Source organism: Bradyrhizobium liaoningense (assembly GCF_018130785.1).
GTDB classification, from domain to species: domain Bacteria; phylum Pseudomonadota; class Alphaproteobacteria; order Rhizobiales; family Xanthobacteraceae; genus Bradyrhizobium; species Bradyrhizobium liaoningense_A.
On the sequence record NZ_JAFCJT010000008.1, the window covers coordinates 1 to 112,445 of the forward strand.

A 112,445-nucleotide genomic window follows, 5' to 3' on the forward strand; every position below is an offset into this window, starting at 1 on the left:
AAAGTCCTCACCATCCTCAACGCCATGCTCAGGGACCAAAAACAATGGCAACCCGCTTGACGAAGAACACAGTCGCTGAGGTGCGAGTGGCGCGATGCAAAAGCATCGCGCCGGGAGCCTCGAAGGATGAAACGGCCGAGGTACCAGCCGGGCCGTTCATCCTTCGAGGCTCGCTTCGCGAGCACCTCAGGATGACGGGGACGGAGCTGATTGCACCCCGAGGCTCACCCTGTCGGGGTGCCCTGCTTCCACTGGCCGCCGGCGATCTTCGCCGCGGCAATCACCGCCTGCGTGCGGCTCTCGACGCCGAGCTTTTGCAGGATCGCCGAGACATGCGCCTTGATGGTGGCCTCGGAGACGCCGAGCTCATAGGCGATCTGCTTGTTGAGCAGTCCCTCGGACAACATCATCAGCACTCGCACCTGCTGCGGCGTCAGCGTCACCAGGCGGTCGCGCAGGCGCGTCATGTCGGGATCGGCGGCGGCCGATAGATCGGTGTCGGCGGGAACCCAGACGTCACCCTCCATCACCTTGAGAATGGCGTCGCGCAAGGTCTCGACGCCGAATCGCTTGGGGATGAAACCGGAGGCGCCGAAATCGAGCGAGCGGCGGATCGTGGCGCTGTCGTCGGAGGCCGAGACGATCACCACCGGGATGGCAGGGTATTGCGCACGCAGATAGATCAGGCCGGAAAAGCCGGAGATCCCGGGCATCGAGAGGTCGAGCAGGACCAGATCGACGTCTGATGTCTGTTCCAGGAACTTGGTGAGATCCTCGAACGATCCGGCCTCGTCGATCCTGGCCGAGGTCAGGACGCCCGCCACCGCTTGCCGCAACGCGTCGCGGAACAGGGGATGGTCATCGGCGATGACGAGATGGGTCGAAGGAGCGCTCATCGTTCTCTTGCTGGCATTCGCACCGGGCCAGTAGGCCGGCCCGGGGCCTTGGTCAATTCTTTCCCGACCGGCCGTGGCATGCAAGTGGGCATTATCCCTTTGCGGGAACGGGGTTAACCCGCGGTCGAGCGCGATCGTGCCGGATTGAAAGGTCCGCGGTGTCAGGTGCGCGTCAGTGCGCAAGGCCGAAAGTCGTATTGGGGCCGGTTTCACGCCGATGTTACCTTGCGGGCAAGACCTGGGTTGATCCGGCATGACCGGACATCCGGGGCGCGAGGAAACGCATTTCGGGGAGCGACTCAACATGTCGACAATGGCTGTGTCTCAGGCAGGCGCAGGAGGGATGACGAAGGACGAACGTTTCGTCATTCTCGCCTCCTCGCTCGGTACCGTCTTCGAGTGGTACGACTTCTACCTCTACGGTTCGCTTGCCGGCATCATCGGCGCACAGTTCTTCTCGGCCTATCCGCCGGCAACGCGCGACATCTTCGCGCTGCTGGCCTTCGCGGCGGGCTTCCTCGTCCGTCCGTTCGGCGCCATCGTGTTCGGCCGGGTCGGCGACATCGTCGGCCGCAAATACACCTTCCTCGTCACCATCCTGATCATGGGTCTGTCGACCTTCATCGTCGGCCTGCTGCCGAACGCTGCGACCATCGGCATCGCGGCCCCGATCATCCTGATCGCGCTGCGCCTTGCCCAGGGCCTGGCGCTCGGCGGTGAATATGGCGGTGCGGCGACCTACGTCGCGGAGCACGCGCCGAACGGCAAGCGCGGCTATTACACCTCCTTCATCCAGACCACGGCGACGCTCGGCCTATTCCTGTCGCTGCTGGTGATCCTGTTCACCCGCACCGCGACCGGCGAAGCCGATTTCGCGGCCTGGGGCTGGCGCATTCCGTTCCTGGTCTCGGTGCTGCTGCTCGGCATCTCGGTCTGGATCCGGCTCCGCCTCAATGAATCGCCGATCTTCCAGAAGATGAAGGACGAAGGGAAGAGCTCGAAGGCGCCGCTCACGGAAGCCTTCGGCAACTGGCAGAACGGCAAGCTCGTTCTGCTCGCGCTGCTCGGCGGCGTGATGGGCCAGGGCGTGGTCTGGTACACCGGCCAGTTCTACGCGCTGTTCTTCCTGCAATCGATCCTGAAGGTCGACGGCTATACCGCCAACCTCCTGATCGCATGGTCGCTGCTGCTCGGCACCGGCTTCTTCATCGTGTTCGGCGTGCTCTCCGACAAGATCGGCCGCAAGCCGATCATCCTCGGCGGCTGTCTGATCGCGGCGCTGACCTTCTTCCCGATCTTCAAGATGATCACCACCAACGCCAACCCGGCGCTGGAAAAGGCGATCGAGTCGGTCAAGGTCGACGTGGTGGCGGATCCCGCGGGTTGCGGCGACCTGTTCAACCCGGTCGGCACCCGCGTCTTCAGCGCGCCCTGCGACACCGCACGCGCCTACCTGTCGGGGGCGTCGGTCAAGTACTCGACCGTGCCCGGCCCGGCCGGCTCGGGCGTGAAGGTGGTGGTCAACGGCAAGGACGTCGCCTACGCCAACGCCAAGGACGGCAATCCCGCGCTGCTCGCCGCCGTGCAGGCAGCCGGCTATCCGAAGCCGGGCGATGCGGGCATTGTGAAGATGTCGCATCCGTTCGACATCTTCCGTCCGCAGGTCGCCGCGACCGTCGGGCTGCTGTTCATCCTGGTGATCTTCGTCACCATGGTGTACGGCCCGATCGCCGCGATGCTGGTCGAGCTGTTCCCGACCCGCATCCGCTACACCTCGATGTCGTTGCCCTACCACATCGGTAACGGCTGGTTCGGCGGCCTGCTGCCCGCGACCGCGTTCGCGATCGTGGCCTCGACCGGCGATATCTATGCGGGCCTCTGGTATCCGGTCATCTTCGCATCAATCACTGTCGTGATCGGCTTCTTCTTCCTGCCCGAGACCAAGGACGTCGACATCAAGGCGACCTGATCGACAGCACCGATCGACAACACGAACCGGCCGCGGTCTCCGCGGCCGGTTTTGTTTTGTCCCTACTGATCGCCGCCGATGAATTGCAGAACGACCTCGCGCCGGTGCGGGCGCTGGCGGTGCTCGATCAGGTAGATCGCCTGCCAGGTGCCGAGCGCGAGCTTGCCGTTGAGGACCGGGACCTGAAGCGAGGTCTGCGTCAACATCGTCTTGACGTGTGCCGGCATGTCGTCCGGGCCCTCGGTGTCGTGCGTCCAGCCGGCATTCTCGGGCGCGAGCCGCGACAGTACCGTGGTGAGGTCGACGAGCACGGACGGATCGGCGTTCTCCTGGATCGTCAGCGAAGCCGAGGTGTGACGAATGAACAGCGTCAGGACGCCATCGCGGGCGTGAACCTCATTGATGAACTTCGCAGCTTCGCTGGTGAGATCGGTGAAGCCGCGGCCGGGCGTCTGCACGGTCAGCAGTGACGATGCGACGGTGGTGGCTTGCACCGACGATGGCGCCGAGCGCGTGACGGATTTGGTTGACGTCATGAAATGTCTCTCTATTCGGAAAGCCGCCGTGGGGCGGGCAAAGCGAAGCGTGCCCACCAATCTACGCAACGAGGTCAAGGTGGTGGGCACGGCGCTTCGCACCCTTGCCCACCCTACGGCATCTCGTCATGCGTTAGATCTTCCCCGAGACGTCCTTCTGCACGCGGTTGGCCATGTCGATCAGCCGGCGCCAGGCCTTTTCCAGGAATGACATCACGCGATCGAGATCCTGGTCGCTGGGCAGCGGAATCTCGATCTTGCGGTCCCCCTCGGCGACCTTCGGCTCCTTCTTGAGCGGATCGGATTTTGGCAGCGGCTCGTCGATCTTGCCTGATACGGTCGGCCCCGCCGCGATCTGCCCCCTCAGCTTCTCGACTTCGGCCTGGAGCCGGCCGATCTCGGCGTCGAGCGCGGTACGCTCGTCGGGCACCGCGTAGCAGGCCCAGCCGGCACCATTCTTGGTGCAGGTCGATACCGTGCCGGTGCGGGTGTCGAGCCGCAGCACGCCTTCGGGGATGGGCGTCATGCTGTAGCGGCCGTTTTCGCTGTCGGGCGCGGACTGTGCGGCAGCCAGACCGCCGCCGATGGTCATCGCCGCGGCGAATACCGCCGCTGCAAGCCATGATGCTGTGGATGAATTCGCTGGTCTCATCGCGCTCTCCGCCATGGCGCTTCTGCAGCTTCTCTTCAATTCTACACCCCGGCGAGACAATCTGCCGCCCAAAACACGCAACCGATATCAACGATCGCGGCAATCCCTTTGATCCCGTCAGCAGGACGAAATGGCGGTCGTATTCGCCGATCATGAGGAGAGCTGCTGCGGTGCGGCGTCACGCTGTGTGCAGCGCTGCCGCGCGCGCCAATATCATCAAGTAAATCAGCCACATAACAGAAAGCGACGCAATCGTGACTTGGCTTGACTTGATTATGGGCCATCAGTATGGTCCGCGCGGCTTTTGAGGGTGGCGGGCGTAATTTCCATTCAGCCGCAGCGTTTCGGGTCTTCGTTGCATGACACAGGGCACGGGGCACGGCGAGAATGGAGATCGCGATAGATCGCCCGAGGAAGCTGCGCTTTCCGAACGGCTCGGAAATCTTGATCAGCGGTTGTCCGAGGTTCGTGACCGCCGCGCCAAGACCGAGCAACCCGCAGGTGACGGTGAAGACAGAGCGGCCAGAGCTTCGGCGATGGCGCTTGGTTTCCGGTTATCCTCCGAGTTGGTCGCCGGTGTCGTTGTCGGAGCGGGGATTGGCTGGGGGTTCGACCGCTTGCTGTCGACGTCGCCTTTCGGATTTATCGTGTTCCTGCTGCTGGGCTTCGTGGCCGGCGTGGTGAATGTGGTGAGATCGGCAGGCGCGGGTCAAAGCAGGCGCGGTGGTTCCTAAGCGATCCGCACAGGAGAGGAATGATCGTACCGGTCCTGCCGGTACGGGCCGGCCCGGCCGGCAGACCGAGACCCGCCGGCATCGCCCGGCAGACCAAGAGATGCCGCGCTGATGAAAATCGACCCGATCCACCAGTTCAACATCGAGCCTCTCTTCACCCTGGGCCATATCGGCAATCACACGATCGCCTTCACCAATTCGTCGCTCTACATGCTGGTGGCGGTGGCGATCATCTCGATCCTGATGCTTGCCAGCGGAACTCAGCTGGTTCCCGGCCGCCTGCAGTCGGTCGCCGAGATCTCCTACGAATTCGTCGCCTCGACCATCCGTTCGACGGCCGGCGCGGAAGGCATGAAGTTCTTCCCGCTGATCTTCTCGCTGTTCATGTTCATCTGCGTCTCGAACCTGGTCGGCATCATCCCCTACACCTTCACGGTCTCGAGCCACCTGATCGTCACCGTAGGACTGGCGCTGCTGGTTTTCTTCACCGTGCTGATCTACGGCGTCGCCAAGAACGGTCTGAAATTCTTCTCGATTTTCGTTCCTCACGGCGTCCCGGGCTACATTCTGCCGCTGGTCATGTTCATCGAGATCCTGTCGTTCTTCCTGCGGCCGGTCTCGCACAGCATTCGTCTGTTCGCCAACATGCTGGCCGGCCATATCGCGCTGAAGGTGTTCGCGGGCTTCGTCGCCATGCTGGGCTTCTCGCTCGGCGCCATCGGCTGGGTCGGCGGCGTGCTGCCGCTGGCGCTCACGGTCGCGCTCTACGCGCTGGAGATTCTGGTCGCGTTCCTGCAAGCCTATGTGTTTGCGATCCTGACCTGCATCTACCTCAACGACGCCATTCATCCGGGACACTGAGCGGTCCGGGGAATTTCCACCCACAACCCAATCTTTCTTCCAAGGAGTCTAAAATGGATCCGGCAGCAGCAAAACTTATCGGCGCGGGCATCGCATGCATCGGCATGGGCGGCGCGGGCGTCGGCGTGGGCGTGATCTTCGGCAACTACCTCGCCGCAGCCGTCCGCAACCCCTCGGCTGCTCAGGGCCAGTTCGGTAACCTGATCTTCGGCTTCGCCGTGACCGAAGCGCTCGGCATCTTCTCGCTGCTGATCGCGCTGCTTCTGCTGTTCGTTTTCTAAGAACGACTTCTTTCGCGCCGCTTCATCCGAAGCGGCGCGTGACAGCAACAGGAGTACTCCATGGCCGAGAGTCATGGCGGGGCAAAAGGTCCGGCGGCGGGCGCCCACACCGAAGCCGATGGCGGCCATCATGGCGGCGGCTTTCCGCCGTTCGAGAGCAGCACCTTTGCTTCACAGCTGGTGTCGCTCGCGATCTTCTTCGTCCTGCTTTACGTGATCGTGTCCAAGCTCGCTCTGCCGAAGGTCGGCGGTGCGATCGAAGCGCGTCAGAACAAGATCGAGGGTGACCTCGCCGAAGCGCAGAAGCTGAAGGATCAGTCCGAGGCGGCGTTGAAGGCCTATGAAGGCGAGCTCGCTTCGGCGCGTTCGCGGGCACAGGCGATCGGCAACGAATCCCGCGACAAGGCGAATGCGCAGGCGGAAGCCGAACGCAAGACCCTGGAAGAGCAGCTGGCGGCCAAGCTCGCCGAGGCGGAGAAGACCATCGCCTCGACCCGCACGACCGCCATGAGCAACGTCCGCGGCATCGCGGCCGATGCCGCAGGCCAGATCGTGCAGCAGTTGACCGGCGTCGTTCCGGATGCGGCGTCGGTCAATGCCGCCGTTGATGCGTCCTTGAAGGGTTAGTCGATATGTTCTTCGATCCTGAAACCTGGGTCGCCGTCGCCTTCGTGATCCTGATGGTCGTGTTCGCCTATCTCGGGGTCTTCAAGTCGGCGATGACTGCACTCGACCATCGCGCCGCCCGCATCAAGGCCGAGCTCGACGACGCGACGCGCCTCAAGCAGGAAGCGGCCAAGGTGCTCGCCGACTACAAGGCGCGCAGTGCCACCGCCGAGCGCGAGGCTGCCGACATCATCGCCAACGCCAAGTCCGAAGCCGAGCGCATCGCGACCGAAGCCAAGGCGAAGATGGAAGACTTCGTCGCCCGCCGCACCAAGACCGCGGAGAGCAAGATCGCGCTTGCCGAGGCCCAGGCGCTGGCCGATGTCCGCGCCGCAGCCGCGGAAGCCGCCGTCCAGGCCGCCTCCACGATCCTGTCGCAGTCGGTCAAGGGCCAGGTCGCCGACGATATGCTCGCCAAGGGCATCGCCGAGGTTCGGCAGAAGCTGAACTGAGGGTTTTCGTCCTCACCAATCAAAAAGCCGGCGCGCGAGCGCCGGCTTTTTTGTTTGGCGGTCTGTAGCAACACATCGGATGTCATCACCCGCGAAGGCGGGTGATCCAGTACGCCGCGGCATCTCGATTCTGGCCTCGCTGTCTCGGAATACTGGATTGCCCGCCTTCGCGGGCAATGACAGTTGAGATTGCCGCGAGATCTTGCCCTACTTCTTCTTCCGCGCCTTCGGCTCGGGCGAGAGCGCCTGCGGGTCGAAGCCGACATAGAAGATGTAGGAATCGGCGACCTTGGCCGACGGCATCGGATAGGCCAGATCCTCGACGATGAAGCTGAAGGGTACGCTGCCGCCGTCACTCATCTCGACGGTGGTCCGATAGGCCTTCGAGGCGATCACCTTCTCGCCGACGCCGCCCTGCACCACGGCGACGCGCAAGGGCACCTCGACGGTCGCGGGCGCACCGGCGGGACCTGCGATCACCCGCCCCTGGATGCCGATGCGGGCCGTGATGCCCTCGGCGCTGCGGGCGCATTCGCGCGCCATTTTGGTGATCGAGGCCTGGAAGCGGATCTCGTTGCCCACCGCCGGCTTGCCGGTGACACCGACCGCATAGGTCGAGGCCCCCGCGCGCACCGTGACCTGCGGGCAATCGACCTCGTCTTCGGCCGGCTGGCCGGGCGCAGGCGGCGGCTTGGGCTGGGCCGACTCGTCGGACTTGCCGCCGAACAGGCTCTTGAAGCGGTCGGTGAGCGACTGGGCCGCCACCGGCGAGACCGACGCGAACGCGACCGACAGCGCCAGCGCGACCCCCGTCCCCCGCCGCAACGCATTCCGCGATGACCGAAGCTCCTTCACCATCAACGCCCGTACTCCATGACAAATCTTGCGGCCGATCGCCGGCCCGGCCAGCGGTTTATATCGCCAAAATCGGCGAACCCAAGGCGACACGACGCGACTTTGGTTACATGAATGGAGGGGTCAGCCGCGGAAATCCTCGTGCAGCAGACCGAACAGCAAATGGTCCTGCCAGACCCCGTTGATGCAGAGATAGCGGCGCGCCAGCCCCTCGCGGGAGAAGCCGCACTTCTCCAGCACCCGGATTGACGGCGCATTGGTGGGGATGCAGGCGGCCTCGACCCGATGCAGATTGAGCTCGCCGAACAGCGTCGGCAGCAGCACCCGGAGCGCAGCCGTCATGTAGCCGCGATGGGCATGAGGCTTGCCGACCCAATAGCCGATGGTGCCGGCCTGGACGATGCCACGGCGGACATTGGCGAGCGTGATGCCGCCGACCATGGCGCCATCGAGCTCGCGGAAGATCAGAAACGGATAGGATCGGTCCGCGGCGATGTCCTCGGAATAGCGCCGCAGGCGACGGCGGAAGCCGGACCGGGTGAGATCGTCGGAGGGCCAGATCGGTTCCCAGGGCGTGAGGTAGTCGCGGCTGGACTCGCGCAAATGCGCCCACTGCAAGAAGTCCGACATCTGCGGCGCACGCAGCAGCAGGCCGTTGCCGCGCGGCGCGAGGGCGGCAGGTCCACTGGATGGCAGGCGAAATAGGGCCATGGTGATGCTTCCCGGGGCAGATCAGCCCGCGCGCGGCTCCTAATGCAGCCGCGCCTTGGCACGTGCCCGGGTCAATCCTTCCGCAAAAGACACCGCCGTGTCCAGACCCCTGCCGCTGCCCAATGCAACAACCGCAGGGCGGCTCCGCGAAAGCAGCGCACGCGCCGCATCCCGAGTCGATTCGACGCTGACGGCGTCGATCCGGGCCACCAGCTCCTCGACCGTCTGCGGCCGGCCATAGGCCAGCACATGCCGGGCAAGCTGCTCGGCGCGGGACGAGCAGCTCTCCAGCGCCATCAGGAGGCCCGCCTTCATCTGCGCCTTGGCCCGCGCGATCTCGGCCTCGGTCAGCGTCTCCACCGAATCATTCATGATGTCGACCACGACCTCCATCATCTCCGGCGCGTCGGCCGGATCGGTGCCGGTGTAGAGGCCGAAGAAGCCGGTGTCGGTATAGGGCGCGTGGAACGAGTAGATGGAGTAACAGAGGCCGCGCTTCTCGCGCACCTCCTGGAACAGCCGCGACGACATCCCGCCGCCGAGGATGTTGGTGAAGACCTGGAGCGAGAACAGCGACAAATCGCTCTGCGGCACGCCTTCCAGCGCCAGCGTCAGATGCGCCTGCTCGAGCTCGCGATGCACCACCTTGGCGCCGCCTTTGCCGAACTGGGCTGCTTGCGGCTTCGGACCCGGCGTCCCCTCGAAACTCGCAAAACGCTGCTCGACCTCGGCGACGACCTGCTTGTGATCGACCGCGCCGGCTGCCGCCACCACCATGTCGGGCCCGCGATAATGCGTCGACAGATAGCCGCGCAGCATGTCGCGGTTGAAGGCGCGCAAGGTCTTGGCGGTGCCGAGCAGCGAGCGGCCCATCGGCTGGTCGGGATAGCAGAGCTCGTTGAGGTGCTCGAACACGACGTCGTCGGGCGTGTCCTGCGCCGCGCCGATCTCCTGCACGATGACGTTCTTCTCGCGCTCCAGCTCGTCGGGCTCGAAGGCCGGATTGGCGAGGATGTCGGCGAGCACGTCGAGCGCGAGCGGCACGTCGGCCTTCAGCACCCGCGCATAATAGGATGTGGTCTCGGTCGAGGTACCGGCATTGAGGTCGCCGCCGACCGCCTCGATCTCCTCGACGATCTCGCGCGAGGAGCGCTTGGTCGTGCCCTTGAACGCCATGTGCTCGAGCAGATGCGAGATGCCGTGCTCGTTCGGCTTCTCGTCGCGCCCGCCGACGCCGGCCCAGACGCCGAGCGCCGCGGTCTCGAGATGAGGCATCCTGTCGGTGACGACGGTCAGGCCGGAGGCAAGCTTGGAAATCTCGACGCTCATCCGGCAACTCCCTGTTTTGCGGCCCGGCTGACCGACAGCACGAACCGCTCGACCTCGGCCTGATCGTTCTTCATCACCTTCATGTGTTCGGATTTGGTCATGAGACCGTCGAGCCAGGCGGGCAGTTGCGGCCGCTGGCCGCAGGCCGCCTCGACCGCATCGGGGAATTTGGCCGGATGGGCCGTGGACAGCACGATGCTGGGGACCGTCGTGTCGGTGGTGTCGCGGTCGGCGACAGCAAGCGCGACTGCGGTGTGGGGATCGACCAGCTCGCCCGCCTCGCGCCAGGCGGCGCGGATCGCGGCAGCAGTCTCGGTCTCGTCGGCCCGCCCGGCGTCGAATTCCTCACGGATTGCCGCCAGCGTCGCGTCAGGCAACACGAAGCGCCCCGACTGCTTCAGCGAGTCCATCAGACGGCGCAGGCCGGCCGCATCGCGCCGGCCGGCCTCGAACAGCAGCCGCTCGAAATTCGAGGAGATCTGGATGTCCATCGACGGCGACGCGGTGGCGTGCACCTCGCGCACCTCGTAGATCCCGGTCTTCAGCGTGCGCGCCAGGATGTCGTTGACGTTGGCGGCGATGCGCAAGGTGCGTACGGGAAGACCCATGCGCTTGGCAACGTAGCCGGCAAAGATGTCGCCGAAATTGCCGGTCGGCACGACGAAATCCACCGTGCGCGCCGGCGCACCGACGGCAACGGCGGAGGTGAAGTAGTAGACCACCTGGGCGACGATGCGCGCCCAGTTGATGGAATTGACGCCGGAGAGCGAGGTCGCATCGCGGAAGCGATGGTTGTTGAACATCCCCTTCACGAGCGCCTGACAGTCGTCGAAATTGCCTTCGATGGCGAGGGCGTGGACGTTGGCCGCGCCTGTCGAGGTCATCATCCGCCGCTGCACCTCGGAGATGCGGCCGTGCGGAAACAGCACGATGAGATCGACATTCTCGAGCCCTGCGAAGGCTTCGACCGCAGCGCCGCCGGTGTCGCCGGACGTCGCGACCACGATGGTGGTGCGCTGGCCGCGCTTGGCGAGGACGTGATCCATCAGCCGCGAGATCAGCTGCATCGCCACATCCTTGAAGGCGAGCGTCGGACCGTGGAAGAGCTCCAGCACGAATTGATTCGGCGTCATCTGGCGCAACGGCACCACCGCCGGATGGCGGAAGGTGGCATAGGCCTCGTTCGCCATGCGGCCGAGCTCGGCATCCGAAATCTCGCCGCCGGCGAACGGACGGATTACATCGACCGCGACCTCCCAATAGGGACGGCCGAAGAAGCCAGCGATGGCCTCGGTCGAGAGCTGCGGCCAGGTCGCCGGCACATACAGGCCGCCATCGCGGGCAAGCCCTGTCAGCATCACGTCGCAGAAGCCGAGTTCTGGGGCCTCGCCCCGGGTCGAGATATAGCGAGTCAAACTGCCCTCCAAAGGCCGGCCGGCCCTGAGCCTGATCCATAAGCCTTTGATTTTACGGAACTACTTGTTAACAGCCAGAGGCGTGTGGCCACCATAGAGTGTTTTGCGGCATCGGGAAACCGCTTCCCGCCCGCGCCCCGCCCAACGAAAAAGGGCTACGGCGATGCCGCAGCCCCCTCTTGGAAGGTCTGTCGTTGATATGTGCAGACCGGTTTGCCTCGTGCGGGTCGCCGACCCGCCAAAACTGTCGACCAAGTTCTCCTCGCCCGTCACGAAATCGTCAAGAGCCAAAACGACGGCGGCAAGAAGATGTTCCTATTTTTCCCGGCACGTTTCGATTTTCGCAAACGCATCCCAGCGAGTGCGCGCGCTCTATTGCCGCTTTTTCCCGAATTTTCGGATTATTCAGGAACGAATATCACTTCGCCCCATTGTGTCGGCGGATGGTGTCGGCGCGGTCCATGCATTGCCCGGCTGCGCGCCGAGACCCGATCCGCCCGGCCGGACCGGCTGCATCCTGGAGCAGCCGGTTCGGTGCCGGGCCGTCAGCTCATCCCGATTTCCACCGCGATCCTGATCAGGTCGGAATGGTTCTTGGCGCCCAGCTTCTGCTTGAGCAGGGACGTGGTGTTGGCGACCGTCTTGTAGGAGATGCCGAGCGCCTCGGCGACCTCGACGATCTTGTCGCCACGGCCAAGCAGGCGGAGAATTTCGAGCTCCCGCGGCGTCATTTGCGAGGCCGGATTGGCCTTGATCGCTGCACCGGAGAACGTGACAGCCTCCGCGAGCTGCGGCGAGATGTAGTTGTCGCCCGCGACCACCTTGCGCACCGCCTTGAGCAGAATCCGGGGATCGTCGCCCTTGGAGACATAACCCTGCGCGCCAAGCTCGACCGCCCGCACCACGAAGGCCGGATCGTCGTTCATGCTGAACATGATGATCTTGGCATCAGGGTCGTCCTTGCGGATCCGCCGCATCAGCTCGAAACCGGAGACGTCGGGCAGGCTGATGTCGATGACGGTGACGTCGGGCCGCTTGCTGACATAGGCGCGATGCCCGGATTTGGCGTCGGTCGCCTCGTCGATACGGATCGAGTGGTCGGACGCGAAAAGGGTGCGGCACCCTGACAGCACCACGGGATGGTCGTCGACGATCAGAACTCGGGTCGCCGGCTTGGCGGTATCTTGCATCGCGCGCTCTCTTGTTTTTTGACTCATAGACCGGCGGGAACAAATGGAAAGAGCAAATCCCGCCAATGCGCGTTAGAATTGACCTAATGTGGCAACGGCTCTCGTTCAGAACACAATTGTTTCTTCCGCTCGGCCTGAGCTTCCTTGCCGCGCTGGTCATGGGCGGCGTGCTGCTCCAGACCTTCGCGACGGGGCAGCTTGCCGACGAGAATGAGCCGGGGCGACGCTCGACCCGGACGGTCGCCGCGGCGCTCAACAACACCCTGAGGGCCTCGGACGACCCGCGGAAGATACTCGATGCATTTGTCCTTTCTTTGGACACCTCCTCGGATATTCAATTCCGTTCAGCGGAAGCGGGTCCCGCGCCCCCTGCGAGGGACAGCCTGCACGGCCTGCATGGCGTGCCGCAATGGTTCGTGAACCTGATCGCCATCCCCGACATGGACGCGGCATCTCCCGTCATCATCGAGGGCAGGCGCGTCGGCGACATTGTGTTCATGCCCGACCTGTCGGCCGACCTGTTCGAGAAATGGGTCGGCTTCCTGGCGCTGACCAGCCTCATCGCCGTGCTGATGGTCCTGACTGGAACCATTGCCCATCTCTTTGCGGGATCGGCGCTGCGTCCCCTGCAAAATCTCGGCGCGGGCCTCACGCGAATCCGGCGCGGCGATTATGCCACGCCGATCCCGGTCGAAGGACCGCCGGAGATCCGGCAAAGCTGCGAGGAAGCCAATGCGCTGGCGATGACGCTCGCGCAATTGAGTCAGGATAATCGCGACCTGTTACACCGCCTGGTGTCGCTCCAGGACGACGAGCGGCGCGATCTCGCGCGCGAACTGCACGACGAGCTCGGACCGCTACTGTTCGGCATCCGCGCCGGCACGATCGCGCTGATCGAGACTTCGCCGGCGGGAAATCTCGGCAATCCGGCGCAGGAGGTGATGCGATCGGTCGAGGCGCTCCAGCAGACCAACCGCCGCATCCTCGACCGGCTGCGGCCGCTCTACATCGAGGAATTGGGGCTCGAGACCAGCGTGCAGACGCTGCTTCAGAACTTTCGCAGACAGGCGCCGCTTATCAGTCTGACGGACACGATCGATCCTGGTCTGAACGAGATCGAGGGACCGCTGGCCCAGACCGTCTATCGCCTGATCCAGGAGGCGCTGACCAACGTGCTGCGCCACGCCGGGGCGAACCATGTCCATGTGCTGGCGGCCATTGCCGGCGAGATGCTCACGATTGAGATCTCCGACGACGGCGGCGGCTTTCCCGCCGACAACGTCTTCGGCCGCGGCCTGACGGGCATGCACGAGCGCGTGCGCGCGCTCAGCGGATCGCTGTCACTGCTGCGCGCGGATCAACGGACCTACGTGCGTTGCCGCCTGCCGGTCAAGGCGGCGCGAGACGAGCCGGCGGCTGGCTAGCACGCGCAACCGGCGTGGGGAGTCTGCTCCGCCGGCTCGCACAGGGTGCTGTAGATCTTGCCTTCGGGACTGAAGCGAAACGAGGCGTGGATGCGCAGCGAGCCCGCGACGGAATATTCGAGATCAACACCAAGCGGCACTGGATTGATCTCCTCCAGACCGAAGCCAGCCGACGAGAAGGTGCTGAGCCGCGGCCCCCAATAGGTTTCGAGCTCGCGTCGTCCGCGATAGTATCGCGTGCCGTTACACATGCATTCGACCTGCGCGTCGTCCGCATAGAGGTCGAGCAGCGTCGCGAGGTCGCCCTTCCGGCAGGCGTCCACCCAGTCGACGACAATTCCCATCTGGTCGAAATCGCTCACACCAAAATCCTGTCTGCCGCGACAATCTGCACGCGGCTTAGGACCACCCTCGTGAATATGCGCTGAATAATAAACCCCGGGCGATACCGGGTTTCCTCCAGGGACCTACGGAAATTTCAGGCCGGGTGCCGCCGTCCCCTCGCCCAGACGCCGAATGCGATCAGCACCGCTCCCGCAAGCGCGAACCAGGTGATGGCGTATTGCAAATGATCGTCCTTCAGATGCACGTCGAGCGGGCCGGGACGCGGAATGCCGTTCTCGGGCACCGGCCGCTCCAGGTCGATGTAGAACGGCGCGACCGTGCCCCAGCCGAGCGCCCGGGACATGGCGAGATGATCGCGGGTGAACCACAGCCGTTTGTCACGCTCAGCGTCAGGCATCAGCACGCTGGCTGTTTCGGGGAAACGGACGTAGCCGGTCAACATCGCCGGCTTGTTGGTAATGAGTCGCGCGACCGCCCGATCCTGCAGGGCGCGGTCCTGTTGGGTGTTCGGCACGAAGCCCGCGTTGACCGCGACCATATCGCCGCCAGGCAGCCGTGCGGGAAGGAAAGCCCAGGTGCCGGGGCCGGAAATGTCGGAGCGGATGGCGGAGCCGGAACTGTAGACCATCGCATCCAGACGGGACTCGTAGGTCGCCGTAAATGTGACCCGACGGAATTCGTCCCGCTCCGGCGTCAGCGTGCTCCATTGCGACGGCGGCGGCAACGCAACAGGTGCCGCCGCGAGACGCTCGGTCAATGCGGCGATCAACTGATGTTTCGCGACGCGGCGCTGCAATTGCCAGACGCCGAGCGCGACCAAGACGGCGGCCAGGAAAAGCGTGAACAGCGCGAAGCCGGCCACGCGGGGCTTGCGCGCGGCCTCGTTCATTTCGCGCGGTCGACCAGCCGGCCCGGCGCCGCCTTGTGGTGGAATTGCAGCGCGATCAGCAGCGACTTCATCGCGCGCAGCGGCAACAGCGTAGTGGCGAGGATCAGCGGCAGCCACAGCGCGGCATGCAGCCAGTATGGCGGCTGGTATTTGACCTCGACGATCAGTGCGCACGCAACGACGATCCCGCCGGCCAGCATGATGATGAAGATCGCAGGACCGTCGCCGGTGTCGATGAAGGCATAGTCGAGCCCGCAACGGTCGCAGCTCGGTGCAAGCGTCAGGAAGCCCGCATAGAGCTTGCCCTGGCCGCAGCGCGGGCATTTGCAGGCGAGGCCGCGCATCGCGCTTTGCAGGACGGTGGTCTCGGGCTCGGATGGGCCGGCGGTGTCGTTCATGTCGCGGACTCTAGAGCATTATCGGCTCTGATTGAATCAGAACCGAAGCTCTAGATTCTTGTTTTGACGCGTTTTCTTCACGCGAACCGGTATCCACTTCGCTCGAAAACGCTCAATCACAGTTTCCGCCAAAGCTTCCGGCCGCCCAAAAGCGAAAGGGCGGCCCTGCGGCCGCCCTTTCTGATCGATCCAATGCCGCTCAGTGCGCGCCGTGGGCCATGGTCTCGGCGCCGTGTCCCCACACATAGATGCAGAGGAACAGGAACAGCCAGACCACGTCGACGAAGTGCCAGTACCAGGCGGCGAACTCGAAGCCGAGATGCTGTGTCGGCGTGAAATGGCCCGCATAAGCGCGGAACAGGCAGACCAGCAGGAAGATGGTGCCGACCAGCACATGGAAACCGTGGAAGCCGGTCGCCATGAAGAAAGTCGCGCCGTAGACATTGCCGCCGAACGAGAACGCCGCGTGGCTGTACTCATAAGCCTGCACGCAGGTGAAGAGCGCGCCGAGCACGACGGTGAGGATCAGGCCGTATTTCAGGCCCTGGCGATCGTTCTCGAGCAGCGCGTGGTGCGCCCAGGTCACGGTGGTGCCTGATGTCAGCAGGATCAGCGTGTTCAGGAGCGGCAGATGCCAGGGATCGAAGGTCTCGATGCCGTGGGGCGGCCAGGTGCCGGGGACGGAGCAGGCACCGGCCGCGGTGCCGAGGCCGCAGCCGAACACCGCGTCGCGGGTGGCGTGGACGGCATCGGCCGGGAACAGCGCCGCGTTGAAATAGGCCCAGAACCAGGCGACGAAGAACATCACCTCGGAGGCGATGAACAGGATCATGCCGTAGCGGTGATGCAGCTGCACGACGCGGGTGTGATCGCCCTTGTACTGGGCTTCCTTGATCACATCGGCCCACCAGCTCGCCATGGTGTAGATCACGCCGACGGTGCCGACGCCGAAGATGATCGGCGCGGCCGAGAACATGTGATGCATCCAGGTGATCGCGCCGACCGCCATGATGAAGGCCGAGATGGAGCCGACGACGGGCCACGGGGAGGGATCGACCAGGTGGTAGTCGTGATGCTTGGTGTGCGCCGTTGCCATTTGCGGTCTCTCTCCTCAATCCCGTGCCTGTCCGGCACTTATCCCCTTGTGTCCAACCCCCGCGGCGTGAGCCCGGCGGTCAGAGATTTCCCTTGCGTTTGTCGTCTTCGCCCGACGCCAGCGGCTTCACCACGGGATCGCGCACCGGATAGAACGTGTAGGACAAAGTGATCGTGTTCAGCCCGTCGTTCTCGTGATCATCGGCGATCGACGGATCGACGTAGAACACGACCGGCATCTCGCGCTTCTCGCCGGGCGCCATGGTCTGTTCGGTGAAGCAGAAGCAGTTGATCTTCTGGAAATAAGATCCGACCGTCAGCGGCGCGACGTTGTAGGCGGCCTGGCCCGCGGTGGTGCGCGCGGCCTGGTTGGTCACGGTGTAGAAGACGGTCACGACCTGGCCGATATTGACCTCGATCTCGCTCTGCTCCGGCTCGAACTTCCAGGGCAGGCCGGGCGCGACGTTGGAATCGAAGCGCACCGCGATCTTGCGCGCGATCGGGCCGGTGGCGGGCGCGGAGGTTGCGACCTGGGTCGTGCCATTGAAGCCGGTGGCGCGGCAGAACCAGTTATAGAACGGCACCGCCGCGTAGGAGGCACCGACCATCAGCGCCACCACGCCGCCGCAGATCGAGGCGACCAGCACGTCACGGCCGAGGCCTTTTTTGGCCGTCCGGCTCTGATCCCGCGATATGGTGGGCTCTCGATCCATCTTCCCTACATCGGCCGGACGAGCACCGCCGGTCCCTTGACCATGGTGACGGCGAAGAACAGCACCACGAGCACGCCAAGCGCGAGCGCGATCGCAATCGAGCGCTGACGACGGCTCTTCTTCTGCGCCTCGGTGAGGACGATTCCATCTGGCTCGGGTTTGTCGATCATTGCTGCGATCATGCGCCCCCAACCATCGGAGCAAGCGCCCGGAACACGACCTCGGCAAGCAGGGTTGCGAACAGCACGAACAGATACAGGATCGAGAAGGCAAACAGCTTGCGGGTCGCGCGCAGCGACTGGCTGCGCTCGCGGCGCATATAGACGTTGATCGCGAGCACCAGCATGCCGGCGCCGAGGATCAGCGAGACCACGCCGTAGATGGCGTCGAAATAGCCGAGCGCCCAGGGCGCGGCGGCCACCGCGATCAGCACGATCGTGTAGAGCAGGATCTGCAGACGCGTCGCGTCGGGACCGGCGACGTTGGGCAGCATCGGAATGCCGGCGCGCGCGTAGTCGTCGGAGCGGAACAGCGCCAGCGCCCAGAAGTGCGGCGGGGTCCAGAAGAAGATGATGGCGAACAGCAGCAACGGCTCGACGTCGACCGTGCCTGTGACCGCGGCCCACGCCACCACCGGCGGCAGCGCGCCGGCGGCGCCACCGATCACGATGTTCTGCGCGGTCCAGCGCTTCAGGCCCATCGTGTAGATGACGACGTAGAAGAAGATGGTGAAGGCGAGCAGCGCGCCCGCGATCCAGTTGACGAGGATACCGAGCGTCATCACCGAGAAGAAGGCGAGCGTCATGCCGAACGTCATCGCCTCGGGACGGGTGATGCGGCCGCGCGGAATCGGCCGGTTTGCCGTGCGCGACATCTTGGCGTCGATATCGCCTTCGAGCGCCATGTTGAGCGCACCGGAGGCGCCGGCACCGACGGCGATGCAGAGCAGCGAGGTGATCGCCAGCACCCAGTGGAAATGCCCGGGCGCCATCGCCATCCCGACCAGCGCGGTGAAGATCACCAGCGACATCACCCGCGGCTTCAGCAGCGCGATGTAGTCGCGAACCTCCGCTTCGGAGATGCGGGGATTGATGTCGACGGCGTGGTGGTCGAGGACGGACACTAGTTTTGACTCGCTTCGTTGTAGAGCCGCGGCGCCCGTCACGGGCGCCGCGGGAGATCGATCACTGCACGCGGGGCAGCACTTCGAACTGGTGGAAGGGCGGCGGCGAGGTCAGCGTCCACTCCAGCGTGGTCGCGCCTGCACCCCACGGATTGTCGCCGGCCGGCACCTTCTTCATGAAGGCGTCGAGCACGCAGTAGAGGAAGATCAACACCCCGAAGCCGGAGATGTAGGAGCCGACCGAGGAAACCAGGTTCCAGCCCGCGAACGCGTCGGGATAATCGACGTAGCGGCGGGGCATACCCGACAGGCCGAGGAAGTGCTGCGGGAAGAAAACCAGGTTGACGCCGATGAAGGTGACCCAGAAGTGCGCCTTCGCGAGCGTCTCGTTGTACATGTAGCCCGACATCTTCGGGAACCAGTAGTACCAGCCGGCGAAGATCGCGAACACCGCACCGAGCGACAGCACGTAGTGGAAGTGCGCGACGACATAATAGGTCTCCTGGAGCACGCGGTCGACGCCCGCGTTCGCCAGTACGACGCCGGTGACGCCACCGACCGTGAACAGGAAGATGAAGCCCACCGCCCAGATCATCGGGGCGCGGAATTCGATCGAGCCGCCCCACATCGTGGCGATCCACGAGAAGATCTTCACGCCGGTTGGAACGGCGATGACCATCGTCGCGGCGACGAAATAGGCCTGCGTCGCCGACGACATGCCGACCGTGTACATGTGGTGCGCCCACACCACGAAGCCGATGCCGCCGATCGCGACCATGGCGTAGGCCATGCCGAGGTAGCCGAACACGGGCTTGCGCGAGAAGGTGGAGATGATCTGGCTGACCATGCCGAAGCCGGGCAGGATCAGGATGTACACCTCGGGGTGACCGAAGAACCAGAACAGATGCTGGAACAGCACGGGGTCGCCGCCACCGTCAGGCGCGAAGAACGTCGTGTGGAAGTTGCGGTCGGTGAGCAGCATGGTGATCGCACCGGCGAGCACTGGCAGCGACAACAGCAGCAGGAACACCGTCACCAGGATCGACCACACGAACAGCGGCATCTTGTGCAGGGTCATGCCCGGCGCGCGCATGTTGAAGATCGTGGTGATGAAGTTGATGGCGCCGAGAATCGACGAGGCGCCCGCCAGATGGAGCGACAGGATCGCGAAGTCGACGGCCGGGCCCGGGTGACCCGAGCTCGACAGCGGCACGTACATGGTCCAGCCGGCGCCGACGCCGTTGGCACCCGGCTCGCCCTCGACGAAGGTCGACATCAGCAGCAGCGCGAACGAGGCCGGCAGCAGCCAGAACGAGATGTTGTTCATGCGCGGGAACGCCATGTCCGGCGCGCCAATCATCAGCGGCACGAACCAGTTGCCGAAGCCGCCGATCATCGCGGGCATGACCATGAAGAAGATCATGATCAGGCCGTGCGAGGTCACGAACACATTGTAGGTGTGCGTCTCGTGAAAGATCTGCACGCCCGGATACATTAGCTCGGCACGGATCGCGATCGACATCGCGGCGCCGATGACGCCGGCGATGACCGCGAAGATCAGGTACATCGTGCCGATGTCCTTGTGATTGGTCGAATAGACGTAGCGACGCCATCCGGTCGGATGGGCGTGCTCGTGGTCATGCGCGTGATCGCCGTGTGCCGCTGCGCTCGTTGCCATTTTCAAATCCTGCCTTGCGTCCCGTTCGGACCTCTGGAGGTCCCGCCCTTTATGTCGCTTTCAGTCCCTCGAGCCTTGACCCGGCGCTTACTGCGTCGGGCCGGCCGCGGAGGCGAAAGTGCTGGTGCCGCCGCTCGCAAATTTCTTCTTCGCCGTCTCGACCCAGGAGGCGAATTCCTGGTCCTCCACCACGCGAATCGCGATCGGCATGAAGGCGTGGTCCTTGCCGCAGAGCTCCGAGCATTGGCCATAGAACATGCCGGTCTTGGTGGCCTTGAACCAGGTCTCGTTCAGCCGCCCCGGAATGGCGTCGATCTTGACGCCGAATGCCGGCAGCGCGAAGGCGTGGATGACGTCTGCGCCGGTAACCTGGACACGAACCACCTTGTTCACCGGCACGACCATCTCGTTGTCGACACCGAGCAGCCGGGGCTGCTTGTCCTGGGCCATCAGCGAGTCGAACTCGAACTTGCCGTTATCCGGATAGGCATAGGACCAATACCACTGCTTGCCGGTCGCCTTGATGGTGATATCCGCCTTCGGCACGTCGAGCTCAAGGAACAGCAGGCGGAACGACGGCACCGATATACCGACCAGGATCAGCACCGGAATGAGCGTCCACGCCACCTCGATCAGCGTGTTGTGGGTGGTCCGCGACGGTACCGGATTGGCCTTCGCGTTGAACTTCATGACCACGATCACCAGCAACGCCAGAACGAAAAGCGTGATCAGCGTGATCAGCACGAACAGGAAGTTGTGGAACCAGACGATATTATCCATCACCGGGGAGGCGGATTGCTGAAGCGTCCACTCCCACGGCGCCGGTTGCCCGAGCTCGGCGGCGAATGTCGCACCGCTCGTCGCCAGCGTCAGACCCGCCACGGCCAATCCCAGCAAGTGCCGGCCCACGTGGCCCATCGACATCCTCATGCCGTTCGCGCTCCCCTAACGAAATCACCCCAAGTGCATTCCCCTATTTCCGGGAAATGCTTATTCGATCCGCCCGTCTGACAAACCACCGCGCAAGAATACCTCTAAGAGGAATCAGGGCCAGATCGTGAGAACGCCGAAATCAAGCCTCTCAAACCATAATTCTTGATCTATCGCAATGCAGTCTTGAGCCCCGTCTGTCAGCCATCACCCGCAAGATATTTCCTAGTAACATCAGACAAAAATACCGTTTCCCGGGATGCTGCGGCTTGACAGCGTAATTGCCCGAGGTAGGCACTGGCAGACAGCCGCGCAGGAACCTGATTCGTGCGGGCGACGGCGGTGTGGGCGGCGCGGAATTTGCTTGCGAATCGCCTTCAAGACGCCGTCATTCCCGTATCAGTCCGCCATGCGCGAGCGACCCAGGCGAGCAGAGGGACCGACCCGATGGGGTTTTCGAGAAGCATGGCAAGAAGCATGGCAAGGCAGGCTAGTCGCCTCACGATGCTGGCGGCCCTGCTGGCGGCGGTCGTCGTCCTGGCGCTCCCAGGCCTCGCCTATGCGCAGGGCGCGGTGCGCTCCGTCCATGGCGACTGGCAGATCCGCTGCGACACCCCGCCGGGCGCCCAGACCGAGCAATGCGCCCTGATTCAGAGCGTGGTGGCCGAAGACCGCTCCAATGCCGGCCTCACCGTGATCGTGCTCAAGACCGCCGACCAGAAAAGCCGGCTGATGCGGGTGGTCGCCCCGCTCGGCGTGCTGCTGCCCTCCGGCCTCGGGCTGAAGCTCGATAACCAGGACGTCGGCCGCGCCGGCTTCGTCCGCTGCCTGCCCAATGGCTGCGTCGCCGAGGTCGTCATGGACGACAAGCTGCTCGGCCAGCTCCGCACCGCCAAGACCGCGACCTTCATCATCTTCGAGACTCCGGAAGAGGGTATCGGCTTCCCGCTCAGCCTGAACGGGCTCGGCGAGGGCTATGACAAGCTGCCGTAGGGGGCAGGCGCGTCCGCCCCCCGGCGAATCCTATCGTTTCGTAATGTGGCACTTGGCGCCCTCGCGGAACTGCCGGGAAACCATTATCTTGCCCTACATCTTCCGATAATGGACGGGCCCATGACCAATCCAGCCACAACCTCCCTGCTCGACCGCGCCAATCTCGACCGCGACCAGGTTCGCAACGAGGTCGCGCGGGGGCTTGCCGGCGCCGACGACGGCGAATTGTTCCTGGAATACAGCCAGACCGAAGCGCTGATGTTCGACAACGGGCGGCTGAAGCAGGCGACCTACGACACCTCCCAGGGTTTTGGCCTGCGCGCCGTCAAGGATGACGCGGTCGGCTATGCGCATTCCTCCGACGTGTCGGTGCCGGCGCTGATTCGCGCCGCGGACGCGGTCGCGGCCGTGCGCGGTGGCTATTCCGGCAGTTTTGCGGCCCCGCCGGCGCATACCAACGTGCGACTTTATAGTGACGACAATCCGCTGGATGCGCCGGGTTTCGAGACCAAGGTGAAGCTGCTCGCCGAGATCGACGCCTATCTGCGCGACAAGGATCCGCGGGTGCGGCAGGTCAGCGTCAGCCTCGGCGCGACCTGGCAGGTCGTCGAGATCTTGAGGCCTGACGGCGAGAGCTATCGCGACATCCGTCCGCTCGTGCGCGTCAACATCTCCGTCGTCGCCGGTCAGGGCGACCGCCAGGAGAGCGGCAGCAAGGGCTATGGCGGCCGCGCGGGCTATGCCGAGTTCATCGAGACGAAGTCCTGGCGCGATGCCGCCGACGGCGCGCTGCGCGAGGCGCTCGTCAATCTGGAATCGATTCCGGCCCCGGCCGGCGAAATGGACGTCGTGCTTGGCGCCGGCTGGCCCGGCGTGATGCTGCATGAAGCCGTCGGCCACGGCCTCGAGGGCGACTTCAACCGCAAGAAGACCTCGGCGTTCGCCGGCCTGATGGGCCAGCAGGTCGCGGCCAAGGGCGTTACCGTCGTCGACGACGGCACCATTGCCTCGCGCCGCGGCTCGCTGTCGATCGACGACGAGGGCACGCCGACCAACCGCACCGTGCTGATCGAGGACGGCATTCTGGTCGGCTACATGCAGGACCGCCAGAACGCGCGCCTGATGAACATGAAGCCGACCGGCAACGGCCGCCGCCAGGGCTATGCCCATGTGCCGATGCCGCGCATGACCAACACCTACATGCTCGCGGGCGACCGCGATCCGGCCGAGATCCTGGCGTCCGTGAAGAACGGCGTGTTCGCCGCGAATTTCGGCGGCGGCCAGGTCGACATCACCTCGGGCAAGTACGTGTTCCAGTGCACCGAGGCCTACAAGATCGAGAACGGCAAGCTTGGCGCGCCCCTGAAGGGCGCCATGCTGATCGGCAACGGCCCGACCGATTTGCATCGCATCCGCATGATCGGCAACGATCTCGCGCTCGACACGGGCATCGGCACCTGCGGCAAGAACGGCCAGGGCGTGCCTGTCGGCGTCGGCCAGCCGTCGCTTCTGATGGAACGCATTACGGTGGGTGGAACGGGCGCATGAGCGTTGATAAAGTAACTGTCCCCGCCAAGCGGAAGAGCAGTGGCTGGGGCGGCCAGCTCATGCAGCTCGCCGGCATCGTCGCCGCCGTGTTCATCGCCAAGGGCGCGCTCGCCGAGCCGTTCTACGTGCCGTCGGGTTCGATGGAGCCGACCCTCCTGATCGGCGATGCGCTGCTCGCCTCGAAATTCCCCTATGGGTACGGCACCTCGTCGCTGCCGATCCAGATCAACCTGCCCGAAAGCGGCCGCGTCTTCGGGGAGACGCCGAAGCAAGGCGACGTCGTCGTGTTTCGCTGGCCCGGCGATCGCTCGCAGGCCTGGGTCAAGCGCGTCGTGGGTCTGCCCGGCGACCGCATCCAGATGCGGCAGGGACAGCTCTTCATCAACGACCGTCCCGCCGAGTTGAAGCCGGATGGCGTCGGCGCCGCCGAGGACGACAATGGCGGCAGCGAGCCTGCCTACCGCTATGTCGAGACCCTGCCGAACGGCGTGTCGCATCTGATCTTCAAGATGCGCGACAACGGCCCGCTCGACAACACGCCCGAGGTGACGGTCCCGGCCGGCCACCTCTTCGTGCTCGGCGATAACCGAGACAACTCCGCCGACAGCCGCGTGCCCCTGCGCTCCGGCGGCGTCGGCCTGTTGCCGATCGACAATCTGGTCGGCCGCGCCGATGCCGTGGTCGGCTCCTGGGATCTCGGCATGCGCGGCCAGCCGGTGTGGACCTGGCTGTCCGGTTTCCGGCTCACGCGGTTCTTCACCGCCGTGCACTGAGCCGATCGCAAGATCTTGATCAAATGACCTTCGACGACGTCAGAAAATTTGCACTGACGTGGCCGGAGGTCGAGGACGGCGCCTCCTACGGCACGCCCGCGCTGAAAGTGCGCAAGAAGATGCTGGTGCGGCTGAGGGAGGACGGCGACAGCCTTGTCATGCCCGACGTTCCGATCGACGAGCGCACCTTGCTGGTCGAGAGCCAGCCAAAAATCTTCTACTTCACCGATCACTATGCCGACTATCCGATCGTGCTGATCCGCCTGTCCAGGGCGAAGCGCGCGATGGTCGAGCCGTTCTTGCGGCGGCGCTGGCGCGGCCTTGCCTCGAAGGCAACGCGCGCCGCATTCGATGCCGGCGCGTGAGCGATGGCCGCGATGGATCGGGACCGCTTCCTCGCGCTGGCGCTGAAGAACCCGGTCAACGTCGCGATCATCGACGAGCTCGCCTCGCTCGCACTGCCCGATGCGTTGCTGGTGTCGGGATGTCTGGTGCAGACGGCGTGGAACGTGCTCACCGGCCGAGCGGTCGATCACGGCATCGCCGATTACGACGTGTTCTATTTCGACCCTGACACGTCATGGGAAGCGGAGGATGCGGTGATCCGCACGCTGCAAGCGCGGCTCGGACACCTCGGCGTGAAGATCGAGATCCGCAACCAGGCGCGCGTGCACCTGTGGTACCCCGGCAAGCACGGCCTGCCCTATCCGCCCCTGACCTGCTCGACAGACGGCATCGACCGCTTCCTCACGCAGAACACGCAAGTTGGGGTGAGACGCGCCGGCGGCGGCTTTGAGGTCTACGCACCGCACGGCTTCGACGACATCGCGGGGCTGGTCGCGCGGCCCAACCCGGGAGCGAATTTTTCAGCCGCGAGTTACGCGGTGAAGGCCGCGCGATGGAAGGCGCTGTGGCCGGAGCTCACCGTGATTGCGGCGGAGTGATCACGCCGCCTTCGCCTGCACGTTCTCGCAGAATTCCGCGAGCCGGTCCGCAAGCCGCAGCGTTGCGGGGCTAGCGCCGGGCGAGGCCATCAGCGCCACTTCGGTCCGGTTGATCGGCTCAAATCCGTCCTTCGCCGTCAGCACGCGGTGGTCGGACTGGATCGACATCTCCGACAGGATGCTCAGGCCCATGCCGGCGGCGACTGCGGCCTGGATGCCGGCGAGGCTCGATGACGAATAGGACATATGCCAGGCGCGGCCCGCGCTTTCCAGCGCATGGATGGCGCCGGCGCGGTAGAGGCAGCCAAGCGGAAATCCGATCAGCGGCACCGACGACGCATTGACGTCGACCGGATGGCTCTTGCTGGTGACCCAGTGCACGCGCTCCGGCCACACCGCGATGGCACCCTTCGCGCCAGCTTCGCGCTTGAACAGCGCGAGATCGAGCTCGCCGCGTTCGAGGTCGCGGCTCAAATTCTTGCTCTGGTCGGCGCGCACGTCGAGCCGAAGGCCCGGATGCGAGCGCGAGAACGCGCCCAGCAACTTTGCGAGACGATACGCAGCAAAATCCTCGGGGATGCCGAGCCGGATCGCGCCTTCGCTGTCGGGCTCGCGCAGCACGTCGCGCGCCTCCTCGGCGAGCGTCAGCAGCCGCCGCGCATAGGACAGCAACCGCTCGCCGGCCTCCGTCGGGCGCACGTCCTTGCCGTCTCGGTGCAGCAAGACCTGGCCGACGTCCTCCTCGAGCCGCTTGATCTGCTGGCTGACGGTCGATTGCGTGCGGTGGACGCGCTCGCCGGCGCGGGTGAAGCCGCCGGCTTCAACCACCGAGACGAAGCTGCGCAGGAGCTCCAGGTCGAGCATGGCCGCCTCCATTCGAAAACCCACTGACAAACATTTAATCATTTAATTTCCAAATGACAAGGCCGCTCCCTAGATCGAGAGCTCAGGAGAATGCCCGCATGTCACGCCCTGTTTCCTTTGCCCCCTCGATGTCCGTCCCCAGCAGCCGCTTCAACGCGCTGCCGTTTGCTATCGGCCTGTTCTGCCTGCTCTGGAGCTACGCCTTCGTCGCCGGCAAGATCGGCGTCACCCATTGCCCGCCGCTGATCCTGCTCACGGCGCGGTTCTCGCTCGCCGGCATTCTGATCCTCGGGGCTACGATGGTTCGTGGTGACTGGTCGTTGTCATGGCGCGATGCCGCGATCTTCGCCGTGCTCGGGATTGCCAACAACGCGCTCTACCTGGGGCTCGGCTACACCGGACTGCAATCGGTCTCCGCCGGCCTCGGCGGCCTGATCGTCTCGGCCAATCCCGTGTTCACCGCCGCGCTCGCCGCACTTTTGCTTGGCGAAGGCATGACCTGGCGCAAGGCAGGCGGCCTTTCGCTCGGCATCATCGGCGTGACCCTGATCGTCTGGCATCGCCTCGCGGTCGGCACGGACTCCCTGCACGGCATCCTGTTCACGCTGGCCTCGCTCGCCTCCATCGTCGCCGGCACGATTCTGTTCAAGCTGCTCGCGCCGAAGGGAAGCCTGTGGATCGGCAATGGCGTGCAGAACCTCGCCGCTGGCATCGTGCTGACGCCGATCGCGTTCACCTTCGCCGACGTCCACGCGATTGATTTCACCCCGAGCCTGGTCGGCGCCTTCGCGTTCCTCGTGCTCGGCGGCTCGATCCTCGCCTACTGGCTCTGGTTTCATCTCCTGAAAGTGTGTGGCGCAACGGCTGCGAGCGCCTATCATTTCCTGATGCCGCCACTTGGCATGCTGTTCGCCTACGTCGTGCTCGGCGAGCACGTCGAGGCTCGCGACCTGCTCGGGATCATTCCGGTGGCGCTCGGCATTTACCTGGTGACGCGCCCGGCAAAGCCGGTCGCGTAAGAGGAGTTTTCTCATGCCCATTTCCATCACCCTGATCGGCGGTCCCACCGCGCTGATCGAGATCGACGGCTTCCGGCTGCTCACCGATCCCACCTTCGATGCGCCGGGCGCCTATCAGCTGCCGCATGTGAAGCTGGAGAAGACGATCGGGCCAGCGCTGAAGGCCGATGCAATCGGGCCGGTCGATGCCGTCCTGCTCAGCCACGACCAGCACTCGGACAATCTCGACAATTCAGGCCGCGAGTATCTCAAACACGCCAAGCGCGTGCTGACGACCGAAGCCGGCGCAAAACGCCTCGGCGGCCATGCGGAGGGCCTCGCGCCCTGGGCGACCTCGCATCTGAAGGACCGTGACGGCAACACGCTGACGATCACCGCGACGCCCGCGCGCCACGGCCCGGCCGGCATCGAGCCGCTGTCGGGCGACGTCATCGGCTTCGTGGTGTCGTCGAGCCGGCAGGACACGAGCGCGGTCTATATCAGCGGCGACACCACCTGGTTCGACGGCGTCGCCGAGGTCGCGCGCCGTTTCAAATGCGGCGTGGTGCTGCCGTTCGCGGGCGCGGCGCAGACGCGCGGGCCGTTCCACCTCACGATGGACACCAACGACACCATCGAGACGGCGCGCGCCTTTCCGGATGCGATGATCGTGCCCGTGCATACCGAAGGCTGGGCGCATTTCCGCCAGAACGGCGAGGACCTGCGCAAGACCTTTGACGTGCTCGGCTTCGGGACGCGGCTGCGATTGCTGGAGCCCGGCCTGCCGACGGTGCTCGAGGCGCCGTGAGATCGTCATTCCGGGGCGACGCGAAGCGTCGAGCCCGGAATCCATCGCGCCACCAGCTCTGAGGATCGATGGATTCCGGGTTCGCGCTTCGCGCGCCCCGGAATGACAACCCTCAATCCTTCCGAAACACGATCGACGCCATCCAGCCCGTCATCAGCGCCATGGCCGCGGTGACGAGGCCATAGATCAGCCCGTGCTGCCGCGCACTGGTCGCGACGAACTGCTCGAAGCCGACCTTGACGATCTCGAACGCTGTCTCGGTCTTGGTGACCAACGCGCCGTTGGCGAACAATTTGATTTCCACCTCATAGGTGCCGATCGGCACCTCCGCCGGCAGTGGAATGCCGGTGCGGAACAGCGTCGGTGTCAGGAACGTCACCGCGCTCGGGTCCTCGCGATAGAGACCTCTCTCCGTTCGCAGGCGAATGAAGGCCGAGCGGAACGCATCGTTCGGCACCACGTCGGCGTAGTCGCCGCTGACCCGTTGGGTCAGCAGCACGTTGTTGAGTCCGATCTGCTGCCGCCGCGCGATCTCGGGCGAGGTGATGACATCGAAGGGCCGGTTGGCGAACAGCGCGAGATAGCTCGGCACCTCCAGAAACTGCCGGTAATCGGTGTTGATCCAGATCCCGAATTTGCGTTCCTTGCGCCGCGTCACCATCTCGGCGCGCGGGCCCATCACGGTGACGACGAGATCGTAGGTCTTGCGGTCCGCGGGCGTGGAGGCGTCCTTCTCGACCGAGCCGAACAGCACCAGTTCCTCGCCGGAATAGTTCGGCGTCACCGTGACGCGATGGTTGGAGACCGACACGATCAGTCGCTCGGCACGCGCGACCGAGCCGAGCAGCAGGACGAGAAGAACTGCGAGAGCTGCGCGCATCATCCGCTCACCCCCAATTCCCGGATGGTGAAGAGATCCTCGGGCCGGATCACCAGCTCGATGGCGAAGCGGACGCCGACCGAAAGGATCAGCAGGCCGAGCAGCAGCCGGAGTTGCTCGCCCCGGATCTTCTGGCCGGCGCGGGCGCCGAACTGCGCGCCGGTGACGCCGCCGACCATCAGGATCAGCGCCAGCACGGCATCGACGAGGTGATTAGTCACCGCATGCAGCAGGGTCGCGAACAGCATGGTGACGAGCGTCAGGACCATCGAGGTCCCGATCACCGTGGAGGTCGGCACCCGCAGCAGATAGATCATGATCGGCACGAGGATGAAGCCGCCGCCGATGCCCATGATGGCGCCGATGAAGCCGATCACGATGCCGACGATCACGACAGGAATCACCGAGAGGTAGATCTTCGAGCGCTTGAACCGCATTTTCAGCGGCAGGCCGTGGATCCAGTTGTGCGTGCGCCGTGGCGGCACCGCGCCGCGGCGGGTCCGCATCAGGGCGCGCAGGCCCTCGGAGAACATCAGGCTGCCGACCGTGGTGAGCAGCACGACGTAAGACAGTGCGATCATCAGGTCGAGCTGGCCGAGCGCACGGAGCTGCGTGAAGGTCCACACACCGAGCGCCGTGCCGGTGACACCGCCGCACAACAGCACGCTCGCCAGCGCCGGGTCGATCGCACGCCGTCGCCAATAAGAGAGCGCGCCGGAAAAGGAGGACGCCGCGATGTGGCTCGCAACGGAGGCAACCGCGACTGCCGGCGTGATGCCGATGAAGATCAGAAGCGGCGTCATCAGGAAGCCGCCGCCGATCCCGAACATGCCGGAGACGAAGCCGACCGCCGCACCCATCGCCAGCACCAGGAAGATGTTGACCGGCAGGTCGGCGATCGGGAGATAGAGCTGCATCGAAGGACCACGCTCCGGCGAAATGGATCGATTGCGCGGGAATGCTCGCCGGACGGTCGGAACGATTGCCGCGCCCCTCAATAGCGGAATTCGCGGGGGCGCGGATCAGGAATTTTGATGCGTGGTGAACGAGCTAAGCGGGATCAGATGGCTGTTTCACTGCGAGCCTGGGATTTCGCCGCTTGCTCCGCTGTCGTGCCACGGCTTGACCGGGGCATCCAGTACGCCGCAGCCTCTCCGCATCAAACTGGCGTCTCTGGAATACTGGGTCGCCCGGTCCCGGCTCCGCCAAGGCTACGCCGAGGCCCACACGAGCGCTCGGCACGCCGAAGCTTCAGCGAAGGCGGCAAGCCGGGCGACGACAAGAGGAGAGTGCGTACCAAAACCGTTTAATGCGCAGCCGAGGCCGAGCGCTTGGTCGCAACCGGCTTCGGCGCGGGTTTTGCGTTTGCCTGCGGCGCGCTGTCCCAGCCGCCGGCAGGCGCCGTGACATTGACGGCGTCGTCGGGCTGCGGCTCGGCGCTGAAAGTCTGGATCGCGAGCTTGGCGGCGGCGAGCGACTGCGGATCGAGCCGCTTGGCGACGTCGTCGCGCTTGCCGGACGCATCCGCGTCACCCTGGGCGGCCGCGAGCGTGAACCATTTGTAGGATTCGGCGAGGTTCTGCTCCACGCCGATGCCGCGGGCATAGAGGATGCCGAGGTTGAACTGGCTGTCGGCGACGCCGCGATCGGCGGCCTTGCGGAACCACTGTGCCGCGCTCTTGTAATTGGCGCCGCGTCCGCCGCCGTCGGCGTCGAGCACCGCGAGATTGTGCATCGCCTTGGCGTTGCCGCGCTCAGCGGCCTGCGTGTAGTAGCGGCGGGCGATGTCGGCGTCCTTCTTCACCCCCAAGCCCTTCTCATAGAGCGTGCCGAGGCGGAAGGTCGCGGGCACCACGCCGGCCTGCGCCGCGCGGTCGTACCATTTGGCGGCTTCATCGTAATTCGCAGCGACGCCCTTTCCTTCCGCAAAGCGGACGCCGATCTCGTAGGCCGCGGTCGCATCGCCCTTCATCGCGGCGGTGCGCAGCACCGGACCGCCGATGCCGTCAGGGAGCTTTTCGCTCGGCGGCACCTGGATCACGCCGAGCTTCGCGCGGCTCGTGCCGGACAGCGCGCCGGTGACGTCGTTGCTGGTCGCGGGCGCGGTCGGCGCCGCGGCGGGGGTCGACGGAATTTCAACGGAGGCCGAACTGCCGGCGGCGGGCGCCGGCGCGGGATTGTTCTGCGACTGCTTGCCGATCGGCGTCGGCGACGTCATCGACGGCGTGACCTGATCAGGCGTAGAGGGCTTGTTCTCGACCGGCGGCGGTGCTGCCTGCGGCGCGGGTGCGGGCGACGAAGTCTCCATCGCCTGCGGCGACGGCGCCGGGCCACCGCCATCGAGCAGGTTCATCGCCATCTTGAAGGTGCCGAGCACGATCACGACCACGCTCGCGCCGACCAGCAGCGAACGGATCTTCGAGGTGATGGTCGAGGGGCCTTCCTGGCCCTTGTCCTTGGCGCGGCCTGCAATGGCCGCCTTGGCCGCGGCCTTCGCACTTGCCTTGGCACCGCGGGCCGGCTTTTCCGGCTGCGCGGCGGCGGCCTGCGCAGCGCGGCGCGCGGCCGCGATGAAGCTCGACGACGACACCGGCTCCTTCGGCGCGGCGGGAATCTCGCTGATCGCGCTTTCGGACGCGGCGATGCGCTCCGACGGCGTGGCGACGCGGCCGCCCGGCCGTGTGCCCGGCTCAAGCGGATGATCCGGCGGCAATTCCGGTGCGAGCGCGGCGCGCGCAGGGGCCGTGTGCGGCTCGAGGATTTCGCTGATCGCACGCGGCGGAACGGGCGGCGCCGTCGGCACCGGCGGCGGCGCGGCCGGTGCGGCGGCGGCGTGGAATTCGCGCGGCGCGGCGACAAAGGCGGGCTGCGCCTGTTGTTGCGCGGCGGCCGGGTTCGGCAGCTCCGGCTTCGGATCGTATTTCGGTTGCTGTTGCTGGGGCCACGGCTCGCGCGCCATCGGCGCGGGCTCCATGGGCGCGGCCATCGGCATCGACATGGACGTCGGCATCGGCTGCGGCGCGGGTGCCGGCGGCGCCGTCCGCACCGCGCGCAGATCACCCTCGATCACCGAGAGGCGATCGACGACATGGCCGAGCGCGCTGTGGACGGCCTCGAGCGAGTCCTGGGTGCTGCGGTTGGTCTCGGCCTGGCTGAAGCGGATATCGGACAGCTCGCGCTTGACGAGATCGACCATGTCGGAATCGGCAGGCGGTGCCGAATTGCGGCTCTCGGCCAGTGCGGAATAGGTCGCCTGCTGCCGTTCCAGATGCCTGAGGATGTCGTGCAGCCCATCCTCGACGCGGCTGAGATTGCCGTTGCGCGGATCGGAGGCGGCTTCGATCCGCTCCAGCAGATACGAGACGCGCTGTTCGAGGTGCGCAAACGTCGATGCGGAATCGTTGCCGACCTGCATACGGTCGAAACGGTCCGACAACGCGCGGATGGCGCTTTCCAGATGCTCGGTGCTCTCGGACGGCTGAGGCCGCTCGCGCGTTTCCAGCGCGGCGGTGAGCGCCGCGATGCGCTGCTCCAGCACGGCAAAGCTGTCGCTGGGGCCGGACGAGCGGGTGACCTGGTCGACCTTGGACGACAGCAGCTGCACGTCTTCGGAAAGACGCGCCAGGGCTTCGTTGGAGGCGACGTTGGAGACGATGCCGCGCAGCGCCGAGATCGCGCCTTCGAGCTGGCGCACCGTCGACGGGTCGTCATTGGCGCGCAGGATCAGATCGAGCTTGGCGCCGAGATTGCGGATCGCCTCGTCATAGCCGGTGAGCTGCTCGGCCGGCGTCAGCGTGCGCAGCACCTGCTTGATGTCGGACAGCGCGTGCTCGATGCCCGACAGGACCTGGCCGTCGGTGCCGGACGAGCGGGTCTCGTCGATGCGACGGTGCAGCGAGCGGATCTCGTTCTCGATCGATTCGATCGCGCGGCGCGGCATCGCCTCGGTGATGGCGTGGCGAATCTCGGCAAGCTCGCTGCGGAAAGCGTTGATCGCCTGCTCGGTGTTGTCGGGGCGCTGGAGCGATTCGATCTGGCTCGTGATCTTGAGCAGATGGCGCTCGAGCGACGAGAAATCCGGCCCCGGCTGCGGTGGCGGCGGAACGTAGGCAGGCGCGGGAGGCGCCACCGGGGGGGCGAAAGGAGCTGCCATCGGTGCAATCGGCGGCGCGGCGCGCGGCGGTACCTGCCGCGGCGTAAAGCCGTCGAGCTCGCTCTGCCGTGCGGTGATCTCGGCGACGGCAACGTCGAACGATGCGGGGCTCAAGGGAGGCGAGCTGCGATAGACCTGCGCGGCGGCACGCTCGACCGCATCGGCCTGATGCTGGCGCGTTTCAACTTGTGCCGGTGCCGGCCGCGGCGCCTGAGGCTGCTGCGGTTGCGGCTGCTGCGGACGGGAGATTTGCGACAACCGCGCATCGAGCCGCGAGATCGCGTCGTTGAGCTGGCGTGCGACGCCCTGCTCGCGCGAGACGTCCTGTCGTGAAGCGTCCTGGCGCGCTGCGGGCTTTGAAATCCGCTCGATCTGCTGGGTGATCGCGTCGAGCCGCTGGTGGATGTCGGCGACTTCGCGGCTTTCCTGGCTCGGCACCTGACCAGCCACCTGGCTCGGAACGTTCGGGGCTTGCGGACGCTGATCGTAAGGCCCGCGAAAATTTGGCGGGACAGTCTCGCCGAGCGTGGAGTTCAGCCAATCGTTGAGTGACATGCCGGCGCGACGCGCAGCAGCTTCGGCCCGCTCCCTGACGGATGGATCGATGCCGTCAACACTCCACGATACGCGCGAATTCATGACTCTGTCCGGTTCCGACTTCGGCGCCCCACCCGGCACCTCCAGCCTCCCCACGCGTGCCGGTTGCAAAGACAATCGGATTTGGCGCGGGTCGTCTGCCTCGAAAACCGACTTTTTCCTGTTACGGTAAATAACGGGTTAAGGAACGCGTTGCCGATGTCTTAAAGTTGGGCGTCGGGAACCATTTGCCGCCGTTGGCCCCGCTCCAAAGCCGCGCCCCGACAAAGATTTCGCCACGCGCCCGATCCGCACGTCTCAAGGGATAGAGAGCGGCCCGATCCACGGGCGGGTTCTTGCCTGACGTGACCCTCAAGCTCGAATATGTGCACGTCGATTTTGGCAGCAAACGATATGTCGATCCGCCGATCAGCGGCGCCGTCACGCGCGACGTCAGGCTGACGGACGACATCGTCCGCGCCGGCGTCAATGTCCGGTTCAACTGGGATAGGCCTGTCGTCACGAAGTACTAAGGCTGCTGCGAGCTAGCCCTTCCCCTCGCGCTTGCCGTCCTCCAGTGGCACGACCGTGCCCTTGCCGCTCATCGCCGATAGCGCCTGGAGCGCCTCTTCGCAGAAATCGGCCACCATCTGCTCGTGCCGGGCACCGAGCTGAAGCAGGAGCAAATTACCGAGGTCGAGCACGCCCGACGCCGAGCCCTCCGGAAATCGCTTCTTGAGGATCCGCTCGTAATTCTCGTGCCGGTCGCGATGGTGCTCCAGCCGAGCCATCAAATCAGTGCGCATCGGCTCGATGTCGATACTGTCGAGCGCATGCAGCCGCACCAGGAGGTCGTCCTTGATCGAGGGCGGCGTGCTGGGCCGCGCGGCCCAGTGCCGCAGCGCTGTTCGACCCTCGGGAGTAAGCGTATAGATCAGTTTATTGGGCTTGCCGGATTGCACGACCTCGCGGCCCTGGATGTAGCCGCGGTCGCGCAGCTTGGAGAGCTCGCGGTAGATTTGCTGGTGGTCGGCCTTCCAGAAGAAGCCGATCGAGGAGTCGAACGTCTTGGCGAGCTCGTAGCCCGTCATCGGGCGTTCCGTCAGGCATGCGAGGATTGCGTCGCCCAGCGCCATGGCACCAACTCCCGTTAGAGGTCCCGACCAATTGACTTGACTTTATGCGCATTGATGCATATGCGTCAATGTGCATATGAGGTGGGCTTCAGACCCCCTGTACCAGCCCTCTGCACGACTTTGCATGGGGTTGTTTTCGAGTTTTTGCCAAGGCCTTTGATCCAAGGGAGGCACCCTGACAATGACCGGCCTCGACTCCTGGTACGGCTACATGAAGTCCCATGATCGCGCCGCGCTCTGGGACCTGCTGCATCCTGACGCCGTGTTTGAAAGCCCCGTCGTGCACTCGCCGCAACGCGGCCGCGACATCACCTTCAAATATCTCTCCAGCGCCGAGAAGGTGCTCGGCGGTCCCGGCTTCACCTATGTCGGCGAGTGGAAAAGCGCCAACGGCGCCGTGCTCGAATTCAAGAATGTCATCGACGGCATCGAGATCAACGGCGTCGACATCATCACCTTCGACAGCGAGGGGCGCATCACCCATTTCAAGGTGATGGTGCGTCCGCTCAAGGCGATCAACATGCTGCATCGCCTGATGGCGGAGCAGCTTGCCGCCGCGCAATCCTAAGCCAACATCATCACTTCAGACCGCCTGCCGGGAGACCACCATGCCGATCTATAAAGCCCCCGTCGAAGACGTGAACTTCCTGCTCAATGACGTCTTCCAGATCGACCGCTACGACAATCTGGCCGGCTTCTCCGATGCGTCGAGCGACGTGCGCGAAGCCATTCTCGGCGAAGCCGCGAAGCTTGCGGAAGAAGTGCTGCAGCCGCTCAACCGCGTCGGCGATCTCGAAGGTTGCAAGCGCGCCGATGACGGCAGCGTCACCACGCCGAAGGGTTTCAAGGACGCGTTCAAGCAGGTCGCCGAAGGCGGCTGGCTCGGTCTGTCGGCGCCGACCGAGTTCGGCGGCCAGGGCCTGCCGGTGACGCTCTCGCAGGCGGTCAACGAATTCCAGATCTCCGCCAACATGGCGTTCTCGATGTATGGCGGCCTCACCATGGGCGCGACCGCCGCGCTGATCGTGCACGGCTCGCCCGAGCAGAAGCAGACCTACGTGCCGAAGATGGTGGCGGGCGAGTGGACCGGCACCATGAACCTGACCGAGCCGCATTGCGGCACCGATCTCGGCATGCTCCGCACCAAGGCGGTCCGCCAGCCCGACGGCAGCTTCAAGATCACCGGCACGAAGATCTTCATCTCGGCCGGTGAGCATGACCTCGCCCCCAACATCATCCACCTCGTGCTCGCCCGCATCGAGGGCGCACCGGCCGGCATCAAGGGCGTGTCGCTGTTCGTGGTGCCGAAGTTCCTCGTCAATGCCGACGGTTCGGTCGGCGCGCGCAACGGCGTGGTCTGCGGCTCGATCGAGCACAAGATGGGCATTCACGGCAATTCCACCTGCGTGATGAACTACGACAGCGCCACCGGCTGGCTGATCGGCGAAGAAAACAAGGGCATGCAGGGCATGTTCGTGATGATGAACGAGGCTCGCCTCGGCGTCGCCGTGCAGGGCCTCGCGCAGTCCGAGGTCGCCTATCAGAACGCGGTCGCCTATGCCCGCGAGCGCATCCAGGGCCGCTCGCTGACCGGCGCCAAGGCGCCGGACAAGCAGGCCGACCCGATCATCGTGCATCCCGACGTCCGCCGCACGCTGCTCTCGATCCGTGCCTTCAACGAAGCCGCTCGCGCCTTCGTGATGTGGACCGCGCTGAAGAGCGACGTTGCCCACCGCTCGGAGGATCCGAAGGACCGCCAGGCCGCCGACGACCACATGGGCCTGATGACGCCGGTGCTGAAGGGCTTCCTCACCGATTACGGCTTCGCCAACGCGGTGCAGGCGCAACAGATGTATGGCGGCCACGGCTACATCGCCGAGCAGGGCATGGAGCAGTTCGTGCGCGATGCGCGTATCGCCATGATCTATGAAGGCGCCAACGGCATCCAGGCGCTCGACCTCGTCGGCCGCAAGCTGCCGCGCGACGGCGGCCGCGCCATCATGGCCTTCTTCGGCGAGGTCATGGCCTTCGCCAAGGAGAACGGCGGCGACGAGGCGCTCAAGCCCTTCATCGCGCCGCTCTCGGCCTCGCTCGGCCATCTCCAGCAGGCCACGACCTGGCTGATGCAGAACGCGATGGCGAAGCCGGACAATGCCGGCGCCGCCGCAACGGATTACCTGCATCTCTTCGGCTTCGTCGCGCTCGGCTACATGTGGGCGAAGATGGCCAAGGTGACACAGGCCAAGATTGCCGAGACCGGAGCGACGCCCTATCTCTCGACCAAGCTCGTCACCGGCCGCTTCTTCATGGAGCGCATGCTGCCGGAGACCGCCGCCAATCTCGCCCGCATCCAGTCCGGCTCCGCCACCATCATGGAATTGCCGGCGGAAGCGTTCTGAGGAGTTTCACGTCAACAACAATTCCGATCGCGCGGCGGTCGTAACCAATAACTGCAATCAGGAGGCTCCCATGGCAGATGCCTATATCTACGACCACGTCCGAACCCCGCGCGGCCGCGGCAAGGCGGACGGCGCGCTGCACGAGGTGACGGCGCTCGCGCTCGCCACCGTGCCGCTGAAGGCGCTGAAGGACCGCAACAACCTGCCGGAAGATTCCGTCGACGACGTCGTGCTCGGCGTGGTCGACCCCGTCGGCGAAGCCGGCAGCGACATCGCGCGCTTCGCCGCGCTCAAGGCAGGTCTCGGCGAAGCCGTGCCCGGCGTGCAGATCAGCCGCTTCTGTGCCTCCGGCCTCGACGCCGTGAACTTTGCGGCAGCCCAGGTGATGAGCGGCCAGCATGAGCTGGTGATCGGTGGCGGCGCCGAATCCATGAGCCGCGTCGGCATCGGCGCCTCCGGCGGCGCCTGGCCGATGGACCCGTCGATGGCGGTGCCGGCCTACTTCATGCCGCAGGGCGTCTCGGCCGACCTGATCGCCACGAAGTACGGCTTCTCGCGCGACGACGTCGACGCCTATGCCGTGCAGAGCCAGCAGCGCGCCGGCAAGGCCTGGGACGAGGGCCGCTTCAACAAGTCCGTCGTGCCCGTGAAGGACATCAACGGCCTCACCATCCTCGCCAAGGACGAGCACATGCGTCCCTCGACGACGATGCAGTCGCTGGCACAGCTCCAGCCGTCGTTCACGATGATTGCGCAGATGGGCGGCTTCGACGGCGTCGCCGTGCAGTCGCACCCGGAAATCGAGCGCGTGAACTACGTGCACCACGCCGGCAATTCGTCGGGCATCGTCGACGGCGCCGGCGCCGTGCTGCTCGGCAGCAGGGAGGCGGGTGCGAAATACGGCCTGAAGCCGCGCGCCAAGATCCGCGCGTTCGCGAATGTCGGCTCCGAGCCCGCGATGATGCTGACCGGTCCGGTCGACGTCACCGAAAAACTGTTCGCGCGCTCGGGCATGAAGAAGTCGGACATCGACCTGTTCGAGCTCAACGAGGCGTTTGCCTCGGTGGTGCTGCGCTACATCCAGGCCTTCGACATCGACAACGCCAAGATCAACGTCAATGGCGGCGCGATCGCGCTCGGCCATCCGCTTGGCGCGACCGGCGCGATGATCCTCGGCACCGTGCTCGACGAGCTCGAGCGCACCAACAAGTCGACCGCCCTTGTGACGCTGTGCATCGGCGGCGGCATGGGCACCGCGACCATCATCGAGCGCGTGTAAGGATAGGGAGCAACCAACATGGCTTACAAGAATTTCAAGGTTGAGACCGATTCCGACGGCATCGCGCTCGTCACCTGGGACATCCCGGGCCGTTCGATGAACGTGCTCGACGAAACCTCGACCAGCGAGCTCGATGCGATCGTCAAGGAAACCACGGCCGACGCCGCGGTGAAGGGCGTCGTCATCACCTCCGCCAAGGAAGCGTTCTGCGCCGGCGCCGACCTGTCCATGCTCGAAGGCATGAACCAGGCCTACGCCAAGGTCTTGCAGGAGCAGGACGAGACCGCGGCGAACCAGATGTTGTTCGAGCAGAGCCGGCGCTTCTCGCTGGTGCTGCGCTCGATCGAAACATCAGGCAAGCCGTGGGCGGCCGCGATCAACGGCCTCGCGCTCGGCGGCGGTTTCGAGATCACGCTGTGCTGCCACTATCGTGTTGCAGCCGAGAATCCCAAGACCCGCCTCGGCCTGCCCGAGGTCAAGGTCGGCCTGTTCCCCGGCGCCGGCGGCACGCAGCGCGTGCCGCGCCTGGTGCCACCGCAGGACGCGATGACCATCTTGCTCAAGGGCGATCCGGTCACGGTCGAGAAAGCCAAGGCGCTGAACCTCATTCACGCCATCGTTCCCGCGGCCGATCTCGTCAAGGCGGCGAAGGACTGGATCAAGGGTGGCGGCAAGGCCGTCGCGCCCTGGGACGAGAAGGGTTTCAAGCTGCCCGGCGGTCCGGTGTTCTCCAAGGCCGGCATGATGATGTTCCCGGCCGGCAATGCGATCTATCGCCGCGAGACCTACGACAACTATCCGGCTGCGCGCGCGATCATGAGCTGCGTCTATGAAGGCCTGCAGTTGCCGATCGACGCCGCGCTGCGCGTCGAATCGCGCTACTTCACCTCGGTGCTACGTTCGAAGGAAGCAGCCGCGATGATCCGCAGCCTGTTCCTGTCGATGCAGGAGCTGAACAAGGGTGCGCGCCGTCCGAAGGACGTAGCTCCGACCAAGGTGAAGAAGATCGCCGTGATCGGCGCCGGCTTCATGGGTGCGAGCGTCGGCTACGTATCCGCGCGTGCCGGCCTCGACGTCGTCCTGATCGATCGCGACCAGGAGAGCGCCGACAAGGGCAAGGCGCATGCGCAGAAGGTGATCGAGGAGCAGATCAAGAAGGGCCGGGCCAAGCCCGGTGACGCCGATGCGTTGCTCGCGCGCATTACGCCGACTGCCGATTATGCTGCACTCAAGGACGTCGACCTTGTCATCGAGGCCGTATTCGAGGATCGCAAGGTCAAGGCTGATACCTTCGCCAGGGCGCAGGAGCATATGAAGCCGGACGTGATCTTCGCGTCGAACACCTCGACGCTGCCGATCACTTCGCTGGCCGAGAGCTTCAAGGAGCAAGGCAAGTTCGTCGGCATCCACTTCTTCTCGCCGGTCGAGAAGATGATGCTGGTCGAGATCATCAAGGGCAAGAACACCGGCGACCTCGCGCTTGCGACCGCGCTCGATTACGTCCGGCAGATCGGCAAGACGCCGATCGTGGTCAACGACAGCCGCGGCTTCTTCGCCAATCGCTGCGTCGGCCGTTACGTCGCCGAAGGCAACGAGATGTTCCTCGAAGGCATCCCGCCGGCGATGATCGAGAACTGCGCCAAGATGGCCGGCATGCCGGTCGGCCCGCTCTCGCTCTCCGACGAAGTCGCGCTCGACCTCGGCCTCAAGATCATGAAGGCCACGGAAGCCGATCTCGGCCCCAACGCCATCAACCCCGATCAGAAGAAGCTGATGGTGGAGATGGTCGAGAACCAGGGCCGTCTCGGCCGCAAGAACAGCAAGGGCTTCTACGACTACCCGGAGAAGGGCAAGGGCCAGAAGAGCCTGTGGCCGGGTCTCTCCGCGCTCCAGCCGAAGCAGCTCGATCCTGACACGCTCGACATCGAGGAACTGAAGCAGCGTTTCCTTGTGGTGCAGGCGGTGGAGGCCGCGCGCACGGTGGAGGATCACGTCATCACCGATCCGCGCGAAGCGGATGTCGGCTCGATCCTCGGCTTCGGCTTTGCGCCGTTCACCGGCGGCACGCTGTCCTACATCGACTTCATGGGCGCGAAGAAGTTCGTCGAGCTCTGCCACAAGCTGGAGGCGAAGTACGGCTCGCGCTTCACCCCGCCGAAGCTTCTCGAGGAGATGGCAGCGAAGGGAGAAACCTTCTACGGCCGCTTCGCGCCGAAGAAGGCGGCTGCTGCCTGATCATCTAAAGCCGCTTGAGAACAAAAGGCCGGATCATCGATCCGGCCTTTTTTATTTTCCAGGCAACGTCATCACGGTTGCGTCAGAATGTTCCCGGGTTGTGGAACCGATCACAAAACCCGGGTAGGAACCGTGTCAGAGTCCCCGCTGCCGTGCTGTCGCGCAATTGTCATAGGCGCGCCAAAGCGGCGCCGTTCTTTTGCTCGGCCCTGGCACTAGTCTTGCTCGGGGTCAGGGGCACGAACCCGATCGGGACACTTGCCGAGCCATCGGCAAATTGAAGACGAAATAAGAAAGTATCCCTGATGAACTCTTTGGTGCTGCGGAGGACCGCGCTCGGTCGCGATCTCACCGCGAGATATGCTGTTGGCCCCGCAACTGGTCGCCTCTCACCGCAACAGAAGCCGGCGCGCCGGCGCCGAAAGGGGCCGGTGTTTTGGGCCGCTTTGGCGTTACTTGTGCTGGCGGCGGATTTTCTGCTGGCTTCCCTCGCCTGGCTCGCCGTCGACTTCGTCATGGGATGAGATCTCACGCGCATGCAGCAGATAGGCCGCCGCGAGGTAGGCGAGCTGGCAGACGGCAAGACAGATGGCGATGACGGTCACACCCGCCATCATGCCGAATTCGTAAGCGCGAAGAATTATCGCCGAGAACACTGCGATTGCCGGCGCGATCAATACCAGCGCCCAGATCCTGAAACGGTAACCTGTCGCTATTCCCACCAACGCACTTGCGACGATCAGGACGAAGGCAATCGTCAAGTTCGACTCCGATGAAAAGTACAAATAATCCTCTACAATTCCGCCAAGCTCGCGCGCTTTACGGGTACTGACAAGACAGCACTACTTACATTTGGCGAACAGTAGTTCATAAGTCTAATTTAGGTACGATGATCCGGCGAAATGGGTTCGCGCCCACCCTGCCCGGGCAGAATAAAGAAGGCCGGATCGTCGATCCGGCCTTTCGCTCGTTGCGTCCTGCGAGTGCTTACTTCGCCTGCGCCAAGCCTTCCTTATTCAACGCTTCCTGCACCTGCGGCCGCGCCGCGACGCGGCTCTTGTAAGCGGTCAGGTTCGGCATCGCCGAGAGGTCGAACTTCATCCGGTCGCCCCAGGTCAGCATCGTGAAGAGATAGCCGTCGGCCACCGTGAACTGCTTGCCCATAAGGTAGTCGCGGCCGGCGAGCTGGCTGTCGATGTATTTCAGCTTGCCCATGACGCGATCCTTGAAGAAGGCCTTGGCCTCGTCGTTCAGCGCCGGTGCGAACAGCGGGCCGAAGCTCTTGTGCACCTCCGAGGTGAGGAAGTTCAGCCATTCGAGCAGCTTGTAGCGCTCCGAGCTGCCGTGGGCGGGCGCCAGCGCCTTGGCGGAAGCCTGGTCGGCGATCATCTGGACAATGACCGGACCTTCGGTCACGATCTCACCGCTGTCGAGGGCCAGCGCAGGGACCTGGCCCTTGGGATTCAGCTTCAGATAATCCTCACCATTTTCGAGCTTCTTGGCCCGGATATCGACCTTGACCAGCTCATAGGGCAGGCCGGCTTCCAGGAGCGCGATGTGGGGGGACAGGGAGCAGGCGCCGGGCGAGTAATAGAGTTTCATGGAATTTCCTCCTCTTGACGCTTGGTTAGGGCGAAAGAACGACTACATGCGCCTGCATCCAATAGTCAAGATTGATGCAGGTGCATCGAGTGCGGTAAGAGACGGACGACGAGCTTGAGCGGGACCATGAAACGCAAACCATCGACCGAGGCAACTTCCGCCTGGATCCGCCTGATGCGGGTGCAGAGCCGCGTGCTCGATTGCGTCGAGCAGGACCTGAAGAAGGCGGGGTTCCCGCCGCTCGCATGGTATGACGCGCTGCTCGAATTGTCGCGAGCGCCCTCGGGTGAGCTGAGGCCGGTGGAACTCGAGCGGCAGATGCTGATCCCGCAATACTCAACGTCGCGTCTGATCGACCGTCTCGTCGATGAGGGGCTCGCCTGTCGGCGCGAATGCAAGATCGACAAGCGCGGCCAGTTCGTGGAGATCACGGAAGCCGGCCGCGAATTGCAGAAGCGGATGTGGGGCGCCTATTCCGCCGCGATCGAAAAGTATGTCGGCTCGAAACTGTCCGATGCGGATGCCGTCAAGCTCAGCGGTCTGCTCGATCGTCTCGGCTGCTCGTGCGGCGAGATGAAACTGCCCGTCCACGTCAACGAAACCACGCCGTCGCGATGATCGCGCGGCAAACCAGCTCGTCCGTGCACCCCAGGGGTTCGCGGACCATCCCTGCCACCCGCGCGCCTTCGATCGAAGCGCCCTTTTGATTAGAGTTTGATATGGCGCGAGACCAGATCGATATGACGCCGCTGCAATCGCGCGACGAGCTCGTCGCGTGGTTCGAGGCCGGCTGCAAGGACCCGTCCGAATTCCGCATGGGCACCGAGCACGAGAAGACGCCGTTCACGCTCGAGGGCCACCGTCCGGTGCCTTACGAGGGCGCGCGCGGCATCGGCGCGCTGCTCGAAGGCATGAAGCTCCTGCTCGGCTGGGAGCCGATCATGGAGAGGGGCAACATCATCGGCCTCTATGATGTCACCGGCGGCGGCGCGATCTCGCTCGAGCCCGGTGGACAGTTCGAGCTCTCCGGCGCGCCGGTCGAGAACGTGCACCAGACCCAGAGCGAGCTGATGGCGCACCTGGCGCAGGTGCGCGAGATCGCAACCCCGCTCGGCATCGGCTTCCTCGGGCTCGGCATGACGCCGTCCTGGTCGCGCGCCGACATCCCGGTGATGCCCAAGGGCCGCTACAAGATCATGACCAACTACATGCCGAAGGTCGGCCAATACGGCCTCGACATGATGTACCGGACCTGCACGGTGCAGACCAATCTCGACTTCTCCTCGGAAGCCGACATGGTCAAGAAGCTGCGCGTCTCGCTCGCGCTCCAGCCGGTTGCGACTGCGCTGTTTGCCAATTCGCCGTTCACCGAGGGCAAGCCGAACGGCTTCCTCTCCTTCCGCTCCGAGATCTGGCGCGACACCGACAATGCGCGCGCGGGCATGATGCCGTGGGCGTTCGAGGACGGCATGGGCTTCGAGCGCTATGTCGACTACGCGCTCGACGTGCCCATGTATTTCGTCAAGCGCGGCGACGATTACATCGACGTCTCGGGCTCCTCGTTCCGCGCCTTCTTCGACGGCCGCAACAACAATCTGCCCGGCGAACGTCCGACGCTGTCGGACTGGGCCAATCATCTTTCGACGATCTTCCCGGAAGTGCGCCTCAAGCGCTATCTCGAGATGCGCGGCTCCGATGGTGGTCCGTGGGGCCGTCTGCCTGCGCTATCCGCGTTCTGGGCCGGACTGCTCTACGACGATGTGTCGCTCGATGCCGCCTGGGACCTGGTGAAGCACTGGACCGCGCATGAGCGCCAGGCCCTGCGCGACGACGTGCCGCGGTTCGGCTTCAAGGCGCGGATCAAGGACCGCTATCTGTTCGAGATCGCCAAGGAATGCCTCGTTCTGGCCCATGCCGGCCTGCGCCGGCGCGGCCGGATCGACCAGCTCGGCCGCGACGAAACCCGGCATCTGGAGCCGCTCGATCGAATCATCGATTCCGGCAGGACGCCGGCCGAGGAGATGCTGGAGAAGTTCAACGGCGCCTGGAACGGCTCCGTGGAACCGGCCTACGCGGAATACGCGTTCTAGAGCCTTCAGGCCAAGCCCTAGACAAATAGGCCAACGACCGGGACTTCAGCCGTTCATCGCCCATACAGGTTTGCGGCGATCAAATGACCGGCTGAAAAAACCTGAGTGCCGTCAATAACTCGAAAGCTGTTCCGATGGGGAAGGGCCGCCTGCGTGGGGCCGTCATGACAAGCGTCGTGGCCTGCGCCACGTTGCTTTCGCTCGTGCTTGCGAGCGTGCCTGCGCGCGCCCAGACGGCGTTCGACCGGCCCGGCGGCGACTATTTCAACTCGCCGGTGACGTCAGGCGACCCCGAGGATTGTGCGCTGCTCTGCGAGCGTGACCGCCGCTGCCGTTCCTGGAGCTTCAACTATCCCGACGTCGAGGGCGGCTCGGCGGTGTGCTGGCTCAAGAATACGGTGCCGCCGCGTGTCCCTGGCAGCTGCTGCATTTCCGGCGTGCGTGGCGCCGGCGTGATCGAGCCGCGTATCGAGGGCGTGGAAACGTCGATCGATCGCCCCGGCGGCGACTTGCGCAATTTCGAGCTCAAGGACGGCGAAGGCGAAGAGGCTTGCAAGGCCGCCTGCACCGCCGACAACAAGTGCCGCGCCTTCACCTATGCCCGTCCTGGCTACACCGGGCGTGAAGCGCGCTGCTTTCTGAAAAAGGAAATCAAGCCGCCGCGCCGCAAGGCGGGCTTCACGTCGGGCGTGGTGAGATAGCGCGTAGCGCCTTCACGCGCAGCGAATCCAGCGACCCGCTCCTCAATTCGCCGCCGATACCAGCCTGTCCCCGCACGCATTCGCGTAGAACTTGCCGCCGCATTGGCGCTTGATGGCAGCGCAGCGCAACGCAGGAGACGCACTTTGCGGAACGTCGAAGCTGCAGCTCAGGCCGTCGGCGCTGCGGCCCATCTTGCCGGCGGCAAAGGCGGCGCTGGAGGCGGAGATGCAGACGACGATCAGGGCGGCAGTGGCGATTTCGATCAGCAGTCTCATGGGAATTTCCTCCACACTGATGGCTGATTTCATCCCCAATCTAGCACCGAATCCACGTTTCTCCGTATGCGTCCGGGTTCCCAAACCGGCCCGTTCCTTGCATAATTTTACGCCAGCGCAGTGCACGGCCGCATCAGCGATGGTTTCGGTCCGGATGCAAGACGCGTAGGGTTTAGTGGTGTTCTCGCGACCAGGAAGTGACGGCCTTGCAAGATCAATCGTTCCAGCCAAATTTTCCCGCCCCCGGCCAGCCGATCGACGAACTCGCGCTGACTGAGATCAAGGGCGCGATCCTGGCGAAGCTGCGCCTTGCCATCGGCAAGGACGCGGGCATGGCCACCAGGCACGACTGGTATCAGGCCGCGGCGCTGGCGCTGCGCGACCGCATCGTGCATCGCTGGCTCACGGCCGAGAAGCACAGCTACGATGCAGGCCGCAAGCGCGTCTATTATCTCTCGCTCGAATTCCTGATCGGCCGTCTCTTCACCGACGCGCTGAACAACATGGGCCTGCTCAAGATCTTCGAGGTCGCGCTCGGCGATCTCGGCGTATCGCTGCCTGAGCTCCGCAAATGCGAGCCGGATGCCGCGCTCGGCAATGGCGGCCTCGGCCGCCTCGCCGCCTGTTTCATGGAGAGCATGGCGACGCTGTCGATCCCCGCCATCGGCTACGGCATCCGCTACGATTACGGCCTGTTCCGCCAGATCATCAATCAGGGCTGGCAGCAGGAATATCCGGACGAATGGCTGAGCTTCGGCAATCCCTGGGAATTGCAGCGGCCCGAGGTGATCTATGACATCTTTTTCGGCGGCGGCGTCGAGCATGTCGACGACAAGGGCCGCGACCGCGCAATCTGGCATCCGGCCGAGACCGTGCAGGCGATCGCCTATGACACGCCGATCGTCGGCTGGCGCGGCCAGCACGTCAACGCGCTTCGCCTGTGGTCGGCGCGCTCGCCCGATCCATTGAAGCTCGACGCCTTCAACAAGGGCGACTATGTCAGCGCCAGCGCCGAGCAGTCGCGCGCGGAAGCCATCTGCAAATTCCTCTATCCGAACGACGAGAGCCCGGCCGGTCGCGAGCTGCGCCTGCGCCAGGAATATTTCTTCGTCTCGGCCTCGCTCCAGGATCTCGTCAAGCGACATCTGTCGTCCGACGGCCAGCTCCGCAGCCTGTCGTCCAAGGTCGCGGTGCAGCTCAACGACACCCATCCGAGCCTCGCGGTCACCGAGCTGATGCGCATCCTCGTCGACCTGCACAATTTCCGCTGGGACGAGGCCTGGAAGATCACGGTCGCCACCCTCTCCTATACGAACCACACGCTGCTGCCGGAAGCGCTGGAGACCTGGCCGGTCGAGTTGTTCGAGCGGCTGCTGCCGCGGCATCTCGAGATCATCTACCGCATCAACGTCCAGCATCTCGCGCTCGCCGAAGCGCGCGCCCCCGGCGACATCGATTTCCGTGCCTCGGTCTCGCTGATCGACGAGAAGAGCGGACGCCGCGTACGCATGGGCCAGCTCGCCTTCGTCGGCTCGCACCGCATCAACGGCGTCTCGGCGATGCATTCGGACCTGATGCGCGAGACCGTGTTCCACGATCTCAACCATCTCTATCCCGGCCGCATCACCAACAAGACCAACGGCATCACCTTCCGCCGCTGGCTGATGCTGGCGAATCCGAAGCTGACCGATTTGTTGCGCGAGACATGCGGCGATGCCGTGCTCGACGATCCGACCCAGCTCAGCCTGATCGAAGCCCGCGCCAGCGACGTCGAATTCCAGAAGAAGTTCCGCAGCGTCAAGCTTCACAACAAGACCGCACTTGCGCGCCTGATCGGCGAGCGGCTCGGCATCAAGGTCGATCCGACCGCGCTGTTCGACGTGCAGATCAAGCGCATTCACGAATACAAGCGCCAGCTCCTCAACGTGATCGAGACGGTGGCGCTGTACCAGGCGATGAAGGACGATCCCAACGGCAACTGGGTGCCGCGGGTGAAGATCTTCGCCGGCAAGGCGGCGGCGAGCTACCGCTACGCAAAATTGATCATCAAGCTGATCAACGACGTCGCGGAGGTCGTCAACAACGATCCCGCGATCGGCGGCAAGCTGAAGGTCGTCTTCCTGCCCGACTACAATGTCAGCCTTGCGGAGGTGATCATTCCCGCGGCCGATCTGTCCGAGCAGATCTCGACTGCCGGCATGGAGGCCTCCGGGACCGGCAACATGAAGCTGTCACTGAACGGCGCTCTCACCATCGGCACGCTCGATGGCGCCAACATCGAGATCCGCGACCATGTCGGCGCGGAGAACATCGCGATCTTCGGCATGGAGGCCGGCGACGTGATGATCCGCCGCAAGCAGGGGCTGGATGCCTCCGACGTGATCCGCAGTTCGCCCAAGCTCCAGCGCGCCATCAATGCGATCGGCACTGGGGAATTCTCGCCCGGCGATCCCGGCCGCTTCGAATCCATCGCGCACGCACTGCGCTATCTCGACCATTACATGGTCAGCGCCGATTTCGATTCCTATTACGAAGCGCAGCGCAGTGTCGACGCGCGCTGGCAGGTGGCGCCGGCCTGGACGCGCGCCTCCATCCTCAATGTCGCGCGCATGGCCTGGTTCTCCTCGGACCGCACCATCCGCGAATACGCCGAGGAAATCTGGAACGTGCCGGTCAATCCGACCACGCCGCTGCTGCCGGATCTGCGCGACGTCGCGGGCCGATTTTCCGCAACATGAAATCGGCGTTACGCCTCAGGTAATTGCGCAAGCCGGCGGCGGACGTGATATGACGTCCGTCATTGAAAGCCGGAAACAGCAATGCACGCCAAGCTCCCACACCCCTTCGACGACGCCACGCACATCAGCGCCGGTGACAGCAGCTGGCAGGGGCACACCAGCGACGACTACTGGGCCTTTGTAGGCCCGTTCGGCGGCGCCACCGCCGCGACCATCCTGCGCGCGCTGATCGACCATCCGGAGCGCGCCGGCGATCCGCTGGCGCTCACCGTCAATTATTGCGCGCCGATCGCGAAGGGGCCGTTTGACCTGGACGTGCGGCTGGTGAAGGCCAATCGCTCCAGCCAGCACTGGAGCGTCGAACTGTCGCAGGGTGGCGGAGAGGTCGCAACGCTTGCCACCGCCGTGTTCGCCGAGCGCCGGCCCTCCTGGGAGCACAGGGTGGCGACCTACCCCGACGCAAAGCCGTTCGAGCAGACGCTGCCGTTCCCGAAGATCGCAGCGTCCTGGGCCAACCAGTATGAATTTCGCTTCGTCGAGGGCGAGATGCGGATCGGTCCGCCGCAGGCGGAGCTCGCCGGCACCTATTCGAAAATCTGGATCAGCGACCGCACGCCGCGCAAGCTCGACATGCTGTCGCTGATGTCGATGTCGGACGCCTTCTTCGGCCGCATCTTCCACGCGCGCCGCGAGCTGGTGCCGTTCGGCACGGTGTCGCTGACGACGTATTTCCACACCGACAGCGAAGAGCTCGCGGCCGAAGAAATCACGCGCGTGCTCGCGACCGCCGATTCGAAGATCATGCACAAGAGCTACGCCGACCAGAACGCGGAGCTGTGGTCGCCGAACGGACGGCTGCTCGCGACCACGACGCAGATCGCGTACTTCAAGGCGTAGGTGCTTCCGCAGACTTGTCATTGCGAGCGTAGCGAAGCAATCCAGACTATCTCCGCGGATGGATCCTGGATTGCTTCGCTACGCTCGCAATCACGAGTGGAGAGAGTTCGCGCAAACAAACAAAAAGGGCGGCCTCGCGGCCGCCCTTTTGCATTTCAAGCGATGCGAACCTACTCCGCGGCCAGCTTCACGTCGGGAGCCGCCGCGCGGACTTCGGCGTCGACCTGGGCTTCGAACTTGGCAAAGTTCTTCTGGAACATGCCGACCAGCGCGCGGGCGGTCTTGTCGAACTCGTCCTTGTCCTTCCAGGTGTTGACCGGGTTCAGGATCTCGGCCGGCACGCCCGGCAGTGCGGTCGGGACGGCGAAGCCGAAATATTTGTCGGTGCGGAATTCGACGTTGCGAAGCGAGCCGTCGAGCGCGGCGGTGAGCAGCGCGCGCGTCACCTTGATCGGCATGCGCGAGCCCGTGCCGTACTTGCCGCCGGTCCAGCCGGTATTGACCAGCCAGCAGTCGACATTGTGCTGGGCGATGAGGTCGCGCAGCATGTTGCCATAGACGCTGGGGTCGAGCGGCAGGAAGGGCGAACCGAAGCAGGTCGAGAATTCCGGCTGCGGCTCGTTGCCGAGACCGCGCTCGGTGCCGGCGACCTTGGCGGTGTAGCCGGAGAGGAAGTGATACATCGCCTGCGCCGGCGAGAGCTTTGCGATCGGCGGCAGCACGCCGAAGGCATCGGCGGCGAGCATCACCACGTTCTTCGGCTGCGGCGCGCGGCCGGTGCGCGATGCGTTCGGGATGAAGTCGAGCGGGTACGCGGAGCGCGTGTTCTCGGTCTTGGAGCCGTCGTCGAAATCGACGACGCGGGTGTCCTCGTCGAGCACGCAGTTCTCGAGCACCGCGCCGAAGCGCGTCGACGCCGCGAAAATCTCCGGCTCGGCTTCCTGTGACAGCTTGATGCACTTGGCGTAGCAGCCGCCCTCGAAGTTGAAGACGCCGTTCGGGCCCCAGCCATGCTCGTCGTCACCGATCAGCGTGCGGTTCGGATCGGCCGACAGCGTGGTCTTGCCGGTGCCGGACAGGCCGAAGAAGATCGCGGTGTCGCCATTGGCGCCGACATTGGCCGAGCAGTGCATCGGCATCACGCCGCGCTCGGGCAGATAGTAGTTCAGCGTGGTGAAGACCGACTTCTTCATCTCGCCGGCATAATAAGACCCGCCGATCAGGACGATCTTGCGGGCGAAATCGATCGCGACGACATTCTCCGACTTGCAGCCGTGGCGTTTGGGATCGGCGCGGAAGCTCGGCATGTCGATGATGGTGAGCTCGGGCGTGAAGCTCGGCAGCTCGACCGCCTCGGGGCGGATCAGCAGCGTACGGATGAACAGCGAGTGCCAGGCGAGCTCGGTGAAGACGCGGGTCTTGATCCGGTAGGCCGGATCGGCGCCACCATAGAGGTCCTGCGCGAACAGGCTCTTGCCTTCAGCGTGCTTGAGGAAGTCCTGGTAGAGCGTCTCGAACTGTTCGGCGGTGATCGACTGGTTGCCCGCCCACCACATCTTCTTGTCGGTGGTGGCGTCACGCACCGTGAACTTGTCCTTCGGGCTGCGGCCGGTGAACTCACCGGTGTCGGCGCAAAGCGAACCGTCGGCGGACAGCACCGCCTCGCCCGCGGAAAGCGAGTGTTGATAGAGTTGCGGCGCGCCGAGGTTCCAGTGAACCTGTTTGAGATTCCTTAAGCCGAATTTGTCGGCGCCGAAGGCACCGTTGCGCACGCCCGTCTCTTGCACGAAAAATCCTCCTAGAACCCGCGACACTCAGCGCGACCCAGCTTTGGCGCCATCGCGGTCACCGTGAATTACAGGCCGTCCGGCCTCGGTTGAACGACGTAATAATGGTGAACGCTGGCGTTGCCAAGCCGATCCCGCAGGATTTGGTTTATTCAAGGACCGCGCCAAACGCCGCGCATGTCAGCTCTGAGCGGACACTTCAAAAAAACACGAATGGTCGCGCAACCAAATGCGCAATTCGGCGTTTCCTCTGGTTATTGCGACGCACAATCCCGGACCGTCCTATCGTACCTCGCCTTCGCCGATGAGCGCGAACGGCCCCCACATCGCGGGATAGGCGTTGCGCGGCGACGAGGTGTCATCAACGTACGTTAACATCGCGCGGCGCAGGGCTTCGGCACGGCCGATTTTTGGTTCGTTCTTGAGCAGCTCGAAAGTCGACGTGGTCAAGCGGGTGGCAGCTTCCGAATCCACTGCCCAATGCGAGACCAGCAACGCACGCGCACCCGCGTAGAAGAACGAGCGCGCCAGCCCCGACAGGGCCTCGGCGCCGGGCTTGTCGCCGGCGATGGTGTTGCAAGCCGACAGCACGACCCAATCCGCGTTGAGCTTGAGCTGAGCGACTTCACTCGCCGTGAGCAGGCCGTCATCCAGCTCCGTCGGCCGATCGGGAATGGAGAGCGCGAGCGAGGGCTCGCCCAATCCCTTGATATCGCCGGCAACGAGACCGTGGGTGGCAAAGTAGATGACGCTGTATTGAGCAAGCGCTGCACGCTTCAGCGTCGTTTCGCTGGCATCGCGCCCGAGATGGATGTCGGCCTCGGCCGCGCCGACATCCTTTGCCACGGCGTTCAACTCGTCCGCGGTGTCCGGCAGTTGCGGCAGCGCCTGCGCAAGCCGCGCGCGATCGACGCCGGCACCGCGCCAAAAATCGCTATAGGCAATTGTTGCAATGTTGCGTGCCGCGACCTTGCCGCTTGCAGCGCGACGATCGGCCGGCCCTTCCAGCACAGGATTGAACACGGGATCGCCAAAGCCGGTCATCGGCTTCACGCCTTGCTCCCGACGCGCGAAGCCACGTAGCGATTTCAGGCTTACCACAGAAGGCAGCACCGACACCGCCTGACGCCGCAACAGCCAGGCGGCACTGCGATAGCCTTCGAGTGTGTCCGGGATCGCAGCTTGCGGCGTCTCCGTGACAAGCAGATGAAACGGCAGCGCCGTCAGCGCCGCCGACGGCACCACCAGCAGGTTGCGCTTGTCCTTCGTCAGCGCTTCGACCGGGCCGAGCAGCGCGACATAAAGCTCGTTGGCGAGCGCGAGATCGAACAATCCCGATTTGCCGGAGGCATCGCGCGCCTTGCCGACATCGAGCCCCTTGCGGAAGGCAGTCACCTTCCGCGTCAGCGCGTCCGCGCCCAGCGGAATCTCCCTCCAGTCGACACCTTCGCGCGTGATCGCGACGACATAGCTCTGCTTGTCGACGACGGAGTAGAGCACCATCGCCTCGTCGGGCAACAGCAATGGCTGGATGTCCCTTACCGCCAACGGCAGGGGATTGGAGAGCGACGCGTACTCGGGAAACTCGACCGCGAGCGTCTTCTGCAAGCCCGTGCGCTCGTTCGCTATCGCCGCGATCCGCACGCGGCTGCGCTGCTCCGCCGCGACGTCGCGCTGGGCCGATTGCTTCGACACCGCGGTGATGATCGCCTTGTCGAGCGCCTCTGACTCGGCCGCAAGATCCTGGTCCCGGCGCACGAGCTCGGCGAGCCGGTCGCTGCCGGCAGCAAGGCGCACGGCCAGCTTGTTCACGGCGGATGCGGCGGAGGATTGCGTGCCGCGCTGGATCGCGGCGAGCGCCTCGTCCAGCGCCTTGTCGTCAGCCAGCAGATGCTGCTGTCGCGCGGCGAACAGAACCGGCAGCACGACGCGCAGCTGCGCGCGATTGTCCGCAAGCGTCCTTTCCGCGAGCGGCAGCGCGTCGGCGCTGCGCCCGGATATGTAGAGGAAATATGCGAGATTGCTGGTCGAGATCGCAACGTCCGGATGATCGGGACCGAGCGCACGTTCGCGGATCGACAGCGCACGGCGATAGAGCGGCTCCGCGTCGGCATAGCGCTGCTGATGCTCGTAGAGACCGGCGAGATTGTTCAGCGAGCGCGCGACGTCGGGATGATCCGGTCCCAGCACCTTTTCGCGGATCGCGAGCGAGCGCCTGATCGGCGCCTCGGCAACCGCATCGCGGTTGAGGTCGCGATCGAGCTGGCCGATGTTGTTCAGGATCGTGGCGACCGCCGGATGTTCGGGCCCCGCGGCCTTCTGGTAGATCGCGAGCGCACGCTGTAACTACGGCTCGGCTTCGGCCTGACGCTGCTGCTTCACATAGTAGGTGGCGAGATTGTTGAGGGACTGACCGACGTCGGGATGCTCGCGCGACAGCGCCTTCTCGCGAACGGCGAGCGCACGCTTGAACAGCGGCTCGGCCTCTGCAAAGCGACTCTGCCTCTGATAGAGCGCGGCGAGGTTGTTCAGCACCGGTGCGATCTCGACGCTGTCGAGGCCGGTCCCCTTCTCCATCAATGCAATGGCGCGCTTGTAGAGCGGCTCGGCCTGGTCGTCGTGGCCCTGGTCGGCGTAGATCTGCGCAAGGTTGTTGAGCGCGCCCGCGAGATCACGATTGTTGGTGGTCTTCTCGAGAGACGCCACCATGGCCTGCGCCAGCGGCAGCGCTTCCGAATATTTTCCGGCGCTTCTGAGTGCGTTGATTCGCGCGCTCTCCGCGGCGAGACCTTTCTGGGCAATGCTGGGCGTGGCAAGCGATGCGGTGATTGCGAGCGCCAAACCCGCAACCAGCGTCAAACGACGGCGTGTCATGAACCCTCTCGCTGCCGACTTCGAACCATTACGGTCTTGGGTCGCAGCGATGGGATGCAGCGTTCAAATTGTTGCGCGCTAGTCCACCTTCGCGCGCGCTTCGCCAGCAAGGCGGACCAGCATCTTGCGCAGCGACGTGCCGTCAGTCACCCGCTCCGGGAAGTCCAGCCGCAGCGCCGTATGGCCATCCTGCATGTCGAGGCCTTCGGGGTCGCAGCCGGTGCAGCGCCAGTCGCCTTCCGCTGCCCCGAGAAGCTTTGTTGCGTAGAGGCCCATGGCGTCGCGGTGGTCGGCATTCATATGGGCGACCGCCCCCTCCTCCGCCGCCAGCAGATCCTCGGCGCCGGTGAGATCCGTAAGGAACTGTTCGGGCTTGAGATCGACGATCCGGCCGAAGCCGGCGACCAGATGGGCTCCCGTGGGCTGAATTCTGAAGAAAGAGAAATCCTTAAACGAAACAAAGGCTTCGGCCGATGGATGGGCATTGAGATACCGTCGCTGGAGCAGATCCTTGCCCGCATCGGCCTGTTCCGCCCGGCCGGACAGCATGATCCGGGCGCCCTCCAGCGGATCGCCGGCCGCGCGTTCGTCCAGCATCAGGGAGACCCGGTTATCTGCCAGGATGTTCCTGGTGTGCACGGCCAAGCCCGAGATCAGCAGGATCGGCGAGCCGTCGGGGTGGCTCGCCAGGTTGACCAGGGAACAATAGGGATCGCCGGAGCCCACCATCAGTGTCGCCAGCGCACCCTGCCGCGACCGTCGCAGCAGCGATTTGGCAAGCTTTCCGGGGTCGAAATCGGGGGTCGGTTGCATGGGCTTTCTCGGGTCAGGTGGTTGCAAGGGAGGTCTTTTTTCGGGTAAACGGGGGTCAGGTTATGGGTCGAAACGCGGCGAATCTGCCGCGTTTCGTGGAACTTGGTCACACTTCAGCCCAGCTTGCATTGCTCGGTGACAAGGTTCGACTGCCGACTTCGGCACCCATGTATGCGGCGCATCAGTGGATTGCTCGCCGTTTTAAGCCACGACCCAAACGGAAAGCAGAAAGCAGAGGCTCATGCCCACAATCGCTTTGGTCGACGACGACCGCAACATTCTCACATCCGTCTCGATCGCGCTGGAAGCCGAAGGCTACCGCATCATGACCTACACCGACGGCGCCTCCGCGCTCGACGGTTTCCGCACGACCCAACCCGATCTTGCCATCCTCGACATCAAGATGCCGCGCATGGACGGCATGGAGACGTTGCGCCGGCTGCGGCAGAAATCCGACCTGCCGGTGATCTTCCTGACCTCCAAGGACGAAGAGATCGACGAGCTGTTCGGCCTCAAGATGGGCGCCGACGACTTCATCCGCAAACCGTTCTCGCAGCGCCTGCTGGTGGAGCGCGTCAAGGCCGTGCTGCGCCGCTCGGCGCCGAAGGACCCGACCGTCGCGCCGAAGGAGAACGACGCCAAGGCGCTCGACCGCGGCCTGCTGCGCATGGATCCCGAACGGCATACGTGCACCTGGAAGAACGAGCCGGTGACGCTGACCGTCACCGAATTCCTGATCCTCCAGGCGCTCGCGACGCGGCCCGGCGTGGTGAAGAGCCGCAACGCGCTGATGGACGCCGCCTATGACGACCAGGTCTATGTCGACGACCGCACCATCGACAGCCACATCAAGCGGCTGCGCAAGAAGTTCAAGGTGGTCGACAACGAGTTCGAGATGATCGAGACGCTCTACGGCGTCGGCTACCGCTTCAAGGAAGCCTGAGGCTCACGCGCCTTCACGAAAGACTGAGAGCATCGCCGGTTCTGATTCCATCGGGACCGGGATGGCTCTAGGATGCGAGGACCCTTCGCACGAGATGTCCTAACGCGGGCGTAAGCATTGCTTGACCGAACGCAGCCTGACGAGAACCAGAACGCCGGGGATGTCGCATCCGACGGCGTTTCGGAGCACGTCGCCGACGGCAAGCCGGCCACGCAAGGCTGGCGGCCGTTCTCCTGGCTGACGCGCGCCGGTCAGTATTTCTTCGCGCTCTCCTTCTCGAGCCTGACCCGCCGCATCGTCTCGCTCAACCTCGCCGGCCTCGTCGCGCTGGTCGCGAGCATTCTCTATCTGTCGCAATTCCGCGCCGGCCTGATCGACGCGCGTGCGCAGAGCCTGCTGGTGCAGGCCGAGATCATCGCCGGTGCAATCGGAGCGTCGGCGACCGTGCAGACCAACGCGATCACGGTAGATCCTGACCGGCTGCTCGATCTGAAGCTGGGCGACAGCTATGGCGAATCCGACGATTATTCGGCACTGAATTTCCCGATCAGCCCTGAGCGCGTGGCGCCCGTGCTGCGCACGCTGATCTCGCCGACCAAGACCCGCGCACGGATATTCGATCCCAACGGAACGGTGCTGCTCGACAGCCGCGACCTCGAGAACGTGCTGATCTTCCCGTTGCCGCCGCCATCGCAGAAGCCTGGCGTGATCGAGCGCGGCCTGACCTCGGTGCGTCTCTGGATCAACCGCGGTGACTTGCCGCTGTATCGCGAACTCGGGCGCGAGAACGGCAACGGCTATGCGGAAGTGAGCGACGCGCTCCAGGGCCAGAAGCGTTCGATGGTGCGGGTCAATTCGCGCGGCGAGGTGATCGTCTCGGTCGCAGTCCCCGTGCTGCGCTCGCGCGCCATCCACGGCGCCCTGATGCTATCGACACAGGGCGACGACATCGACCAGATGGTCACCGCCGAGCGCCTGGCGATCCTGAAGGTCGGCGGCGTCGCTGCCGCGGTCATGATCATGCTGTCGCTGCTGCTCGCCAGCACGATCGCAGGTCCGGTGCGCCGGCTCGCCGACAGCGCCGAGCGCGTCCGCCGCCGCATCAAGGCCCGCATCGAGATTCCCGACTTCACCCGGCGCCGCGACGAAATCGGTCACCTTTCCGGCGCGCTGCGCGACATGACCAGCGCGCTCTACAGCCGCATCGAGGCGATCGAGATGTTCGCCGCCGATGTCGCGCATGAATTGAAGAACCCGCTGACCTCGCTGCGCTCCGCGGTCGAGACGCTGCCGCTGGCGCGCAACGAAAACAGCCGCGCGCGCCTGCTCGAGGTGATCGAGCATGACGTCAAGCGGCTCGACCGCCTCATCTCCGACATCTCCGACGCCAGCCGCCTCGACGCCGAATTGCAGCGCCAGGATGCGGTCCCGGTCGACCTGCGCCGCCTGCTGACGACGCTCGTATCCGTCGCCAATGAAACCAAGCTAGGCCATGACGTCGCGGTCGAAACGCGCTTCGAGGGCCGCAGCGCGACCGACACGTTCTCCGTGACAGGCCACGATTCACGGCTCGGGCAGGTGGTCTCCAACCTGCTCTCCAATGCGCAATCCTTCTCGGAAGCCGGCAGCAAGGTACGCCTCACCTGCCGCCGCGTCCGCTCCGAGATCGAGATCGTGGTCGACGACGATGGCCCCGGCATCCGCGACGACGCGCTGGAGCGCATCTTCGAGCGCTTCTACACCGACCGTCCGCACCAGGGCTTTGGCCAGAACTCCGGCCTCGGCCTGTCGATCTCCAAGCAGATCGTCGATGCCCATGGCGGACGCATCTGGGCCGAGAACCGTCCGGGCCCGGCGGACGAGGACGGCGCGCCGACGGCAGCGGGTGCGCGTTTCGTGGTGAGGCTGCCGGCGCTATGAGCGACGCTGGCCCCAGCGTTCACGCCTCCGCAGTCAAGGTCGGGAATCTGGCGGTGCTGATCCGCGGGCCCTCGGGCTCCGGCAAGTCGCGCCTTGCCTTCGATTTGATCATGGCGGGACGCGCCGGCGTGGTCGAAAGGACCGTTCTGGTCGGCGATGACCGTGTCCATCTGGCGACAGTCGGCCATGAAATTGAAGTCCGCCCCAGTAGGATACTGGCCGGCCTGATCGAGATTCGGGGACTGGGAATCCGCCGCTGCGACTTCGTGGAGCATGCGACCGTCGGCCTCGTGGTCGATCTGGACGCCGCCGACGCGGAACGCCTGCCTGCCGCGAAATCGCTGAAAACAAGCATTTCCGGTGTGGAAATACCGCGAATCGCTGTCCCCCGCGACTATTCGCCCCTCCCTTTGGTTGTCGCGGCCTTGACCACTACCAAGAGTTCATCTTCCGTTAACCCTTCAGGCGATTGTTTGAAGGGAAATGGTAACCATATGAACCCCACTATCGCGACCGAATAGACCGGCGCAGCTCCCCTCATCCATCCGTCTAGATTCAGGGAGATACGCAACATCCCCTCTTGCGCGGGGGCTCTGGATGGTCAAAGTGGCGCGTTCGTGCGGTGCACCAAAAGCGCCCGCGAGGAGTTTTCCGATGATTGGTCTAGTACTTGTGACCCACGGGCGCCTTGCCGACGAATTCAAGGCGGCGCTTGAACATGTCATGGGCCCACAAAAGCAAATCGAAGCGATCACGATCGGTGCCGAAGATGATTCCGATCTCTGCCGAAGCGATATCATCGAGGCGGTCAACCGCGTCGATTCCGGCGACGGCGTTGCGATCCTCACCGACATGTTCGGCGGCACGCCGTCCAACCTTGCGATTTCCTGCATGAGCCGGCCCAAGGTCGAAGTGCTTGCGGGCATCAACCTTCCCATGCTGGTGAAGCTTGCCAAGGTGCGCGAGGAGCGTCCGCTGCCCGACGCGATCGCGATGGCCCAGGAAGCGGGCCGCAAATACGTCACCATCGCCAGCCGCGTGCTCGCCGGCAAATGAGCGACGACGCGCCGCAAGCGGGGACTGGCGTGCCCGCGGGCGCGATCTCCAAAGAGCTTCTGATCGTCAACAAGCGCGGCCTGCATGCCCGCGCCTCGGCGAAATTCGTCCAGGCGGTGGAACGCTTCAACGCGCAGGTGTGGGTGACGCGCGGCGGCGAGACCGTCGGCGGCACCTCGATCATGGGCCTGATGATGCTCGCGGCAGGACCAGGCACGACGATCACCGTCGCCGCGGCGGGCGCTGAAGCGGAAGCCGCGCTTGCGGCGATCACGGAACTCGTTGAAAGCAAGTTCAACGAGGAGGGGATTTAGCGCTTTGCGGCGCTCGGTCACTTCGCCGGCGGCGCGATGTAGATGTTCCAGCTCGTCGCTGGTCCCGCCTTGCCGTGAATGAAGCGGCGCGTCGTCATCACGATGCGCTCGGCATTCGGGGCAGTCTCCGACACCCATTTCTCGAACGCCGGCAGGCGGCCGTCGGTCGGATCGAATACGCCGATGAAGCCGTATCTCTTGACGTCATCGCGCGAGGTCAGCCCGGAGTCCCAGGCTTCGAGCGGCAGCAACGCGGAAGGGTGATCCGGGCTGTAGAACACCAGCGGCTGGATCTGTTCCATGGTGCCGGCGACGACCGCCCAGCGCGAGCCGAACCGCGTGTGCCAGGCCTGCGTCAACTCGCGCGCCAATTCCGAACGCGCGCCATACGTCGCAGTGTTGCCGGCGTTGGCCGTCATCTCGCGCGCGGCGATCCAGGGCGAGGCGGCGAGCGTGGCCACACTGAGCACGAGCCAGATCGCGGCGATGTTGAACAGGGCCGCACTCTGCACCCGCAACGCCGGGATCGCGACCAGCGCCAAGGGCACCAGGAAGAACAGCGAGATGCCCCAATCGGTCTTCATGTAGATGCTGAAGGCCAGCGCGCCGAGCGGCGGGCCGACCGCGACGATGATCTGGATGATCCAGACATTCAGCGCCTGCGAGACATTGACGCCGGAATTGGGACCGCGCGCCCAGGCGCGCGTGATGATGCGTAACGGTGCCCGCAGCAACAGCGTGAACCAATGCGGCACCAGCGCCATTGCGAGCCCGGCCAGCGCCACCGGCAACGCCAGCAGCGCGAAATTATGCAGCACGTAGCCGGTCACGAGTTGATGCAGGAGACCGTCATCATGGAGGCTGTAGGTGTCGCCGGCATAGGTCAGCGGCACGAAATGCACATCCGCCAGCCAGACGATGTGCGGGATCATCGCCACGACCATCGTCACGATCGCCACCCACGGCGCCGGCGACAGCAGGAATCGCAGCCGATCCGGATGGATCAGCGCGGCAAGGCCGATGGCGCCGATCATGGTGAGCACCCAGTATTTGGTCATCAGCGCCAGCGCACCGGCGAGGCCGAGCCAGATGCCGGATCGCCACGTCCGCTTCTCGAAGGCGTTGAGATAGGCGAGCACGAGCAGCGGCAGCGTGACGAGCTGGAGCAGGTCCGGGTTGTATTTGAAACCCTTGAAATTGAAGATCGGGTAGAGCGCGATCATCACCACGACCAGAAACGCGCGCCTTGCGTCCACGACGCGCAAGCTCAGCAGCCAGCAGATCACCATACCGACGCCGACGGTCGCCATCGCGAGCGCATAGGTCGCCCAGTCCGCGGCCGGGAACACCATGAACCAGAGGCCGGCGACCCAGCCCGACAGCGGCGGGTGCTTGCCGTAGCCCCACAGGAATTTCTGGCCCCAGCCATAGGCTTCTGCGACGTCCATGTGAACGTCCTGCGCCGCCTTGAGATTGATCAGGATGAAGGTCCAGAGCACCGCATGCAGGATCGCGAGCTGGATCACCAGCCAGAGGCGCGCCTCCGGCCGGGTCGCGCTGGCAACCAGCCAGGCCCGGAAGCGATTGGTGCTCACCCGGGCTTTTACGCGTGTTCGGGCGGAGGGGATCGAGGTCGTGGACATGGGGCGTTGCGTAGCGCGTTTTGGCCCCGCGTGGAATCAGCTTGGCGTGAAGAATGGCCCTGAAAATACAGCAATATGGTTGCCGCACGGGGATGTGAGTGGTATCCCGCGCCCATGACGACCGCCCCCATTTCCAACATCCGCAATTTCTCCATCGTCGCCCATATCGACCATGGCAAATCGACGCTGGCCGACCGTCTGATCCAGATGACCGGCGGCCTCTCCGACCGCGAAATGGCGGGCAAGGAGCAGGTGCTCGATTCCATGGACATCGAGCGCGAGCGCGGCATCACCATCAAGGCGCAGACGGTGCGCCTCCAGTACCGCGCCAAGGACGGCAAGGATTACATCTTCAACCTGATGGACACGCCCGGCCATGTCGACTTCGCCTACGAAGTCTCGCGGTCGCTGGCGGCCTGCGAGGGTTCCCTGCTGGTGGTCGACGCCAGCCAGGGCGTCGAAGCGCAGACGCTCGCCAACGTCTACCAGGCGCTCGACAACAATCACGAGATCGTCCCGGTCCTGAACAAGGTCGACCTTCCCGCGGCCGAGCCCGAGAAGATCAAGCAGCAGATCGAGGACGTCATCGGCATCGATGCCTCCGACGCGGTGATGATCTCGGCCAAGACCGGCCTCGGCGTCCCCGACGTGCTGGAAGCCATCGTCACCCGCCTGCCGCCGCCGAAAGGCGACCGCGATGCGACGCTGAAGGCGCTGCTGGTCGACAGCTGGTACGACGTCTATCTCGGCGTCGTCGTCCTGATCCGCGTCGTCGACGGCGTCATGAAGAAGGGCAGCCGCGTCCGCATGATGGGCACCGGCGCGGCCTACGACGTCGAGCGGGTCGGCTTCTTCACGCCGAAGATGCAGCAGGTCGACGAGCTCGGTCCCGGCGAGATCGGCTTCATCACCGCCGCGATCAAGGAAGTCGCGGACACCCGCGTCGGCGACACCATCACCGACGACCGGAAGCCGGTCACCGACATGCTGCCGGGCTTCAAGCCGGCGATCCCGGTCGTGTTCTGCGGCCTGTTCCCGGTCGACGCCGACGACTTCGAGACGCTGCGCGGTGCGATGGGCAAGCTGCGCCTCAACGATGCCAGCTTCTCCTTCGAGATGGAAACGTCCGCTGCGCTCGGTTTCGGCTTCCGCTGCGGCTTCCTCGGCCTGCTGCATCTGGAGATCATCCAGGAGCGGCTGTCGCGCGAGTTCGATCTCAACCTGATCGCGACCGCGCCGAGCGTCATCTACAAGATGAAGCTCAACGATGGCTCCGAGATCGAGATCCACAATCCCGTCGACATGCCCGACGTCGTCAAGATCGCCGAGATCGAGGAGCCCTGGATCGAGGCGACGATCATGACGCCCGACGAATATCTCGGCAGCGTGCTGAAGCTGTGCCAGGACCGCCGCGGCTCGCAGAAGGAGCTGACCTATGTCGGCTCCCGCGCCATGGTGAAATACGACCTGCCGCTCAACGAGGTCGTGTTCGACTTCTACGACCGCCTGAAGTCGGTCTCCAAGGGCTACGCCTCGTTCGACTATCATCTCACCGACTACAAGCCGGCCGACCTCGTCAAGATGCAGATCCTGGTCAATGCCGAGCCGGTCGATGCGCTCTCCATGCTGGTCCACCGCACCCGCGCGGAAGGGCGCGGCCGTGCCATGGTCGAGAAGATGAAGGAGCTGATCCCGCCGCACATGTTCCAGATCCCGATCCAGGCGGCGATCGGCGGCAAGGTGATCGCCCGCGAAACCGTCCGCGCGCTGCGCAAGGACGTCACCGCGAAGTGCTACGGCGGCGACATCACGCGTAAACGCAAGCTTCTGGAGAAGCAGAAGGAAGGCAAGAAGAAGATGCGGCAGTTCGGCAAGGTCGACATCCCGCAGGAAGCCTTCATTGCCGCGCTGAAGGTGGATAGCTGAGGCACCGTCGCCGGCCGCACGAGCCCCGCCTCAAACAAAAACGCGAAAACAACCCCATGCACAGTAGCCACCCCTTGGCGGCATTACGTTTTCCGATTTACAGAATTCGATTTGACGCGTCGGGCAAAACACTGGCAGAATGTCATTATGGCAGCGGGTGTAAGGCAGACAGGCATCAGCACGCGCCATCTCGACCGCGGTTGATCGATAGCCTCTGATTCCGATATCCAGGCGAGACATCAGGGTCCGATTACGCCAGCTTCTGGCGTCGGCGGACCTGGCAGCCACAACGCCTCATGTCAGCTCTTGCCGCATAGCGGACCTTAGGGCATCGCTCGCGCGATGCCTGCAAGTGACCCGAAGCCGTCATCGGACAGCGAGTTCGTCGGGCGGTAGCACAGCTTGGGAGCAACGCCTGATCGTCCAGTCACAGCGCGCCCAACAAGGACTAGCTGTGCCTCCGTCCGTTGGAATTCAGTGGGCATTTGGCTGACTCGCAGCACACTTTTGATTCATCTTGAGAGCCTTGAAGTCAGGACCGATCGAAATCCGGTTCGAACCTTCTGGGCGAAAGATTAGATTTGACGTTGCGGGGTTCGTTTCTCCTTGCTGGATGCATCGTGCACGAGCAGAATAAATTGGGCCGTTAGGCCCGGGTGTCTTGCTCAAATCAATGAAGTCACACGATACCTGCGAGCTTTTGTAGGACTTGGCTGACACGACAACGGCCAGCTTATCTGCATCGTTGCAGGCATCCGCGTTCGGTGCCCACACCCCCCAGAGGGACTGCGGAAGCGACGCAATCCGCTTCACGTAAGCAAGTGCCGGCTCTGACAAGATCGAAACCGCCACCGGCAAAAGAACAGCGGCGACAATGTAGGCGGAGCGCTTTAAAAACATGTAAGTCACCCGATCCTCTGCGTCGCTGTGCAATATTGTTTTGATTCCGTGTCCACTGCACGGCCACTTTGATTTAGATCAACCACACCGAGTCCGGTCTCGAAGAGATAGCGCACAGCCGTTCCCCTCGTGGCCCTGCTCGCTGAGGGACCTCAACCACGCATAAGCTATGCCGCCGGCAAGCAAAATGTAAGCCGCTCAAGGTGGTGATTGTCTGCTTCCGGCCCGTAGCTGACCATCCCTGCGAGCACCCCGATGTCTGCTGCAAGACGGTGAACGGACAAAGCTCCTGCAAGATGCCGAGGTCAGCTTTATAGCGGACATTCGCTAGCAGGATCTCGCGCGCGCGCCGATCAGGTGCACGTGGCTCGGCCGGGATCCCTGCCGGCGTAACGAACCCCACGTGGCGAATCGCCGAAGCGAGATCGGAACAGGCGATTGAAATGCGAAACATCCGAGAAGCCTACCTCCAGCGCGATGTCGGAAATTAGCTGCGCTCTGACGCGCGCTTCGGTTAACAGTTTGAACGCAAGTTGGAGACGTAGCTCATTCACGTGCCCGGTGAACGATGATCCTGATAACGCCATCAGGCGCTGCAGATAGCGAGGTGAGATACCTTGGCGACGAGCTACTGTCTCGACGCTGAGCCCCGGCTCCTGAAAGTGCGCGGCGATGTAGTCGAGTACGGCGCTGTGGCGCGCGGCCACGACCGCACTCGCATCGCTTTCGCCCAAAGGGGCGCACTCGCCGACCACGAGCGCTACGAGATCACAGGTGTGAGTCAAGACTAGATCACGCAGCTTGGGGGCGGCCAGAGCCCCCTCCTTGAATGCCGACTTCAGATAAGCCATGAGGAGGCGGAGCGGTTCATTTCGCTGAGTGATTGGCCGCATGGCGAGGCTCTCGATGTCCGCCACGCGCTGTGCAAGCGCCTCGCGAGGCACCGCCAGACCGAATAGTAATCCGTCGACATAGGTGACGGTGGCGGGCTCCGAATGCAGAATCGAGATTGCGTCGCCGGCGCAAAGCTCGATGTCCCGGCCGCGTTGCGACAGCCGACTTTTGCCGGGTGAGCAGACGATGAGGCCGATCGAGTCGTCACCGTCAGCAATGCTCGTCCGCACGCGCTTGAAGCGCATGGGCGAGCCTTTCAGTACGAGCGTGCGCAAACCGCGGATCGCTTGCAACGTTGCGTCGACTCGAAGTGGAACGTTCGCGAGAGGCTCGACGTCGGCGTGGACTATCCCCCGCACAAAGCTCTCGCGCCAGAGTGGAAGTCGCATCCGCTCCGGATGCTCGCGCGTCGAGAATCGATGCGAGACGAAATCGGCTGCGTCCGTAGACATGGTGACCTCCAGCCTTGATAAGACATTGGGTCAAATGCTGCGACAGGCCAGCTGTCGGTATCCGCAATTTGCAATTCGCGCACCAACCGTCTCTTGAGGTGCGCAGGATTCCAAGAAGCTACATCCTTCGTCTGCTAGTCTCATTCACCTGTGATTGGTGCTGATGTGAACTGGCTCACGTGGCGACCAGAAAATTACGACAATCTTTGATTGCGAATGTCGCGTGCAAATATCTCCTTTAAGAGGAGATGACTGTGATGGCTCTATTTCAAATTGCCGCCATTGGATCCAATTTCAAAATCCATGGCACGGCGCAAGACCCAACTTTACAACGCTGTTCGCGGCTAATCGAGCTGATCGATCCGCGGGCGGAAATTCTGCAGAACGAGACTGTTTTCTGATACCGATTTCCTGTCGTGCCTTGATCGCTGCATCACCATTAAGGTCCGTCGGACACAGACTACATCCCGGCACTGCTCCTTTTCAGCCGCCGGGTGAAATGGTCGATCTGTCACATGGGACGTCAACCGTGGTGATCAGGAAGGGGTTCGATCATGTCCACCATAGTCGACATGTTATACCGCGAGTACTGCCGCGCCCGCCTCACCGAAATGAGAAAGCAACTTTTGATACGGGGCGTCGGCGACAAAATCCTGCAAGCGCCTTGGGAGGACGATGACCCTCCCGACACTGGCGCTCGGAGGAGCAGCCGGGCGACGAAGGAGCCCCCATCATCCATCGGGTAGCCGGCGCGCATTATCCGACTCCATGAGCGGACCCAGAAGGCTGGCAGATGGATGATCGAGTTCACGCCTCGACGCGATTGTTCGGCGAGACTCCGCCGGGGTTCAGGGCGGCTGGCCGCGACCTGCGTATCGATGTCTGCCGCGGGATCGCGTTATGGTGGATCTTTCTCGATCACGTTCCCAATAACATCGGGAGCTGGCTGACGCCGCGAAACTACGGCTTCTGCGATGCCGCCGAGATATTCATGTTCATCTCGGGCGCGACCTGCGCTCTGGCCTACGGCAGGGCACGTGAGCGCGAGGGCTGGAGCGGCATGATGGGCCGTTCACTGCGCCGGGGATGGGACATCTATGCGGCGTTTCTACTGCTCACGCTCGCTTGCGCCATCCTCGTCTACCTTGCGGGCAGCGATAATCTCGCCGACGAGAGCAATACGCGAATTCTGCTCGAGCATCCGGGCGCCACGCTTGCGCACGCCGCAATCTTGCAGTACCGGCCTGTGAACACCGATGTCTTGCCAGTTTTTGTGATTTTTCACGTGCTGTTCGCGCCGCTGCTGTGGTTGCTGCTGCGAGCGCCGAACGTGACGCTCGGAGCGTCTTTGCTGCTCTACGCGTTCGTGCACGTCTTCGGTTGGAGAGTTCCAGCCTGGCCCAACGGCGTCTGGTTCTTTAATCCGCTGGCTTGGCAGCTTCTGATCGTGCTGGGCGCATGGTGCGTCATTGAGGGAGAGAAATTCCGGCCTTGGGTAATGTCGCGCTCGGCGCTTGTTCTTGCCGTTCTTTATCTGATTTTCGGCTTGGTCCTTGCTCAAAGTTGGAGTATCGAGCCGCTGGTTCCGCAAACTCTGAAGGACCTGCTGGTCCCGCCGGATAAATCGAATCTCAGTCCGATGCGGCTGCTGCATTTTGTGGCTCTAGCAATTGTGGCGCTGCGATTCATTCCTCGGAATTGGGAAGGGCTATCGACGCCGGTGTTAAGCTACGCGAAGTGCTGTGGCCAGAATTCGCTACCGATCTATTGCGTGGGCGTCCTTCTGGCGCTCGCCAGCCACCTTACGCTGCTCGACATCTCTGAGGGACTTGCGATGCAGATCGTGGTCAGTTTTGCTGGAGTCCTGATGATGGTCGTCGTCGCGCGGCTACTGAACGCGATCAGCATCAAGCGCGAGCGGAAGTCAGCGGGGACGCAGTCGATCGGGAAAGTTCCGCCGGTTCGCTAAACTGGTAGATTGCTGGTGGAGCGCGGAGAGCAGCTCTTGGTCCGTAGCTGACCATCCCTGCGAGCACCCCGATGTCTGCTGCTAGACGGTGAACGGACAAAGCTCAGCAAGATGCCGAGGTCAGCCTTGACCCATAAGAGACATCCACGAGGCTGACCGGCAACGCCTTGGCGACTTTGGAGGTACGGATTCCGATGGAGAACTTTGTCATAATTTCAGGTTGTTCCGGGGGCGGTAAATCGACCCTATTGTCGGAACTTCGACGACGCGGTTTTGCTACGATCGACGAACCAGGACGGCGGATCGTTGCCGAGGAACTAAAGCGCGGCGGAAGGGCGCTCCCGTGGGTAGATGCGGTCGCCTTTGCCCGGCGTGCAATCGAAGTGTCGCTCGCCGACCACGCCACCGCTCAGTCCAGCACGCGCTGGGTCTTTTTCGACAGAAGCTTGATCGATGCGGCCGCTGCACTCGAGCAATTCACCAGAGAGCCGGTCGTCCAGAATCTCGGTCAGGTCTATCGCTACAACAGACGCCTGTTCCTTGTACCTCCGTGGCCAGAAATCTACGCAACAGACGAGGAACGACGGCACGGTCTCGCCGAGGCTATCGCCGAATACGATCGCCTGATCCACGTCTATCCGTCTCTCGGCTACGACATCCACGTGCTGCCCAAGATGGGTGTGTCCGAACGGGCCGATTGGGTTTTAGCCTCGTTGACTGGATAATTGCCCCTATAGGTGCGAACGACGATGATACGAGACCGGATGTGGCCCTTAGCGCTTGGAGGCTAGTGGACTACCGACCCTCGGAACCCTAAGGCCCCTTCCGGGTCGCGAGCAGTTGGCGAATGTGATCCAGCACGGGACGATAATTCAGCTTCCTCGCTGCCTGCGGGCCTTCCTCGCAAAGATCACCCGCGAGCGCGAGGACCTTGCCGACCGTCGCGCCCAGCATTGTCTTCACAGTTGGGTAATTGCTCCGTATCCACGCAGAAAGAGCAAACCCGGAACCGGTGGGGCCGCCTATGTCGATCAAAGCAACATCGATGTTGTGTTTCCCACCTTCGAGGCATTCATGGGCCTCGTCGTGGTGAGCTGCTTCCACCACTCGATAGCCGCACTCGCGAAGGTACTCCGCCAGCGGATGGCGCACGAGCACGTCATGCTCGACGATCAATACAGTTGCTGCATGCATGCTTACTACAGCGCTGGGCCGAGCATCTCCCCGATCAGCATTGCGATCTGCTTGGGATCGTAGGGCTTGCTGATGAACCTACCTACGCGGCTCGCTGCGCTCTCCAATTCTATGCTTCCAGAGGCAACGAGGATAAGGAGCATCGGTTGCATGACGCGCACCTTCCCAGCCAACTCAAGACCATCAAGGGTTCCGGGCATTCGGATGTCGGTAATAAGCGCGTCAATTCGGTCGCCTGATGAGATGTAGTCCATCGCATCATCGGCGGTGCTCGCCTCAACAACCTCAAGCCCCGCGCCTCGAAGCTGCTCAGCTACGTCAAATCGGATGAACCATTCGTCCTCCACGAGCAAAACCCTGATCCGGTCGCTCTTTAGCTGCTTTTGGGGGACCATCGTTGGCTCCTCGGATGCTGGTCAGCCAACCAAACGAGTGGCGCAACGTTCCAAGCCATTGAGCTGTTTGCTAATTGCAAGCCGCAAGCGCCGGGGCGGGAACATTCTCGGGCGGCCCTTTGGCAAACTTTGACGCGCGGCAATCGGCAGAACGTCAGCGTCGATGGCCCTGACCCACGCCCGACGGCCCCCGCGATGTCGTGACGCCACCGCGACTGTTGATGGCCGCTTATGGCCCCCAGAACCGACCTCGCCTTTGGAGGTTCAGCCAAGGTTCGTCGTTGCCGATCAATTCTCATTCGGATTTGACTTGGGTGCTATCGCGCCGCGATGCCAATCCTATATGATCCGCCACAGGACCTATCGGCAGGAGCCACCCATGCCCGCCTCGATGATGTTTAGCTTAGTCGTTGTCGGGTTGATGATTTACTGCGGGCGCGTAACCGCCAACTTCGCGGCAGAGAGGGGCCGGTCTAAGCGCGTTTGGTTCCTCTGGGGAGCGCTGTTCTTTCCCCTCTTTCCGGCTCAATGGTTTGTCTTGGGGCTGCTACCAAAAAAGTAAGGCCGCTTCAGCCGGCTCTTTTTTTGGCCAAGCCTGCGATGTCGCCTTATGGCCCGTCAGCGAAGTGGCGACACCTTTCATTGAGGTCCGCTTGGTGGGGTGGAGCGGACTGACTTTGCTCACTTTGAGTTCTTCGCCTCCTGACCCAACCCGACATCACTCCTCGGGTACTCCGGCGATGTACAGTCCTTTGACTATGCGTTTGGCTCCTGCAAACTTCCTACAACGTCGGTGATCGCTCCGCCCAGGCTTTGGTGGCTTGGCAGGCTTCCATCGCTCGGGCGTAGGCCGGGCGCGTCGTCGTGCGGGCGAGATAGGCACGCTCGACTGAACCCGGGGTATAGTTGCTGGTTCGCAGACCAAGCAGGAGAGCGTAGCTCACTGAAATGTCAGCAGCAGTGAACTGGTCTCCAACGAGAAATGGACGATTTGCGAGACGCTGGATGACCAATCCCAGCCGGCTATGAAAGGTCTCCAGTGCCCAGGTTGTGACCCGAGCGTTTCGCTCTGCTGCGGGCGCGAGTGCACGACCGACGAGGACGGCGTTCATTGGTCCAGCGAGCCCAGCCTCTCCCAAATGGAGGAATTGCAGATAGGCGGCGAAAGCCGGATCATCCGGGGCGACGGCGAGCGGGCTCGGGCCGTGGCGGGCAAGCAGATATTCGAGGATCGCGATCGATTCGACCATGATCATTTCGCCGTCCTGTAGCGCCGGGATAAAGCCCGCGGGATTGATCGCAAGAAAATCGGGATCATTCTCGACGGCGAACAGATCGACCGGGCGCAGCCGATAAGCCACTCCCAATTCCTCGAGCAGCCAAACGACACGGAACCCACGACCTTCGCCATAGACAGTGAGCATGATTGAGCGTCCTTACGCTGGCTTTAGCCAATAGGATGGGTTGAGCCCTTGCGAAACCCATCCTCCTCGCGGGCGGAGCATCTGGTCATTCCTGTTAACTCGATCCGATGGTGAGGATGAGGTTTGATGGGTTTCGCTCTCGCTCTACCCATCCTACAAGCTGTCCATCCCCTGTGTCGGTCACACCTAACAAGCGTTCGACCAAGGCCGTCATCCTCAACTCGCGCTGACTTCCGCTCTGGGCCCACGCGTCGGCGAGCGCAGCGGCATGTCCGGAGCCCGGCGCAAACCGGAGGCTCCATCTCCTGCCCCCGCTGGCTTCACGACCTCTTTTGCTTCGCCTCGACGTATCGCGCAAAACTGTCGAGGATCGCCTGCCAGCCGCCCTGCTGCTGCTCGGCCGAGTGCGTCGCTTCAGCATCGAAGACGACGCGGACGACGACGCCCTTCGCCCCGGGCACGAACTCGACTTCGGCCTTGCGATCGCCGAATGAATATTCGATCAGCTTGTGTTCGACGATCGTCGTGTAAGTACCGGCGAAGTCAAAGCCCATGCTGCCGTCCTTGGCCTCCATCCGAGACGAGAAGACCCCGCCTTCCCGCAGGTCGACCGTGGCCTTGGTCGTATGCCAGTCGTCGGACGCGGCGTTCCACGCCATGATGTCAGCAGACGTCGTATAAGCACGCCAGACCTGATCGATGGGGGCTGCGACGGTGGTTTCGACGGTAATCCTCATGAACATAAGCTCCTGGTTCGATTTTCACGGCTCGAGGTGACGGCATCACTTGCGTGTGCGGGGGTCCATCCAAGGACGATCGAGACTGGCCCATGCCGACAAGGTCGAGCCGTCAAAGCGTCAAAAACACAAAAAAGTCAAACCGTCCGTTGGCCAGCCACAGCGGCCGCTGTCGGCGGCAGCCGCATCGTCATGACCGTCTTCGGTCTGATCGGCAGGAAAGCGCCGGCCTGACAAGCGTCGTTCCGGAAGGCTGGGTCAAGGCGGTATCACGCCGACGCGATGACAGGAATAACAGGTCTTCGATGCAAATCTAAATGCCTGAACCGCACATGCAGGGCGGGATGCATTTGGAGACATCTATGATCACCTCAAAGATGCTGATTGTGGTCACGATCGTATCGATGATGGGCGCAACTTCGGCACAACCTTTCCACCCATCGCTGCCTGGGAAGGAGACCACCACCAAGCCCTGGACGGCGCCGGTCGGTCACCGCCAGCCCCGCGCCTCCGACGTGTTCTCAGCAAGTTTGGGATCGCTGGATGTCCTCGATCAAGAGGATGCCGACGTCGATCGCAAGATCTCCGGCGTCTGCAGGGGCTGCTGATCGAACCAGCGCCAAGGCCTGATGGAATGAGGCTAGACTGGCGCCCCAAGGGACGGCAGTCAGTGTCCGACCCTTCGGAATTCGACCAGGCTGAACGAGCCGATGCCGCGGGTGCCGACGAAGGCGAAGCCGGCCAGGACGCCGAGCCTGCGGTACTCGGCTTCCGTCCGCTCGCGGCCGCCAGGTCCCCTCAGCATATTGAGGTCGCTCATGACGCAGGAGCGGTCCTGGGGCCCGGTCGTCGCAAGCTCCGGCATGATCCGTTCGATCACGATCAACGTTCCGCTGGCCGGCAGCGCGTCCCGGCAGTTGCGCAGAATGACCTCGCAACGATCGTCTCTCCAATTGTGCAGGATGCTCTTCATCAGGATCGTGTCGGCACCGACCGGGACCTTCTCGAAGAAGCTGCCCGCGACGAACCGGCCGCGATCCGCGATGCCAAGCCGGTCAAAATGCGCCCGCGCTCCCGGCTCGCAACGCGCCAGGTCGAAGGCGATGCCCTCAAGATGCGGGTTGTGCTGGAGCACGCCGCCGATCAATTCGCCGGTGCCGCCACCGAGATCCATGACAACGCGCGCGGTCGCGAAGTCGTGCGCCGCGACGATCCTTGGAACGATGCTCCGCGTCAGGCTGACCATCGCGGCGTTGAAGCGGCGGGTGAATTCCGGGGCATTGCTCGTCGCGGCATAGCGATCGTCGCCATCGCCGCGCAACTCGCCCGCGCTCTTGCCGGAGCGAACCGAATCGACCAGCCCGGTCCAGGATTGCGCGAGCATCTCGCCCTCGAAGAGAACCCAATCCTTGAAGGATGGGTCGGCAGTCTCGTCGAGCTGCCGGCCGAGATCAGTCATGGCAAACCGGTCGCGGTCGGCCTGCCTGCACAAGCCAATTGTCGTCAGGCCGACGAGCAGCCTGCGCAGCGCACTTTCATCGGCGGACACCAGCCGGGCGAGCTCAGCCACCGATTTCGCCTCATCGCCGATGGCCTCGGCGAGATTGAGCTTCGCCGCCGCATAGATCACTGCGGTAACGCGATGCGACTGCACGAGATCATGCACGGATGCTGGCCCGCTCATGTGTTGCCTCCTGTCAATGCCGTGTTCAATCGGTCGGGACGAATCCCGTTGCCTCGACGATCGCCTTCCACCGGTCGGATTCGGATGCGATCAGTCTGGCGAAATCTTCCATGGCGATCGCGTCCGGCTCGACGGCCAGCTTTGTCATGCCAGCCTTCACCTCGTCGGTGCGCAAGGCGGCCTGGATCGCGGCGTTGAGCTTATCGACGATCGGCGCCGGCGTCTTGGCCGGAACGAAGAACGCAAACCATGTGAGGTCCTCGAGCGACGGATATCCGGCCTCCCGCACCGTCGGCACCGCCGGAACAAACGGGCAGCGGCGCGGCCCGGTGGTCGCCAGCGCACGAAGATCACCGGACTGGACGAGCCCGAGCGAGCTGCCAATCGGCATGACGGTCGCGGCAATCACGCCCTTGACCAGATCCTGAATCGCGCCACCGCCCTGATAGGGCACGTGAAGAAAATCGAACCCGGCGGTGCGGCCCAGCATCGCACCGAGAAAGTGCAAGGTGGTTCCGGCACCCGGCGAGCCAAAGGTGGCGTGCTTCGGATTGGCCTGGCACCAGGCCACGAAATCCGCCAGCGTCGTGACGTCGGCCGGCACCCTGGGACCGACCGTCAGCAATGTCGGGGTCGAGGCGACGGTCGACACCGGTGTGAAATCCCGCGGATGGTATCTCAGCGTCTTGTAGACGTGCGGAAAGAACATCATGAAGCCGAGCGGCGCGAACAGCATGACCGATCCGTCGGCGTCGGCGCCCTTCACCGCCTCCACCGCGATGCGACCGCCCGCGCCCGGACGGGGTTCGACCACGAGGGTTTCGGCATAGCCGCTCATCTGGCCGGCCACGAGTCGCGCCAACGCATCCTGCAGTCCGGGCGTGAAGCCCGTCAGGATATGCCCGGTTCTTGCGATCGGCTGTCCACGCGCCTGTGGTGAAATATGCGTAGCGGCGAACGCGGCGGCGGCCGCCGACAACACATCACGACGCGTGATCATCACCGTCTCCCTGATCGAGCCCGGACCAAATGAGATCGCGGCATGCTACCTGGCCATCGCTGCGGCCTCAGGAGCCATGGATGCGCCGGGTCGCACGAACACGAAACGGGATATCGCAGATATCTGCGCGTCCTCACGGCCATCCTGGCCGATCAGGATGAGGCCTGCTCCGCCATTCGCCACCGTCAGGACGACCGCCTCGCCCGCCCACGTCCCGATAGGCTCCATCCCGATGGTGAGAAACTCACCGATCGGCTGGTCGAGATACTGGAGCCTCAGCTGCGGCGCGATTTCGGCGGGCGCCAGCGCAAGACCGAGCTGTTGTGCGCGCGCATAGATTTCCCGCAGCGACGATGTCTCGCCTCGAAGGCCGAGCTCGGCAACCGACACGGCAACAAGCTCAACCTCCGCCTTCTCGCGGCTTAGGGTAAAGGCCGGTCGCGCGAGTATCTCATCGGCCGCGTTTCCGACGCCGCACCCCATTGCACTCATCGCGCTGCGAAGAGCGAAAGTGTCCGTGAATGTTCCTATCCGGATCGTCTTCCACGCCAGGATATCTGCAGCCGAGCTGACCGGAATCTCCGATCTGGGAGCCGGCGGATCGACCTTGACCGCCAGGCGTCTCCGCAGAACATCCTGCGCGCTGCATTGAGCCTCGGTGCGATCTGCGGAAATCAGGCCGAACAGGTTGACGAGCAACAGAATCGCAAGCGCACTACCAATGCGCCAGGGTGCCGGACGATCGGGCCTTGCGCGGCCTTGCTGCAAGGCAATGTAGTCAATCTCGGCGCGCGTCGCGCCGATATCCATCAACTCCCGTTCGCTGAGAGCACAGAGAGCAGCTTGTACCTTCAGCCGTCTTCGGTGCTTCTGCCATGCGCTCCAGACCCGCAGGAAAAGGCTGGTCACCTGCTGCACAGGTGTGGCAGTCCGTCGCACCTGCGCAACGCCGTTGAAGGCACTCATCGGCGATATCCCTTGTCGGTATCCCTTGGCGATACCTTTACCGAGGGCAGGATGTCAGGACTTCGCCGGGCACGCTTGACGTGCAGCTTACATTTTCCTGACCGGCGCCTTACTTTACGCCCCAGCAGGTGCAGAGGCGGCTTCATCCACGACGGGAGTGGCAACTTGCGCTATCTCTTCGATGAATACGTGCTCGACACGGATCGGCGCGAGCTGCATCGCGGGGCCGATGCTGTTTCCGTCGCGCCACAGGTCTTCGACATTCTCGACTACTTGATCGGCAACAGGGAGCGTGTCGTCAGCAAAGACGACCTCATGAACGCCATCTGGAAGGGGCGCATCGTATCGGAGGCCGCGCTTGCGACCCGCATGAATGGCGTCCGCACGGCGGTCGGCGATTGCGGAGAAGCGCAGCGCCTGATCAAGACGATCCCGCGCAAGGGCTTCCGTTTCGTCGGAGCCGTTCGGGAAGTACGGGAGCCGGATCCTTCAACCGTCCCTCACCTGTCAGAAGCGAGAGCAGCGCCCCTCCCGCTACCGGATAAGCCCTCGATTGCCGTACTCCCTTTTGTCAGTCTCAGCTCCGATCCCGAACAGGAGTATTTCGCAGATGGCATCGTGGAGGAAATCACGATGGCCCTGGCTCATTTTCGCTGGCTGTTCGTGATCGCACGCAATTCGAGCTTTGCGTATAAGGGCCGGGTCGTCGACGTCAAGCAGGTCGGCCGCGAGCTTGGTGTCCGTTATGTGCTCGAAGGCAGCGTGCGCAAGGCCGGAAATCGCATTCGAATTGCGGGACAGCTGATCGATGCCGAAACTGGAACGCATCTCTGGGCAGACCGCTTTGAGGGCCCGATCGAGGACATGTTCGATCTGCAGGACAATCTGACGTCCAGTGTCATAGGCGCAATCGCCCCGAAGCTGCAGCGCGAGGAGATCAAGCGGGCAAGGCGGAAGCCGCCCGAAAATCTGGATGCGTATGACCATTATCTGCGCGGGCTGGCGAAATCCCGTTGGTCCAACAACGCAAACACCGAGGCGTTGCAGCTCTTTTGCAAGGCGACCGAGCTCGACCCTCGGCTGGCTTGTGGCTATGCCATGGCCGCCTGGAGCTATGCCCGCCGCAAGGCGAACGGCTGGATCAGCGATCCGGCAAAGGAAATTGCGGAAGCCACCCGGCTGGCCCGGAAGGCTGTAGAACTGGGGACAAATGATCCGGTTGCGCTGTCCGTAGGTGGATATGCACTCGCCTTCATAGCCCATGAGTTCGACGACGCGGCTGCTTTCGTGGATCGAGCTTTGGCTGAAAACCCAAACTTCGCGCAAGCCTGGGCCACCAGTGCCTGGTTGAGGGTTTGGCGGGGAGAGCCGGATCTCGCCCTCGAGCACGCCGCACATGCCGTGAGACTTAGCCCGCTCGATCCGCCCATGTACTACGACGCGCAGGGGGCCATGGCCTATGCGCATTTTCTGGCGGGCCGCTATGACGCGGCAGCATCATGCGCCGAGAGTGCACTGCGTGGGCAGACGAGTTTCCTGCTCGTGACCTGCATGTCCGCAGCCAGCAACGCACTCGCCGGGCGGCATGACCAAGCGCAACGATCCCTCCTGCAAGCCCTTGAATGCAATCCGGATCTTCGTGCCAATCTCGGGAATCTGGCACCGTTTCGCCGGGCAGATGACTTCGCGATCTTCGAGAAGGCTCTCTGCGAAGCGGGCCTTCCGGAAAAGCACGGCGCTGTCACCCCCTGACGGGGGTGGACTGATGTTCGCGGCTTACATTTTCGCTACCGAAGGCCTATTGTCGATGGATTACTGCTCCCGTGCCCTCGGAGGACAGAGGGCAGGCTTGGAGAATGGTGCCATGCGCTATTTCTTCGAGGACTGTGCGTTGGACACCGAGCGGCGCGAATTGCGGCGCGGGCTCGATGTGGTGCCCACGACACCCCAGGTTCTCGATCTGCTCGAACATCTGATCCGCAGCAGGGATCGCGTCGTCAGCAAGGACGATCTCGTCAACGCGATTTGGAATGGCCGGATCGTATCCGATGCGGCGCTGACGACCCGGCTGAACGCCGTCCGGCGCGCGATCGGTGACTCCGGTCAGCAACAACGTCTCATCAAGACATTTCCACGCAAGGGCTTTCGTTTCGTCGGCGCTGTGCACGATGAGGATCGACGACCAGAACCCACGGCTGTGGCTACAGTCCCGGTTGCCTCTGCAACCGCTGTTGGCGAACGGCGATCAGCCGGCCGGCTGGAGGACCTCAAAGGTCGTTTGAAGCTCGTCGGTAGCGTGCTGGCGTCGGTCGCCGCCATCGGCGCAATTGCCGGCGGCGTTGCCGGATACTGGAATGCCTGGAAGACGGTCCGTGCCCACGCAAAACCGGAAGCTCAAAATATCCAGGGACAGCCGACAATCACGCCCGAGATCGCGCCTCGCCTCTCGCTCGTCGTGCTGCCCTTCACCAGCCTCAACGACGGTCCGGCGCAGGAATCCTTTGCCGACTTGATCTCGACAGGCTTGACCACCGATCTCGCGCGAACGCCCGCCACGCGCGTTATTGGACGCGACACCGCCTTTACCTACAAGAAGAAGGCGATCGATTTGCAGCAGCTCGGGACGGATCTCCGCATCCGCTGGGCCGTGCGAGGCGCGGTGAGACGCAACGGAGACCTGGTGCGGGTCAACGTATCTCTGACCGATCTTCAGACCGCCCGCGACATCTGGTCGGATCGGTTCGACGGCGACCTCGCAAACCTGGCCGTCTTGCAGGATACCATCGCAGCGCGGCTTCTCTGCGTCGCACATTTGCACCTCCGCCAATACGAAGAAGCCCTTCAACAGTGCAGCCGCTCCCTCAATATGACCGGCACGGATTTTGAGGCCTACATGAGCCTGATCTCGGCTTACGGGTGGCCCGGGCAAATGGAACGGGCACGCGGGGGCAGCGAAACTGCGGCACAAGACACATCCTAAGTCGACGTTACGGCGGCCCATGGCGAGCGCCGATCATCAAGGCAGCGGCAAGGTAACGAGCTCTGTACCAGCGCATTGCGCGTGACCTTGCCCTCCGCCGACAGATGGGCCACCATCCCCGCGCGCACCATCAACAAGACCAAAAGCGCAGAGGAAACGCATGAGCAAGCCGTCAGGATTCGACTATGGCTGGGTCGTTGTCGCCGCGGGGGCGCTGATGACCTGTGTCGGCTTCGGCACCATGCTGTCGCTTGCGGTGTTTTTGCAGCCGATCTCGGACGCGATGGGCTGGTCGCGTGCCGGCGTGTCGGCGGCGGCGACGCTGGATTTCCTCTGCATGGGCGTTGCCGCGTTCTTCTGGGGCACGCTGTCGGACCGGTTCGGCACGCGCATCGTGGTCCTCGCCGGAAGCCTGCTGCTGGGCCTCGGTCTCGTCACCGCGAGCCAGGCGACCAGCCTGTGGCAATTTCAGCTTTTCTTCGGCGTACTGATCGGCGTCGCTGCGGGCAGCTTCTACGCGCCGATGATGGCGCTCGCGAGCGCCTGGATCGAAAAGAATCGCAGCCTCGCGGTGGCGCTGGTCTCTGCCGGCATGGGCGTGTCGCCGGTGACGATCGCACCGACCGCAAGCTGGCTGATCACAGCCTATGACTGGCGCACCGCGATGCTGGTGATCGGCATTGCCGCATGGGCGCTGCTGATCCCGGCCTGCTTCCTGGTGCGGCCGGCGCCGCAGGCGGCTGGCCCGGCAAGCACCGACGCCGCGCCCGAGATCGAGCTGACCGCGGCGCAGGCGCTGCGCACGCCGCAATTCATCGCGCTCGCGGCTGCACATTTCGCCTGCTGCGCGGCGCATTCCGGTCCGATCTTCCACATGGTGTCCTATGCGATGGTCTGCGGCATCGCCCCGCTGACGGCGGTCACGGTCTACAGCGTCGCAGGCGTCTCCGGGCTCGGCGGGCGCCTGCTGCTGGGCGCGGCGGCCGATCGCATCGGCGCAAAGCCCGTGCTGGTCGGCGGTCTGTTCGTGCAGGCGATGTGCATCGCGACCTATCTCGCAGTGGCCCAGCTCGGCGAATTCTACGCGCTCTCGGTCGTGTTCGGTCTCGCCTATGGCGGCGTGATGCCGCTCTATGCGGTGCTGGTCCGCGAATTCTTCGGCGCGCGCATCATGGGCACCGTGTTCGGCGCCGTGTCGGCCTTTGCCAGCCTCGGCATGGCGCTCGGGCCCTGGGCCGGCGGGCTCGTGTTTGACAATTTCCAACGCTACACATGGCTGCACGCCGGCTCCTTCGCGATCGGGCTCGCCGCCGTCGCGGTGGCGCTGAGCTTCCCGACCAGACACAAACAACAGCTCGACCTCGGCCGCGCCGCGGCCTGACGAGGCAACGCATGAACAGGCCGCTGGGCTTCGATCTCGTTGAACGCACCCGCGCCATCGCGCCGCTGATTGCGCGTGAAGCGGACGAGATCGAGCGGACGCGGCGGCTGACACCGGCCGTCGTCGATGCATTGATCGAGAACGGGCTCTACCGCGCGCTGCTGCCGCAGAGCCTCGGCGGCGCAGAGGTCCCCATCGAGATCTTCATGCAGATGCAGGAGGAGATCGCGAAGGCGGATGCCTCGACCGCCTGGTGCCTCGGCCAGTGCAGCGTCTGCGCCATGATCGCGGCCTCGCTCGATCCCGACACCGCGCACGAGATCTTCAACACACAGCCCGGTATCCTCGCCTGGGGCGCGATCGCGCATGAGGCGCGCGCGGTCGAGGGCGGCTATCGCGTCACGGCGCGCTGGGATTTTGCCTCGGGCTCGCGGCAGGCAAGCTGGCTGGGGGCGCATGTCCGCATCGTCACTGCCGACGGGACACCGCGGAAAAATGCCGACGGCTCGCCCGAGGTGCGCACCATCCTGTTTCCGGTCGCGAGCGCCGTGCTGCATGACGTCTGGCAGGCGATCGGGCTCGCCGGCACCGGCACGGACTCGTATGAAGTCAATGACCTCTTCATCCCCGAGCGCTTCACGGCGTTCCGGGACGTGCCGTCCGCGCTGCGCGAGACGGGTGCACTCTACAAGATCGGCACCGGCTCGACCTTCAGCCTCGGCTTTGCTGCGGTCTCGCTGGGCGTGGCGCGCGCCACGCTGGATGCCGCGATCGCTTTGTCGCGCGCAAAGCACCAGTCGCTGGCGGCCAGCGCGATGCGCAATAACCAGGCGGTCCAGGGCCTGATCGGCCGCACAGAGGGCGACTTGCGCGCTGCGCGCGCCTATCTCTATGCGACGGCCAATGCGATGTGGCGCGATCTCAGCGCGACCGGCGCGTTCAGCGCGGCGCATCGCAGCGCTGTTCGCCTCGCCGCGACCTGGACCATCCACCAGTCAGCCAAGGTGGTCGACGCCGCCTATCACATGGCCGGCGCGACCGCAGTATTCCGCAGCAATCCGTTCGAGCGGCGGTTTCGTGACATGCACGCCATCGCGCAGCAGATCCAGGCGCGGGACACACATTACGAAGATGTCGGGAAGACGATCTTGTCGGAGGTCAATACGGAGTGACAGCCGCAACGACGCTGCACGCCACGCCCTTCGCGGGGAGAGGTGAAGCGCCGCTTCAGGCCACCAGCGCGGTGTCGCCGTCAATACCCCGCTGCGCCTTCAGCAAGCTGATGATCTCGGCATTCGGCCGGGCCTTGCTGAACAGAAAGCCCTGGCCTTCGTCGCAGCCTTCGGTGCGGAGGCAGCTCAGCTCGGCCTCGGTCTCGACGCCCTCGGCGGTGATGGTGACACCCAAGCCTTTGCCGAGGCTGACGATGGAGCGGATGATCGCCTGCGCCTCGCGATTGGCGCCGAGATCGCGCACGAAGGACTGGTCGATCTTGATCTTGTCGAACGGGAAGCTGCGCAAATAGCTGAGGCTGGAATAGCCGGTGCCGAAATCATCCATCGAGATGCGGACGCCGAGCGCGCGCAGCGCATGCAGCGTCGCAAGCACCTGCGTGCTCTTTTCGAGCAGCAGCGTCTCGGTGATCTCGAGCTCGAGCCGCCGCGCCGCCAGGCCGGAATGTTTCAGCGCGTCCGTGACCACCGAGAGCAGATTGCCGCTGCGGAACTGGAGCGGCGACAGATTGACGGCGACGCGGACGTCGTCGGGCCAGGTCGCGGCATCCAGGCACGCCCGGCGCAGCATCAGGCCGCCGAGCGGATTGATCAGCCCGGTTTCTTCCGCAACCGGAATGAACTCGGCGGGCGAGACCATGCCGCGCTCGGCATGCGGCCAGCGCATCAGCGCCTCGAAGCCGGTGATGCGGCCGCTCTGGAGGTCGATCAGCGGCTGGTAATAGGGGCGCAGCACGTCGTTCTGGATCGCGTCGCGCAGCTCGACCTCGATCTTGCGCCGGCTCTGCGCCTTGGCATCGAGCGCGGCCTCGAAGAACGCGAAGGTGCCGCGCGCGTCCGCCTTGGCCCGCGATAGCGCCATGTCGGCGTTCTTGAGCAGTTTTTCGGAATCGTCGCCGTCGCCGGGCGCCATCGCGATGCCGATGGAGGCACCGATCACCACCGAATGGCCGTCGAGCAGATAGGGATCGGCGATGGCTTCGAGCAGGCGTTTCGCCAGCATCACGGCGCCTTCGGGACGCGTCAGCCCGCTCTGGACGATGGCGAACTCGTCGGAGTTGAGCCGCGCCAGTGCGTCTTCCTCGCGCAAGGTGGAGCGCAGCCGCTTGGCGACGCCGCGCAACAGCTTGTCGCCGACCGCGTGTCCCAGCGTATCGTTGACCGCCTTGAAATTGTCGAGCCCCAGCATCAGCAGCGCGACCTTGTCGGAGCTGCGCCGCATATGCAGCAGCATCTCGTCCACCTGCTGGCGCAGCAGGTTGCGGTTCGGCAGGCCGGTCAGCCCGTCATGCTGGGCCATGAAGGCGAGCCGCGCCTCGGCGCGCTTGCGTTCGGTGATGTCCATCAGCGCGAGCAGCATCGCGGGCCGATCGGCATAGGTCAGTTCGCGCGAATAGATCGCAAGGTCGATCAGCGCGCCGTCGGCCTTGACGTGCTTCCAGGTGCGCGCGGCCTGCTCCTCGCTGGACCGATCGGTGGTCCAGGGCGGCTCGCTGTCGAAAGCCTGCAAGGAGCGGATCTTCAGCTTCTCGAACTCGGCGCGGCTATAGCCGTAATGGGCAATCGCGGCATCGTTGACGGCGAGGATGCGCTCGTCGTCGAGCGCGCAGACGATCATGGGGACGGGGTTGCCGTCGAACAGCAGGCGGAACGAGGCCTCGCGCTGCTTCAACTCGGTGATGTCGACGCGCAGGCCGACCACGCCGCCGTCGTCGGTCAACCGCTCGTCGATCAGGATGACCCGGCCGTCCGACAGCGTCTGCTCGTGGCGCTTGCCGGGCTCGTGCAGCTTCTTCAGCCGCTCGGCGATCCACTCGTCCTCGTGGCCGGCGGCTTCCGGATAGTCGCCACGGGCAACGCCGATGCGCAGCGTGTCTTCGAGGCGCGCGCCTTCCGCGAACAGATCGGCGGTCTTGCTGTAGATTTCGGAATATTGCTTGTTCCAGAGGACGTAGCGGCCTTCAGGGTCGAGGATCACGATGCCCTGCGGCAGGATGTCGATGGCCTGGCGCAGGCGCTCATGGGATTTGCGGGCCTCGGCAATCGCGGCCTCCGCCTCGGCGCGGCTGCGCTGGAGTTCGTCGCGTTCGCAAACGGGTCGAGGCGCGCGCGCGAAGCGCGGCTTGCGCGGCTGTCGGCCGGCCCGGGCGAGCACGCGTCCCTTTCGCTTCGTTGTTTTTCGAGACCCCAAACTCAATTCCATACGTCCCAGTCGCGCCCAGTGACCGCAAGTTTTGGGGCAAGTGTCTGAAAAAAAAGTAATCTTGGGTGGTCTGACGGTCGGACGCATGGTCTGGTGGCCGCAAGAAAGCAGCCCTCATTGCCCGTTTGCGAGGCGCGGCAGCGTCGCCGGGCGCGCCAAGCCCATCACATCGTCGTCATCGGAGAACGCGATGGCGCAAAATTGCGCGCTGCCTTGAATCATTTCCGCGAGCGCGCGCGAATGCATGCAGCGGGGAGTGAATACGCCTCCCACGCACGAATTTTGGTCAATGCACGAGAGGGTTATCGCGTCGTTAAAAATCGGCCGGCCGCGCGCAGGGAACTGCGACTTTCGGACAATATTTTGGACGAAGGGACTGTTTCTTAACCCTGACGCCGCGTTGGGTTATAAGGGTGACTGCATGAGTCCCCGCCGCCTCGCCCCTCTCCTGCTTGTCATGACGTTCCTGACCGCCGGCGCCGCGCTGGCCCAGGACAAGGGCAGCGTCAACCCAAAACCGCTGCCGCCGCTCGCCAATCCAAACGATCCCAGCATCGGTGCCAAGGAGCTGTTCGCACGAAAACTTCTGCCGTCGAAGGGACCGGCTCATGTCATCGGCTCCTACTCCAAGGGCTGCATCGGCGGCGCCATGCAGATGCCGCTCAACGGCGACAATTGGCAGGTGATGCGGCTGTCGCGTAACCGCAATTACGGTCATCCCGACATGATCGCGCTGATCAAGCGGCTCGCAGCCAGGGCGCACAAGGACGCGGGATGGCCGGGCATTCTGGTTGGCGACATCGGCCAGCCGCGCGGCGGGCCGGCACTGTCGGGCCATGCCAGCCATCAAATCGGCCTGGATGCCGACATCTGGCTGACACCGATGCCGGACCGTCGTTTGTCGCGCGACGAACGCGAGGACATGTCGGCGGTGATGATGGTGCGTCAGGACCGGCTCGACATCGACCCCAAGGTGTTCACGCCTGCCCACGTGCTCGCGCTGCGCGACGCGGCGCAGGAGCCGGCCGTGCAGCGCATCTTCGTCAATGCCGCGATCAAGAAGGCGCTGTGCCGCGAGGCCAAGGGCGACCGCTCATGGCTGTGGAAGATCCGGCCGTGGTGGGGCCACGACTATCACTTCCACATCCGCATGCGCTGCCCGGCGGGCTCGCGCGAATGCGAGGGCCAGTCGTCGCAATCCGAGGACGAAGGCTGCCAGCCGTCCGACCTCGCCTACTGGTTCAGCGACGCCGTGCTGCATCCGAAGCCCCCGCCGGAGCCGCCGAAGCCAAAGCCGCCGATGACGCTGGCGCAGATGCCGGCGGCTTGCAAAGTCGTGCTGCACGCAGCGGATGCGAAGCCGTAGCGTACGCTGCGGCCTGATTCACCGCTTTCGTCCCGGGGCGCGAAGCGCGCCCCGGGATGACGAACTAGTTGGTTGGTTCGCGCCGCCCAAATGCGCTAGGATCGCTTCGCCGCTCGGCCGTAAGCCCGCGGCATTCCGGGATGCGCATCCTGTCCTTCAACAAACCTGACCGCAAGCCGCGCGCCCTCGCGTGGCCAACGATGAGATTTGACATGCGCGTCCTCGCTCTCCTTGCCGTGCTCTCGCTCAGTGCGACCTCCGCTTTCGCCGCGGAAGAACCCAGCGGTTGCGACAAGTTCAAATGGCCGATCGAGCGCGAGCGCGCAGCGCTGACCGCGCCGGACCGTGCCAAGCTTGCTTCGGGGGCCGAGCAGGCCGCGCTGCCCGCGTCGGCCATCACGCTGGGACTGGTCGCGCCCGCGGATGCAAAGCTGCCGACGCCGCCGGAGCGGGCGCCGAAGGATGGCACCTTTGCCGGCTTCACCAGCATCAAGTCGCCGAAGGCGGGTCTCTACACGGTCAGCCTCTCCTCGGGGGCCTGGGTGGACGTGGTCCAGGACGGGCATTTCCTCAAGCCCGTGGCCTTCAGCGGCGCGACCGATTGCGACGGCATCCGCAAGACCATGAAATACGAGCTGTCGGCGCAGCCTTTCGTGGTCCAGGTCAGCGGCGCCAAGGACAATTCGCTGTCGATCGCGATCCTGCCGGCACAATAAAGCTGGATGTTATTGTTTGCGCATGATCTTTTCGGAAAACCGCTACACACTTTTCCGGATCATGCGTTAGACAAACGGTCGCCTTTGACCTTGGGCCGCGGCCTGCTATCTTCGCAGCTGCGATACCCCCGCCGGCCGTAAGCCGTTGCGGGGACACGTGGAACAGCGCTTCCGCCCGTCGCGACCTGACTCAACCCAACGCCAGATTTGCGCGTGCATTTGCTCGCGCGAGCTCGCACGGAGCGCATCCATGATTCGTATTGCCGGACTTTTCACCGCCTTCGTGATCCTCGCGGGCGCGAGCCTCTCGCCCGCCGTCGCCGAGGACAAGACCATCACCGTGTTCGCCGCCGCCTCGATGAAGAACGCGCTCGACGAGGTCGATGCCGCCTACACCGCCAAGACCGGCGTCAAGTTCAGCGTCAGCTATGCCGCGAGCTCGGTGCTCGCCAAGCAGATCGAGCAGGGCGCGCCGGCCGACGTGTTCGTCTCCGCCGATACCGACTGGATGGACTACGCGATCTCGAAGAAGACCATCAACGAGCCGACCCGCGTCAATCTGCTCGGCAACAGCATCGTGCTGATCGCACCGAAGGATTCCAAGATCGACAACGTCACCATCGCGCAAGGCTTTGACCTCGCCAAGCTCGCCGGCGACGGCAAGATCGCGACCGGCGACGTCAAGTCGGTGCCGGTCGGCAAATACGCCAAGGCGGCGCTGGAGAAGCTGGGCGCCTGGCAGGCGGCCGAGCCGAAATTCGCCATGGCCGAGAGCGTGCGCGCCGCGCTGACGCTGGTCGCCCGCGGCGAGGCCAATCTCGGCATCGTCTATTCGACCGACGCCAAGGTCGAGCCCGGCGTGAAGGTCGTCGGCACCTTCCCGGCGGATTCGCATCCCGCGATCATCTATCCCGTCGCCGCGACCACCACCGCGAAGGCCGAGACCAACGACTATCTCGCCTTCCTGCGCTCGACCGCAGCCAAGACCATTCTTGAAAAATACGGCTTCAAGTTCCTGGTTAGCCCGACAACCTGATTTTTCGTGCTCGAGCTCTCTCCCGCCGAATGGACGGCGATCCTGCTCTCGCTCAGGGTCGCCGTCATCGCCACGCTGGTCGCGACGCCATTCGGCATTGCGCTGGCATGGCTGCTCGCGCGCAAAGACTTTTGGGGCAAGTCGGTGCTCGACGCCGTCGTGCATCTGCCGCTGGTGCTGCCGCCTGTCGTCACCGGCTATCTCCTGCTCCTCACCTTGGGTCGCAAGGGACTCGTCGGCGGCTTCCTGGCCGAATACCTCGGCATCGTCTTCGCGTTCCGCTGGACCGGCGCTGCGCTCGCATGCGGCGTGATGTCGTTTCCGCTGCTGGTGCGCCCGATGCGGCTGTCGATCGAGGCAATCGACCGCCGGCTCGAACAGGCCGCGGAGACGCTGGGCGCGGCGCCCTGGAAAGTCTTTTTCACGGTGACGCTGCCGCTGGCGCTGCCGGGCGTGCTCGCCGGCATGGTGCTCGGCTTCGCCAAGGCGATCGGCGAATTCGGCGCGACCATCACCTTCGTCTCCAACATTCCCGGGGAAACGCAGACCATTTCCTCGGCGATCTATTCGCTGATCCAGACCCCCGATGGCGACGCGGCCGCGGGACGACTCGTGATCATCTCGATCGTGCTGGCAATGGGCGCACTGATTGCCGCCGAATGGTTCGCCCGCCGCGCCACGCAGCGCCTGCACGGGAACTGACCATGCTGCGGGTCGACATCGAAAAACAGCTCGGCGAGTTCTCGCTTTCCGCAACCTTCACCAGCGAAGGCCGCGTCATCGGCCTGTTCGGCGCATCCGGTGCCGGCAAGAGCTCGCTGGTCAACATGATCGCAGGCCTGTTGCGGCCCGACCGCGGCACCATCGTGATCGACGGCGAGACCGTGGACGACACCGCCGCCGGCATCCATGTGCCGACCTATCGCCGCCGCATCGGCTATGTGTTCCAGGACGCGCGGCTGTTTCCGCATCTCAACGTCGCGCAAAATCTCGACTATGGGCGGCGCATGAACAGCCTCGCGCCTGATCCGGCGCAGCACAAGCGCATCATCGACCTGCTCGACATCGGCGCCCTGCTCGACCGCCGCCCCGGAAAGCTCTCCGGCGGCGAGCGCCAGCGCGTCGCGCTCGGCCGCGCTCTGCTGTCGAAGCCGCGCCTGCTGCTGCTCGACGAACCGCTCGGCGCGCTCGACGAGGGCCGCAAGCTCGAAATCCTGCCCTACCTGGTGCGGCTGCGCGACGAGGCCAATGTCCCCATGGTCTATGTCAGCCACGATGTCGCCGAACTGCGCCAGCTCGCGACGCAGATCGTGATGCTGAAGCAGGGCCGCGTGACGTCGTTCGGCGGGGTGAAGGTGCTGACTTAGGTCGAGGCGGATCGCCGTTTTCGACGGTCCGCCTCGCTTCGCAAAACGGCTGTAGCTTACCAGCCGCGATCGACGTTCCGCACTTCACCTGTACGGGCATCGACGTCGACCTCCATCCAGCGGCCGGCGCGGTCGCGGCCTTCGATCTGCCATTCATCGCCCGCGAACTCGGTGTGCGAGACGGTCATGACGCCGATATCGGTCGCGACATCCAGCGCGGCCTGCATCGAGAGCTGGTCGCCGCTGTCATAAGCCATCGCCGGCGCCGCCGATGCCAGACCGATCGCGACAATGGCCGGCAAGATGAATTTTCGCATGGGTTGCTCCTGTCAGATGCGTTGACGGTTACGCCCGCTAAGAACGAGCAGCATCGCGGAGTGTTCCGGAACCGGGAGTCACGAAGCTGCGCAGCTCTTCGGCGGTTGCGGCGATTTGGTGGCAGTTTTGTGCGAACAGCGCCACCCCGTCGGAGCAGAGTCTGGGCGGAGTGTGTGGCGGGCTCCGTTCCGCCAAAGTGAAAACGGAGAGCGCGGCGCCTAAACCCCCGCCACCGACGTCCACAAATCCGCGAGCTTGCGCCGCAGCGCTTGCCGGCGCGTCAGCGGCGCGGGCGTCTCGTCTTCTTCCGGCAGGCGGAGGCCGACGACGTTGACGCGGCCGCCGGAGATGCTGCGCGCGACCAGCACGATCTCGTCCAGCGGCAGCTCGGCACCCTCCTTCGGCGCACGATCGAGGTGGACGTCGAAATAGTCGGCAAGGGTCAGCCTGCGGTCATCCTCGCCGACCTTCACGCCGTAGATCTCGGCAAGCTCGGCCAGCGTGTGCTCGCCGGAGACCATGAAGTCGCCGAGCAGATGCGGATCCGGCGCCGTGCTCGGCTGCATGTCGACGAAGAAGCGGTCGAGCGCCTCGGCCTTTTCCGGCGGGGCCAGCAGATAGATGTAGTCGCCGGGCGCGATCGGATCGGCTTCGGTCGGTGTCAAAATGTTCTCGTTGCGGATGACCAGCGTCGGCTTGGACCAGGACGGGATCAGGCCGCGGCGGAAATACAGGCTCTTGGGCCGCACCGGATAGCCGACGAGCTGCTGCTCGAGCTGGCCGGGCAGATCCAGCTCGACGCGGCGCGGACCACGCTCGGCGCGGGGCAGCGCCACGTGCAACCTGCGCGCGGCAGGCGCCAGCGTCCAGCCTTGCAACAGGAGCGAGATGATGACGACGACGAAGGCGACGTCGAAATAGAGATAGGCCTTCGACAGGCCCACCAGCATCGGGATCGACGCCAGGAAGATCGCGACCGCGCCGCGCAGGCCGGTCCAGGCGATGAAGATCTTCTCGCGCCAGTTGAAGCGGAACGGCGCCAGGCACACGAACACCGCGACCGGCCGCGCGACCAGCATCAGGACGAATGCGACGGCGACCGCCGGCAACGCGCTCGCGCCGAGCCGGCTCGGCGAAACCAGCAGGCCCAGCAGCACGAACATCACGATCTGCGCCAGCCAAGTCGCGGCATCCAGGAACGCCACCACGGAATTATGCGCGCGGGTCGGGCGGTTGCCGATGATGATGCCGGCGAGATAGACCGCGAGGAATCCGGAGGCGTGCATGATCTGCGAACCGCCGAAGATCACGAGCGCGCCCGTGGTCACGAACGGTGCATGCAGGCCCTGCGGCAGCGCAACCTGGTTGAGCGCGACGACGACGAGACGTCCCCCGACCACGCCGACGGCGGCACCCAGCACCGCCTCCTGGATGAACTCCATCACCACATGGCCGGCCGAGCTCGATCCCAGCGAGATGTACTCGACCAGCATCAAGGTGAGAAAGATCGCGAAGGGATCGTTGGTGCCGGATTCGGCCTCCAGCGTCGCGCCGACGCGCGGACGCAGGCGCAGGCCCTGGGTGTGCACCAGCAGGAACACCGCGGCGGCGTCGGTCGAGGCCACGACGGCACCGACCAGCAGCGACTCCGTCCAGTTGAGGTCGAGCGCGTATTTGGCGAACGGCGCCGTGATCAGCGCGGTCAGAAGCACGCCGACGGTGGCGAGCACGACGGACGGCGCGAGCACGGTGCGGATGCTGGCAAAGCGCGTCTTCAGGCCGCCGTCGAACAGGATCAGGGCGAGCGCTACCGAGCCGACCAGATAGGTGGTGCGGACGTCGTCGAACTGAAGCTGCCCGGGGCCGGAATCTCCCGCGAGCATGCCGATGGCAAGGAAGACGAGCAGCAGGGGCGCGCCGAAGCGCAGAGCAAGCAGGCTCGACAGGATACCGGCCATGACGAGGACGGCGCCGAGCAATATGGCGAGGCTGACAGAGTCGAGGGAAGCCATCCACCTTCCGGGTACAAATCGCTGGAATTGCATCCTTATCGTCGGCAGACTCCCACGCCAACCCATTTTCTCCCACTCGCGGCAATCTGCCTGTATTTTGCGGCCTTAACGCGCATCGCGGGCCGGTGTATCGATGGCAGGGCTGATCCCCTTGTGGGATTCTGCGGCTCTCCCGAATCAAATCGTCCCACCCGCTTCCCGACGAGACTGGCCCGATGGACCTCAAAGACTTCATGGAGTTCGTGCAGACCACCGCGCGCAGCGTCGGGGCGGAAATCTCCTCACCCTGGTTCTACCTGCAATTCGGCCTCATCCTGGCCGCGGCCGGCATCGCCTATGCCGCGGAAGCCGGGGTTCGCAACCGCATCGACATGACGTCGCTGGCGATGCGCTGGCCGCTGCCGCTCCGGCACTTCGCCCGGGTGATGGTCTCCAGCGCCTCCACGGCAGTGTTCACCCTGCTGGTGATCATCTCCCGCGTGGTGATGTACCACGCGACCTGGCCGAGCCGGAGCTATCTGCTGATGGTCGCCGCCAAGCTGGGGCTGGCCTGGCTCGCGATCCGGCTCGTGACCTCGGTGCTACGCAACGCCTTCATCGTCAAGCTGGTGTCGATCACGGCGTGGTTTGTCGCGGCGCTGTCCATCATCGGCCAGCTTGATGCGACGGTCGATCTGCTCGATTCCTTCGCGATCGTGCTCGGTGGCCTCAGGCTGACGCCGCTCCTGGTGATCAAGGCCGGTGCGCTTCTGCTCATCGCGCTCTGGGCCACAAACATTGCCAGCAATTTCGCCGAGAGCCGGATCAATTCGACCACCGATCTGACGCCGTCGGTGCAGGTGCTGCTGGTCAAGATCATCCGCATCGGGCTGCTTGCCATCGCAATCGTCATTGCGCTCGGCGCGGTCGGCATCGATCTCTCGGCGCTCGCGGTGTTCTCCGGCGCGGTCGGCGTCGGCATCGGTATCGGCCTCCAGAAGATCGTCGCCAACTTCATCTCGGGCATCATCCTGCTCGCGGACAAGTCGGTGAAGCCGGGCGACCTCGTCACCATCGGCGACAATACCGGGCGCATCAGTGCGATGAAGACGCGCTATATTTCCGTCGCCGCCGGCGACGGCCGCGAATTCCTGGTGCCGAACGAGGACCTGGTGACGCAGAAGGTCGTCAACTGGACCTATACCGACAAGAACACGCTGGTGAAGATCGCCTTCGGCACCAATTACGACGCCGATCCGCGGCTGGTCTGCAAGCTCGCCGCGGAGACCGCGGCCGCCCATCCCCGCGCGCAGAAAGGCAAGCCGCCGAACAGCATCCTGACCGAGTTCGCGGAAGCCGGGATGAAGTTCTCGCTGACCTTCTGGATCGCGGACCCAGACGGCATGGATGGCGTCAAGAGCGACGTGATGCTGGCGCTGTGGGAGGCCTTCAAGCACGAGGGCATCCGGGTTCCCTATCCCGTCCGCGAGATCCGCGTCCGGGGCGGCGCCCTGCCGGTGGAAACCACCGTAGAAGTCCCGAATTAGGCCCTGTTTCGGGCGCAAGAGGCACGCCCGGCTTGCATGAAGGCCCGCGATCATTAGATTATGGCCCTGAAATCAAGCCCTTCCGCCGACATCGAGACCAGCCCCGCATGAGCTACGTCGAAGCCTCCGATACCTCCCTGCGCAAGACCGGACAGATCAAGCTGCATGGGCCGGGTGCGTTTGCCGGCATGCGCAAGGCGGGCGCGCTGGTGGCGAAGTGCCTCGACGAGCTCACCGACATCGTCGGGCCCGGCGTGCCGACCGACCGCATCGACCAATTCGTCCGCGACTTCGCCTTCAGCCACGGCGCCTATCCGGCGACGCTGATGTATCGCGGCTACCGCTACTCGACCTGCACCTCGCTCAACCACGTGGTCTGCCACGGCATGCCCGGCGACCGCCCGCTGAAGGAAGGCGACATCGTCAACATCGACGTCACCTTCATCGTCGACGGCTGGTACGGCGATTCCAGCCGGATGTATGCGGTCGGCCCGATCGCGCGCAAGGCCGAGCGGCTGATCGAGGTGACGTATGAGGCGATGATGCGCGGCATCGCCGCGGTGAAGCCCGGCGCCACCACCGGCGACATCGGCCACGCCATCCAGAGCTTTGTGGAACCACAAGGCATGAGCGTGGTGCGCGATTTCTGCGGCCATGGCCTCGGGCGCATGTTCCACGACGAGCCGAACATCATCCATATCGGCCGGCCCGGCGAAGGCGTGCAGCTCAAGCCCGGCATGTTCTTCACCATCGAGCCGATGATCAATCTCGGCAAGCCGCATGTGAAGATCCTCTCCGACGGCTGGACCGCGGTGACCCGCGACCGCTCGCTGTCGGCGCAGTTCGAACACTCCGTCGGCGTCACCGCCACGGGCGTCGAGATCTTCACGCTGTCGGAAAGACACGGCGAGAAGCAGATCGGGTGATCCCGGCCGATCGGCTACCGTCGGCGGCGGAATGACGATGGCGGTCGCTTGTAGGTCGCGGCAAATGCGTCATTGAACCTGCGAACGCTGCCGAAGCCCGCGGCAAAGGCGATCTCCGCCAATGTCATCTCGGTCTGGTCGATCAGACGCTTGGCTTCCTGCACACGGCGGGTCGCGGCGATCTCGCTCGGGCTCGCACCGGCGTGGCGCATGAACAGGCGGAGCAGATGGCGCGGCCCGACTCCCAGGGCTCCTGCGAGATCCACTCCCGACGCGCGATCCAGGAATCCGTCATTGATCAAGCGCATCCCACGCGCAACGGTGGTGGCCGTTCCCATCCAGGCGGGCGACCCCGGCGCGGTTTCCGGCCGGCAGCGCAGGCACGGGCGAAAGCCGGCGCGCTCGGCGGCCGCGGCGGTCGCATAAAAGGCGACGTTCTCGGAGCGCGCGGGGCGAACCGGACAGACCGGCCGGCAATAGATGCGCGTCGAACGAACGCCGGAGAAGAACAGGCCGTCGAAGGCACGGGCGCGCGCCAGCCGCGCCCGATCGCAGGTCTCCCAATCGAGATGCGGTGGCAGCGTCTGCCGATGCGCCGAGCCTGTCGCCATGACGAAATCATAGTTTCAACGCGGCTCGCCGAGTAGCTGAAATCGGACTCGATCGGGCGATGAGGTCCGAATTCAGCCAGCCTGCGCCACCGCTCCGGATCATGGTGCCGACACATACCGGAGCAAATGCATGAGCACACAGGCGCAACAAACAAGGTCGGGGCAAACGCCCCTCGCGTTCGAGATCGGGCTCCTGCTGCTTCTCTCACTGATCTGGGGCAGCTCGTTCACGCTGATCAAGGTCGCGATCCCAACGATACCGCCATTCACGATGGTCGCCGCACGCGTGACGATCGCGGCCATTCTCCTGACCGTGATCGCCCGCGCTCAGGGGCATGCTCTTCCCGGTCGAGGATCGATGTGGACGGCCTTCCTCGTGCAAGGGCTGCTGCAAAGCGCGCTGCCGTTCACCCTGATCAGTTGGGGCGAGATGCATATCGCAAGCGGCCTCGCCGGCGTGCTCAATGCGACCCCGCCGATGTTCGTGCTCGCGATCGCGCTGACGACCGGGCGCGGACGGCAGGCGATCAGCAGCCGGAAGATCATCGGCGTCGCGCTTGGGCTTGCCGGCGTGGCCATGACGATGGGCATCGATGCGCTCTCCGGAATCGGCTCGACGGAGCCGCTGGCACAAGCGGCCGTGCTCGGTGCAAGCCTCTGCTACGCGCTCGCACCGATATGGGGGCAGCGGTTCTCGGAACTTCCGGCGATCGTCACGGCAGCCGGGGCGATGGGTTGCGCTGCGGTCCTCATGCTCCCGGCGGCAGCCATCGTCGAGCGGCCATGGACGCTGGCGCCAACGGCAGAGGCGGTCGCGGCGGTCCTCGGCCTCGCGGTCGTCTGTACGGCGCTTGCCATGGTGATCTATTTCCGCCTGATCCGCACGCTCGGCCCGCTTGGGACCACGAGTGGAAGCTACCTGCGCGCGGGATTTGCGGTGGCGCTCGGCACCGCACTGCTCGGCGAGCGCTTCACCTGGTCGATTGTCGCAGGAATGGTGCTCATTCTCGCCGGCGTCGTTGCCGTTACGATGCCCCCGCCAGGGCAGACTGCCAGGAGGCCGGCGGGCTGATTGTCACCAAGGTCTGGTGCCGAGACCAGCGCGCCGTGCTGCAATTGACGGTTGCAAAAGCGCAGGTCCCCGGCAATGCTGGCCGCCGATGCCCGCCAAGACCGACCACGACAAGAGCAAGCCCGAGGACGCGCCGCACTATCTCGGCCATCGCGAGCGGCTGCGCGAGCGCTTCTACAGCGCCGGCGCCGACGCGCTGAGCGACTACGAGCTGCTGGAGATGGCGCTGTTTCCGGCGCTGCCCCGGCGCGACACCAAACCGCTGGCGAAGGCGCTGATCAGGATTTTCGGATCGTTCGCCGAGGTCGTGCACGCGCCGGTCGCGCGGCTGCGCGACGTCGAGGGCATCGGGGAATCCGCGATCCATCAGCTCAAGCTGATCGCCGCGGCAACGCATCGCGTCGCCAAGGGCGAGGTCAACAGCCGCAACGCGCTGTCGTCCTGGAACGAGGTGATCGACTATTGCCGCTCCAGCATGGCCTTTGCCGACAAGGAGCAATTCCGCCTGCTCTTCCTCGACAAGCGCAACCAGCTGATCGCCGACGAGGTGCAGCAGACCGGCACGGTCGACCACACCCCGGTCTATCCGCGCGAGGTCATCAAGCGCGCGCTGGAGCTGTCGGCAACCGCGCTGATCCTGGTGCACAACCACCCCTCAGGCGATCCCTCGCCATCTCAGGCCGACATCCAGATGACCAAGGCGATCATCGACATCGCCAAGCCGCTGGGCATCGCCGTGCACGACCACATCATCGTCGGCAAACAAGGTCACGCCAGTCTGAAGGGACTGAAGCTGATCTAAACGACGTCCCCTCGTGGGGGCTAAAGCGGACCTTACCGATCGCCTCGGCTAGGCAAGATGACTGGCCAGCCGAACGGTCTCTCAGCGGGCTCGGCAGGGCGGGCCGATGATCACTTCCTTACGGCAGCGACCCTCTAAGGTCCGCGACACCAAAATCTACCGTGGCGCCGCCACCGTTCTCAGAAGTCGTCTGGGTGCGGGCCTCGCTGTGCGCTGGCACAGCGATGACCCGGTTGCCATTCTTCTCCGCCAGTCCGACATTTCGAGCGAGGATCGCGCCAAGCAAAAGCATCGTGACCATCAGCCCGCTCACGGACGCAGTCATATAAACATTGGACCAATTGCGCATCACTACACCACCCATGCGCATCGCCCCGGCCCGATGCAACATGCGTCGTTGAGTCGTGAGGCGATTTGGTGGCGCGGCAGTGGCGTTCTGGAGTTCATCTCACTTGTTACGCGGTGGCGGCCGAAATGAGCAAGCGGGCGCCATTTCCACTTACGGCGTCGCGAACTCCTCCAACAACGCCTTTGCTCCACTCAGGTCACGGGTGTCGAAGCCCTCGGTAAACCAGCCGTAGGCCGGAGCGAGAAATTCTCGAAGGGTCCTCATTCCGCCTCCCTTGATCGCGCCGCGGCCGCGCCGTGCTAATTGTTGCGCGCAGCTCAAATGACGACAATTCCGGGCTGTATCGTGGTTCGTCGTCGGCACGAGCGGCCACGCCGGCCTGCGCGGATGCGGTTGATCCAGGGCTCGAATCAAGTGACAACGGCAGAATGAGCGACTGGCTGCACAATCTGCCGGTGCCCGTGATGGCGCTGGTGATCTTCGGATTCACCTATTTGCTCGCCGCGGCCATCTTCGCAGGCATCGCGAGGGCTGCGACGCAGGAGCGCGCGAAGTCGCTGAAGGCGATCTCGCCGGGCATGCTGCCGGTGCTCGGCATCATCTTCGGCCTGTTCGTCGCCTTCACCGCCGCGCAGGTCTGGGGCGACAGCGACCGTGCCAGCGCGGCGGTGAGCCGCGAGGCCAGTGCGCTGCGCAGCGCGGTGCTGCTGGCCGCCGGCCTGCCCGCGGAGCAGGAGACGAAGCTGCGCGGCCTGGTGCGCGACTATGTCGGGCAGGCCGTCGCAGTGGAATGGCCGATGATGGCGCATCAGGAGGCCTCGCTGAAGGTCACGCCGCCGGCGCTCGCGGAAGCCTTGCAGTTCGTCGTCGCCATGACGCCGCAGGGCCCGGGGCAGGCGAATGTGCAGCGCGAGCTCATCGCCGCGCTGGAACAGGCGCTGGACGCGCGGCGGCAGCGGATCATCGTCAGCCTCGCCGCGGTCAATCCCGTCAAATGGTGGTGCCTGTATCTCCAGGCCGCCTGCGCCCTGCTGGTGATCGGCCTCGTTCACTGCGACAACCGGCTGGGATCGGCGATCGCGATGGGCCTGTTCGCCACCGGCGTCGCCACCTCGGTCCTGCTGATCGCCGCGCACGACCGGCCGTTCGCCGGCCAGATTTCGATCCAGCCGGAGCCGCTGCTCCAGATCATGCCGGAGGCGACCGTCAAGGGTTGAGCCGCGCTTCTGCCCGGCGACGGCATCTCACCGAACGGACTGCCAGCCCTTCGGCGTCCAGCGGAGCAAACTACCGGAAAGCGGTTTTGGCGCGCGAGCCATGACGTTCCTGGCGAGCGTCCGCAGCGCGTCGAGCCCGGTGCTGCTGTCATCGCCTGAATAAAGCATGACATCAGTCGACGGCGCCGCGACGATCAGGACACCGCCCTGGGCTTGTGCGAGCGGGGCCCAGCTGTCGATCAACGCAAGCCGGCTGGTCTGATAATAGTCTCCCGTCAGGGTACCGAATTGTCCTGATGGGACCGCTTTTGCGGCGGTCGCGATCGGCTTCACGCTGCTGCGCAGATTGGCGATGGCGATGTCGAAGACCTGGTCCTGCGTCAAGCCGAGCGCGGCACGATCCCGGTCATTGAAGACCCTGAGCGCCCGCGGTGAATCCAGCACCGGGACGATCACCAGCCCCTCCGCCAGGGGCCGCGTCAGCGCCGGGCCGCGCGCGTCGACCTCCCGAAGCGCCTGTCGCATGTATTCGGCCGTGCGCACGACCACGCGAAGGGCTGCTCGGGTCGGGGGATCGTTTCGACTGCTCGTCGTCGCCTTGACGCCGCTGATATAGCTGCCGATCTCCCTGGCGCAGGCGTTCGTGTTGGTCTTGCAGACAGCGTAGATGCGATCGAGGTTGGCTTGCAGAGGGCCGATCGACAGCGTCAGCGGTCCCTTGATCACGACCGGGGTGTCACGAATCTCGGCGCGAAAGCGCTCCGCCACGAAAGCCGTAAACGCGGCTTCGTCGGCTGGAATCTGTTGTGCGCGGGCAGCCCCGGCTCCGACGAGATCGCCGGCCGCGATCGCGGCGATCAACCACCGGCCTATGCAAGATCGGATACTCATGCGATCCACCAGCTCGGGATGGCGGCTCGCCGGCCGAACCTCACCCCTCCTCGCCCAATCCGCCCGCCGCCGTCGATGCCGTGATCGCCGGCGGCTGATCAATCAATAGCAATAGCGGTGGTCGACCCGGACGTAATAGCCGTCGGGACGCTGCATGTAGCAGCCGCGCTGATAGGCGTAGTAACCGGAGCGGCGGCGCTCGCCCTCGGAAGCGATCGCAGCGCCCGTGCCGGCGCCGACGACAGCGCCGATTGCGGCGCCGCGGCCTCCGCCGAGCGCGCCGCCGAGGATTGCCCCGCCGACACCGCCGATGATCGCGCCGCCGATGGCATCCTGGGCTGCAGCCTCATGCGCCGGCATCGCCATCGCAACCGTCAGACATGCCGCGATTCCAAAACTTCCAATGCGAAGACCTCGAAGCATGCGCGCTCTCCCCTGTGATGAGGCCAGTCATAGCGCCGGAAGCGGATTCGGACCAGACAAATAGCCGGCGCCGCGACTCGCGGCGCGACGCGATGGCGTCGGAGGCGCAGCGCGAAGACGGCTCAAACCATGCCGCGTGCGATGCACGGGCCGGCCGATCGGACGTCAGGGACCGATCCAGCGCCCCACGGCCTCGGCCGTGTCGGCCGGCGTGGTGTTGAAGCAGATCGCGGCATTGGGCGCCAGGCGATGGACGAGGTTGATCACCTTCTCGAACAGCAGCAGCCGCTCTTTCGGCTCGCGCAGGCCCGCGCCGATCACGATGCAGTCGAAGCTCTCGTCGTGCAGCGCCGCCGTGACGCCGGCTTCCGCGGTCGCGTCGAGATCGATCAGGCAGCTCGTGACCTCATAGCCGAGATCGCGCAGCCGCAGCAATTGCGCTTCGATATAATCGCGCACGAGCTCCGGCGTGAGCTGCGGAAATGCGCTGTAGTCCGCATTGCCGGGTTCGATGCCGATCGCGAGGACGCGCTTGGCCATGCAGAACTCCTTGCCGAACCGTCTCAAGCACTAACGGACGGCCGACCACGCCGGTTCCCTCACTGACAGTCGCGCTGACGGCGAAGCCCCGGGCTCGATCCGGTCCTGCGGCACATTTTCCCGCCCAAGCTGTAAGCCATTTCACATGCGCCGGGCTGGCAACCTGCCACATTTGCGGGAGGTCACGCTGGAGTCACACCCTGATCACGGCGCCTGGTCCATATCTGACTTGCACGAAATTTCGATAATTCATCAATTTTCGGGAGCGGGACATGGTCTCATTCGAGAATCTGAAAAGCGAGTACGAGCGGAATTGGGCCGATCTCGAGATCCGGCCTTCGCGCCTCGCCGACGCGAATGGAGTCGCACGCAAGGCGATCAACGGCAAGGCGACCTATCAGCAGATCGAGCGGCTGACCGGAGTCCCCTGGTATTTTGCTGCGCTCTGCCACTACCGCGAATCCAACTTCGATTTCGACACCTATCTCGGCAACGGCGAGTCGCTTCATCGCGCGACGACCATCGTTCCGAAAGGGCGCGGCCCCTTCGCCACGTTCGTGGACGGCGCCGTGGACGCGTTCAGGATCGAAGACTTCATCGGCGCCCGCGACTGGGGCATCGCCCGGATCCTGTTCCGGCTCGAGGCGTTCAATGGCTTCGGCTATCACGCCAAGGGCTGCAATTCGCCCTACCTCTATGGCGGTTCGACACTGTACGGCCCGCCCGAGGCGAAGGCCGGCAAATTCGTCCGCGACCACGTGTTCGACTCGAACCACGTCGATTCCCAGCTCGGCACGGCGGTGATCCTGCATGCGATGATGGCGCTCGATTCCTCGATCACCCTCGACGGCAGCCCGCAATTCGCCGGCCGCACGGAGCCCGAGGACGATGCGGCGTCGACGATCGTCCTGATGCAACAGGCGCTCAACAAGCTCGGCGCCAATCCGCCGCTCGTCGAGGACGGCATCAGCGGACCGAAGACCAGGGCCGCGGTCTCGCAGTTTCAGCAGCAGAACGGCCTGAGGGATACCGGGCTCCTCGACGGGGCCACGGTCGCGGCCGTCACGCGTGCAACGCAGGCGGGAGGCTCCGTGCAGAGCGGCGATCTGTCCAGGATCCTGAAGCGGCTGGAAGACCTCGCACAGTTGCTGCGACCGTCAGCCGGCGGCGTAACACCGGGAACGACGACACCGGGCAACACGCTGCCCGCCACCAACGATCCGATCAACCTGTTCGAACGGCTGTTTTCCCTCATCAACAAGACGGCGCCCGTGCCAGGACCAGTCAGCCCGACCAACCCGGCCCCCGTCGATCAGTTGAAGCAGGTCGTCGACCTGCTCAGCACGCTGCTCAACAAGGACGGCAAGCCGGTGCTCGGCCAGGTCAACGGCGCGCTCGGCGAGACCATCGGCAAGCTGCTCGACGGCAAGAAGACCGCGCTCGGTATCGGCGGCTCGCTGATCACCGCGCTGCTCTCTTCGGTGACGGCGAGCCCGAATGCGGGAGGTCTTGCCGGACTGCTCGGAACGATCGTGTCGGCGGTGCCGGGTCTCGGCCAGTTCGCGATGCCGATCTCGCTGGCGCTCACCGCCTGGGGCGTGCTCGGCAAGCTGGAGAAGTGGGCGCAAGGCACCGCGCCGCCGCCCAAGGTGACGACCTAGCGTGCGGCCATCCTTCGAGACGCCCCCCGCGGCGGGCCCGTAGGATGAGGTCGCGTTTCGCGGCGAGATATTTGCCCCTCATGGTGGGGAGCCAGCCTAGGCGGGCGTCTCCGGACGATGCGTCGCATCGCCGGGCGAAACATGCAGGCACGTCCGCGGCGCCTACTGACGCAGCATGATCAGGGGATCGGCGGTATCGGGGACGCGCCGCCATTGCGCGTTGTCGTCGGCCTCGAACTGCCAGGCCTCGCCTGATTTCGACATCAGGACGATCTGGCCACGCTCGAGCCGCCATTGCGTCGGATTGAATTGAGCAATCGCCGGATCGCATTTCGGCTTGAGGAAGACCTGGAAATTGTCCGCACTCGCCTCGGTGTTGGTCAGCGTCAGCCCGCACACAGGCTGGCCGTTGCCGCGCACCATCGACCAGTCGCCGATCATCTGGTCCATCGACTTGGCCATCGAGCGGGCGGCGGCGAGATCCTGGAGGATGTAGACGCCCTCGCCCTGCCGCAGGCCTTCGAAGATCCCGGCCTCGACTTCGGTGAAGTCGATCACGGCTTCACCGGTCGCGTCCTGCAAGCGAACGATATCGAGACCCCTGACGCTCCAGGCGACGATGTCCTTCGTAAAGGGCAGCGCAGTCTTGCAGGCCGGCTCCAGCTCCAGCTTGAACCCCTGCCCCGCGGCGTCGGCCTTGAGCGTGACCACGCAGGTCTTGCTGCGCTCGGTGGTCGAGAGCTCCCACTGCCCGGGCATCTCCTTCTTCAGGGTCGTCGCATCCTGCGCATGCGCGATGCCGATCGCGGCCACGTAGGCCGCGACGGCGAATGCAACGCCCCGAAGACCTCTCATCAGCGCCCCTTGAACGGCGTTTCGGCAACCGGGGTCAACGGCGCCTTGCCGGCGAACCAGGATTTGAGGTTGTCGACCACGAGCTGATCCATCGCGTTGCGCGTCACCACCGACGCCGAGCCGATATGCGGCAGCAGCACGACGTTCTGCATGGTCTTGAGCTCGTCCGGCACATTCGGCTCGGCCGCGAACACGTCGAGACCGGCGGCGAGGATGGTGCCGGATTTCAGCGCCTGCACCAGCGCCTGCTCATCGACCACGGAGCCGCGCGCCACGTTGACCAGCACGCCGCGCGGGCCGAGCGCCTTCAACACCTCGGCATTGACCATCTTGTTAGTGGAGGCCCCGCCGGGCACGATCACCATCAGCGTGTCCACCGCCTTCGCCATCTCGATCAGATCGGGATAGTGCTTGTAGGAGACGTCCTTCGACGGATTGCGCGAGTGGTAGACCACCGGCACCAGCGAGGCATCGAGCCGGCGCGCGATGGCCTGGCCGATCCGGCCCATGCCGACGATGCCGACCTTGCGGTCGCGCAGCGAGCCGACGCTGAGGGGATAGTTCTGCGTCTGCCAGAGGCCGGAGCGGACGTAGCGGTCGGCCTTGATGAACTCACGCACGGTGGAGATCAGAAGGCCCATCGCGACGTCGGCAACCTCTTCGGTCAGCACGTCGGGCGTGTTGGTGACGATGATGTTGTGCTCGGCCGCGTATTTGGCGTCGACATGGTCGTAGCCGACGCCGAAGCTCGCCACCATCTCGATCTTGGGCAGCTGCGACAGCGATTCCTTGTTGGCGTGGACCGTGTGATAGGTCACCGCCACGCCGCGGATCTTCTCGCGGACCGCCGGCGTCAGCCGCTCGAGGTCGCCCCGCGTCTCCGCCTTGTGCACGACGAAATGATCGGAAAACCCGTTCTCGAGGATCGGCCGCACCGGTCCATAAATCAAAAGATCGATCTTTTCGGACGAAATCGAACCGGTAGACATCAGCTTTCCTTTCCAAGCGCGCTCTCGTGCCAGCGCCGTAAAACGAGATGGGAAACTAGCGCCAGCACCCCATAGATGACAATCCCGGCCAGCGATAGCAGCAGCAGCGCCGCGAACATGCGGGGTATGTTCAATCGATAGCCGGATTCGGCGATTCTGTAGGCGAGCCCGGAGCCGGCGCCGGCGGTGCCGGCTGCGATTTCGGCCACGACCGCGCCGATCAGCGACAAGCCTCCGGCAATCCGCAGGCCGCCGAGGATATAGGGCAGCGCCGCCGGCAGCTTGAGAAAGCGCAGCGTCTGCGGCGGCGAGGCGCCATAGAGCTGGAACAGGCCGGCGAGGTTGCGATCGACCGAATTCAGCCCCAGCGTGGTGTTGGATAGCACCGGGAAAAAGGCGACGATGAAGGCGCAGACCACGACCGCGGTCTGCTGCTCCAGATAGATCAGGAGCAACGGCGCGATCGCGATGACAGGCGTCACCTGCAGCACGATCGCATAGGGGAATAGCGAATATTCCACCCATTTCGACTGGTTGAACAGCAGCGCCAGCGCGATGCCGCCGATGCTGGCGGCAGCGAAACCTTCGAGCGTGGTCAGCAGCGTGGTCGCGAGCGACTGTGACAGCACCACCCAATCCTTGATCAGCGTCAGGAAGATGACGGAGGGCGCCGGCAGTACGTAAGGCGGGATGTCCTTGATGCGGACCACCAGTTCCCAGGCGAGGAGGCCCGCCGCGAACACGATGACCGGCAGCACGAAACGCAACGCGCGTTGCGTGCCGGACGGCTTTGCGGCGACGGTTGCTTGTGCGTTCATAACGTCGACTGTCCCGAATAGGACGGCGCCAGTGCGGCCGACACCCGCCGGCAATAGTCGGAATAGGCAGCCGAGGTACGAAACTCCTCAGCCCGAGGTTCGACCGTCTCGATGCGGATGTCGGCCTGGATGCGGCCGGGCCGCGCCGTCATGACCACGACACGCTGCGACAAATAGACGGATTCGAACACCGAATGGGTCACGAAGATGACGGTCTTGCCCAGAGCTCGCCACAGCGCGAGCAGGTCGTTGTTGAGACGAAAGCGCGTGATCTCGTCGAGCGCGGCGAACGGCTCATCCATCAGGAGGATGTCGGGGTCGGTGACGAGCGCGCGCGCCAGCGACACCCGCATCTTCATGCCGCCGGAGAGTTCGCGCGGGAAGGCATCGGCAAAATCTGCTAGCCCGACGCTTGCCAGCGCCTCATCGGCCCGCGCGCGCGCCTCGGCTTTCGGGGTGCCTGCGAGCTTCAGCGGAAGTCGCACGTTCTCGCGCACGCTGGTCCAGGGCATCAGGGTCGGCTCCTGAAAGACGAAGCCGATGCCGTGGCCCGGCTGCACATTGCCCTCGTGGCGCGCCACCCGCACGATGCCGGACGATGGCGCGCTGAGCTCTGCGATGATGCGCAGCGCCGTCGACTTTCCGCAACCGGACGGGCCGAGCAGCGAAATGAACTCACCCTTGCGCACGGCGAGATCCAGCGGACCAAGCGCCATGACGCCGTTGTCATACACTTTCGTCACGCCGCGCAGGCTGACGGCCAGGGCCGTCAGGCCGGTCTCGACCCCCGACGAAGTTTTGACTGGCGACATCGCGCCGGCGTTACGGCTTGCTCGGGCGCAACTCGACGCCGACACCCTTGTTGACGAAGCGCAGCGTATAGGATTTGCGGAAATCGAGGTCCGGCTTCACGACGCCGGCCTTCACCATCTTGTTGAAGAAGGAGCTGTAGCGCTCGTCGCTCATCGCGCCGATGCCGTTCTTGAGCGACTCGCCGGAATCGACGATGCCGTATTCCTTCATCTTGGCGACGGAATAAGCGAGCAGCTCGTCGGTCATCTCCGGATTGAGCTTCTTGATCATGGCGTTGCCCGCGGAATTGTCGCGGTAGATGTAATTGTACCAACCGATCATGGAGGCATCGACGAAGCGCTGCACCAGGTCCGGCTTCTTCTCGACCATGTCGCGGCGGGTCTCGATCAGGGTCGAATAGGTGTTGAAGCCGGAATCGGCGAGCAGCAGCACGTTGGGCTTGAAGCCGGCGGCCTTCTCGACCGCGAAAGGCTCGGAGGTGACGTAACCCTGCATCGCGCTCTTGGGGTTGGCGATGAAGGGCTGCGGATTGAAATTGTAGGGACGGACGTTCTTCTCGCTGAAACCGTATTCGGACTTCAGCCACTGGAAGTAGCTAGTCATGCCCTCCTTGGAGACGAACAGCGTCAGCGGCTTGAGATCCTCGATCTTGGCGACCTTGGCGTCCGGCTGCGTCAGCATCACCTGCGGATCCTTCTGGAAGACCGCTGCGATGGTGACGACGGGGACATTATTCGCCACCGCGTCGAACGACATCAGCGTGTTCGCGGCCATGAAGAAATCGATCTTGCCGGCGATCAGCAGCATCCGGTTGTTCTCGTTGGGACCGCCGGGAACGATGGTGACGTCGAGCCCGTACTTCTTGTAGGTGCCGTCGGCGACCGCCTGGAAGAAACCGCCATGCTCGGCCTCGGCGACCCAATTGGTGCCGAAGGTGACCTTGTCCAGCGTCTCGGCACGCACCGGAACCACCGAGACGAAAGCGGTCATCAAGCCGACCGTTAACGCTCGCCGCAGATGAGAGAGGCTCATGATGGGACTCCGTCGATCACTTCTAGCCGATGCCAGACCAACACGATAAAACCGCAAGATATCAGGGGACGCGAACCGGCCTGGCCCGCGTCCCCTGATAACCCCAAACTACGTGACAAATTCGGGCAAAGAAACCACGATGACGCCATCCCGCGACTGGATCGACACCAACTGGGCCAATGTGGGCCCAGCAGATGTGTCGCGCTGGATCGCGGTGCTGCCGCTGGCGGCAACCGAGCAGCACGGCCCGCATCTGCCGCTCGGGACCGACGTGCTGATCGCGGACGCTTATCTCGCGCGCGTGCGCGAGCTGTTGCCCGCGGATGTTCCGGCGACGTTCCTGCCCGTTGAACCGGTCGGGATTTCCACCGAACATATCGACTATCCGGGCACGCAGACGCTGCCGACCGAGGTCGCGCTGAAGAGATGGACCGCAGTCGGCGAGGACGTCGCGCGGCGCGGATTGAAGAAGCTCGTCATCATCACCAGCCATGGCGGCAACAGCGCGGCAATGATGCTGGTCGCGCAGGATCTTCGCGCGCATCACAAGCTCTTTGTGGTGACGACGTCCTGGTCGCGGCTGTCGGGCGCGGACAAACTGTTCCCGGCCGATGAAGTGCGCCACGGCATTCACGGCGGCGCGGTCGAGACGTCGATCATGCTGGCACGCTATCCCGATCAGGTGCGGGTTGATGCGATCGCCGATTTCCCCGCGAGCAGCATCGCCATGGAAAAGCAGTATCGCTGGCTTTCCACGCAGCGTCCCGCGCCGTTCGCCTGGCAGGCGCAGGATCTTCACGCGAGCGGCGCGATCGGCAACGCGACGCTGGCCGTGGCCGAGAAGGGCGAGCAGCTCATCGATCAGGGCGCGCGCGCTTTCTGCGAGCTGCTGGCCGAGGTCGATAACTTCGACGTGAACAGGCTCGCCCAAGGGCCACTCGGCTAGCCCGTATCCTATTGTAACCATTCAGGAAAGAACCTTACTCCGGAGCAGCCTTTGCGGCTTTCGAACCGGACGCGAGGAGGCTCCGTCCAATTGGGCACGCGGGCCACAACGGACCGCCTCAACCCCGGATGGAGTTTCAAATGTCGATCAAGACTAGGATTGCCGCCGTCGCTCTCGCTGCCCTCGCCGTCACTGGCAGCATCGTGTCCACCACCTCGCAGGCCGAAGCCAAGCAGCCCGGCTGGGTCTGGGGTGTGGGTGCCGGCATCGCCACCGCCGCTGTCGTCGGCTCCGCCATCGCCGCCAGCAACGACCCCTATTACTACGGCTATCACCGCTGCGGCTGGGTCGCCCAGTACAACGCCTTCGGCCAGTACGTTGGCCGCGTTCGTTCTTGCTACTGATTTGAGTACCTGAGGCCGATCTCACGTGGATCCTGCGTCCGGCACGGGCGCCTCATCCACCCCGTGTCGTGCCCCCGACCCGCCCGGCTGTCCCCCCGGGCGGGTCATTCATTTTGCGGCCTGAGAATTTGTTGCAGCTCCGTCACACAAGAGTGCGAACCATCCGCTGCGGCAATCCGTGCCAGTTGCTATTGCGAATTAATCGCAATAAGGTTCGCAACAAGCACAGGGACTTGGGAAGAAATCGCGGCGAATCGGGATCGTCTCGACGGCGCGAGCGCAAACCGGAACCTGATGACAGGATCGCCGCGAATCGGCAGGGATGTCGGGCGGCTCGGGGACATTTGCGTTTTGGGGGCGTGCGTTTTGATGTTGAGAGGTCACCGTTACAGGTATTTGCGCACGGCCGCGGCGCTTGCCTCGGGCGTGCTGGCTTTTCCCGCCGCCGGCCACGCGGCCGATCTGCCGCTGAAGGCACCGGCGCTGAAAGCGGTCTATGATTGGACGGGCCTCTATATCGGCGCGCATGCTGGCTACAGCCGTGGCTCGTCCGGCTTCGCGCTGAACGACGGCGCCGCGATCGATGGCAACGGCGTCTTCAGCGGCATGATCGGCGGCGTGCAGGCCGGCTACAACTACCGGCTCAATTCCGGATGGCTCGTCGGCGTCGAAGGCGATTTTTCGTTTCCCAACTACATCACCTCCAACTCGATCGTTTCCTTCCTCGGGACGCCCGCCAACACGGTCATCCAGCAATGGGACTACACCGCGAGCCTGCGCGGCCGCGTCGGCTACACCAGCGGACCGTGGCTCGTCTATGCCACCGGCGGTTTTGCGTGGATGGGCGAGCGCTATTTCGACACGCCGGCCTCCGGCGACCAAGTCCCGAAAATCCTGAACACGCGGCCCGGCTGGATCGCGGGCGCAGGCATCGAATACGGCTTTGCGCCGCACTGGAGCGCGCGGCTCGAATATCTCTACAGCCGCTTCGACGGCGCCAACGTCGCCTTCTCCACGGGCGCCCAATACACGTCATCATCGCTCGACTTCCAGTCGGTCAGGGTCGGCCTCAACCGCAAGGTCGATTGGCCGGGCATGCCGAGCTACGACCCGAAGAGCTCCTTGATCGACACGGAATCGGATCGCTGGGAAATTCACGGCCAGAGCACCTATCTGCCGCAAGGCTATCCGTCGTTCCCTGCGCTCTACAGCGGACCGAACTCTCTGTCGCCGTCGACGCAAGCCAAGGCGACGTGGAGCAACAGCCTGTTCCTGAACGCGCGGCTGTGGGACGGCGGCGAGGTCTATTACAATCCCGAACTGCTCCAGGGATTTGGACTGAACGACACTGTTGGCGCGGCAGGCTTCCCCAACGGCGAAGCGCAGAAATCGAACTTCCCCTATCCACATTACAACACCTCGCGGCTGTTCGTGCGCCAGACGTTCGGCTTTGGCGGCGAGCAGGAAGAGCTCGCGAGCGGCCAGTTGCAGCTTGCGCAGAAGGTCGACGTATCCAGGCTCACGGTGCAGGCCGGCAAGTTCGCGGTGATCGACGTGTTCGACGGCAATGCCTTTGCCAAGGACACCCGCAAGGACTTCATGAACTGGTCGCTGTGGGCGCCGGGCGCCTTCGACTATTCCGCCGACAAGGTCGGACTCACCTATGGCGTCACCGCCGAGCTCAACCAGAAGCAATGGGCGCTGCGCGGCGGCTATTTCCTGATGGTCGCGGAGTCCAATTCGAATCATTTCGACACCAGGGTCGGGGAACGTGGTCAGTACGCGATCGAGCTGGAGACCCGGTTCTCGCTGCTCGGCCAACCCGGCAAGCTCAGGACCATGGGCTGGGTCGACAGCGCCAACATGGGCAGCTTCCGCGAGACGCTGGACAATCCCGCGCTCAATCTCGACATCGCGCTGACCCGGCGAGGCCGCCTCAAGGTCGGCTACGTCATCAACCTCGAGCAGGCGATCACAGAGGATATCGGGCTGTTCGGCCGCTGGAGCTGGAACGACGGCAAGACCGAAACGCTCGCCTTCACCGACATCAACCGCAGCCTGGCCACCGGACTGTCGATCAAAGGCACGAAATGGGGCCGGCCTGACGACGTGATCGGCATCGGCGGCGCCATCAATGCCATCTCACAGGACTATCGCGACTTCCTGGCCGCCGGCGGCCTCGGTGTTCTCATCGGCGACGGCGCTCTCAACTACCGCAAGGAGCGGATCCTTGAGGCCTACTATGCCTATTCGGTGAACAAGAACGTCACGCTGACCGCGGACTATCAATTGATCACAAACCCGGCCTATAACGCCGACCGCGGGCCGGTCTCGATCTTCTCGGGCCGCCTGCACGCAGAGTTCTAGCCCAAAATTCCAGCCCAAGGGCGGGCCGATGAAGCCGAGAGATATCCGCACGGCCGCGATCGGCCGGGCGCTGCTCCCCAATGTCTGGGACGTCGCGGCGCTGATCCTCGTCATCGGCGCCATGGTGCTGATCGTCTATGGCGGCAAGCAGACCGTTGCGCCGCTGTCCGAGCTGGAGCGCACGCCGGTCTCGCTCGATCCGGCAAACCTGCCGCTCTACGCCTTGCGCACCACGTTGCGGATGCTGCTTGCGATGGTGTGCTCGACGGTCTTCACCTTCGTCTACGCTGCAATCGCCGCCAAGAGCCGGCGCGCGGAGCTGGTCATGATCCCGCTGCTGGATATCCTCCAGTCGGTGCCGATCCTCGGCTTCCTCACCTTCACTGTCGTCTTCTTCATGAATTTGTTTCCGGGCCAGGTGCTGGGCGCCGAGCTCGCCTCGGTGTTTGCGATCTTCACCAGCCAGGCCTGGAACATGACGTTCAGCATGTACCAGTCGATGCGCAACGTGCCGAAGGACCTCGAGGAGGCCACGCAAAGCTTCCATTTGTCCGGCTGGCAGCGCTTCTGGCGCCTCGACGTGCCGTTCGCGATGCCGGGACTGATCTGGAACGCGATGATGTCGATGTCGGGTGGCTGGTTCTTCGTGGTCGCCTCGGAAGCGATCACCGTCGGCACGACCACGGTGACCCTGCCGGGGATCGGCTCCTATGTCGCGCTGGCGATTCAGCAGCAGGATTTGCCGGCGATCCTCTACGCCATGCTGGCGATGCTGTTCGTGATCATCGCCTATGATCAGCTGCTGTTCCGCCCCATCGTCGCCTGGGCCGACAAATTCCGCTTCGAGCAGACCGCCTCAGGCGAGGCGCCGGCCTCCTGGATGCTCGACCTGTTCCGCCGGACCCGGGCGCTGCGTGCGCTGACCCTTCCTTTCGCGGCGCTGAACCGCGCGATCTCGAACCTGCGCATTCCGCTGCCGAAACTGCCGCCCGCGGCAGCAGGCAAGGGCGAGACTTCCCGACTCGTCGATACGGTCTGGATCGCATTGATCCTCGCCGGCACGGCCTATGCCGCCTGGCTGACCTATCGCTATCTCTCGGCCAGTCTCGGAATGTCCGACGTTCTCGTCGTCATCAGGGACGGCCTCATCACGTTGTTGCGCGTCGCCGTCCTGATCGGCCTCGCCACGCTGGTCTGGGTGCCGGTCGGGGTCTGGATCGGCCTTCGCCCGAAACTGGCCGAACGGATTCAGCCGCTGGCGCAGTTTCTGGCGGCCTTCCCGGCGAACCTCGCCTTTCCCGTCTTCGTCCTCGCCATCGTCCACTTCAAGCTTGCCGCCGACATCTGGCTGAGCCCGCTGATGATCCTGGGCACGCAATGGTACATCCTGTTCAATGTCATCGCGGGCGCCAGTGCCTTCCCGAGCGATTTGCGCGAGGCCGCGAGCAGCTTCCACCTCGGCGGATGGCGTTGGTGGTTCAAGGCGATCCTGCCCGGCATCTTCCCCTATTACGTCACCGGCGCGATCACCGCGTCCGGCGGCTCCTGGAATGCGTCGATCGTCGCGGAGGTCGCAAGCTGGGGCGACACGCATCTGAAGGCCACTGGGCTCGGCGCCTATATTGCTTCCGCCACGGAAGCCGGCGACTTCCCGCGCGTCGTGCTCGGAATTGCCACGATGTGCATTCTGGTGACGTTGTTCAATCGTCTCGTCTGGCGGCCGCTCTATGCCTTCGGCGAGCGTCGCCTGCGGCTCGGCTGACGAGGAGACCATCATGCTCGATCAACCCTCTGCGCTCATCGACATCCGCGGTGTCTGCCGGTCCTTCCCGAAAGGCAGCGGCGAACAGCTCCTGGTGCTGGACAAGGTCGACCTGACGATCCGCTCGGGCGAGATCGTCGGCCTGCTCGGCCGCTCCGGCTCCGGCAAGTCCACCTTGCTGCGGATCATCGCCGGTCTGGTCAGCCCGTCCGCGGGACAGGCGACTTGTCGCGGCGAGACCATCGTCGGGCCGCCGAACGGCGTCGCCATGGTGTTCCAGTCATTCGCGTTGTTTCCCTGGCTGACCGTGCTCCAGAACGTCGAGCTCGGACTCGAAGCGCTGGGCGTCGATGCCACCGAGCGCCACAAGCGCGCCCTTGCTGCGATCGACCTGATCGGCCTTGACGGGTTTGAGTCCGCCTTCCCGAAGGAACTGTCGGGTGGCATGCGCCAGCGCGTCGGCTTCGCCCGCGCGCTGGTGGTGCATCCGGACCTCCTGCTGATGGACGAGCCGTTCTCGGCACTCGACGTCCTCACGGCCGAAACGCTGCGCACCGACCTGATCGATCTCTGGATCGAGGGCCGGTTGCCGATCAAATCGATCCTGATGGTGACGCACAATATCGAGGAGGCGGTCCTGATGTGCGATCGCATCCTGGTGTTCTCATCCAATCCAGGGCGTGTCGCCGCCGAGATCAAGGTCGACATGCCGCATCCGCGCAACCGGCTCGACCCCCATTTCCGGCAGCTCGTCGACAACATCTACGCGCGCATGACCCAACGCGCCGAACCGAAGGCGCCCCCCGTCGAAGGCATCCTGGGCTCCGGGGTCGGCATGACCCTGCACCACGTATCGTCCAACGTGCTGTCGGGCCTGATCGAGACGCTGGCGGGGCCGCCCTATCACGGACACGCCGACCTGCCCGTGCTCGCAAGCCAGCTCCAGCTCGAGGCCGACGAGATCCTCCACCTCGGTGAGTCCCTGCAACTGCTGCGCTTCGCCCAACTGAGCGAAGGCGATCTGATGCTCACCGACACGGGCAAGCGTTTTGCCCATCTCGAAACCGACGCGCGCAAGAAGCTGTTCGCCGAACATCTCGTCGCTTACGTGCCGGTGATGGGATTGATTCGCCGCGTGCTCGACGAACGCCCCTCCCATACCGCCCCCGCGGCACGGTTCCGCAACGAGCTCGAAGACTACATGTCCGAGGACTATGCGGACGAGACGCTCAGGACCGTCGTGTCCTGGGGACGTTATGGCGAGCTGTTCGCGTATGACGAGCAGTCCGAGACATTCAGCCTGGAAAACCCCGGCGAAGGCGGTTGAACCCGGCCTGCGACAATTTGGGCCGGAACCGGGCATATCGCATAGGGAATTCATATATAAAGGGCTTGGTCCGGCGTCCGCCGGGCCGAGATATCCCTCTCCCTAGAGCGCAATGTTATCCGTCGAACTCGTTATCGTCGTCGTCCTGATCGTCATCAACGGCTTGCTGTCCATGTCGGAGCTCGCCGTGGTCTCGTCCCGCCCGGCCCGGCTGTCGCTGCTCGCGGCCAAGGGTGTGCGCGGCGCCGAGCGGGCGCTGACGCTGGCGGCCGATCCCGGAAAATTCCTCTCGACGGTGCAGATCGGCATCACGCTGGTGGGCGTGCTCTCGGGTGCGTTCTCGGGCGCGACGCTCGGACAGCGGCTGACGCAATGGCTGGTCGAGCTCGGTCTCTCAGCGGGCATTGCCGACATCGTCGGCGTCGGCATCGTGGTCACGCTCATCACCTACGCGACGCTGATCGTCGGCGAGCTCGTTCCGAAGCAGGTGGCGCTGCGCGATCCCGAGAGCATCGCGGTCAAGGTCGCGCCCGCCATGCATCTGCTGGCGCGGATCTCGCTGCCGCTCGTCTTCCTGCTCGATCTCTCCGGCAAGCTGATCCTCACGCTGCTCGGCCGCGGCGGCAAGGCCGAGGAGAAGGTGTCGGAGGACGAGATTCATCATCTCGTCAGCGAAGCCGAAAGCGCGGGCGTGCTGGAATCGGGTGAAAAGGAGATGATCGCGGGCGTCATGCGGCTCGGCGACCGGCCGGTCGGCGCGATCATGACGCCACGCACGGAGGTCAACGAGATTGACCTGCGCGACCCACCGGAAGCCATTCAAGCGATCATCGCGAAAAGCCCGCATTCGCGCTTTCCCGTCTCGGACGGAGATCGCGACAAGCCGATCGGCGTACTCCAGGCCAAGGACCTGCTGGTCGCCTACATGAACGAGCGCACGCCGGATCTGCGAGCACTGGTGCGGGAAGCGCCTGGCATTCCGGCATCAGCCGACGCCCGCGATGTGCTGGCGATCCTGAAAGCCGCTCCGGTTCATGTCGGCCTCGTCTACGATGAGTACGGCGCCTTCGAAGGCATCGTGACGACGGCTGACATTCTGGAATCGATCGTCGGTGCCTTCCATTCCGAGGAAGGCCCTCCGGAGCCTGCTTACGTCAAGCGCGCCGACTCATCGCTCCTGATCGCCGGCTGGATGCCGGTCGACGAATTCGGCGAGCTGCTCGGCATCGAGCTGCCGCCGCACCGCTACAACACGGTGGCGGGCCTCGTGCTGCAACAGTTCAGCGTGCTGCCCAATGTCGGCGATGCCTTCGACTTCGCCGGATGGCACATCGAGGTCGTCGATCTCGACGGACGGCGGATCGACAAGATTCTCGCGAGCCGGCGGAGTGAGCAGGCGGCGGCGTGAGCTTGCGCTGAAACCTCCACTCGTCATCCCGGACAAGCGCGCCTCAAGCGCGCGCCGATCCGGGACCCATGGCCACAGCGAGAGGTTTGGCGAAGACTGGGAGTTGCCAGCTTGCGCCGCAACTTCTCCCTGGGGTTATGGGTCCCGGGCTCGCGACTTCGTCGCGCCCCGGGACGACAGCTGATTTGTGGTTCAAGCTCGCGCCACACGCAGAGCCTCACCCGAACCGCACCCCGATCCGCTTCTCCTTGCGCCAGACTACCGTGCAGGCGAGATGCGTTCCGTCGGCCTGGATGAACAGGGTGAACCGCCCGGGGATACCGACCGGACTGGTGACATCGAGCGCTGCGCCGGTGTCGGAGAAATTACGGACGGTGCAGTCGATCGCGCCGCCGCCAAACTCGATGGTTCCGGCCTTCAGCACGCGGTGCCTGGCCTTGTCGCGTCGCTCGTCCATGGTGCCAGTTTACACCCGAAACTGACACAGACGTTAAAGCTTGACCTACCGCCAGTGAATTTACGTCGCCGGCTGGAACGTCGCTGCCTGCGCCATCCGCCAGGCATCGCGAAAGCGCGGATCTTCGGTGCCTTCGAGCAGCTCGCCCGGGCGCAGCGCCGGATAGAGCTGCGCGAAGGATTTCACGTCCGTCGTCGAGGTGCGCTGGGTGAAGTGGATCGGACGCAGTTGCCGCGGATGTTCGAGACCGGCCGCGGCGATCAGCTCTGTGAGAGAGTGCAGCGTGGCGTGGTGATAATTATGCACGCGGTCGATCTTGAGCGGCACATAGAGCGCACGCGCACGTGTCGGGTCCTGCGTCGCCACCCCGGTCGGGCAGCGGTCGGTGTGGCAGCTCAGCGACTGGATGCAGCCGAGCGAGAACATGAAGCCGCGCGCCGAGTTGCAATAGTCGGCGCCGATCGCCATCGCGCGCGCCATGTCGAAGGCGGTGGCGATCTTGCCTGACGCGCCGATCTTGATGCGGTCGCGGGCATTGATGCCGACCAGCGCGTTGTGGACGAAATTGACGCCCTCGCGCATCGGCATGCCCAGATGGTCCATGAACTCGAGCGGCGCAGCGCCGGTGCCGCCCTCATTGCCGTCGACAACGATGAAGTCAGGATAGATGCCGGTCTCCAGCATCGCCTTGCAGATCGCCAGGAACTCCCAGGGA

Annotated in this window: 108 protein-coding genes and 1 pseudogene (1 of these 109 running past the window's edge); 55 read left to right on the forward strand and 54 right to left on the reverse strand. The window is 64.3% G+C overall.

The window, feature by feature from the left end; translation table 11 throughout:
• Positions 1-224: 224 nt before the first annotated feature.
• Positions 225-896 carry a response regulator transcription factor gene (locus JQ627_RS18570; RefSeq protein WP_212485604.1) on the reverse strand — a complete coding sequence of 224 codons (672 nt, stop codon included), beginning with the start codon at positions 894-896 and terminating at the stop codon, positions 225-227.
• Between the two features lie 343 nt (positions 897-1,239).
• Between JQ627_RS18570 and JQ627_RS18575 the strand changes: the two genes are divergently transcribed.
• The gene (locus JQ627_RS18575) at positions 1,240-2,865 is read left to right on the forward strand and encodes an MFS transporter (protein WP_196236586.1); all 1,626 of its coding nucleotides are present in this window, start codon (positions 1,240-1,242) and stop codon (positions 2,863-2,865) included.
• Positions 2,866-2,927: 62 nt separating this feature from the next.
• On the opposite strand, the gene JQ627_RS18580 is transcribed toward JQ627_RS18575, so the two are convergent.
• The 3 genes from JQ627_RS18580 to JQ627_RS18590 form a co-directional block, all read right to left on the reverse strand.
• A complete protein-coding gene (locus JQ627_RS18580; RefSeq protein WP_212485605.1) occupies positions 2,928-3,401 on the reverse strand; it encodes a secondary thiamine-phosphate synthase enzyme YjbQ in 474 nt (157 codons plus the stop codon).
• A gap of 133 nt (positions 3,402-3,534) precedes the next feature.
• Complete coding sequence (locus JQ627_RS18585; RefSeq protein WP_212485606.1) at positions 3,535-4,053, reverse strand: hypothetical protein; 519 nt, start codon at positions 4,051-4,053, stop codon at positions 3,535-3,537.
• A gap of 41 nt (positions 4,054-4,094) precedes the next feature.
• Positions 4,095-4,337 carry a hypothetical protein gene (locus JQ627_RS18590; RefSeq protein ID WP_212485607.1) on the reverse strand — a complete coding sequence of 81 codons (243 nt, stop codon included), beginning with the start codon at positions 4,335-4,337 and terminating at the stop codon, positions 4,095-4,097.
• A gap of 75 nt (positions 4,338-4,412) precedes the next feature.
• On the opposite strand from JQ627_RS18590, the gene JQ627_RS18595 reads away from it, so the two are divergent.
• The 5 genes from JQ627_RS18595 to JQ627_RS18615 all read left to right on the forward strand — a co-directional run bounded on the left by JQ627_RS18595 (position 4,413) and on the right by JQ627_RS18615 (position 7,047).
• On the forward strand, positions 4,413-4,787 hold the full coding sequence (locus tag JQ627_RS18595) for an AtpZ/AtpI family protein (protein ID WP_212485608.1): 375 nt from the start codon (positions 4,413-4,415) through the stop codon (positions 4,785-4,787).
• Positions 4,788-4,898: 111 nt separating this feature from the next.
• Positions 4,899-5,648: a F0F1 ATP synthase subunit A gene (locus JQ627_RS18600; RefSeq protein WP_183246109.1), complete on the forward strand. Its 750-nt coding sequence runs from the start codon at positions 4,899-4,901 to the stop codon at positions 5,646-5,648.
• Between the two features lie 53 nt (positions 5,649-5,701).
• Positions 5,702-5,929: a F0F1 ATP synthase subunit C gene (locus JQ627_RS18605; protein ID WP_018643436.1), complete on the forward strand. Its 228-nt coding sequence runs from the start codon at positions 5,702-5,704 to the stop codon at positions 5,927-5,929.
• A 60-nt stretch (positions 5,930-5,989) separates the two neighbouring features.
• Complete coding sequence (locus JQ627_RS18610) at positions 5,990-6,556, forward strand: F0F1 ATP synthase subunit B (protein WP_212485609.1); 567 nt, start codon at positions 5,990-5,992, stop codon at positions 6,554-6,556.
• A gap of 5 nt (positions 6,557-6,561) precedes the next feature.
• Positions 6,562-7,047: an ATP F0F1 synthase subunit B gene (locus JQ627_RS18615; RefSeq protein WP_212485610.1), complete on the forward strand. Its 486-nt coding sequence runs from the start codon at positions 6,562-6,564 to the stop codon at positions 7,045-7,047.
• 207 nt (positions 7,048-7,254) lie between these two features.
• On the opposite strand, the gene JQ627_RS18620 is transcribed toward JQ627_RS18615, so the two are convergent.
• The 5 genes from JQ627_RS18620 to JQ627_RS18640 all read right to left on the reverse strand — a co-directional run bounded on the left by JQ627_RS18620 (position 7,255) and on the right by JQ627_RS18640 (position 12,547).
• Complete coding sequence (locus JQ627_RS18620) at positions 7,255-7,905, reverse strand: hypothetical protein (RefSeq protein WP_212485611.1); 651 nt, start codon at positions 7,903-7,905, stop codon at positions 7,255-7,257.
• Positions 7,906-8,025: 120 nt separating this feature from the next.
• Positions 8,026-8,613 (reverse strand): GNAT family N-acetyltransferase, encoded by a 588-nt coding sequence (locus tag JQ627_RS18625; protein WP_008139934.1) that lies wholly within the window; start codon positions 8,611-8,613, stop codon positions 8,026-8,028.
• Between the two features lie 39 nt (positions 8,614-8,652).
• Positions 8,653-9,942: a pitrilysin family protein gene (locus JQ627_RS18630; protein WP_212485612.1), complete on the reverse strand. Its 1,290-nt coding sequence runs from the start codon at positions 9,940-9,942 to the stop codon at positions 8,653-8,655.
• Positions 9,939-11,357 carry a threonine synthase gene (gene thrC, locus JQ627_RS18635; protein ID WP_212485613.1) on the reverse strand — a complete coding sequence of 473 codons (1,419 nt, stop codon included), beginning with the start codon at positions 11,355-11,357 and terminating at the stop codon, positions 9,939-9,941. The genes JQ627_RS18630 and thrC overlap by 4 nt, the downstream gene beginning before the upstream one ends.
• A 545-nt stretch (positions 11,358-11,902) precedes the next feature.
• Positions 11,903-12,547 (reverse strand): response regulator transcription factor, encoded by a 645-nt coding sequence (locus JQ627_RS18640; protein ID WP_212485614.1) that lies wholly within the window; start codon positions 12,545-12,547, stop codon positions 11,903-11,905.
• Between the two features lie 86 nt (positions 12,548-12,633).
• On the opposite strand from JQ627_RS18640, the gene JQ627_RS18645 reads away from it, so the two are divergent.
• Positions 12,634-13,971, forward strand: a complete 1,338-nt coding sequence (locus JQ627_RS18645) for a histidine kinase (RefSeq protein WP_212485615.1) — start codon at positions 12,634-12,636, stop codon at positions 13,969-13,971.
• Here JQ627_RS18645 and JQ627_RS18650 read toward each other — a convergent pair.
• The 9 genes from JQ627_RS18650 to coxB all read right to left on the reverse strand — a co-directional run bounded on the left by JQ627_RS18650 (position 13,968) and on the right by coxB (position 21,142).
• Positions 13,968-14,333 (reverse strand): nuclear transport factor 2 family protein, encoded by a 366-nt coding sequence (locus JQ627_RS18650; RefSeq protein ID WP_212485616.1) that lies wholly within the window; start codon positions 14,331-14,333, stop codon positions 13,968-13,970. The genes JQ627_RS18645 and JQ627_RS18650 overlap by 4 nt on opposite strands.
• A gap of 116 nt (positions 14,334-14,449) precedes the next feature.
• Positions 14,450-15,205, reverse strand: coding sequence for an SURF1 family protein (locus JQ627_RS18655; RefSeq protein ID WP_212485617.1), 756 nt, complete (start codon positions 15,203-15,205; stop codon positions 14,450-14,452).
• Positions 15,202-15,603: a DUF983 domain-containing protein gene (locus tag JQ627_RS18660; protein WP_028151624.1), complete on the reverse strand. Its 402-nt coding sequence runs from the start codon at positions 15,601-15,603 to the stop codon at positions 15,202-15,204. Before JQ627_RS18660 ends, JQ627_RS18655 begins: the two co-directional genes overlap by 4 nt.
• Before the next feature lie 199 nt (positions 15,604-15,802).
• Complete coding sequence (locus tag JQ627_RS18665) at positions 15,803-16,699, reverse strand: cytochrome c oxidase subunit 3 (RefSeq protein ID WP_212485618.1); 897 nt, start codon at positions 16,697-16,699, stop codon at positions 15,803-15,805.
• Between the two features lie 79 nt (positions 16,700-16,778).
• On the reverse strand, positions 16,779-17,411 hold the full coding sequence (locus JQ627_RS18670) for a cytochrome c oxidase assembly protein (RefSeq protein WP_212485619.1): 633 nt from the start codon (positions 17,409-17,411) through the stop codon (positions 16,779-16,781).
• A 5-nt stretch (positions 17,412-17,416) separates the two neighbouring features.
• On the reverse strand, positions 17,417-17,593 hold the full coding sequence (locus tag JQ627_RS18675; protein WP_212485620.1) for a CoxF protein: 177 nt from the start codon (positions 17,591-17,593) through the stop codon (positions 17,417-17,419).
• A complete protein-coding gene (locus tag JQ627_RS18680) occupies positions 17,590-18,534 on the reverse strand; it encodes a heme o synthase (protein ID WP_212485621.1) in 945 nt (314 codons plus the stop codon). The genes JQ627_RS18675 and JQ627_RS18680 overlap by 4 nt, the downstream gene beginning before the upstream one ends.
• A 61-nt stretch (positions 18,535-18,595) precedes the next feature.
• Entirely contained in the window at positions 18,596-20,212 is a 1,617-nt protein-coding gene (ctaD, locus tag JQ627_RS18685; protein ID WP_212485622.1) for a cytochrome c oxidase subunit I, read from the reverse strand.
• A gap of 87 nt (positions 20,213-20,299) precedes the next feature.
• On the reverse strand, positions 20,300-21,142 hold the full coding sequence (coxB, locus tag JQ627_RS18690; protein ID WP_212485623.1) for a cytochrome c oxidase subunit II: 843 nt from the start codon (positions 21,140-21,142) through the stop codon (positions 20,300-20,302).
• 447 nt (positions 21,143-21,589) lie between these two features.
• Between coxB and JQ627_RS18695 the strand changes: the two genes are divergently transcribed.
• The 5 genes from JQ627_RS18695 (at position 21,590) to JQ627_RS18715 (ending at position 25,400) form a co-directional block, all read left to right on the forward strand.
• The gene (locus tag JQ627_RS18695; protein ID WP_212485624.1) at positions 21,590-22,135 is read left to right on the forward strand and encodes an invasion associated locus B family protein; all 546 of its coding nucleotides are present in this window, start codon (positions 21,590-21,592) and stop codon (positions 22,133-22,135) included.
• A gap of 120 nt (positions 22,136-22,255) precedes the next feature.
• Positions 22,256-23,683, forward strand: a complete 1,428-nt coding sequence (gene tldD, locus JQ627_RS18700) for a metalloprotease TldD (protein ID WP_212485625.1) — start codon at positions 22,256-22,258, stop codon at positions 23,681-23,683.
• Complete coding sequence (gene lepB / locus JQ627_RS18705) at positions 23,680-24,456, forward strand: signal peptidase I (protein WP_212485626.1); 777 nt, start codon at positions 23,680-23,682, stop codon at positions 24,454-24,456. The genes tldD and lepB overlap by 4 nt, the downstream gene beginning before the upstream one ends.
• 23 nt (positions 24,457-24,479) lie before the next feature.
• The gene (locus JQ627_RS18710) at positions 24,480-24,821 is read left to right on the forward strand and encodes an MmcQ/YjbR family DNA-binding protein (protein ID WP_212485627.1); all 342 of its coding nucleotides are present in this window, start codon (positions 24,480-24,482) and stop codon (positions 24,819-24,821) included.
• Between the two features lie 12 nt (positions 24,822-24,833).
• A complete protein-coding gene (locus tag JQ627_RS18715) occupies positions 24,834-25,400 on the forward strand; it encodes a nucleotidyltransferase family protein (protein ID WP_212485628.1) in 567 nt (188 codons plus the stop codon).
• Here JQ627_RS18715 and JQ627_RS18720 read toward each other — a convergent pair whose 3' ends face one another.
• The gene (locus JQ627_RS18720) at positions 25,401-26,264 is read right to left on the reverse strand and encodes a LysR family transcriptional regulator (RefSeq protein WP_212485629.1); all 864 of its coding nucleotides are present in this window, start codon (positions 26,262-26,264) and stop codon (positions 25,401-25,403) included.
• Positions 26,265-26,362: 98 nt separating this feature from the next.
• Here JQ627_RS18720 and JQ627_RS18725 point away from each other — a divergent pair, with 98 nt between their 5' ends.
• Both JQ627_RS18725 and JQ627_RS18730 read left to right on the forward strand, forming a co-directional pair.
• A complete protein-coding gene (locus JQ627_RS18725) occupies positions 26,363-27,283 on the forward strand; it encodes a DMT family transporter (protein WP_212485630.1) in 921 nt (306 codons plus the stop codon).
• A gap of 13 nt (positions 27,284-27,296) precedes the next feature.
• A complete protein-coding gene (locus JQ627_RS18730) occupies positions 27,297-28,070 on the forward strand; it encodes an MBL fold metallo-hydrolase (RefSeq protein ID WP_212485631.1) in 774 nt (257 codons plus the stop codon).
• 112 nt (positions 28,071-28,182) lie between these two features.
• On the opposite strand, the gene JQ627_RS18735 is transcribed toward JQ627_RS18730, so the two are convergent.
• The 3 genes from JQ627_RS18735 to JQ627_RS18745 all read right to left on the reverse strand — a co-directional run bounded on the left by JQ627_RS18735 (position 28,183) and on the right by JQ627_RS18745 (position 33,742).
• The gene (locus JQ627_RS18735) at positions 28,183-28,953 is read right to left on the reverse strand and encodes a TIGR02186 family protein (protein WP_212485632.1); all 771 of its coding nucleotides are present in this window, start codon (positions 28,951-28,953) and stop codon (positions 28,183-28,185) included.
• The gene (locus JQ627_RS18740; RefSeq protein WP_028151638.1) at positions 28,950-29,867 is read right to left on the reverse strand and encodes a sulfite exporter TauE/SafE family protein; all 918 of its coding nucleotides are present in this window, start codon (positions 29,865-29,867) and stop codon (positions 28,950-28,952) included. The genes JQ627_RS18735 and JQ627_RS18740 overlap by 4 nt, the downstream gene beginning before the upstream one ends.
• Before the next feature lie 389 nt (positions 29,868-30,256).
• Entirely contained in the window at positions 30,257-33,742 is a 3,486-nt protein-coding gene (locus tag JQ627_RS18745) for a tetratricopeptide repeat protein (RefSeq protein ID WP_212485633.1), read from the reverse strand.
• A 293-nt stretch (positions 33,743-34,035) separates the two neighbouring features.
• Here JQ627_RS18745 and JQ627_RS18750 point away from each other — a divergent pair, with 293 nt between their 5' ends.
• The gene (locus tag JQ627_RS18750; RefSeq protein WP_212485634.1) at positions 34,036-34,212 is read left to right on the forward strand and encodes an outer membrane protein; all 177 of its coding nucleotides are present in this window, start codon (positions 34,036-34,038) and stop codon (positions 34,210-34,212) included.
• A gap of 12 nt (positions 34,213-34,224) precedes the next feature.
• On the opposite strand, the gene JQ627_RS18755 is transcribed toward JQ627_RS18750, so the two are convergent.
• Complete coding sequence (locus JQ627_RS18755; protein WP_028159994.1) at positions 34,225-34,815, reverse strand: PadR family transcriptional regulator; 591 nt, start codon at positions 34,813-34,815, stop codon at positions 34,225-34,227.
• A 181-nt stretch (positions 34,816-34,996) separates the two neighbouring features.
• On the opposite strand from JQ627_RS18755, the gene JQ627_RS18760 reads away from it, so the two are divergent.
• The 4 genes from JQ627_RS18760 (at position 34,997) to JQ627_RS18775 (ending at position 40,728) form a co-directional block, all read left to right on the forward strand.
• Entirely contained in the window at positions 34,997-35,383 is a 387-nt protein-coding gene (locus JQ627_RS18760) for a nuclear transport factor 2 family protein (protein ID WP_212485635.1), read from the forward strand.
• A gap of 40 nt (positions 35,384-35,423) precedes the next feature.
• Entirely contained in the window at positions 35,424-37,214 is a 1,791-nt protein-coding gene (locus JQ627_RS18765; RefSeq protein ID WP_212485636.1) for an acyl-CoA dehydrogenase C-terminal domain-containing protein, read from the forward strand.
• A 70-nt stretch (positions 37,215-37,284) separates the two neighbouring features.
• The gene (locus tag JQ627_RS18770; protein WP_212485637.1) at positions 37,285-38,493 is read left to right on the forward strand and encodes an acetyl-CoA C-acetyltransferase; all 1,209 of its coding nucleotides are present in this window, start codon (positions 37,285-37,287) and stop codon (positions 38,491-38,493) included.
• 18 nt (positions 38,494-38,511) lie between these two features.
• The gene (locus JQ627_RS18775; protein ID WP_212485638.1) at positions 38,512-40,728 is read left to right on the forward strand and encodes an FAD-dependent oxidoreductase; all 2,217 of its coding nucleotides are present in this window, start codon (positions 38,512-38,514) and stop codon (positions 40,726-40,728) included.
• A 452-nt stretch (positions 40,729-41,180) separates the two neighbouring features.
• On the opposite strand, the gene JQ627_RS18780 is transcribed toward JQ627_RS18775, so the two are convergent.
• Positions 41,181-41,489: a hypothetical protein gene (locus JQ627_RS18780; RefSeq protein WP_212485639.1), complete on the reverse strand. Its 309-nt coding sequence runs from the start codon at positions 41,487-41,489 to the stop codon at positions 41,181-41,183.
• Positions 41,490-41,715: 226 nt separating this feature from the next.
• Positions 41,716-42,330, reverse strand: coding sequence for a glutathione transferase GstA (gene gstA, locus JQ627_RS18785; RefSeq protein ID WP_212485640.1), 615 nt, complete (start codon positions 42,328-42,330; stop codon positions 41,716-41,718).
• A gap of 126 nt (positions 42,331-42,456) precedes the next feature.
• Between gstA and JQ627_RS18790 the strand changes: the two genes are divergently transcribed.
• The 3 genes from JQ627_RS18790 (at position 42,457) to JQ627_RS18800 (ending at position 45,121) form a co-directional block, all read left to right on the forward strand.
• Positions 42,457-42,948 (forward strand): MarR family winged helix-turn-helix transcriptional regulator, encoded by a 492-nt coding sequence (locus JQ627_RS18790; protein WP_212485641.1) that lies wholly within the window; start codon positions 42,457-42,459, stop codon positions 42,946-42,948.
• A gap of 101 nt (positions 42,949-43,049) precedes the next feature.
• Positions 43,050-44,420 carry a glutamate--cysteine ligase gene (locus JQ627_RS18795; protein ID WP_212485642.1) on the forward strand — a complete coding sequence of 457 codons (1,371 nt, stop codon included), beginning with the start codon at positions 43,050-43,052 and terminating at the stop codon, positions 44,418-44,420.
• 134 nt (positions 44,421-44,554) lie between these two features.
• Positions 44,555-45,121 (forward strand): PAN domain-containing protein, encoded by a 567-nt coding sequence (locus JQ627_RS18800; RefSeq protein ID WP_212485643.1) that lies wholly within the window; start codon positions 44,555-44,557, stop codon positions 45,119-45,121.
• Positions 45,122-45,163: 42 nt separating this feature from the next.
• Here the strand turns inward: JQ627_RS18800 and JQ627_RS18805 are convergent, their stop codons facing one another.
• A complete protein-coding gene (locus JQ627_RS18805; RefSeq protein WP_212485644.1) occupies positions 45,164-45,397 on the reverse strand; it encodes a hypothetical protein in 234 nt (77 codons plus the stop codon).
• A gap of 206 nt (positions 45,398-45,603) precedes the next feature.
• On the opposite strand from JQ627_RS18805, the gene JQ627_RS18810 reads away from it, so the two are divergent.
• Together JQ627_RS18810 and JQ627_RS18815 are read left to right on the forward strand one after the other, a co-directional pair.
• Positions 45,604-48,135, forward strand: coding sequence for a glycogen/starch/alpha-glucan phosphorylase (locus JQ627_RS18810; protein WP_212485645.1), 2,532 nt, complete (start codon positions 45,604-45,606; stop codon positions 48,133-48,135).
• A gap of 81 nt (positions 48,136-48,216) precedes the next feature.
• Positions 48,217-49,032 (forward strand): acyl-CoA thioesterase II, encoded by an 816-nt coding sequence (locus tag JQ627_RS18815; protein ID WP_212485646.1) that lies wholly within the window; start codon positions 48,217-48,219, stop codon positions 49,030-49,032.
• A 170-nt stretch (positions 49,033-49,202) separates the two neighbouring features.
• On the opposite strand, the gene JQ627_RS18820 is transcribed toward JQ627_RS18815, so the two are convergent.
• The 3 genes and pseudogenes from JQ627_RS18820 to JQ627_RS18830 form a co-directional block, all read right to left on the reverse strand.
• Positions 49,203-50,819, reverse strand: a complete 1,617-nt coding sequence (locus JQ627_RS18820) for a phosphoenolpyruvate carboxykinase (RefSeq protein ID WP_212485647.1) — start codon at positions 50,817-50,819, stop codon at positions 49,203-49,205.
• Positions 50,820-51,101: 282 nt separating this feature from the next.
• Positions 51,102-53,693: pseudogene (locus tag JQ627_RS18825) on the reverse strand (CHAT domain-containing tetratricopeptide repeat protein).
• 78 nt (positions 53,694-53,771) lie between these two features.
• Positions 53,772-54,506 (reverse strand): HugZ family protein, encoded by a 735-nt coding sequence (locus tag JQ627_RS18830; RefSeq protein WP_212485648.1) that lies wholly within the window; start codon positions 54,504-54,506, stop codon positions 53,772-53,774.
• Positions 54,507-54,747: 241 nt separating this feature from the next.
• Here JQ627_RS18830 and JQ627_RS18835 point away from each other — a divergent pair, with 241 nt between their 5' ends.
• The 5 genes from JQ627_RS18835 (at position 54,748) to JQ627_RS18855 (ending at position 58,739) form a co-directional block, all read left to right on the forward strand.
• On the forward strand, positions 54,748-55,449 hold the full coding sequence (locus JQ627_RS18835) for a response regulator transcription factor (protein WP_008542552.1): 702 nt from the start codon (positions 54,748-54,750) through the stop codon (positions 55,447-55,449).
• 117 nt (positions 55,450-55,566) lie between these two features.
• Complete coding sequence (locus JQ627_RS18840; protein WP_212485649.1) at positions 55,567-57,369, forward strand: sensor histidine kinase; 1,803 nt, start codon at positions 55,567-55,569, stop codon at positions 57,367-57,369.
• On the forward strand, positions 57,366-57,890 hold the full coding sequence (locus tag JQ627_RS18845; protein WP_212485650.1) for an HPr kinase/phosphorylase: 525 nt from the start codon (positions 57,366-57,368) through the stop codon (positions 57,888-57,890). The genes JQ627_RS18840 and JQ627_RS18845 overlap by 4 nt, the downstream gene beginning before the upstream one ends.
• Before the next feature lie 133 nt (positions 57,891-58,023).
• Positions 58,024-58,425 (forward strand): PTS sugar transporter subunit IIA, encoded by a 402-nt coding sequence (locus tag JQ627_RS18850; RefSeq protein ID WP_007597752.1) that lies wholly within the window; start codon positions 58,024-58,026, stop codon positions 58,423-58,425.
• On the forward strand, positions 58,422-58,739 hold the full coding sequence (locus tag JQ627_RS18855; RefSeq protein WP_212485651.1) for an HPr family phosphocarrier protein: 318 nt from the start codon (positions 58,422-58,424) through the stop codon (positions 58,737-58,739). Before JQ627_RS18850 ends, JQ627_RS18855 begins: the two co-directional genes overlap by 4 nt.
• A gap of 17 nt (positions 58,740-58,756) precedes the next feature.
• Here the strand turns inward: JQ627_RS18855 and JQ627_RS18860 are convergent, their stop codons facing one another.
• Positions 58,757-60,382, reverse strand: a complete 1,626-nt coding sequence (locus JQ627_RS18860; protein WP_212485652.1) for a glycosyltransferase family 39 protein — start codon at positions 60,380-60,382, stop codon at positions 58,757-58,759.
• A gap of 114 nt (positions 60,383-60,496) precedes the next feature.
• Between JQ627_RS18860 and lepA the strand changes: the two genes are divergently transcribed.
• Entirely contained in the window at positions 60,497-62,308 is a 1,812-nt protein-coding gene (gene lepA / locus JQ627_RS18865; RefSeq protein WP_212485653.1) for a translation elongation factor 4, read from the forward strand.
• 474 nt (positions 62,309-62,782) lie between these two features.
• Here lepA and JQ627_RS18870 read toward each other — a convergent pair whose 3' ends face one another.
• Together JQ627_RS18870 and JQ627_RS18875 are read right to left on the reverse strand one after the other, a co-directional pair.
• Positions 62,783-63,208: a hypothetical protein gene (locus JQ627_RS18870; protein WP_212485654.1), complete on the reverse strand. Its 426-nt coding sequence runs from the start codon at positions 63,206-63,208 to the stop codon at positions 62,783-62,785.
• A 353-nt stretch (positions 63,209-63,561) separates the two neighbouring features.
• The gene (locus JQ627_RS18875) at positions 63,562-64,554 is read right to left on the reverse strand and encodes an AraC family transcriptional regulator (RefSeq protein ID WP_212485655.1); all 993 of its coding nucleotides are present in this window, start codon (positions 64,552-64,554) and stop codon (positions 63,562-63,564) included.
• Positions 64,555-64,811: 257 nt separating this feature from the next.
• Here JQ627_RS18875 and JQ627_RS18880 point away from each other — a divergent pair, with 257 nt between their 5' ends.
• The 3 genes from JQ627_RS18880 to JQ627_RS18890 all read left to right on the forward strand — a co-directional run bounded on the left by JQ627_RS18880 (position 64,812) and on the right by JQ627_RS18890 (position 67,248).
• A complete protein-coding gene (locus tag JQ627_RS18880) occupies positions 64,812-64,955 on the forward strand; it encodes a hypothetical protein (RefSeq protein ID WP_212485656.1) in 144 nt (47 codons plus the stop codon).
• 392 nt (positions 64,956-65,347) lie between these two features.
• Positions 65,348-66,523, forward strand: a complete 1,176-nt coding sequence (locus tag JQ627_RS18885; RefSeq protein WP_212485657.1) for an OpgC family protein — start codon at positions 65,348-65,350, stop codon at positions 66,521-66,523.
• Positions 66,524-66,717: 194 nt separating this feature from the next.
• Positions 66,718-67,248, forward strand: coding sequence for an AAA family ATPase (locus JQ627_RS18890; protein WP_212485658.1), 531 nt, complete (start codon positions 66,718-66,720; stop codon positions 67,246-67,248).
• An 88-nt stretch (positions 67,249-67,336) separates the two neighbouring features.
• Here JQ627_RS18890 and JQ627_RS18895 read toward each other — a convergent pair whose 3' ends face one another.
• The 4 genes from JQ627_RS18895 to JQ627_RS18910 form a co-directional block, all read right to left on the reverse strand.
• Positions 67,337-67,717, reverse strand: coding sequence for a response regulator (locus JQ627_RS18895; RefSeq protein ID WP_212485659.1), 381 nt, complete (start codon positions 67,715-67,717; stop codon positions 67,337-67,339).
• Positions 67,718-67,722: 5 nt separating this feature from the next.
• Positions 67,723-68,112, reverse strand: a complete 390-nt coding sequence (locus JQ627_RS18900; protein WP_212485660.1) for a response regulator — start codon at positions 68,110-68,112, stop codon at positions 67,723-67,725.
• 782 nt (positions 68,113-68,894) lie between these two features.
• Complete coding sequence (locus tag JQ627_RS18905) at positions 68,895-69,536, reverse strand: glutathione S-transferase family protein (RefSeq protein WP_212485661.1); 642 nt, start codon at positions 69,534-69,536, stop codon at positions 68,895-68,897.
• Positions 69,537-69,856: 320 nt separating this feature from the next.
• On the reverse strand, positions 69,857-70,273 hold the full coding sequence (locus JQ627_RS18910) for an SRPBCC family protein (RefSeq protein WP_212485662.1): 417 nt from the start codon (positions 70,271-70,273) through the stop codon (positions 69,857-69,859).
• A 317-nt stretch (positions 70,274-70,590) separates the two neighbouring features.
• On the opposite strand from JQ627_RS18910, the gene JQ627_RS18915 reads away from it, so the two are divergent.
• Complete coding sequence (locus tag JQ627_RS18915) at positions 70,591-70,881, forward strand: hypothetical protein (protein ID WP_249143183.1); 291 nt, start codon at positions 70,591-70,593, stop codon at positions 70,879-70,881.
• Between the two features lie 59 nt (positions 70,882-70,940).
• On the opposite strand, the gene JQ627_RS18920 is transcribed toward JQ627_RS18915, so the two are convergent.
• The 3 genes from JQ627_RS18920 to JQ627_RS18930 are packed head-to-tail and all read right to left on the reverse strand — an operon-like array spanning position 70,941 to position 73,923.
• Positions 70,941-71,957 carry a methyltransferase gene (locus tag JQ627_RS18920; protein ID WP_212485663.1) on the reverse strand — a complete coding sequence of 339 codons (1,017 nt, stop codon included), beginning with the start codon at positions 71,955-71,957 and terminating at the stop codon, positions 70,941-70,943.
• Positions 71,958-71,982: 25 nt separating this feature from the next.
• Positions 71,983-72,957, reverse strand: coding sequence for a tripartite tricarboxylate transporter substrate binding protein (locus JQ627_RS18925; protein ID WP_212485664.1), 975 nt, complete (start codon positions 72,955-72,957; stop codon positions 71,983-71,985).
• A 45-nt stretch (positions 72,958-73,002) separates the two neighbouring features.
• Positions 73,003-73,923, reverse strand: coding sequence for a DUF1127 domain-containing protein (locus JQ627_RS18930; RefSeq protein WP_212485665.1), 921 nt, complete (start codon positions 73,921-73,923; stop codon positions 73,003-73,005).
• A 165-nt stretch (positions 73,924-74,088) separates the two neighbouring features.
• Between JQ627_RS18930 and JQ627_RS18935 the strand changes: the two genes are divergently transcribed.
• From JQ627_RS18935 to JQ627_RS18950, 4 genes are all read left to right on the forward strand, one after another.
• Positions 74,089-75,675: a winged helix-turn-helix domain-containing protein gene (locus JQ627_RS18935; RefSeq protein ID WP_212485666.1), complete on the forward strand. Its 1,587-nt coding sequence runs from the start codon at positions 74,089-74,091 to the stop codon at positions 75,673-75,675.
• 112 nt (positions 75,676-75,787) lie between these two features.
• A complete protein-coding gene (locus tag JQ627_RS18940) occupies positions 75,788-76,903 on the forward strand; it encodes a winged helix-turn-helix domain-containing protein (RefSeq protein ID WP_212485667.1) in 1,116 nt (371 codons plus the stop codon).
• A gap of 160 nt (positions 76,904-77,063) precedes the next feature.
• Positions 77,064-78,284 (forward strand): MFS transporter, encoded by a 1,221-nt coding sequence (locus JQ627_RS18945; protein WP_212485668.1) that lies wholly within the window; start codon positions 77,064-77,066, stop codon positions 78,282-78,284.
• A gap of 11 nt (positions 78,285-78,295) precedes the next feature.
• A complete protein-coding gene (locus tag JQ627_RS18950) occupies positions 78,296-79,456 on the forward strand; it encodes an acyl-CoA dehydrogenase family protein (RefSeq protein WP_212485669.1) in 1,161 nt (386 codons plus the stop codon).
• A 55-nt stretch (positions 79,457-79,511) separates the two neighbouring features.
• Here the strand turns inward: JQ627_RS18950 and JQ627_RS18955 are convergent, their stop codons facing one another.
• Positions 79,512-81,671, reverse strand: a complete 2,160-nt coding sequence (locus tag JQ627_RS18955; RefSeq protein ID WP_212485670.1) for an EAL domain-containing protein — start codon at positions 81,669-81,671, stop codon at positions 79,512-79,514.
• A 469-nt stretch (positions 81,672-82,140) separates the two neighbouring features.
• On the opposite strand from JQ627_RS18955, the gene mepA reads away from it, so the two are divergent.
• The 5 genes from mepA (at position 82,141) to modC (ending at position 86,204) form a co-directional block, all read left to right on the forward strand.
• Complete coding sequence (mepA, locus tag JQ627_RS18960) at positions 82,141-83,085, forward strand: penicillin-insensitive murein endopeptidase (RefSeq protein ID WP_212485671.1); 945 nt, start codon at positions 82,141-82,143, stop codon at positions 83,083-83,085.
• 212 nt (positions 83,086-83,297) lie between these two features.
• Positions 83,298-83,801, forward strand: a complete 504-nt coding sequence (locus JQ627_RS18965) for a hypothetical protein (RefSeq protein ID WP_212485672.1) — start codon at positions 83,298-83,300, stop codon at positions 83,799-83,801.
• A gap of 250 nt (positions 83,802-84,051) precedes the next feature.
• Positions 84,052-84,837: a molybdate ABC transporter substrate-binding protein gene (gene modA, locus JQ627_RS18970; RefSeq protein WP_212485673.1), complete on the forward strand. Its 786-nt coding sequence runs from the start codon at positions 84,052-84,054 to the stop codon at positions 84,835-84,837.
• 6 nt (positions 84,838-84,843) lie between these two features.
• On the forward strand, positions 84,844-85,539 hold the full coding sequence (gene modB / locus JQ627_RS18975; RefSeq protein WP_212485674.1) for a molybdate ABC transporter permease subunit: 696 nt from the start codon (positions 84,844-84,846) through the stop codon (positions 85,537-85,539).
• Positions 85,540-85,541: 2 nt separating this feature from the next.
• Complete coding sequence (modC, locus tag JQ627_RS18980; RefSeq protein ID WP_212485675.1) at positions 85,542-86,204, forward strand: molybdenum ABC transporter ATP-binding protein; 663 nt, start codon at positions 85,542-85,544, stop codon at positions 86,202-86,204.
• Positions 86,205-86,260: 56 nt separating this feature from the next.
• Here the strand turns inward: modC and JQ627_RS18985 are convergent, their stop codons facing one another.
• Both JQ627_RS18985 and JQ627_RS18990 read right to left on the reverse strand, forming a co-directional pair.
• Complete coding sequence (locus tag JQ627_RS18985) at positions 86,261-86,521, reverse strand: PepSY domain-containing protein (RefSeq protein WP_212485676.1); 261 nt, start codon at positions 86,519-86,521, stop codon at positions 86,261-86,263.
• A gap of 219 nt (positions 86,522-86,740) precedes the next feature.
• Positions 86,741-88,534: a potassium/proton antiporter gene (locus JQ627_RS18990; protein WP_212485677.1), complete on the reverse strand. Its 1,794-nt coding sequence runs from the start codon at positions 88,532-88,534 to the stop codon at positions 86,741-86,743.
• 215 nt (positions 88,535-88,749) lie between these two features.
• Here JQ627_RS18990 and JQ627_RS18995 point away from each other — a divergent pair, with 215 nt between their 5' ends.
• Positions 88,750-90,060, forward strand: coding sequence for a mechanosensitive ion channel family protein (locus JQ627_RS18995; RefSeq protein WP_212485678.1), 1,311 nt, complete (start codon positions 88,750-88,752; stop codon positions 90,058-90,060).
• Between the two features lie 107 nt (positions 90,061-90,167).
• Positions 90,168-90,986, forward strand: a complete 819-nt coding sequence (map, locus tag JQ627_RS19000; protein WP_212485679.1) for a type I methionyl aminopeptidase — start codon at positions 90,168-90,170, stop codon at positions 90,984-90,986.
• Between the two features lie 14 nt (positions 90,987-91,000).
• Here the strand turns inward: map and JQ627_RS19005 are convergent, their stop codons facing one another.
• On the reverse strand, positions 91,001-91,597 hold the full coding sequence (locus JQ627_RS19005; RefSeq protein WP_212485680.1) for an Ada metal-binding domain-containing protein: 597 nt from the start codon (positions 91,595-91,597) through the stop codon (positions 91,001-91,003).
• A gap of 130 nt (positions 91,598-91,727) precedes the next feature.
• Here JQ627_RS19005 and JQ627_RS19010 point away from each other — a divergent pair, with 130 nt between their 5' ends.
• Both JQ627_RS19010 and radC read left to right on the forward strand, forming a co-directional pair.
• Complete coding sequence (locus JQ627_RS19010) at positions 91,728-92,669, forward strand: DMT family transporter (protein ID WP_212485681.1); 942 nt, start codon at positions 91,728-91,730, stop codon at positions 92,667-92,669.
• 88 nt (positions 92,670-92,757) lie between these two features.
• Positions 92,758-93,471 (forward strand): RadC family protein, encoded by a 714-nt coding sequence (radC, locus tag JQ627_RS19015; protein ID WP_212485682.1) that lies wholly within the window; start codon positions 92,758-92,760, stop codon positions 93,469-93,471.
• A gap of 118 nt (positions 93,472-93,589) precedes the next feature.
• Here the strand turns inward: radC and JQ627_RS19020 are convergent, their stop codons facing one another.
• The gene (locus JQ627_RS19020) at positions 93,590-93,772 is read right to left on the reverse strand and encodes a hypothetical protein (protein WP_212485683.1); all 183 of its coding nucleotides are present in this window, start codon (positions 93,770-93,772) and stop codon (positions 93,590-93,592) included.
• Positions 93,773-94,248: 476 nt separating this feature from the next.
• Here JQ627_RS19020 and JQ627_RS19025 point away from each other — a divergent pair, with 476 nt between their 5' ends.
• Positions 94,249-95,037, forward strand: a complete 789-nt coding sequence (locus tag JQ627_RS19025) for a DUF4239 domain-containing protein (RefSeq protein ID WP_212485684.1) — start codon at positions 94,249-94,251, stop codon at positions 95,035-95,037.
• 27 nt (positions 95,038-95,064) lie between these two features.
• Here the strand turns inward: JQ627_RS19025 and JQ627_RS19030 are convergent, their stop codons facing one another.
• From JQ627_RS19030 to JQ627_RS19040, 3 genes are all read right to left on the reverse strand, one after another.
• Positions 95,065-96,030: a hypothetical protein gene (locus JQ627_RS19030; protein WP_249143185.1), complete on the reverse strand. Its 966-nt coding sequence runs from the start codon at positions 96,028-96,030 to the stop codon at positions 95,065-95,067.
• Positions 96,031-96,351, reverse strand: a complete 321-nt coding sequence (locus JQ627_RS19035; protein ID WP_212485685.1) for a hypothetical protein — start codon at positions 96,349-96,351, stop codon at positions 96,031-96,033.
• 165 nt (positions 96,352-96,516) lie between these two features.
• On the reverse strand, positions 96,517-96,891 hold the full coding sequence (locus JQ627_RS19040; protein ID WP_212485686.1) for a hypothetical protein: 375 nt from the start codon (positions 96,889-96,891) through the stop codon (positions 96,517-96,519).
• Positions 96,892-97,163: 272 nt separating this feature from the next.
• Between JQ627_RS19040 and JQ627_RS19045 the strand changes: the two genes are divergently transcribed.
• Entirely contained in the window at positions 97,164-98,552 is a 1,389-nt protein-coding gene (locus tag JQ627_RS19045) for a peptidoglycan-binding protein (RefSeq protein ID WP_212485687.1), read from the forward strand.
• A gap of 162 nt (positions 98,553-98,714) precedes the next feature.
• Here the strand turns inward: JQ627_RS19045 and JQ627_RS19050 are convergent, their stop codons facing one another.
• From JQ627_RS19050 to JQ627_RS19070, 5 genes are read right to left on the reverse strand one after another with little or no spacing between them, the layout of a single operon-like run.
• A complete protein-coding gene (locus tag JQ627_RS19050; RefSeq protein WP_212485688.1) occupies positions 98,715-99,407 on the reverse strand; it encodes an AprI/Inh family metalloprotease inhibitor in 693 nt (230 codons plus the stop codon).
• Positions 99,407-100,396 carry a 2-hydroxyacid dehydrogenase gene (locus JQ627_RS19055; protein WP_212485689.1) on the reverse strand — a complete coding sequence of 330 codons (990 nt, stop codon included), beginning with the start codon at positions 100,394-100,396 and terminating at the stop codon, positions 99,407-99,409. Before JQ627_RS19055 ends, JQ627_RS19050 begins: the two co-directional genes overlap by 1 nt.
• The gene (locus JQ627_RS19060) at positions 100,396-101,214 is read right to left on the reverse strand and encodes an ABC transporter permease (protein ID WP_212485690.1); all 819 of its coding nucleotides are present in this window, start codon (positions 101,212-101,214) and stop codon (positions 100,396-100,398) included. The genes JQ627_RS19055 and JQ627_RS19060 overlap by 1 nt, the downstream gene beginning before the upstream one ends.
• Positions 101,211-102,026, reverse strand: a complete 816-nt coding sequence (locus JQ627_RS19065; RefSeq protein ID WP_212485691.1) for an ABC transporter ATP-binding protein — start codon at positions 102,024-102,026, stop codon at positions 101,211-101,213. The genes JQ627_RS19060 and JQ627_RS19065 overlap by 4 nt, the downstream gene beginning before the upstream one ends.
• 10 nt (positions 102,027-102,036) lie before the next feature.
• The gene (locus tag JQ627_RS19070) at positions 102,037-103,059 is read right to left on the reverse strand and encodes an ABC transporter substrate-binding protein (protein WP_212485692.1); all 1,023 of its coding nucleotides are present in this window, start codon (positions 103,057-103,059) and stop codon (positions 102,037-102,039) included.
• A gap of 139 nt (positions 103,060-103,198) precedes the next feature.
• Here JQ627_RS19070 and JQ627_RS19075 point away from each other — a divergent pair, with 139 nt between their 5' ends.
• The 6 genes from JQ627_RS19075 (at position 103,199) to JQ627_RS19100 (ending at position 111,273) form a co-directional block, all read left to right on the forward strand.
• Positions 103,199-104,005, forward strand: coding sequence for a creatininase family protein (locus JQ627_RS19075; protein WP_212485693.1), 807 nt, complete (start codon positions 103,199-103,201; stop codon positions 104,003-104,005).
• Between the two features lie 140 nt (positions 104,006-104,145).
• A complete protein-coding gene (locus tag JQ627_RS19080) occupies positions 104,146-104,409 on the forward strand; it encodes a hypothetical protein (protein ID WP_212485694.1) in 264 nt (87 codons plus the stop codon).
• A 369-nt stretch (positions 104,410-104,778) separates the two neighbouring features.
• The gene (locus JQ627_RS19085) at positions 104,779-106,776 is read left to right on the forward strand and encodes a carbohydrate porin (RefSeq protein ID WP_249143186.1); all 1,998 of its coding nucleotides are present in this window, start codon (positions 104,779-104,781) and stop codon (positions 106,774-106,776) included.
• 28 nt (positions 106,777-106,804) lie between these two features.
• Positions 106,805-108,538, forward strand: coding sequence for an ABC transporter permease subunit (locus tag JQ627_RS19090; RefSeq protein ID WP_212485695.1), 1,734 nt, complete (start codon positions 106,805-106,807; stop codon positions 108,536-108,538).
• 13 nt (positions 108,539-108,551) lie between these two features.
• A complete protein-coding gene (locus tag JQ627_RS19095) occupies positions 108,552-109,865 on the forward strand; it encodes an AAA-associated domain-containing protein (protein ID WP_212485696.1) in 1,314 nt (437 codons plus the stop codon).
• A gap of 112 nt (positions 109,866-109,977) precedes the next feature.
• Positions 109,978-111,273 (forward strand): hemolysin family protein, encoded by a 1,296-nt coding sequence (locus JQ627_RS19100; RefSeq protein ID WP_212485697.1) that lies wholly within the window; start codon positions 109,978-109,980, stop codon positions 111,271-111,273.
• 217 nt (positions 111,274-111,490) lie between these two features.
• On the opposite strand, the gene JQ627_RS19105 is transcribed toward JQ627_RS19100, so the two are convergent.
• Both JQ627_RS19105 and JQ627_RS19110 read right to left on the reverse strand, forming a co-directional pair.
• Positions 111,491-111,730: a PilZ domain-containing protein gene (locus tag JQ627_RS19105; RefSeq protein ID WP_212485698.1), complete on the reverse strand. Its 240-nt coding sequence runs from the start codon at positions 111,728-111,730 to the stop codon at positions 111,491-111,493.
• Between the two features lie 60 nt (positions 111,731-111,790).
• Positions 111,791-112,445, reverse strand: partial view of an FMN-binding glutamate synthase family protein gene (locus tag JQ627_RS19110; RefSeq protein ID WP_212485806.1) — the 3' portion only. Its footprint extends 971 nt past the window's final position; 655 of the gene's 1,626 nt are visible here — the last part of the coding sequence; its start codon lies off the right edge, out of view; it ends in the stop codon at positions 111,791-111,793.

Excerpts from the sequence above, each read along its gene's own strand:
- JQ627_RS18640 (WP_212485614.1), bottom strand. The coding sequence starts at position 12,547 with ATGCAAGATACCGCCAAGCCGGCGACCCGAGTTCTGATCGTCGACGAC.
- JQ627_RS19005 (WP_212485680.1), bottom strand. The coding sequence starts at position 91,597 with ATGGCGACAGGCTCGGCGCATCGGCAGACGCTGCCACCGCATCTCGAT.
- JQ627_RS19010 (WP_212485681.1), top strand. The coding sequence starts at position 91,728 with ATGAGCACACAGGCGCAACAAACAAGGTCGGGGCAAACGCCCCTCGCG.
- map (WP_212485679.1), top strand. The coding sequence starts at position 90,168 with ATGAGCTACGTCGAAGCCTCCGATACCTCCCTGCGCAAGACCGGACAG.
- JQ627_RS18845 (WP_212485650.1), top strand. The coding sequence starts at position 57,366 with ATGAGCGACGCTGGCCCCAGCGTTCACGCCTCCGCAGTCAAGGTCGGG.
- JQ627_RS18675 (WP_212485620.1), bottom strand. The coding sequence starts at position 17,593 with ATGATCGCAGCAATGATCGACAAACCCGAGCCAGATGGAATCGTCCTC.
- JQ627_RS18600 (WP_183246109.1), top strand. The coding sequence starts at position 4,899 with ATGAAAATCGACCCGATCCACCAGTTCAACATCGAGCCTCTCTTCACC.
- tldD (WP_212485625.1), top strand. The coding sequence starts at position 22,256 with ATGACCAATCCAGCCACAACCTCCCTGCTCGACCGCGCCAATCTCGAC.
- JQ627_RS18985 (WP_212485676.1), bottom strand. The coding sequence starts at position 86,521 with ATGCGAAAATTCATCTTGCCGGCCATTGTCGCGATCGGTCTGGCATCG.
- modA (WP_212485673.1), top strand. The coding sequence starts at position 84,052 with ATGATTCGTATTGCCGGACTTTTCACCGCCTTCGTGATCCTCGCGGGC.
- gstA (WP_212485640.1), bottom strand. The coding sequence starts at position 42,330 with ATGAAACTCTATTACTCGCCCGGCGCCTGCTCCCTGTCCCCCCACATC.
- JQ627_RS18715 (WP_212485628.1), top strand. The coding sequence starts at position 24,834 with ATGGATCGGGACCGCTTCCTCGCGCTGGCGCTGAAGAACCCGGTCAAC.
- JQ627_RS18790 (WP_212485641.1), top strand. The coding sequence starts at position 42,457 with ATGAAACGCAAACCATCGACCGAGGCAACTTCCGCCTGGATCCGCCTG.
- JQ627_RS18670 (WP_212485619.1), bottom strand. The coding sequence starts at position 17,411 with ATGGATCGAGAGCCCACCATATCGCGGGATCAGAGCCGGACGGCCAAA.
- JQ627_RS18775 (WP_212485638.1), top strand. The coding sequence starts at position 38,512 with ATGGCTTACAAGAATTTCAAGGTTGAGACCGATTCCGACGGCATCGCG.
- JQ627_RS18870 (WP_212485654.1), bottom strand. The coding sequence starts at position 63,208 with ATGTTTTTAAAGCGCTCCGCCTACATTGTCGCCGCTGTTCTTTTGCCG.
- JQ627_RS19095 (WP_212485696.1), top strand. The coding sequence starts at position 108,552 with ATGCTCGATCAACCCTCTGCGCTCATCGACATCCGCGGTGTCTGCCGG.
- JQ627_RS18720 (WP_212485629.1), bottom strand. The coding sequence starts at position 26,264 with ATGCTCGACCTGGAGCTCCTGCGCAGCTTCGTCTCGGTGGTTGAAGCC.
- JQ627_RS18920 (WP_212485663.1), bottom strand. The coding sequence starts at position 71,957 with ATGAGCGGGCCAGCATCCGTGCATGATCTCGTGCAGTCGCATCGCGTT.
- JQ627_RS18710 (WP_212485627.1), top strand. The coding sequence starts at position 24,480 with ATGACCTTCGACGACGTCAGAAAATTTGCACTGACGTGGCCGGAGGTC.
- JQ627_RS18900 (WP_212485660.1), bottom strand. The coding sequence starts at position 68,112 with ATGGTCCCCCAAAAGCAGCTAAAGAGCGACCGGATCAGGGTTTTGCTC.
- JQ627_RS18595 (WP_212485608.1), top strand. The coding sequence starts at position 4,413 with ATGACACAGGGCACGGGGCACGGCGAGAATGGAGATCGCGATAGATCG.
- JQ627_RS18725 (WP_212485630.1), top strand. The coding sequence starts at position 26,363 with ATGTCACGCCCTGTTTCCTTTGCCCCCTCGATGTCCGTCCCCAGCAGC.
- radC (WP_212485682.1), top strand. The coding sequence starts at position 92,758 with ATGCCCGCCAAGACCGACCACGACAAGAGCAAGCCCGAGGACGCGCCG.
- JQ627_RS18930 (WP_212485665.1), bottom strand. The coding sequence starts at position 73,923 with ATGAGTGCCTTCAACGGCGTTGCGCAGGTGCGACGGACTGCCACACCT.
- JQ627_RS18740 (WP_028151638.1), bottom strand. The coding sequence starts at position 29,867 with ATGCAGCTCTATCTCCCGATCGCCGACCTGCCGGTCAACATCTTCCTG.
- JQ627_RS18695 (WP_212485624.1), top strand. The coding sequence starts at position 21,590 with ATGGGGTTTTCGAGAAGCATGGCAAGAAGCATGGCAAGGCAGGCTAGT.
- JQ627_RS19105 (WP_212485698.1), bottom strand. The coding sequence starts at position 111,730 with ATGGACGAGCGACGCGACAAGGCCAGGCACCGCGTGCTGAAGGCCGGA.
- JQ627_RS18575 (WP_196236586.1), top strand. The coding sequence starts at position 1,240 with ATGACGAAGGACGAACGTTTCGTCATTCTCGCCTCCTCGCTCGGTACC.
- JQ627_RS18655 (WP_212485617.1), bottom strand. The coding sequence starts at position 15,205 with ATGAACGAGGCCGCGCGCAAGCCCCGCGTGGCCGGCTTCGCGCTGTTC.
- JQ627_RS18570 (WP_212485604.1), bottom strand. The coding sequence starts at position 896 with ATGAGCGCTCCTTCGACCCATCTCGTCATCGCCGATGACCATCCCCTG.
- JQ627_RS18815 (WP_212485646.1), top strand. The coding sequence starts at position 48,217 with ATGCACGCCAAGCTCCCACACCCCTTCGACGACGCCACGCACATCAGC.
- JQ627_RS18585 (WP_212485606.1), bottom strand. The coding sequence starts at position 4,053 with ATGAGACCAGCGAATTCATCCACAGCATCATGGCTTGCAGCGGCGGTA.
- JQ627_RS19060 (WP_212485690.1), bottom strand. The coding sequence starts at position 101,214 with ATGAACGCACAAGCAACCGTCGCCGCAAAGCCGTCCGGCACGCAACGC.
- JQ627_RS18660 (WP_028151624.1), bottom strand. The coding sequence starts at position 15,603 with ATGAACGACACCGCCGGCCCATCCGAGCCCGAGACCACCGTCCTGCAA.
- JQ627_RS18950 (WP_212485669.1), top strand. The coding sequence starts at position 78,296 with ATGAACAGGCCGCTGGGCTTCGATCTCGTTGAACGCACCCGCGCCATC.
- JQ627_RS19070 (WP_212485692.1), bottom strand. The coding sequence starts at position 103,059 with ATGAGCCTCTCTCATCTGCGGCGAGCGTTAACGGTCGGCTTGATGACC.
- JQ627_RS18990 (WP_212485677.1), bottom strand. The coding sequence starts at position 88,534 with ATGGCTTCCCTCGACTCTGTCAGCCTCGCCATATTGCTCGGCGCCGTC.
- JQ627_RS18850 (WP_007597752.1), top strand. The coding sequence starts at position 58,024 with ATGATTGGTCTAGTACTTGTGACCCACGGGCGCCTTGCCGACGAATTC.
- lepA (WP_212485653.1), top strand. The coding sequence starts at position 60,497 with ATGACGACCGCCCCCATTTCCAACATCCGCAATTTCTCCATCGTCGCC.
- JQ627_RS18760 (WP_212485635.1), top strand. The coding sequence starts at position 34,997 with ATGACCGGCCTCGACTCCTGGTACGGCTACATGAAGTCCCATGATCGC.
- JQ627_RS19075 (WP_212485693.1), top strand. The coding sequence starts at position 103,199 with ATGACGCCATCCCGCGACTGGATCGACACCAACTGGGCCAATGTGGGC.
- JQ627_RS18730 (WP_212485631.1), top strand. The coding sequence starts at position 27,297 with ATGCCCATTTCCATCACCCTGATCGGCGGTCCCACCGCGCTGATCGAG.
- JQ627_RS18735 (WP_212485632.1), bottom strand. The coding sequence starts at position 28,953 with ATGATGCGCGCAGCTCTCGCAGTTCTTCTCGTCCTGCTGCTCGGCTCG.
- JQ627_RS18625 (WP_008139934.1), bottom strand. The coding sequence starts at position 8,613 with ATGGCCCTATTTCGCCTGCCATCCAGTGGACCTGCCGCCCTCGCGCCG.
- JQ627_RS19025 (WP_212485684.1), top strand. The coding sequence starts at position 94,249 with ATGAGCGACTGGCTGCACAATCTGCCGGTGCCCGTGATGGCGCTGGTG.
- JQ627_RS18875 (WP_212485655.1), bottom strand. The coding sequence starts at position 64,554 with ATGTCTACGGACGCAGCCGATTTCGTCTCGCATCGATTCTCGACGCGC.
- JQ627_RS18645 (WP_212485615.1), top strand. The coding sequence starts at position 12,634 with ATGTGGCAACGGCTCTCGTTCAGAACACAATTGTTTCTTCCGCTCGGC.
- JQ627_RS19090 (WP_212485695.1), top strand. The coding sequence starts at position 106,805 with ATGAAGCCGAGAGATATCCGCACGGCCGCGATCGGCCGGGCGCTGCTC.
- JQ627_RS18745 (WP_212485633.1), bottom strand. The coding sequence starts at position 33,742 with ATGAATTCGCGCGTATCGTGGAGTGTTGACGGCATCGATCCATCCGTC.
- JQ627_RS19080 (WP_212485694.1), top strand. The coding sequence starts at position 104,146 with ATGTCGATCAAGACTAGGATTGCCGCCGTCGCTCTCGCTGCCCTCGCC.
- JQ627_RS18830 (WP_212485648.1), bottom strand. The coding sequence starts at position 54,506 with ATGCAACCGACCCCCGATTTCGACCCCGGAAAGCTTGCCAAATCGCTG.
- JQ627_RS19055 (WP_212485689.1), bottom strand. The coding sequence starts at position 100,396 with ATGTCTACCGGTTCGATTTCGTCCGAAAAGATCGATCTTTTGATTTAT.
- JQ627_RS18895 (WP_212485659.1), bottom strand. The coding sequence starts at position 67,717 with ATGCATGCAGCAACTGTATTGATCGTCGAGCATGACGTGCTCGTGCGC.
- JQ627_RS18925 (WP_212485664.1), bottom strand. The coding sequence starts at position 72,957 with ATGATCACGCGTCGTGATGTGTTGTCGGCGGCCGCCGCCGCGTTCGCC.
- JQ627_RS18795 (WP_212485642.1), top strand. The coding sequence starts at position 43,050 with ATGGCGCGAGACCAGATCGATATGACGCCGCTGCAATCGCGCGACGAG.
- JQ627_RS18580 (WP_212485605.1), bottom strand. The coding sequence starts at position 3,401 with ATGACGTCAACCAAATCCGTCACGCGCTCGGCGCCATCGTCGGTGCAA.
- JQ627_RS19040 (WP_212485686.1), bottom strand. The coding sequence starts at position 96,891 with ATGGCCAAGCGCGTCCTCGCGATCGGCATCGAACCCGGCAATGCGGAC.
- JQ627_RS19050 (WP_212485688.1), bottom strand. The coding sequence starts at position 99,407 with ATGAGAGGTCTTCGGGGCGTTGCATTCGCCGTCGCGGCCTACGTGGCC.
- JQ627_RS18805 (WP_212485644.1), bottom strand. The coding sequence starts at position 45,397 with ATGAGACTGCTGATCGAAATCGCCACTGCCGCCCTGATCGTCGTCTGC.
- JQ627_RS18620 (WP_212485611.1), bottom strand. The coding sequence starts at position 7,905 with ATGGTGAAGGAGCTTCGGTCATCGCGGAATGCGTTGCGGCGGGGGACG.
- JQ627_RS18610 (WP_212485609.1), top strand. The coding sequence starts at position 5,990 with ATGGCCGAGAGTCATGGCGGGGCAAAAGGTCCGGCGGCGGGCGCCCAC.
- JQ627_RS18905 (WP_212485661.1), bottom strand. The coding sequence starts at position 69,536 with ATGCTCACTGTCTATGGCGAAGGTCGTGGGTTCCGTGTCGTTTGGCTG.
- JQ627_RS18765 (WP_212485636.1), top strand. The coding sequence starts at position 35,424 with ATGCCGATCTATAAAGCCCCCGTCGAAGACGTGAACTTCCTGCTCAAT.
- JQ627_RS18755 (WP_028159994.1), bottom strand. The coding sequence starts at position 34,815 with ATGGCGCTGGGCGACGCAATCCTCGCATGCCTGACGGAACGCCCGATG.
- JQ627_RS18605 (WP_018643436.1), top strand. The coding sequence starts at position 5,702 with ATGGATCCGGCAGCAGCAAAACTTATCGGCGCGGGCATCGCATGCATC.
- JQ627_RS18945 (WP_212485668.1), top strand. The coding sequence starts at position 77,064 with ATGAGCAAGCCGTCAGGATTCGACTATGGCTGGGTCGTTGTCGCCGCG.
- JQ627_RS18835 (WP_008542552.1), top strand. The coding sequence starts at position 54,748 with ATGCCCACAATCGCTTTGGTCGACGACGACCGCAACATTCTCACATCC.
- coxB (WP_212485623.1), bottom strand. The coding sequence starts at position 21,142 with ATGAGGATGTCGATGGGCCACGTGGGCCGGCACTTGCTGGGATTGGCC.
- JQ627_RS19020 (WP_212485683.1), bottom strand. The coding sequence starts at position 93,772 with ATGGTCACGATGCTTTTGCTTGGCGCGATCCTCGCTCGAAATGTCGGA.
- modC (WP_212485675.1), top strand. The coding sequence starts at position 85,542 with ATGCTGCGGGTCGACATCGAAAAACAGCTCGGCGAGTTCTCGCTTTCC.
- JQ627_RS19100 (WP_212485697.1), top strand. The coding sequence starts at position 109,978 with ATGTTATCCGTCGAACTCGTTATCGTCGTCGTCCTGATCGTCATCAAC.
- JQ627_RS19065 (WP_212485691.1), bottom strand. The coding sequence starts at position 102,026 with ATGTCGCCAGTCAAAACTTCGTCGGGGGTCGAGACCGGCCTGACGGCC.
- JQ627_RS18885 (WP_212485657.1), top strand. The coding sequence starts at position 65,348 with ATGGATGATCGAGTTCACGCCTCGACGCGATTGTTCGGCGAGACTCCG.
- JQ627_RS18615 (WP_212485610.1), top strand. The coding sequence starts at position 6,562 with ATGTTCTTCGATCCTGAAACCTGGGTCGCCGTCGCCTTCGTGATCCTG.
- JQ627_RS18855 (WP_212485651.1), top strand. The coding sequence starts at position 58,422 with ATGAGCGACGACGCGCCGCAAGCGGGGACTGGCGTGCCCGCGGGCGCG.
- JQ627_RS18995 (WP_212485678.1), top strand. The coding sequence starts at position 88,750 with ATGGACCTCAAAGACTTCATGGAGTTCGTGCAGACCACCGCGCGCAGC.
- JQ627_RS18770 (WP_212485637.1), top strand. The coding sequence starts at position 37,285 with ATGGCAGATGCCTATATCTACGACCACGTCCGAACCCCGCGCGGCCGC.
- JQ627_RS18630 (WP_212485612.1), bottom strand. The coding sequence starts at position 9,942 with ATGAGCGTCGAGATTTCCAAGCTTGCCTCCGGCCTGACCGTCGTCACC.
- JQ627_RS19045 (WP_212485687.1), top strand. The coding sequence starts at position 97,164 with ATGGTCTCATTCGAGAATCTGAAAAGCGAGTACGAGCGGAATTGGGCC.
- ctaD (WP_212485622.1), bottom strand. The coding sequence starts at position 20,212 with ATGGCAACGAGCGCAGCGGCACACGGCGATCACGCGCATGACCACGAG.
- JQ627_RS18890 (WP_212485658.1), top strand. The coding sequence starts at position 66,718 with ATGGAGAACTTTGTCATAATTTCAGGTTGTTCCGGGGGCGGTAAATCG.
- JQ627_RS18665 (WP_212485618.1), bottom strand. The coding sequence starts at position 16,699 with ATGGCAACGGCGCACACCAAGCATCACGACTACCACCTGGTCGATCCC.
- JQ627_RS18940 (WP_212485667.1), top strand. The coding sequence starts at position 75,788 with ATGCGCTATTTCTTCGAGGACTGTGCGTTGGACACCGAGCGGCGCGAA.
- JQ627_RS18910 (WP_212485662.1), bottom strand. The coding sequence starts at position 70,273 with ATGAGGATTACCGTCGAAACCACCGTCGCAGCCCCCATCGATCAGGTC.
- lepB (WP_212485626.1), top strand. The coding sequence starts at position 23,680 with ATGAGCGTTGATAAAGTAACTGTCCCCGCCAAGCGGAAGAGCAGTGGC.
- JQ627_RS18800 (WP_212485643.1), top strand. The coding sequence starts at position 44,555 with ATGGGGAAGGGCCGCCTGCGTGGGGCCGTCATGACAAGCGTCGTGGCC.
- JQ627_RS18590 (WP_212485607.1), bottom strand. The coding sequence starts at position 4,337 with ATGGCCCATAATCAAGTCAAGCCAAGTCACGATTGCGTCGCTTTCTGT.
- JQ627_RS18965 (WP_212485672.1), top strand. The coding sequence starts at position 83,298 with ATGCGCGTCCTCGCTCTCCTTGCCGTGCTCTCGCTCAGTGCGACCTCC.
- JQ627_RS18880 (WP_212485656.1), top strand. The coding sequence starts at position 64,812 with ATGGCTCTATTTCAAATTGCCGCCATTGGATCCAATTTCAAAATCCAT.
- mepA (WP_212485671.1), top strand. The coding sequence starts at position 82,141 with ATGAGTCCCCGCCGCCTCGCCCCTCTCCTGCTTGTCATGACGTTCCTG.
- JQ627_RS19085 (WP_249143186.1), top strand. The coding sequence starts at position 104,779 with ATGTTGAGAGGTCACCGTTACAGGTATTTGCGCACGGCCGCGGCGCTT.
- JQ627_RS19035 (WP_212485685.1), bottom strand. The coding sequence starts at position 96,351 with ATGCTTCGAGGTCTTCGCATTGGAAGTTTTGGAATCGCGGCATGTCTG.
- JQ627_RS18915 (WP_249143183.1), top strand. The coding sequence starts at position 70,591 with ATGCCTGAACCGCACATGCAGGGCGGGATGCATTTGGAGACATCTATG.
- JQ627_RS18860 (WP_212485652.1), bottom strand. The coding sequence starts at position 60,382 with ATGTCCACGACCTCGATCCCCTCCGCCCGAACACGCGTAAAAGCCCGG.